General features: G+C 52.6%; 109 protein-coding genes, 3 tRNA genes, 3 other RNA genes and 1 riboswitch (2 of these 116 running past the window's edge). Of the genes, 72 read left to right on the top strand and 43 right to left on the bottom strand.

The window, feature by feature from the left end:
• The 5 genes from asnB to nagB form a co-directional block, all read right to left on the bottom strand.
• On the bottom strand, positions 1-500 hold the start of the coding sequence (gene asnB / locus EVX52_RS03440) for an asparagine synthase B (RefSeq protein WP_129990586.1). It extends 1,165 nt beyond the left edge of the window; the window shows 500 of its 1,665 coding nt (coding positions 1-500); its start codon is at positions 498-500; its stop codon lies off the left edge, out of view.
• Between the two features lie 361 nt (positions 501-861).
• On the bottom strand, positions 862-1,614 hold the full coding sequence (locus tag EVX52_RS03435) for an HAD-IIA family hydrolase (protein WP_037040039.1): 753 nt from the start codon (positions 1,612-1,614) through the stop codon (positions 862-864).
• 57 nt (positions 1,615-1,671) lie between these two features.
• Positions 1,672-2,895 (bottom strand): N-acetylglucosamine repressor, encoded by a 1,224-nt coding sequence (locus tag EVX52_RS03430; protein ID WP_129952044.1) that lies wholly within the window; start codon positions 2,893-2,895, stop codon positions 1,672-1,674.
• Between the two features lie 20 nt (positions 2,896-2,915).
• Complete coding sequence (nagA, locus tag EVX52_RS03425; protein WP_129952150.1) at positions 2,916-4,055, bottom strand: N-acetylglucosamine-6-phosphate deacetylase; 1,140 nt, start codon at positions 4,053-4,055, stop codon at positions 2,916-2,918.
• 143 nt (positions 4,056-4,198) lie between these two features.
• The gene (nagB, locus tag EVX52_RS03420; RefSeq protein WP_129952043.1) at positions 4,199-4,999 is read right to left on the bottom strand and encodes a glucosamine-6-phosphate deaminase; all 801 of its coding nucleotides are present in this window, start codon (positions 4,997-4,999) and stop codon (positions 4,199-4,201) included.
• Positions 5,000-5,445: 446 nt separating this feature from the next.
• On the opposite strand from nagB, the gene nagE reads away from it, so the two are divergent.
• The 4 genes from nagE (at position 5,446) to chiQ (ending at position 11,508) form a co-directional block, all read left to right on the top strand.
• Entirely contained in the window at positions 5,446-7,398 is a 1,953-nt protein-coding gene (nagE, locus tag EVX52_RS03415; RefSeq protein ID WP_129990585.1) for a PTS N-acetyl glucosamine transporter subunit IIABC, read from the top strand.
• Between the two features lie 193 nt (positions 7,399-7,591).
• A complete protein-coding gene (gene glnS / locus EVX52_RS03410; RefSeq protein ID WP_129990584.1) occupies positions 7,592-9,262 on the top strand; it encodes a glutamine--tRNA ligase in 1,671 nt (556 codons plus the stop codon).
• Positions 9,263-9,746: 484 nt separating this feature from the next.
• Complete coding sequence (locus tag EVX52_RS03405) at positions 9,747-11,159, top strand: OprD family outer membrane porin (protein ID WP_235173185.1); 1,413 nt, start codon at positions 9,747-9,749, stop codon at positions 11,157-11,159.
• Between the two features lie 13 nt (positions 11,160-11,172).
• Positions 11,173-11,508: a ChiQ/YbfN family lipoprotein gene (gene chiQ / locus EVX52_RS03400; protein ID WP_165385159.1), complete on the top strand. Its 336-nt coding sequence runs from the start codon at positions 11,173-11,175 to the stop codon at positions 11,506-11,508.
• A gap of 132 nt (positions 11,509-11,640) precedes the next feature.
• Here chiQ and fur read toward each other — a convergent pair whose 3' ends face one another.
• Both fur and fldA read right to left on the bottom strand, forming a co-directional pair.
• Positions 11,641-12,096, bottom strand: coding sequence for a ferric iron uptake transcriptional regulator (gene fur, locus EVX52_RS03395; RefSeq protein WP_015698140.1), 456 nt, complete (start codon positions 12,094-12,096; stop codon positions 11,641-11,643).
• A 311-nt stretch (positions 12,097-12,407) separates the two neighbouring features.
• On the bottom strand, positions 12,408-12,935 hold the full coding sequence (gene fldA / locus EVX52_RS03390) for a flavodoxin FldA (protein ID WP_013576468.1): 528 nt from the start codon (positions 12,933-12,935) through the stop codon (positions 12,408-12,410).
• A 421-nt stretch (positions 12,936-13,356) separates the two neighbouring features.
• On the opposite strand from fldA, the gene EVX52_RS03385 reads away from it, so the two are divergent.
• Positions 13,357-15,021, top strand: coding sequence for a methyl-accepting chemotaxis protein (locus EVX52_RS03385; protein WP_129952038.1), 1,665 nt, complete (start codon positions 13,357-13,359; stop codon positions 15,019-15,021).
• Positions 15,022-15,096: 75 nt separating this feature from the next.
• On the opposite strand, the gene ybfE is transcribed toward EVX52_RS03385, so the two are convergent.
• Together ybfE and ybfF are read right to left on the bottom strand one after the other, a co-directional pair.
• Positions 15,097-15,378 carry a LexA regulated protein gene (gene ybfE / locus EVX52_RS03380; RefSeq protein ID WP_015690259.1) on the bottom strand — a complete coding sequence of 94 codons (282 nt, stop codon included), beginning with the start codon at positions 15,376-15,378 and terminating at the stop codon, positions 15,097-15,099.
• Positions 15,379-15,639: 261 nt separating this feature from the next.
• A complete protein-coding gene (gene ybfF, locus EVX52_RS03375) occupies positions 15,640-16,422 on the bottom strand; it encodes an esterase (RefSeq protein WP_129990617.1) in 783 nt (260 codons plus the stop codon).
• Positions 16,423-16,663: 241 nt separating this feature from the next.
• On the opposite strand from ybfF, the gene seqA reads away from it, so the two are divergent.
• The 3 genes from seqA to EVX52_RS03360 all read left to right on the top strand — a co-directional run bounded on the left by seqA (position 16,664) and on the right by EVX52_RS03360 (position 19,766).
• A complete protein-coding gene (seqA, locus tag EVX52_RS03370) occupies positions 16,664-17,218 on the top strand; it encodes a replication initiation negative regulator SeqA (RefSeq protein WP_129952037.1) in 555 nt (184 codons plus the stop codon).
• Positions 17,219-17,242: 24 nt separating this feature from the next.
• Positions 17,243-18,886, top strand: a complete 1,644-nt coding sequence (gene pgm / locus EVX52_RS03365; protein WP_129990581.1) for a phosphoglucomutase (alpha-D-glucose-1,6-bisphosphate-dependent) — start codon at positions 17,243-17,245, stop codon at positions 18,884-18,886.
• Positions 18,887-19,070: 184 nt separating this feature from the next.
• The gene (locus EVX52_RS03360) at positions 19,071-19,766 is read left to right on the top strand and encodes a PadR family transcriptional regulator (RefSeq protein WP_129990580.1); all 696 of its coding nucleotides are present in this window, start codon (positions 19,071-19,073) and stop codon (positions 19,764-19,766) included.
• On the opposite strand, the gene kdpE is transcribed toward EVX52_RS03360, so the two are convergent.
• Genes kdpE through EVX52_RS03330 form a run of 6 tightly spaced genes read right to left on the bottom strand, consistent with a single transcriptional unit; the run spans position 19,756 to position 27,665 of the window.
• Positions 19,756-20,445: a two-component system response regulator KdpE gene (kdpE, locus tag EVX52_RS03355; protein WP_129952034.1), complete on the bottom strand. Its 690-nt coding sequence runs from the start codon at positions 20,443-20,445 to the stop codon at positions 19,756-19,758. The two genes, EVX52_RS03360 and kdpE, sit on opposite strands and share 11 nt — an antisense overlap.
• Positions 20,442-23,138 (bottom strand): two-component system sensor histidine kinase KdpD, encoded by a 2,697-nt coding sequence (gene kdpD, locus EVX52_RS03350; RefSeq protein ID WP_129990579.1) that lies wholly within the window; start codon positions 23,136-23,138, stop codon positions 20,442-20,444. The genes kdpE and kdpD overlap by 4 nt, the downstream gene beginning before the upstream one ends.
• A gap of 26 nt (positions 23,139-23,164) precedes the next feature.
• Positions 23,165-23,758 (bottom strand): potassium-transporting ATPase subunit KdpC, encoded by a 594-nt coding sequence (gene kdpC, locus EVX52_RS03345; protein WP_129952032.1) that lies wholly within the window; start codon positions 23,756-23,758, stop codon positions 23,165-23,167.
• Positions 23,759-23,776: 18 nt separating this feature from the next.
• Positions 23,777-25,843 carry a potassium-transporting ATPase subunit KdpB gene (gene kdpB / locus EVX52_RS03340; protein WP_129990578.1) on the bottom strand — a complete coding sequence of 689 codons (2,067 nt, stop codon included), beginning with the start codon at positions 25,841-25,843 and terminating at the stop codon, positions 23,777-23,779.
• Positions 25,844-25,886: 43 nt separating this feature from the next.
• Positions 25,887-27,575: a potassium-transporting ATPase subunit KdpA gene (gene kdpA / locus EVX52_RS03335; protein ID WP_129952030.1), complete on the bottom strand. Its 1,689-nt coding sequence runs from the start codon at positions 27,573-27,575 to the stop codon at positions 25,887-25,889.
• On the bottom strand, positions 27,576-27,665 hold the full coding sequence (locus tag EVX52_RS03330) for a K(+)-transporting ATPase subunit F (RefSeq protein WP_101075733.1): 90 nt from the start codon (positions 27,663-27,665) through the stop codon (positions 27,576-27,578). It abuts the gene before it with no gap.
• 302 nt (positions 27,666-27,967) lie between these two features.
• On the opposite strand from EVX52_RS03330, the gene EVX52_RS03325 reads away from it, so the two are divergent.
• The 5 genes from EVX52_RS03325 to EVX52_RS03305 all read left to right on the top strand — a co-directional run bounded on the left by EVX52_RS03325 (position 27,968) and on the right by EVX52_RS03305 (position 32,540).
• The gene (locus EVX52_RS03325; protein WP_013576456.1) at positions 27,968-28,174 is read left to right on the top strand and encodes a YbfA family protein; all 207 of its coding nucleotides are present in this window, start codon (positions 27,968-27,970) and stop codon (positions 28,172-28,174) included.
• Positions 28,175-28,358: 184 nt separating this feature from the next.
• Complete coding sequence (locus EVX52_RS03320) at positions 28,359-29,312, top strand: 2-thiouracil desulfurase family protein (RefSeq protein ID WP_129990577.1); 954 nt, start codon at positions 28,359-28,361, stop codon at positions 29,310-29,312.
• A 10-nt stretch (positions 29,313-29,322) separates the two neighbouring features.
• Positions 29,323-30,753, top strand: a complete 1,431-nt coding sequence (phrB, locus tag EVX52_RS03315) for a deoxyribodipyrimidine photo-lyase (RefSeq protein WP_129990576.1) — start codon at positions 29,323-29,325, stop codon at positions 30,751-30,753.
• 33 nt (positions 30,754-30,786) lie between these two features.
• Entirely contained in the window at positions 30,787-31,770 is a 984-nt protein-coding gene (locus tag EVX52_RS03310; RefSeq protein WP_129990575.1) for an MBL fold metallo-hydrolase, read from the top strand.
• Between the two features lie 26 nt (positions 31,771-31,796).
• On the top strand, positions 31,797-32,540 hold the full coding sequence (locus EVX52_RS03305) for a type 2 GTP cyclohydrolase I (protein WP_129990574.1): 744 nt from the start codon (positions 31,797-31,799) through the stop codon (positions 32,538-32,540).
• Here the strand turns inward: EVX52_RS03305 and EVX52_RS03300 are convergent.
• Complete coding sequence (locus EVX52_RS03300) at positions 32,537-33,970, bottom strand: MFS transporter (RefSeq protein ID WP_129990573.1); 1,434 nt, start codon at positions 33,968-33,970, stop codon at positions 32,537-32,539. The two genes, EVX52_RS03305 and EVX52_RS03300, sit on opposite strands and share 4 nt — an antisense overlap.
• A 223-nt stretch (positions 33,971-34,193) precedes the next feature.
• Between EVX52_RS03300 and pxpB the strand changes: the two genes are divergently transcribed.
• The 5 genes from pxpB to nei are packed head-to-tail and all read left to right on the top strand — an operon-like array spanning position 34,194 to position 37,979.
• Positions 34,194-34,859 carry a 5-oxoprolinase subunit PxpB gene (pxpB, locus tag EVX52_RS03295; protein ID WP_129952024.1) on the top strand — a complete coding sequence of 222 codons (666 nt, stop codon included), beginning with the start codon at positions 34,194-34,196 and terminating at the stop codon, positions 34,857-34,859.
• On the top strand, positions 34,853-35,782 hold the full coding sequence (pxpC, locus tag EVX52_RS03290) for a 5-oxoprolinase subunit PxpC (RefSeq protein ID WP_129990572.1): 930 nt from the start codon (positions 34,853-34,855) through the stop codon (positions 35,780-35,782). Before pxpB ends, pxpC begins: the two co-directional genes overlap by 7 nt.
• Positions 35,772-36,509, top strand: a complete 738-nt coding sequence (pxpA, locus tag EVX52_RS03285; protein WP_129952022.1) for a 5-oxoprolinase subunit PxpA — start codon at positions 35,772-35,774, stop codon at positions 36,507-36,509. The genes pxpC and pxpA overlap by 11 nt, the downstream gene beginning before the upstream one ends.
• Positions 36,510-36,534: 25 nt before the next feature.
• Positions 36,535-37,185, top strand: coding sequence for a pyroglutamyl-peptidase I (gene pcp, locus EVX52_RS03280; protein ID WP_129952021.1), 651 nt, complete (start codon positions 36,535-36,537; stop codon positions 37,183-37,185).
• The gene (nei, locus tag EVX52_RS03275) at positions 37,185-37,979 is read left to right on the top strand and encodes an endonuclease VIII (RefSeq protein ID WP_129952020.1); all 795 of its coding nucleotides are present in this window, start codon (positions 37,185-37,187) and stop codon (positions 37,977-37,979) included. The genes pcp and nei overlap by 1 nt, the downstream gene beginning before the upstream one ends.
• A gap of 50 nt (positions 37,980-38,029) precedes the next feature.
• Here nei and EVX52_RS03270 read toward each other — a convergent pair whose 3' ends face one another.
• The gene (locus EVX52_RS03270; RefSeq protein ID WP_129990571.1) at positions 38,030-41,137 is read right to left on the bottom strand and encodes an autotransporter outer membrane beta-barrel domain-containing protein; all 3,108 of its coding nucleotides are present in this window, start codon (positions 41,135-41,137) and stop codon (positions 38,030-38,032) included.
• A gap of 514 nt (positions 41,138-41,651) precedes the next feature.
• Positions 41,652-42,935 (bottom strand): citrate synthase, encoded by a 1,284-nt coding sequence (locus EVX52_RS03265; RefSeq protein WP_129952018.1) that lies wholly within the window; start codon positions 42,933-42,935, stop codon positions 41,652-41,654.
• A gap of 870 nt (positions 42,936-43,805) precedes the next feature.
• On the opposite strand from EVX52_RS03265, the gene sdhC reads away from it, so the two are divergent.
• The 27 genes from sdhC (at position 43,806) to pnuC (ending at position 66,536) form a co-directional block, all read left to right on the top strand.
• A complete protein-coding gene (gene sdhC / locus EVX52_RS03260) occupies positions 43,806-44,195 on the top strand; it encodes a succinate dehydrogenase cytochrome b556 subunit (RefSeq protein WP_129952017.1) in 390 nt (129 codons plus the stop codon).
• Complete coding sequence (gene sdhD / locus EVX52_RS03255; protein ID WP_129952016.1) at positions 44,189-44,536, top strand: succinate dehydrogenase membrane anchor subunit; 348 nt, start codon at positions 44,189-44,191, stop codon at positions 44,534-44,536. Before sdhC ends, sdhD begins: the two co-directional genes overlap by 7 nt.
• A gap of 3 nt (positions 44,537-44,539) precedes the next feature.
• Positions 44,540-46,306 (top strand): succinate dehydrogenase flavoprotein subunit, encoded by a 1,767-nt coding sequence (gene sdhA / locus EVX52_RS03250; protein WP_129952015.1) that lies wholly within the window; start codon positions 44,540-44,542, stop codon positions 46,304-46,306.
• Between the two features lie 19 nt (positions 46,307-46,325).
• Positions 46,326-47,042, top strand: a complete 717-nt coding sequence (locus EVX52_RS03245; protein ID WP_129952014.1) for a succinate dehydrogenase iron-sulfur subunit — start codon at positions 46,326-46,328, stop codon at positions 47,040-47,042.
• A gap of 401 nt (positions 47,043-47,443) precedes the next feature.
• Entirely contained in the window at positions 47,444-50,251 is a 2,808-nt protein-coding gene (sucA, locus tag EVX52_RS03240) for a 2-oxoglutarate dehydrogenase E1 component (RefSeq protein ID WP_129952013.1), read from the top strand.
• A gap of 46 nt (positions 50,252-50,297) precedes the next feature.
• On the top strand, positions 50,298-51,527 hold the full coding sequence (gene odhB / locus EVX52_RS03235) for a 2-oxoglutarate dehydrogenase complex dihydrolipoyllysine-residue succinyltransferase (protein WP_015698112.1): 1,230 nt from the start codon (positions 50,298-50,300) through the stop codon (positions 51,525-51,527).
• 100 nt (positions 51,528-51,627) lie between these two features.
• Positions 51,628-52,794 carry an ADP-forming succinate--CoA ligase subunit beta gene (sucC, locus tag EVX52_RS03230; RefSeq protein WP_129952011.1) on the top strand — a complete coding sequence of 389 codons (1,167 nt, stop codon included), beginning with the start codon at positions 51,628-51,630 and terminating at the stop codon, positions 52,792-52,794.
• Complete coding sequence (gene sucD / locus EVX52_RS03225) at positions 52,794-53,666, top strand: succinate--CoA ligase subunit alpha (protein ID WP_013576436.1); 873 nt, start codon at positions 52,794-52,796, stop codon at positions 53,664-53,666. Before sucC ends, sucD begins: the two co-directional genes overlap by 1 nt.
• Before the next feature lie 719 nt (positions 53,667-54,385).
• Positions 54,386-55,954: a cytochrome ubiquinol oxidase subunit I gene (gene cydA / locus EVX52_RS03220; protein ID WP_129952010.1), complete on the top strand. Its 1,569-nt coding sequence runs from the start codon at positions 54,386-54,388 to the stop codon at positions 55,952-55,954.
• A gap of 14 nt (positions 55,955-55,968) precedes the next feature.
• A complete protein-coding gene (gene cydB / locus EVX52_RS03215; protein ID WP_129952009.1) occupies positions 55,969-57,108 on the top strand; it encodes a cytochrome d ubiquinol oxidase subunit II in 1,140 nt (379 codons plus the stop codon).
• 10 nt (positions 57,109-57,118) lie between these two features.
• Positions 57,119-57,232, top strand: coding sequence for a cytochrome bd-I oxidase subunit CydX (cydX, locus tag EVX52_RS03210; protein WP_013576433.1), 114 nt, complete (start codon positions 57,119-57,121; stop codon positions 57,230-57,232).
• Between the two features lie 2 nt (positions 57,233-57,234).
• A complete protein-coding gene (ybgE, locus tag EVX52_RS03205; protein ID WP_129952008.1) occupies positions 57,235-57,528 on the top strand; it encodes a cyd operon protein YbgE in 294 nt (97 codons plus the stop codon).
• Between the two features lie 149 nt (positions 57,529-57,677).
• A complete protein-coding gene (ybgC, locus tag EVX52_RS03200; protein WP_015698108.1) occupies positions 57,678-58,082 on the top strand; it encodes a tol-pal system-associated acyl-CoA thioesterase in 405 nt (134 codons plus the stop codon).
• On the top strand, positions 58,079-58,768 hold the full coding sequence (gene tolQ, locus EVX52_RS03195) for a Tol-Pal system protein TolQ (RefSeq protein WP_013576430.1): 690 nt from the start codon (positions 58,079-58,081) through the stop codon (positions 58,766-58,768). The genes ybgC and tolQ overlap by 4 nt, the downstream gene beginning before the upstream one ends.
• 11 nt (positions 58,769-58,779) lie before the next feature.
• Positions 58,780-59,211, top strand: coding sequence for a colicin uptake protein TolR (tolR, locus tag EVX52_RS03190; RefSeq protein WP_013576429.1), 432 nt, complete (start codon positions 58,780-58,782; stop codon positions 59,209-59,211).
• 113 nt (positions 59,212-59,324) lie between these two features.
• Positions 59,325-60,557 carry a cell envelope integrity protein TolA gene (gene tolA, locus EVX52_RS03185; RefSeq protein WP_129952007.1) on the top strand — a complete coding sequence of 411 codons (1,233 nt, stop codon included), beginning with the start codon at positions 59,325-59,327 and terminating at the stop codon, positions 60,555-60,557.
• A 130-nt stretch (positions 60,558-60,687) separates the two neighbouring features.
• Positions 60,688-61,980 (top strand): Tol-Pal system beta propeller repeat protein TolB, encoded by a 1,293-nt coding sequence (gene tolB, locus EVX52_RS03180; protein ID WP_013576427.1) that lies wholly within the window; start codon positions 60,688-60,690, stop codon positions 61,978-61,980.
• A gap of 47 nt (positions 61,981-62,027) precedes the next feature.
• Positions 62,028-62,540, top strand: a complete 513-nt coding sequence (gene pal / locus EVX52_RS03175; protein ID WP_013576426.1) for a peptidoglycan-associated lipoprotein Pal — start codon at positions 62,028-62,030, stop codon at positions 62,538-62,540.
• Between the two features lie 9 nt (positions 62,541-62,549).
• Positions 62,550-63,341, top strand: a complete 792-nt coding sequence (gene cpoB, locus EVX52_RS03170) for a cell division protein CpoB (RefSeq protein WP_129952006.1) — start codon at positions 62,550-62,552, stop codon at positions 63,339-63,341.
• 197 nt (positions 63,342-63,538) lie between these two features.
• A tRNA-Lys gene (locus tag EVX52_RS03165) sits at positions 63,539-63,614 on the top strand.
• 167 nt (positions 63,615-63,781) lie between these two features.
• Positions 63,782-63,857: transfer RNA gene (locus tag EVX52_RS03160), tRNA-Lys, on the top strand.
• Between the two features lie 14 nt (positions 63,858-63,871).
• A non-coding RNA gene (locus EVX52_RS03155) (RtT sRNA) lies at positions 63,872-63,991 on the top strand.
• Between the two features lie 63 nt (positions 63,992-64,054).
• Positions 64,055-64,130 (top strand) — tRNA-Lys (locus tag EVX52_RS03150).
• Positions 64,131-64,144: 14 nt separating this feature from the next.
• Positions 64,145-64,264, top strand: a non-coding RNA gene (locus EVX52_RS03145) — RtT sRNA.
• Positions 64,265-64,278: 14 nt separating this feature from the next.
• Positions 64,279-64,398: non-coding RNA, RtT sRNA (locus EVX52_RS03140), on the top strand.
• A 294-nt stretch (positions 64,399-64,692) separates the two neighbouring features.
• A complete protein-coding gene (nadA, locus tag EVX52_RS03135) occupies positions 64,693-65,757 on the top strand; it encodes a quinolinate synthase NadA (RefSeq protein WP_129952005.1) in 1,065 nt (354 codons plus the stop codon).
• Between the two features lie 56 nt (positions 65,758-65,813).
• A complete protein-coding gene (pnuC, locus tag EVX52_RS03130; RefSeq protein ID WP_129952148.1) occupies positions 65,814-66,536 on the top strand; it encodes a nicotinamide riboside transporter PnuC in 723 nt (240 codons plus the stop codon).
• Between the two features lie 65 nt (positions 66,537-66,601).
• Here the strand turns inward: pnuC and zitB are convergent, their stop codons facing one another.
• Positions 66,602-67,555, bottom strand: coding sequence for a CDF family zinc transporter ZitB (gene zitB, locus EVX52_RS03125; protein WP_129952004.1), 954 nt, complete (start codon positions 67,553-67,555; stop codon positions 66,602-66,604).
• Positions 67,556-67,689: 134 nt separating this feature from the next.
• Positions 67,690-68,019 carry a protein YbgS gene (locus tag EVX52_RS03120; protein WP_129952003.1) on the bottom strand — a complete coding sequence of 110 codons (330 nt, stop codon included), beginning with the start codon at positions 68,017-68,019 and terminating at the stop codon, positions 67,690-67,692.
• A gap of 202 nt (positions 68,020-68,221) precedes the next feature.
• Here EVX52_RS03120 and aroG point away from each other — a divergent pair, with 202 nt between their 5' ends.
• Positions 68,222-69,274: a 3-deoxy-7-phosphoheptulonate synthase AroG gene (gene aroG / locus EVX52_RS03115; RefSeq protein WP_129990570.1), complete on the top strand. Its 1,053-nt coding sequence runs from the start codon at positions 68,222-68,224 to the stop codon at positions 69,272-69,274.
• A 66-nt stretch (positions 69,275-69,340) separates the two neighbouring features.
• Here aroG and EVX52_RS03110 read toward each other — a convergent pair whose 3' ends face one another.
• From EVX52_RS03110 to EVX52_RS03075, 8 genes are all read right to left on the bottom strand, one after another.
• Complete coding sequence (locus EVX52_RS03110; protein ID WP_129952001.1) at positions 69,341-69,814, bottom strand: GNAT family N-acetyltransferase; 474 nt, start codon at positions 69,812-69,814, stop codon at positions 69,341-69,343.
• 89 nt (positions 69,815-69,903) lie between these two features.
• Complete coding sequence (gene gpmA, locus EVX52_RS03105; RefSeq protein ID WP_129952000.1) at positions 69,904-70,656, bottom strand: 2,3-diphosphoglycerate-dependent phosphoglycerate mutase; 753 nt, start codon at positions 70,654-70,656, stop codon at positions 69,904-69,906.
• Between the two features lie 204 nt (positions 70,657-70,860).
• The gene (locus EVX52_RS03100; RefSeq protein ID WP_129951999.1) at positions 70,861-71,196 is read right to left on the bottom strand and encodes a PsiF family protein; all 336 of its coding nucleotides are present in this window, start codon (positions 71,194-71,196) and stop codon (positions 70,861-70,863) included.
• Positions 71,197-71,358: 162 nt separating this feature from the next.
• On the bottom strand, positions 71,359-72,405 hold the full coding sequence (gene galM, locus EVX52_RS03095; RefSeq protein ID WP_129990569.1) for a galactose-1-epimerase: 1,047 nt from the start codon (positions 72,403-72,405) through the stop codon (positions 71,359-71,361).
• A complete protein-coding gene (gene galK / locus EVX52_RS03090; RefSeq protein ID WP_129990568.1) occupies positions 72,399-73,547 on the bottom strand; it encodes a galactokinase in 1,149 nt (382 codons plus the stop codon). The genes galM and galK overlap by 7 nt, the downstream gene beginning before the upstream one ends.
• Positions 73,544-74,596, bottom strand: a complete 1,053-nt coding sequence (gene galT / locus EVX52_RS03085) for a galactose-1-phosphate uridylyltransferase (protein ID WP_129990567.1) — start codon at positions 74,594-74,596, stop codon at positions 73,544-73,546. The genes galK and galT overlap by 4 nt, the downstream gene beginning before the upstream one ends.
• Before the next feature lie 19 nt (positions 74,597-74,615).
• The gene (gene galE / locus EVX52_RS03080) at positions 74,616-75,632 is read right to left on the bottom strand and encodes a UDP-glucose 4-epimerase GalE (RefSeq protein ID WP_129951995.1); all 1,017 of its coding nucleotides are present in this window, start codon (positions 75,630-75,632) and stop codon (positions 74,616-74,618) included.
• A gap of 243 nt (positions 75,633-75,875) precedes the next feature.
• Entirely contained in the window at positions 75,876-76,781 is a 906-nt protein-coding gene (locus tag EVX52_RS03075) for a LysR substrate-binding domain-containing protein (RefSeq protein ID WP_129990566.1), read from the bottom strand.
• A 137-nt stretch (positions 76,782-76,918) separates the two neighbouring features.
• Here EVX52_RS03075 and EVX52_RS03070 point away from each other — a divergent pair, with 137 nt between their 5' ends.
• Positions 76,919-77,749: a hypothetical protein gene (locus EVX52_RS03070; protein WP_129990565.1), complete on the top strand. Its 831-nt coding sequence runs from the start codon at positions 76,919-76,921 to the stop codon at positions 77,747-77,749.
• On the opposite strand, the gene modF is transcribed toward EVX52_RS03070, so the two are convergent.
• Together modF and modE are read right to left on the bottom strand one after the other, a co-directional pair.
• Positions 77,703-79,172, bottom strand: a complete 1,470-nt coding sequence (gene modF, locus EVX52_RS03065; RefSeq protein WP_129990564.1) for a molybdate ABC transporter ATP-binding protein ModF — start codon at positions 79,170-79,172, stop codon at positions 77,703-77,705. The genes EVX52_RS03070 and modF overlap by 47 nt on opposite strands.
• Positions 79,173-79,294: 122 nt before the next feature.
• On the bottom strand, positions 79,295-80,077 hold the full coding sequence (gene modE, locus EVX52_RS03060; protein WP_129951991.1) for a molybdenum-dependent transcriptional regulator: 783 nt from the start codon (positions 80,075-80,077) through the stop codon (positions 79,295-79,297).
• 189 nt (positions 80,078-80,266) lie between these two features.
• Here modE and EVX52_RS03055 point away from each other — a divergent pair, with 189 nt between their 5' ends.
• The 4 genes from EVX52_RS03055 (at position 80,267) to modC (ending at position 83,317) form a co-directional block, all read left to right on the top strand.
• Positions 80,267-80,422, top strand: coding sequence for an AcrZ family multidrug efflux pump-associated protein (locus EVX52_RS03055; RefSeq protein WP_129951990.1), 156 nt, complete (start codon positions 80,267-80,269; stop codon positions 80,420-80,422).
• A gap of 191 nt (positions 80,423-80,613) precedes the next feature.
• Positions 80,614-81,387: a molybdate ABC transporter substrate-binding protein gene (gene modA / locus EVX52_RS03050; protein ID WP_129990563.1), complete on the top strand. Its 774-nt coding sequence runs from the start codon at positions 80,614-80,616 to the stop codon at positions 81,385-81,387.
• Between the two features lie 177 nt (positions 81,388-81,564).
• Complete coding sequence (gene modB, locus EVX52_RS03045) at positions 81,565-82,254, top strand: molybdate ABC transporter permease subunit (RefSeq protein WP_129990562.1); 690 nt, start codon at positions 81,565-81,567, stop codon at positions 82,252-82,254.
• Position 82,255: 1 nt separating this feature from the next.
• Positions 82,256-83,317: a molybdenum ABC transporter ATP-binding protein ModC gene (gene modC, locus EVX52_RS03040; RefSeq protein ID WP_129951987.1), complete on the top strand. Its 1,062-nt coding sequence runs from the start codon at positions 82,256-82,258 to the stop codon at positions 83,315-83,317.
• A gap of 12 nt (positions 83,318-83,329) precedes the next feature.
• Here modC and EVX52_RS03035 read toward each other — a convergent pair whose 3' ends face one another.
• On the bottom strand, positions 83,330-83,593 hold the full coding sequence (locus EVX52_RS03035) for a helix-turn-helix transcriptional regulator (RefSeq protein WP_129951986.1): 264 nt from the start codon (positions 83,591-83,593) through the stop codon (positions 83,330-83,332).
• 144 nt (positions 83,594-83,737) lie between these two features.
• Here EVX52_RS03035 and EVX52_RS03030 point away from each other — a divergent pair, with 144 nt between their 5' ends.
• A complete protein-coding gene (locus EVX52_RS03030) occupies positions 83,738-84,010 on the top strand; it encodes a helix-turn-helix transcriptional regulator (protein WP_129951985.1) in 273 nt (90 codons plus the stop codon).
• Positions 84,011-84,061: 51 nt separating this feature from the next.
• Here EVX52_RS03030 and EVX52_RS03025 read toward each other — a convergent pair whose 3' ends face one another.
• A complete protein-coding gene (locus EVX52_RS03025; protein ID WP_129951984.1) occupies positions 84,062-84,883 on the bottom strand; it encodes a pyridoxal phosphatase in 822 nt (273 codons plus the stop codon).
• A gap of 234 nt (positions 84,884-85,117) precedes the next feature.
• Between EVX52_RS03025 and pgl the strand changes: the two genes are divergently transcribed.
• Both pgl and EVX52_RS03015 read left to right on the top strand, forming a co-directional pair.
• The gene (gene pgl / locus EVX52_RS03020) at positions 85,118-86,116 is read left to right on the top strand and encodes a 6-phosphogluconolactonase (protein ID WP_129990561.1); all 999 of its coding nucleotides are present in this window, start codon (positions 85,118-85,120) and stop codon (positions 86,114-86,116) included.
• A 255-nt stretch (positions 86,117-86,371) separates the two neighbouring features.
• The gene (locus tag EVX52_RS03015) at positions 86,372-87,883 is read left to right on the top strand and encodes a methyl-accepting chemotaxis protein (RefSeq protein ID WP_129951982.1); all 1,512 of its coding nucleotides are present in this window, start codon (positions 86,372-86,374) and stop codon (positions 87,881-87,883) included.
• A 79-nt stretch (positions 87,884-87,962) separates the two neighbouring features.
• Here EVX52_RS03015 and EVX52_RS03010 read toward each other — a convergent pair whose 3' ends face one another.
• The 6 genes from EVX52_RS03010 to EVX52_RS02985 form a co-directional block, all read right to left on the bottom strand.
• Positions 87,963-89,243: a putative acyl-CoA thioester hydrolase gene (locus EVX52_RS03010; RefSeq protein ID WP_129990560.1), complete on the bottom strand. Its 1,281-nt coding sequence runs from the start codon at positions 89,241-89,243 to the stop codon at positions 87,963-87,965.
• A 122-nt stretch (positions 89,244-89,365) separates the two neighbouring features.
• Positions 89,366-89,848 carry a kinase inhibitor gene (locus EVX52_RS03005; protein ID WP_129951980.1) on the bottom strand — a complete coding sequence of 161 codons (483 nt, stop codon included), beginning with the start codon at positions 89,846-89,848 and terminating at the stop codon, positions 89,366-89,368.
• A 37-nt stretch (positions 89,849-89,885) separates the two neighbouring features.
• Positions 89,886-90,581 (bottom strand): type 1 glutamine amidotransferase domain-containing protein, encoded by a 696-nt coding sequence (locus EVX52_RS03000; RefSeq protein ID WP_129951979.1) that lies wholly within the window; start codon positions 90,579-90,581, stop codon positions 89,886-89,888.
• Positions 90,582-90,622: 41 nt separating this feature from the next.
• On the bottom strand, positions 90,623-91,660 hold the full coding sequence (locus EVX52_RS02995; protein WP_129990559.1) for an NADP-dependent oxidoreductase: 1,038 nt from the start codon (positions 91,658-91,660) through the stop codon (positions 90,623-90,625).
• Positions 91,661-92,082: 422 nt separating this feature from the next.
• Entirely contained in the window at positions 92,083-92,862 is a 780-nt protein-coding gene (locus EVX52_RS02990) for an ABC transporter substrate-binding protein (RefSeq protein ID WP_129990558.1), read from the bottom strand.
• Between the two features lie 41 nt (positions 92,863-92,903).
• Positions 92,904-94,058: a methionine aminotransferase gene (locus EVX52_RS02985; RefSeq protein ID WP_129990557.1), complete on the bottom strand. Its 1,155-nt coding sequence runs from the start codon at positions 94,056-94,058 to the stop codon at positions 92,904-92,906.
• Between the two features lie 154 nt (positions 94,059-94,212).
• On the opposite strand from EVX52_RS02985, the gene EVX52_RS02980 reads away from it, so the two are divergent.
• Positions 94,213-95,166 carry a LysR substrate-binding domain-containing protein gene (locus EVX52_RS02980; protein WP_129951975.1) on the top strand — a complete coding sequence of 318 codons (954 nt, stop codon included), beginning with the start codon at positions 94,213-94,215 and terminating at the stop codon, positions 95,164-95,166.
• Here the strand turns inward: EVX52_RS02980 and bioA are convergent, their stop codons facing one another.
• On the bottom strand, positions 95,167-96,444 hold the full coding sequence (gene bioA, locus EVX52_RS02975) for an adenosylmethionine--8-amino-7-oxononanoate transaminase (protein ID WP_129990556.1): 1,278 nt from the start codon (positions 96,442-96,444) through the stop codon (positions 95,167-95,169). It abuts the gene before it with no gap.
• Positions 96,445-96,624: 180 nt separating this feature from the next.
• Between bioA and bioB the strand changes: the two genes are divergently transcribed.
• The 4 genes from bioB to bioD all read left to right on the top strand — a co-directional run bounded on the left by bioB (position 96,625) and on the right by bioD (position 100,332).
• Complete coding sequence (bioB, locus tag EVX52_RS02970; RefSeq protein WP_129990555.1) at positions 96,625-97,662, top strand: biotin synthase BioB; 1,038 nt, start codon at positions 96,625-96,627, stop codon at positions 97,660-97,662.
• Positions 97,663-97,665: 3 nt separating this feature from the next.
• Positions 97,666-98,817, top strand: a complete 1,152-nt coding sequence (gene bioF / locus EVX52_RS02965; RefSeq protein ID WP_129951972.1) for an 8-amino-7-oxononanoate synthase — start codon at positions 97,666-97,668, stop codon at positions 98,815-98,817.
• Positions 98,801-99,592, top strand: a complete 792-nt coding sequence (gene bioC / locus EVX52_RS02960; protein ID WP_129951971.1) for a malonyl-ACP O-methyltransferase BioC — start codon at positions 98,801-98,803, stop codon at positions 99,590-99,592. The genes bioF and bioC overlap by 17 nt, the downstream gene beginning before the upstream one ends.
• Positions 99,593-99,654: 62 nt before the next feature.
• On the top strand, positions 99,655-100,332 hold the full coding sequence (gene bioD, locus EVX52_RS02955) for a dethiobiotin synthase (protein ID WP_238483462.1): 678 nt from the start codon (positions 99,655-99,657) through the stop codon (positions 100,330-100,332).
• Positions 100,333-100,336: 4 nt separating this feature from the next.
• Here bioD and EVX52_RS02950 read toward each other — a convergent pair whose 3' ends face one another.
• Complete coding sequence (locus tag EVX52_RS02950; protein ID WP_129951969.1) at positions 100,337-101,047, bottom strand: ABC transporter ATP-binding protein; 711 nt, start codon at positions 101,045-101,047, stop codon at positions 100,337-100,339.
• 348 nt (positions 101,048-101,395) lie between these two features.
• On the opposite strand from EVX52_RS02950, the gene EVX52_RS02945 reads away from it, so the two are divergent.
• The 4 genes from EVX52_RS02945 to EVX52_RS02930 all read left to right on the top strand — a co-directional run bounded on the left by EVX52_RS02945 (position 101,396) and on the right by EVX52_RS02930 (position 105,267).
• Positions 101,396-101,611: a hypothetical protein gene (locus EVX52_RS02945; protein WP_129990554.1), complete on the top strand. Its 216-nt coding sequence runs from the start codon at positions 101,396-101,398 to the stop codon at positions 101,609-101,611.
• Between the two features lie 590 nt (positions 101,612-102,201).
• Positions 102,202-104,208, top strand: a complete 2,007-nt coding sequence (gene uvrB / locus EVX52_RS02940) for an excinuclease ABC subunit UvrB (protein ID WP_129951967.1) — start codon at positions 102,202-102,204, stop codon at positions 104,206-104,208.
• Positions 104,209-104,341: 133 nt separating this feature from the next.
• On the top strand, positions 104,342-104,710 hold the full coding sequence (locus tag EVX52_RS02935) for a VF530 family DNA-binding protein (protein WP_129990616.1): 369 nt from the start codon (positions 104,342-104,344) through the stop codon (positions 104,708-104,710).
• A gap of 29 nt (positions 104,711-104,739) precedes the next feature.
• A complete protein-coding gene (locus EVX52_RS02930; RefSeq protein ID WP_129951966.1) occupies positions 104,740-105,267 on the top strand; it encodes an isochorismatase family protein in 528 nt (175 codons plus the stop codon).
• A 63-nt stretch (positions 105,268-105,330) separates the two neighbouring features.
• Here the strand turns inward: EVX52_RS02930 and yvcK are convergent, their stop codons facing one another.
• The gene (yvcK, locus tag EVX52_RS02925; RefSeq protein ID WP_129951965.1) at positions 105,331-106,239 is read right to left on the bottom strand and encodes a uridine diphosphate-N-acetylglucosamine-binding protein YvcK; all 909 of its coding nucleotides are present in this window, start codon (positions 106,237-106,239) and stop codon (positions 105,331-105,333) included.
• Here yvcK and EVX52_RS25250 point away from each other — a divergent pair.
• The 7 genes from EVX52_RS25250 to EVX52_RS02895 all read left to right on the top strand — a co-directional run bounded on the left by EVX52_RS25250 (position 106,224) and on the right by EVX52_RS02895 (position 110,187).
• Positions 106,224-106,547, top strand: a complete 324-nt coding sequence (locus EVX52_RS25250) for a hypothetical protein (RefSeq protein WP_165385158.1) — start codon at positions 106,224-106,226, stop codon at positions 106,545-106,547. The two genes, yvcK and EVX52_RS25250, sit on opposite strands and share 16 nt — an antisense overlap.
• Positions 106,503-106,660, top strand: a riboswitch (molybdenum cofactor riboswitch). (Overlaps the previous gene by 45 nt.)
• The gene (gene moaA / locus EVX52_RS02920) at positions 106,650-107,636 is read left to right on the top strand and encodes a GTP 3',8-cyclase MoaA (RefSeq protein ID WP_129951964.1); all 987 of its coding nucleotides are present in this window, start codon (positions 106,650-106,652) and stop codon (positions 107,634-107,636) included. It overlaps the preceding riboswitch by 11 nt.
• 31 nt (positions 107,637-107,667) lie before the next feature.
• On the top strand, positions 107,668-108,180 hold the full coding sequence (moaB, locus tag EVX52_RS02915) for a molybdenum cofactor biosynthesis protein B (protein WP_129951963.1): 513 nt from the start codon (positions 107,668-107,670) through the stop codon (positions 108,178-108,180).
• 2 nt (positions 108,181-108,182) lie between these two features.
• A complete protein-coding gene (moaC, locus tag EVX52_RS02910) occupies positions 108,183-108,662 on the top strand; it encodes a cyclic pyranopterin monophosphate synthase MoaC (protein WP_129951962.1) in 480 nt (159 codons plus the stop codon).
• Positions 108,659-108,904, top strand: a complete 246-nt coding sequence (moaD, locus tag EVX52_RS02905) for a molybdopterin synthase sulfur carrier subunit (RefSeq protein ID WP_129951961.1) — start codon at positions 108,659-108,661, stop codon at positions 108,902-108,904. The genes moaC and moaD overlap by 4 nt, the downstream gene beginning before the upstream one ends.
• Before the next feature lies 1 nt (position 108,905).
• Positions 108,906-109,358, top strand: a complete 453-nt coding sequence (gene moaE, locus EVX52_RS02900; protein ID WP_129951960.1) for a molybdopterin synthase catalytic subunit MoaE — start codon at positions 108,906-108,908, stop codon at positions 109,356-109,358.
• A 118-nt stretch (positions 109,359-109,476) separates the two neighbouring features.
• Positions 109,477-110,187: a Bax inhibitor-1/YccA family protein gene (locus EVX52_RS02895; protein WP_129951959.1), complete on the top strand. Its 711-nt coding sequence runs from the start codon at positions 109,477-109,479 to the stop codon at positions 110,185-110,187.
• A 103-nt stretch (positions 110,188-110,290) separates the two neighbouring features.
• On the opposite strand, the gene mdtG is transcribed toward EVX52_RS02895, so the two are convergent.
• On the bottom strand, positions 110,291-111,493 hold the full coding sequence (mdtG, locus tag EVX52_RS02890) for a multidrug efflux MFS transporter MdtG (protein ID WP_129951958.1): 1,203 nt from the start codon (positions 111,491-111,493) through the stop codon (positions 110,291-110,293).
• A 377-nt stretch (positions 111,494-111,870) separates the two neighbouring features.
• Between mdtG and rhlE the strand changes: the two genes are divergently transcribed.
• Positions 111,871-113,280 (top strand): ATP-dependent RNA helicase RhlE, encoded by a 1,410-nt coding sequence (gene rhlE, locus EVX52_RS02885; protein ID WP_129951957.1) that lies wholly within the window; start codon positions 111,871-111,873, stop codon positions 113,278-113,280.
• Between the two features lie 58 nt (positions 113,281-113,338).
• Here the strand turns inward: rhlE and EVX52_RS02880 are convergent, their stop codons facing one another.
• Positions 113,339-113,986 (bottom strand): metalloregulator ArsR/SmtB family transcription factor, encoded by a 648-nt coding sequence (locus tag EVX52_RS02880; protein ID WP_129951955.1) that lies wholly within the window; start codon positions 113,984-113,986, stop codon positions 113,339-113,341.
• A gap of 121 nt (positions 113,987-114,107) precedes the next feature.
• On the opposite strand from EVX52_RS02880, the gene EVX52_RS02875 reads away from it, so the two are divergent.
• Positions 114,108-115,343, top strand: the 5' portion of a protein-coding gene (locus tag EVX52_RS02875) for an MFS transporter (RefSeq protein WP_129990553.1). It continues 210 nt past the right edge of the window; the window shows 1,236 of its 1,446 coding nt (coding positions 1-1,236); it begins with the start codon at positions 114,108-114,110; the stop codon falls past the right edge of the window.

Below are 115,343 nucleotides of genomic sequence, written 5' to 3'. Positions count from 1 at the left end.
GGCACCAGCGCTTTCATCTCTGAAGCCACATACATGTTGCCGTATTCGTCATAACCCATATACAGCGGGATGATGCCTAAGTGGTCACGGCCAATCAGATACGCGTCTTTTTCGGTGTCATAAAGGATGAAGGCGAACATGCCTTGCAATTCATCGAGGAAGGCAGGGCCTTTTTCCTGATACAACGCCAGAATAACTTCACAGTCAGACGCAGTCTGGAATTCATACTTATCGCCCAGTTCAGCGCGCAAAGCCTGGTGGTTGTAGATTTCGCCATTAACAGCCAGAACATGCGTGTGTGCCGCGTTGTACAAAGGTTGTGCGCCGTTGTTGACGTCGACAATAGACAGACGCTCATGCGACAGAATGGCTTTATCGCTGGCAAACACACCGGACCAGTCGGGTCCGCGGTGACGCATCAGGCGCGACAGTTCCAGCGCTTTTTTGCGCAGCTCGACAGAGTCAGTTTTGATATCGAGCACACCGAAAATTGAACACATATTACTTTCTCCCTAACGACGTTTCTCTGGCTGTCATTTTTATGATTACGAATGAGGATCAACGTTGCCGTTCTTTCAGTTTTAACCCGGCGTTGTTGTGTTGCTGACTATGAAAATGCGTCAAAACCCCCATGTTGTGCAAGCGGTTTAACGCTCTTCTGATAAATAGTTGGTTGATGACGGGTTATCTTTGATGGATTATCAATTTTTAGGGTGTTTAATTAGCGGATTATTAATTTAATCGTCAAAAATTGAGGAGGATTCAAAAAAAGAGAAAAGTGGATAAAAATCAGGCGAAAAGGTCAAAAAAAAGAGCCTGAATAAAAATTCAGACTCGTTTTCAGGCAGTTAACGGAAAGGCTTAAATCACGTCAATGTCGGCCACGGAAGGGTAAATCCAGGTCGGGCGGAAAGGCATGCCCTCTATATCATTGAGTGTGGAAACGCCGGTCAGCACCAGAACGGTTTCCAGACCTGCCTGGAAGCCCGCCAGAATGTCAGTCCGCAGATTATCACCCACGATGACGGTATCTTCGGAATGCGCCTGCATTTTATTGAGTGCCGAACGGATAATCCACGGACTCGGTTTGCCGACATAAAACGGCTGGCGTCCGGTGATTTTTTCGATAGGTGCACACAACGCACCGCAGGCCGGTACAAAACCGTGCCCGTGATTATCAGGATTTGTTGCGATAAAGCGCGCGCCGTTTGCCACAAAATAGGCGGCTTTATGGATCATGTCCCAGTTATAAGAACGGGTCTCACCGACAATCACGAAATCAGGATTGATATCGGTAATGGTAAAACCGGCTTTATATAATTCATGAATCAGGGCACCTTCGCCGACGACATAGGCTTTTTTGCCTTCCTGACGTTTGAGAAAATCAGCGGTGGCCATGGCGGAAGTGAAAAAAGCACTTTCAGGCACGTCAAGACCGGCAGCGCTGAAACGGTTTGCCAGATCTTGTGCTGTCTGGGAAGGGTAGTTAGTGAGAATGACCAAAGGCATCCCCTGTTCCTGAATCCGCGCCAGAAAACGGTCGGCACCGGGTACTGCGGTATTGTCGTGCAACAGCACGCCATCAATGTCACAAATTACGTTCTTTATCGTCATGATTTCCAAACCCACATTTTCAGTCCCATTTCTGGCAGCCAGATACTATAGCACGTCTTAATTTTCCATCAGGCGCTGTAACAGAACGCCATTTAACATTGCCCGTTTAACCAGGGCAAACGCACCAATCGCTGACTGATGATTCAGGGCGGACGTCACAACGGGTAAATTACGCCGGAAATCTTTCAGAACCTGCGCATTTATACAGTTCTGAATCGCCGGAAGCAGCACTTTATCGGCTTCGGTAATTTCGCCGGCTATCACCACTTTTTGCGGATTAAACAGGTTTATCGCGATCGAGACACCTTTACCCAACTGGCGGCCAACGTGTTCGATGACTTCGGTTGCCAGCGGATCGTGGCGGTTGGCGGCTTTGCAGATCGCCGAAATTGAGCAATCGTTCAGGCTGAGTTTGCTGGCATAACCTTGTGTCAGTAAATGACGTACCCGATTTTCGATGGCAGCGTTAGCCGCAACGGTTTCCAGACAGCCGAAATTACCGCAATGACAGCGTTCGCCCAGCGGGTCGATCTGTATATGGCCAATTTCACCGACGTTGCCGTTACTGCCGAGAAAAATCTGGCCGTTAACGATGATTCCGGCACCGGTACCGCGATGTAAACGAACCAAAATAGAGTCCTGGCAGTCGCGGGTAGCACCAAAGTAATGCTCGGCAAGTGCCAGGCTGCGGATATCGTGGCCAACAAAGCTGGTAACTTTAAACCGGGCCTCCAGCGCATCGACTAATTTCCACGCGCCCACGCTGATATGTGGCATGTAGCGCACGATGCCTTTATTCGGATCGACCAGCCCCGGAAGGATGACGGAAATGGCAATCAGTTCGCGAATTTTGCGCTGATTAAATTCGATGAATTGCGCAATCGCCTCGAACAGGGCATTTTCGAGGGTTTCCTGAGTCCGTTCGGGCAGGGCGTAATGTTGTTCGGCCAGAGATTTGGCGCTGAGATCATAGAGTGTAATCGTCGCATCATGACGACCAAGACGCACTGCGACGGTATGGAAAGGGCGGGTTTCGGTGATGATAGAAATCGCGCGCCGACCCCCGGTGGAAGCCTGCTGGTCAACTTCTTTAATCAGCCCGCGCTCAAGTAATTGTCGGGTGATTTTGGTGACACTGGCGGGCGCTAACTGACTCATGTCAGCAATCTGAATGCGCGAAATGGGACCTTGTTGGTCAATCAGGCGGTAAACCGCCGCGCCGTTTAACTGCTTCACCAGATCAACGTTGCCGATTTGTGCCTGCTGTCCGCCAGTTGTCATCAATGCTTTTATCCGCTCAATTAAACTTCGTCACCATTAACGATAGTTTTTGTGATTTTAAAATCATGAGTGAACGCGGTGAGGTTAGCGACTTTTCCTGCTTCGATGCTGCCCAGTTGATCGGCAACACCAATAGCGCGTGCCGGATAAAGCGTTGCCATACGCAGCGTTTCATCCAGAGCAATCCCGACATGTTCGACGCTGTTTTGCACCGCTTCAATCATTGTCAGGGCCGAGCCGCTCAGTGTTCCGTTTTCGTCCACACAGAGTCCGTCACGGTAGTATATTGTTTTACCGGCAAAAATGAACTCATCAATATTCGCGCCAGCAGGGGCAGTTGCGTCGGTGACCAGCACCAGCTTCTCACCTTTGAGCTTTTTCGCGTTGCGGATATTCGCCCAGTCGACATGCAGACCGTCAGCGATCACGCCGGTATACACTTCCGGCGTATCAAAAATTGCACCAATAAGACCAGGCTGACGACCTGTGATAGCAGGCATTGCATTATAAAGGTGCGTAGCAAAGCTGATACCTGCGGCAAAACCGGCACGTGCTTCAGCATAGGTTGAATTTGAATGACCTGCGGAAATGACGATTCCTGCTTCATGCAACTGGCGGATATATTTTGCATCAACCTGTTCAGGTGCGAGCGTCAGTTGGGTAATTACATCCGCATTGGCGCACAGGAAATCAATCATTGCGCTGTCTGGCAGCCGGATAAAGGCCGGATTATGCGTGCCTTTTTTCAGCGGGCTGAGGTACGGTCCTTCCAGATGCAGGCCCAATGCCTGATTTGGATACTTTTCCAGATAGGTGCGCATGACGCTAATGCCGTGTTTCATGTAGTCATCGCTACAGGTAATGAGCGTCGGCAAGAAACTGGTACATCCGGATTTTTCATTGGCTTTCTGCATGATTTCTAACGTTTCTACTGAAATCGCTTCCAGTGAATCGTTGAACTGCACACCGCCACAACCATTAAGTTGCAGATCGATAAATCCGGGGGCAAGAATGGCACCATCCAGACTGCGGGTTTCCACATTCGCCGGCAATTCACTCACCGGGCAGACACGTTCGATTTTGCCATCGGCAATCACTACCGCGTGGTTATCCAGAACGTCATGACCGGTATAGACCCGGCCCTCAATCAATGCGTACATCATGCCCCCATTCCCCTAAATCCTTTGAGCCGCAGCGGCGTTGGCTGCCTTCACTCACTCCGGTCACTTACTTGAGTAAGCTCCCGGAGATTCGTTCAGTTGCCGTCTTGCTGCAACTCCAATGCTTTCGGGGACTCAATTAATTAAAGGTTTTTCATATTTTCCGCTTCTAACTCGCGGAAATATTTAACAGTTTTGACTTTCAGTTCCATGGTGGAAGGTTCATCACACACCATAACGGCTTTTGCGTGCAATTGCAGGCAACTGATGGTCCACATGTGGTTGATATTACCTTCAACAGCCGCTTCCAGTGCCTGCGCTTTAGCATGACCAGTGACCAGAATCATCACTTCTTCCGCATCCAGCAGTGTGCCAACACCCACGGTCAGGGCGTATTTTGGCACCTGAGAGACATCATTGTCGAAGAAACGTGAGTTCGCGATACGGGTTTCATGCGTCAGGGTTTTGATACGGGTACGGGAAGCCAGAGAAGAAGCCGGTTCGTTGAATGCGATATGCCCGTCGTTGCCCACGCCACCCATAAACAGGTTAATTTTGCCGTAAGACTTAATTTTCGCTTCGTACTGGCGGCATTCTTCGTTGACGTCGGGTGCGTTACCATTCAGAAGATTGATGTTTTCGCGTGGAATATCAACGTGGTCAAAGAAGTTTTTGTACATAAACGTATGGTAGCTCTCAGGGTGTTCCTGCGGCAGGCCGACATATTCGTCCATGTTGAAAGTCACTACATGCTTAAAGCTAACCTGGCCTGCTTTATGCATAGCGATTAAATGCTTGTAAGCTTCGAGCGGGGTACCCCCGGTTGGTAAGCCTAATACAAAAGGACGGTCTGCAGTGGGTTTAAACGCGTTGATGCGTTCAACGATATGACGTGCAGCCCATTTGCCAACTTCAGTGGGGGTGTTTAACGGAATAAGTCTCATCAGATACCTCGAGTTTCAGAATATTGAATATACTGTTGATATCCTTTGTCCTTGGCGTAGCAGGGGGTATTGACTGCTCTCTGTCTGCAACGTCAATGACTCGGATATAGGTAGTCAAAGCAAAAACTAAGTTCGTCGGTTCAAAGGCGGTTTTGTTAAGCGTAAACCACCGCAACGGTTTATGAGTGGCACAATGCCGTCTGGATTTTTTTAATGATAAAATAAGTTTGGTGTCTTGACCAGTAAAATGGCATGTTATCACCTCTTTTTGGTGACGATTCTCACAAAAAGAGAGGTTTTAATTTGCGATACGAAATAATCTTTTTACACTCGCATTGCTGTTAGTTATAAGTGCAGTTGGTTAAATCGGAACGGTAAATGTAAAGGTAGTAACCATACTAATTAAACTACTTAGGTGATTCGCCTGACGGCGGATAGGGGGAAATGTGAATATTCTTGGATTCTTTCAGCGTTTAGGCAGAGCGCTACAGCTGCCGATAGCCGTACTGCCAGTCGCTGCTTTATTGCTGCGTTTCGGTCAGCCTGATCTTCTTAATATGCCTTTCATCGCGCAAGCCGGTGGCGGGATTTTCGATAACCTCGCATTAATTTTTGCTATTGGTGTGGCATCCAGCTGGTCTAAAGACAATGCCGGGGCAGCAGCATTAGCAGGTGGTATTGGTTACTTCATCCTGACTAAAGCGATGATCACCATCAACCCTGCGGTAAACATGGGCGTGCTGGCCGGTATTATCACCGGTCTGGTGGGCGGTATGGTTTACAACCGCTGGTCTGATATCAAACTGCCTGACTTCCTGAGTTTCTTCGGTGGGAAACGCTTCGTTCCTATCGCAACCGGCTTCTTCTGTCTGATTCTGGCCGCTATCTTCGGTTACGTCTGGCCTCCGGTGCAGGATGCAATCCGTGCGGGTGGGGAGTGGATCGTAGGTGCTGGTGCATTCGGTGCAGGTATCTTTGGTTTCGTAAACCGTTTGCTGATCCCAACCGGTCTGCATCAGGTTCTGAACACCATCGCATGGTTCCAGATTGGTGACTTCACTAACGCTGCGGGTACTGTATTCCACGGTGACATCAACCGCTTCTACGCGGGTGACGGCACTGCAGGGATGTTCATGTCCGGCTTCTTCCCAATCATGATGTTCGGTCTGCCAGGCGCAGCATGTGCCATGTACTTCGCTGCACCGAAAGAGCGTCGTTCGTTGGTTGGCGGTATGCTGGTTTCAGTCGCGGTGACCGCATTCCTGACCGGTGTGACCGAGCCATTAGAATTCCTGTTCATGTTCCTGGCTCCGCTACTGTATTTAGTCCACGCTATCCTTACCGGGGTCAGCCTGTACATTGCGACAGCGTTGGGTATCCACGCCGGCTTCTCCTTCTCCGCAGGTGCCATCGACTATGCGTTGATGTACAACCTGCCAGCAGCCAGCAAAAACGTCTGGATGTTGCTGGTGATGGGCGTCGTGTTCTTCGTCATCTACTTTGTTCTGTTTAGCGTAATTATCCGCATGTTCAACCTGAAAACGCCGGGTCGTGAAGACGACGTTGAGCATATCGGTGAGCCGGAAGCGAACAGCAATACAGAAGAAGGTCTGAACCAGCTGGCGCTGAGTTACATCGGTGCGCTGGGCGGTTCTGACAACTTCAAAGGTATTGACGCCTGTATTACCCGTCTGCGTCTGAATGTAAAAGATGCGGGCACCGTTGATGATGCTGCCTGTAAACGTCTGGGTGCGTCAGGAATTGTTCGTCTGAATAAACAAAGCATTCAGGTTATTGTGGGTGCAAAAGCTGAATCTCTGGCTGATGCAATGAAAAAAGTGATGGCTCGCGGGCCAGTCGCCGCAGGTGTTGCAACGGCTGAGCCGGTTGCTGCTGTCAAAACTGCACCTCAGGCCGTGCCAAACAGCGTGAAAACGGTAGTGGAAACTTTAGTATCTCCGGTAACGGGTGATATCGTCGCGCTGGATCAGGTGCCTGATGAAGCCTTTGCCAGCAAAGCCGTAGGTGATGGTGTCGCTATTCGTCCTACCGATAAAATTGTGGTATCGCCAGCCGCGGGCACCGTCGTGAAAATCTTCAATACCAATCATGCTTTCTGCCTGGAAACCACTTCCGGTGCTGAGATCGTGGTGCATATGGGGATTGATACTGTGGCGCTGAACGGACAGGGCTTTACCCGACTGGTCGAGGAAGGCGCAACAGTCACCGCCGGTCAGCCTGTGCTCGAACTGGATCTGGATTATCTGAACGCCAATGCCCGTTCAATGATAAGCCCGGTCGTCGTCAGTAATATTGATGATTATACCGGTGTGGTCTCACTGGCCAGTGGTTCCGTGGTCGCGGGACAGACCAAGCTGTTCGACATCCAGAGCAAATAATTCGCCAGATGGCGTAACAGGTTGACGGAGTGACAGCGGGAAGAGAGCGATCTCTTCCCGCTTTTTTATTGCCTGAGAACAGACGCAGCAGAGATAACCACGATTTTATGCAACTAACGGTTGTTTCCCGACGTGGCTTGTTGGAACATAAGCGGTTATCCGTAGAGTCAATGTTGCGTAGAGGAATTGCACAATGAGTGAGGCTGAAGCCCGCCCAACAAATTTTATCCGTCAGATTATTGATGAAGATCTGGCGACCGGGAAACATAATACCGTTCGCACCCGTTTCCCGCCTGAGCCTAATGGTTATCTGCATATCGGTCATGCGAAATCTATCTGCCTGAATTTCGGCATTGCACAAGACTATCAGGGGCAGTGCAATCTGCGTTTTGACGATACCAATCCGGCAAAAGAAGATATCGAATTCGTTGAGTCGATCAAACACGACGTTCAGTGGTTAGGTTTCGACTGGAGCGGCGATATTCATTACTCCTCGGACTATTTTGATCAACTGCATGCTTACGCGCTGGAACTGATCAACAAAGGTCTGGCGTATGTGGATGAACTGTCTCCTGAGCAGATCCGTGAATACCGCGGTTCACTGACGTCGCCGGGTAAAAACAGCCCGTATCGCGATCGTAGCGTAGAAGAGAATATTGCGCTGTTTGAAAAAATGCGTAACGGTGAGTTCGCTGAAGGCGCTGCCTGTCTGCGTGCTAAAATCGACATGGCCTCGCCATTCTTTGTCATGCGTGATCCGGTTCTGTACCGTATTAAGTTCGCAGAACACCACCAGACCGGTAAAAAATGGTGCATCTATCCGATGTACGATTTTACCCACTGCATTTCCGATGCGCTGGAAGGGATCACCCATTCGCTGTGTACGCTGGAATTCCAGGATAACCGTCGTCTCTACGACTGGGTGCTGGATAATATTTCTATTCCCTGCCACCCGCGTCAGTACGAATTCTCCCGTCTGAATCTAGAATATTCCATCATGTCCAAGCGTAAGCTGAACCTGTTGGTAACGGAGAAGATTGTTGAAGGCTGGGACGATCCGCGTATGCCGACGGTGTCGGGCCTGCGTCGCCGGGGTTACACCGCTGCTTCAATCCGTGAATTCTGCCGTCGTATCGGTGTGACCAAGCAGGATAACAACGTTGAAATGATGGCGCTGGAATCCTGTATCCGTGACGATCTGAACGAGAATGCACCGCGCGCTATGGCAGTGATCAATCCGGTTAAAGTGATCATTGAAAACTTTACGGGTGATGCTGTGCAGTGGGTGAAGATGCCGAACCATCCGAACAAACCGGAAATGGGCAGCCGCGAAGTACCGTTTACCCGTGAGATTTACATCGATCAGGCCGATTTCCGTGAAGAAGCCAATAAACAGTACAAGCGTCTGGTGTTGGGCAAAGAAGTGCGTCTGCGTAATGCCTATGTGATCAAAGCAGAACGTATCGAGAAAGACGCAGAAGGGAATATCACCACGATTTTCTGCTCTTACGATATCGACACCCTCAGTAAAGATCCTGCCGATGGCCGCAAGGTGAAAGGTGTGATCCACTGGGTTTCGGCTTCAGAAGGTAAACCGGCTGAGTTCCGCTTGTATGACCGTCTGTTCAATGTTGCCAACCCCGGGCAGGCAGAAGATTTCCTGACCACAATCAACCCGGAGTCTCTGGTGATTGCGCACGGTTTTGTTGAACCGTCGCTGGTGGCTGCTCAGGCTGAAATCAGCCTGCAGTTCGAGCGTGAAGGTTATTTCTGCGCTGACAGTCGCTACTCCGGCGCGGAACATCTGGTATTTAACCGTACCGTGGGCCTGCGTGATACATGGGCAAGTAAACCGGTCGCATAAAAGTCATCGCGATAAGGTTTTAAAAACGCAGCTCAGGCTGCGTTTTTTTATGTCCGGGTTTTATTTTGCTACTGCAAAAAATTGGTTTTCGTCGCGAATTAATGTGTTCCCGATGTATGATTTTTAAACGCTCATTTCCAGTGCTTTCCGTGGCTGAAACGTTTTAACCTTTCCTCAGTAAAACTTAGTGACTTGTTTATTCTCTCTATTTAAATAATCTGTCGGTCTGATCCTGCCTTAAGACATATAGTTACATTTTTTCATCTTTATGTGCACTTTGTCATACTTCGATGATCAATGATTAATTACCCATTGATAATTCGCGTCGCGAAAAATACTCTTAATGTTGATTTAACCGGTTACGTCTCTGACGGCCGATTTTGATACCCGTTTGGGTTTTGCACGAAATTTTTAGTCAAAATGAGGAATCTCTATGCATAAGCACCTTAACAGGGGCAGGGGATCGGCTTACCTGAAACCTGCCATGTATTCTCTCGCCGGCACTTTACTGAGTGGCGGAATGATGTTTTCACACGAGGCCAGCGCGGCCGGTTTTATCGATGATTCCACACTGACCGGTGGCGTGTATTACTGGCAGCGTGAACGTGACCGCAAAGATTTGAACAAAACCAAAGAAGAAACCCGTCCGGATGGCTCAAAAGTCACCGTCAATAATTCCGACTACAACAAATACGCGACTAACCTTTCACACTCCACTGCTAACCTGAATCTCGATTTTTCCTCTGGTTATGCCTGGGACATGTTCGGTATCGACGTTGCGGCCTTCACCGCCATTGAATTAGCCGAAGCCAGTGACAGCACTCATCCAAACGAAATTGCATTCTCTTCTAAAAACCACGCTTATGACGAGGATTACTCAGGTGATAAAGGCGGGGTCAGTCTCTACAAAGCGGCCGGTAAATTTAAATATGGCGGATTCTGGGGACATGCGGGCTATATTCAGCCCACAGGGCAGACGTTGATCGCACCGCACTGGAGCTTCATGCCGGGGACTTATCGCGGTGCGGAAGCCGGGTATAAACATGATTTCGGTGATGCGGGTGAACTGAGTTTCTCCTATATGTGGGCCGACGAATATAAATCGCCCTGGCATCTGGAAATGGATGATTTCCGCCAGAATGATAAGAAAACCGGCGTTTCTTATATTCACTCCCTCGGTGCGAAATATGACTTTAAAAATGACTTCGTGCTGGAAGGCGCGTTTGGTCAGGCTGAAAGTTATGTCGATCAGTACTTTGGCAAAGCCTCGTACAAAATAGATTTGCTGGGCAATCCGCTGACTACCAGCTATCAGTTCTATGGGGCAGAAGATCGTATCAGCGACAAAAATGATCCAAACAGTTTGTATGATGGTCTGGCCTGGTTGCAGGCATTAACTTTCGGCTATACCACGGGTCAGTTCAACTGGCGTCTGGAAGGGACGATGGTGAAAGCGGAAGGGAACCAGGGTTACTTCCTGCAACGTATGACGCCGACGTATTCCTCTTCAAACGGCCGTCTTGATGTGTGGTGGGACAACCGTTCGGACTTCAACGCTAACGGTGAAAAAGCAGTATATGCAGGCGTGTTGTATGACCTGGCAAAATGGGATTTACCGGGCTTAGCCGTCGGTGGCTCCTATGTTTATGCATGGGATGCCAGGCCGAGCACTAACGCGGCTTACGACCAGAGTCAGCGCCTGAAAGAAAGCGCCTGGAGTCTGGATGCGCTGTACACCATTCAGGAAGGCCGTGCGAAAGGGACATTGTTCAAACTGCATTACACCCAGTATGACAATCATTCGGATATTCCAAGCTGGGGCGGCGGATACGGCAATATTTTCCAGGATGAAAAAGACGTGAAATTCATCGTTATCGCTCCATTCACTATTTTCTGAGGTCGCTATGTCGATGAATAAATTATTGATGACCGTGGTATCCGCTGTTCTGCTGGCGGGTTGTGCGCCGACAGCCGGTCAGGCTGAAATATCCAAAACGCGTGAGGCTTACAGCGCCTGTATTAATACAGCGGAAGGCAATCCGGATAAACTGGCATCCTGTCAGGCGGTGCTGAATGTGCTGAAACAGGAAAAAGCCCACCAAAAATTTGCGGAACAGGAAACGGTTCGCGTGGTGGATTACCAGCAGTGTCTTACGGCACGCAAAACCGGTAATGGTCAGGCGTATGCCGCAGATTGCGGAAAGATATGGCAGGAAATCCGGGCCAATAACGCTCCGAAACCGTAAAACGAATCGCAGAAATCAAACCCCGGCGTGCCGGGGTTTTTTTAGGGTTGCTGAAATCCAGACATAAAAAAACCGCTTTTCAGCGGTTAATGAATTCACAGCCTGTCGGCAACGGGGTTGCCACATGCCATATTAGTGCGCAGGTTTATCGTTGTGCAAAGACTCATCTTCGCGGCAATCACCTGCTTCACAATGACCATAGAGATACAGACTATGGTTGGTCAGTTTGATGCCGTGTTTCTTAGCAATCTCACGCTGACGGCCTTCAATATACTCATCACGAAATTCGATTACACGTCCGCAATCCAGGCAGATGAGGTGATCGTGGTGATGCTGCTGAGTCAGTTCGAATACGGACTTGCCGCCTTCGAAATTATGACGGGTAACGATACCGGCGTCGTCGAACTGGTTCAGAACGCGGTAAACCGTTGCCAGGCCAATTTCTTCACCCATATCAATTAATTGCTTGTAAAGATCTTCCGCACTAACGTGATGACCTTCCGGCGCTTGCAGCACTTCCAGGATTTTGAGGCGCGGAAGCGTGACTTTTAAGCCAGCTTTCTTCAGTGCGGTGTTGTTGTCAGTCATGCGGATTCAGTCCTGTTACTATGTGCTAATCAAGTTGAGGCATGCAGCCTGTGGCATCGGCGGCACAAATTATTCGTTTAGTCTCTTCGTTTACGCAAGTGTGCCAATTGTCGTCAACGATAGCCTGTTAATAAAGATCACAATTTGCCGGTCACATTGGTAATGCAACGACTTGATCGATAGAAAAAACAGAGGAACTCAGTGTACCTTGATACGACCGAAAGTTACAATTTTGTAGCAGTTAAATTGTTAATTTCAGTAATAGTTTGGCCCTTCAATTGTAGAATAAATCCTCAGGGCCAACAGGGTTTTTAGCCAATAATTTCAGAAAGGCTGAGTTCTTCTGTGATCTGTTTCACCCAGGCATCAACACGTTCACTGGTCAGTTCCGGCTGGCGATCTTCGTCAATTGCCAGGCCTATGAAATGCTTATCATCAGCCAGGCCTTTAGAGGCTTCAAAGTGATACCCTTCGGTAGGCCAGTGTCCGACAATCACTGCGCCGCGTGGCTCAATGATATCGCGCACGGTGCCCAGTGCATCGCAAAAATATTCGGCATAGTCTTCCTGGTCACCACAGCCAAACAGTGCAACCAGCTTACCTTCGAAATCTATCTCTTCCAGCGTTGGGAAAAAGTCGTCCCAGTCACACTGCGCTTCACCGTAATACCAGGTTGGAATACCGATAAGCAAAATATCGAATTTTTCCAGATCCTCTTTGCTGCTCTTCGCAATGTCATGCACCTCTGCAACATCTTTACCCAACTGTTTCTGGATCATTTTTGCGATGTTTTCGGTGTTACCTGTATCGGATCCAAAGAAGATACCTACAACGGCCATAAGATTACCTAACCTCTTGTTCTCAATGAAGTGCTCTGCAACGCAGGCAATAATAATGCAGATGATAGCAAACTCGTGCGGCGGAGAATATGCTTCTGCTCGCCTTCTTAGCTGGGGAATAAGTTTATCGGGCAATATTTTTAAGTGTTATCGCCTTTGTGTGCTTTCACGCAGGGTGCGTTAACCTCAGGCTGAATAAGGTCAAACGCAAATTGAAGAAATAAGTCGTCACAATACTAAATTTCGAGAATATTCCGCCGATAGATGATGCGAGAGCAATCTCAACATAATAAAGAAATCGATGCCCGGAGAGGTGTTCAAACATGTCCTGGGGCACTTGCCTGCTGGTTACCTGTCTTGATTCTCCGCATCCCCCTCAATCCTCAGGCCAGAAACAGTCATGTTTCGAGAGAGGCATATCGTGCAGTTTTTAAAAAATATTACCATCAGGGCCGCTTTGTTAACAATTCTTGGCATTTTTTGTGTCATGTGGGCGGGTGTTTCCCTATACACCGTTACCTCCCTTGACACACTGACCCAAAATACCAAAAACAGTACCGAGCTGGTCAATAATATGGCGCTGATCAATAAAGGAAATGATCAGTATTTCCGTACCGTAACTCGCCTTACGCGTGCCGTCGCACAGCTTCAGGCCGATCCGTCAAAAGGTCCGGAAATTTTTGATACCGCCAAACAATCCCTCACCGGGCTGACCCAGGCACTGGCTAATTTTAAAACGGCGCCGCATCCGGGGCTGGAAGATGTTGCCGTGCAGGAACTGATCACCAATTGGGAAAATCTGATTACCCAGGGCGTCACGCCAATGTTCGACGCAGCCTTCAGTAAGAACACGGAGTTATATAACCAGTTAGCCAACACTACCGTACCTGCACTGAGCCGCAGTTTTGGTGTCTCGATGGACAAAGTCGGCGGTCAGATCGCGGTAGATTTTGATGCATCGCAACGGCAGTCTGCCCATCTGACCTCATTCAGCAAAGTGATTCTGCTGACGGCCTTTGGTATCGGGCTGGTGATCTTATTACTGACTGACCGTTATCTGGTCATGGCGCTGGTGAAACCCTTGGATAAAATCCGTGATCACTTCGCGGTGATAGCAAGCGGCGATCTGACACTTTATCTGGATGAGTTCGGTAAAAACTGCGCCGGTAAGCTGATTCCGTTACTGAACCTGATGCAGTCTAGCCTGGTGAATACCGTTCAGACCATCCGCAACTGCACCAATCACATCTATCAGGGCGCGTCAGAAATTTCAGCCGGAAACAACGATTTATCTTCCCGTACGGAAGAGCAGGCATCTGCACTGGAAGAAACCGCTGCCAGCATGGAAGAACTGACTGCGACGGTTAAGCACAATGCTGATAACGCTCATCATGCCAGCCAGCTGGTTATGGAAGCTTCTACCACTGCGCAGAAAGGTGGCAACATCGTGGCGGATGTGGTCAGCACCATGAAAGATATCTCCGGCAGTTCGAAGAAAATTGCTGAAATCACTTCCGTGATTAACAGCATCGCTTTCCAGACCAACATTCTGGCGCTGAATGCCGCAGTAGAAGCAGCACGTGCAGGCGAGCAGGGGCGTGGTTTTGCAGTGGTTGCCAGCGAGGTGCGCAGCCTGGCACAACGCAGTGCGCAGGCTGCAAAAGAAATCGAACAGCTCATCAGCGAATCGGTTTCCCGCGTCGACAGCGGCTCGAAACTTGTTGAAAACGCCGGTCAGACGATGAATGAAGTGGTGCGCTCAATTACGCATGTCACCGACATCATGGCGGAAATTGCGTCTGCGTCTGACGAACAAAGTAAAGGAATCAGCCAGGTAGCGGTAGCGGTCACAGAAATGGACAGCGTTACACAACAGAACGCCGCACTGGTAGAACAGGCGTCACAGGCCGCAGTATCGCTGGAAGAACAGGCTTCGTTGCTCAACAACGCCGTCGCAACGTTCAAACTGAAAGACAGCGTCACGAATGTGGGTTCACGTCCGGCGAAGTCGATTTCAGCACCCTTGTTGCGTCCTGATACCGGCAGGCTTTCGGCAAAAAGTGCTGAAAACTGGGAAACGTTCTGAGTGGGAAGACGTAAATTAGCGTGGAATAATTAAGAAAAACAAACGGGTAGCCTTATCGGGTTACCCGCTTTTCAATCAACCTTCATGACCGTTAAGATGCGACAGCAGCATCTCTTCAATCAATTCGCTACGACTGATATTGCGTTCTTCTGCCAGCTTATTGAGCATGTCAACAGCATCGGCATTCATTTTCAGCTCCACACGACGCAGGCCGCTCGCTTTATCGCGGCGTAACTGGTTGCGCTTATTGATCCTGAGCTGTTCATCACGGGATAGCGGATTTGTTTTTGGACGCCCCGGACGACGGTCATCTGCGAACAGATCAATCGTCGTGCGATCCAGTTGTTCTTTTGCCATAGGTAGAGGTACAACCAGGGAAGTTTTTACATCGGGAAACGGCAAGCCGTTCCTGACGAGCGTTTCACACATTTCGGGCTAAGAAACCCTGACCCAATTCACCCCCCGCGACTCACTGTGAGTAAAACGGGGCGGCAAAATTATAGCGCGCAATCATACACTGGCGCCCCAGGGGTTCACAACGCCTGATTGCCCTGATTTCATGATAACTTCTTAAGTTGTGCAGACTTTTTGCACAATTTATCCCCAGGATGTTAAACCTCAGGCCACATCGATGAAACGGTGCACAGCGCGCAGTACCGCATCGGGTCTTTCCGCATGCACCCAGTGACCGGCTCCCGCCACCACATGCGCTTTGGCCTGTGGAAACTGGCGGGCAATCGCGTCGCGATATTCATCCTGCACATACGGCGATAAGCTCCCGCGGATAAACAGCGCCGGATGATCCCATGCTGGCACATCTTCCCAGCCGGTAATGGTTTCGTATTCACTGAGCAGCACGGGCACGTTGAAGCACCATTCGCCCTGGCGGAAGGATTTAAGCAAAAACTGGATCACGCCGTCTTCCTTTATATACTGGCGCATACAGTCGCTGGCAGACGTGCGGTCACGGAGTCTTGCGTCGGTCACAGCGTTAATGGCCGCGAAAATCTCATCATGACGACGGACGTGATAATCCACGGGGGCGACATCAATGGCGATCAACTTTTCGATACGATCGGGGATCCGTGCCGTCAGCGCCATCGCGGCTTTGCCGCCCATCGAATGGCCGATAACGATGATTTTTTGGAAACCAACAGCATCCAGCGTTTCTTCTAAATCTTGTGCCATGGCGGCGTAAGACATTTCATCAGAACGTCCGGACTGGCCATGATTACGCAAATCCACCTGTAACACGTTATGCTGTTGTCTCAGGTCACGGGCCAGAATACCCAGATTATCCAGGGTGCCGAACAATCCGTGGATAAGCAAAACCGGCAGTGCAGTGCTGCCAGTCACTTCAGATTCCTGCAGGCGATAATGTAATTTCATAGAGAAGTTCATACAGATAAACAATCTCATTAGGTTATCATGACTTGCGGATAATTTTTTAAAACAGAAAGTGTCTGCCAGATGCCTGAGCGGGATTTGACTACCAGGAACAGAACGGGCCGGAGCCTGCATGCAGCAAAATCGGGAAGTTGTCTGGATTTTACTTTGCAGCGCAATTCCCCTGTTTGTTACTGCGTAGAAATTTGTATAATCCTTTTGAATGAATTAAGTAGAAGAACAGTACTGGATAAAGATGAAAACTATTGAGGTTGACGAAGAACTCTACCGCTACATTGCCAGCCACACGCAGGCAATCGGTGAAAGTGCGTCTGATATTTTACGCCGTATGTTGAAGTTTACTGCCGGTCAGACCGCTCCTGACGCGCCAGCGACGACTTCTGTTATTGCCGGAACTGTTGCGCAGGAAAAACCTGCTGTCGCAGCGGCACCGACGTCGCGTGATAAAGTCCGCGCCGTCCGTGAACTGCTGTTGTCCGACGAATACGCAGAACAGACTAAAGCGGTTAATCGTTTTATGCTGATCCTCTCGACCTTGTATACCCTGAACCCTAAAGAATTTGCGACAGCGACCGACTCTCTGACCGGGCGCACGCGGACTTATTTTGCCGGTGACCAGCAAACCTTGCTGCAAAACGGCATACATACCAAACCTAAACACGTTCCCGGAACGCCGTATTGGGTTATTACGAATACCAACACAGGTCGCAAACGCAGCATGATCGAACACATCATGCAGCTCATGCAGTTCCCGGCGGAACTGACTGATAAAGTATGCGGCACCCTCTAATTTCAGCGTAAGGGAGAAGCGCCAGTGGCTAATCACCCCCGTGCAGGGCAACCTGCTCAGCAAAGCGATTTGATCAATGTGGCGCAGTTAACGTCACAGTATTACGTTCTGCAACCGGATCCGGCAAACACGGCACATGCTGTGAAATTTGGTACGTCCGGCCATCGCGGTAGTGCGTTGCGTCACAGCTTTAATGAAGCGCACATCCTGGCAATTGCTCAGGCGATTGCCGAAGTGCGTAAAGAGCAGGGTACCACCGGCCCGTGCTACGTGGGTAAAGACACCCATGCGTTGTCCGAACCGGCGTTTATCTCTGTGCTGGAAGTGCTGACCGCCAATGGCGTGGATGTCATTGTTCAGGAAGATAACGGGTTCACGCCGACCCCAGCGGTGTCGCACGCCATTCTGACGCATAATCGTCACGGCGGCGCGCTGGCGGATGGCATCGTCATCACGCCTTCACACAACCCACCGGAAGATGGCGGCATCAAATATAACCCGACCAACGGGGGGCCGGCAGATACTAATCTGACTTCCGTGATTGAGAAACGTGCTAACGCATTGCTGGCCGCAAAACTGGCAGGCGTGAAACGTCAGTCTCTGGATCTGGCGTGGAAAAGTGGCCATCTGCAAGCGAAAGATCTGGTTCAGCCGTTTATCGAAGGGCTGACCGATATCGTTGATATGGCTGCGATTCAGAAAGCGGGTCTGAAACTGGGTGTCGATCCGCTTGGCGGTTCCGGTATCGAATACTGGAAGCGTATCGCGGAACATTACCAACTGGATCTGACGCTGGTTAACGATGAAGTCGATCAGACTTTCCGTTTTATGCATCTCGACCATGACGGCGTGATCCGTATGGACTGCTCGTCTGAATCTGCAATGGCCGGTCTGCTGGCGCTGCGTGATAAATTCGATCTGGCCTTTGCCAATGACCCGGATTATGACCGTCACGGTATTGTGACGCCTGCCGGTCTGATGAACCCGAACCATTATCTGGCGGTAGCGATTCAGTATCTGTTCCAGCATCGTCCGCAATGGGGCAAAGAGGTTGCTGTCGGTAAAACGCTGGTATCGAGTGCGATGATCGACCGCGTGGTAGAAGATTTGGGCCGTAAACTGGTGGAAGTGCCGGTTGGGTTCAAATGGTTTGTTGATGGTCTGTTTGACGGCAGCTTCGGATTTGGTGGCGAAGAAAGTGCCGGGGCTTCTTTCCTGCGTTTTGACGGCACACCCTGGTCGACCGACAAAGATGGGATCATCATGTGCCTGCTGGCCGCAGAAATTACTGCGGTTACCGGCAAGAACCCGCAGGAACATTACAACGAACTGGCTGCGCGCTTTGGTGCACCAAGCTACAACCGTATTCAGGCACCTGCGACGCACGCGCAGAAAGCCGCACTGTCTAAACTCTCTCCTGAACAGGTGAAAGCTGACACACTGGCCGGTGACCCGATCACTGCCCGTTTGACCAACGCACCGGGTAACGGCGCGTCTATCGGTGGTCTGAAAGTGATGACCAAAAATGGCTGGTTCGCGGCGCGTCCGTCCGGTACGGAAGAAGCTTACAAGATCTATTGTGAAAGCTTCCTCGGTGCTGAACATCGTGAGCAAATCGAGAAAGAAGCGGTAGAAATCGTCAGTAAAGTGCTTGCTGACGCGAAATAAGCCGTTTTCTTTATCTCATCAAAGGCGCTGATTATTCAGCGCTTTTTTTTTTGCCCGTTTTTTGCCGGAAGTTTAGACATAAAAAGATATATCTAAATTCGCTTCCCGGTCTTGCCAGTTTCTGAAAACCGATCTAGTTTAGATATATCGAAATGATTCGATATATCTAAATAGGACATGCACTATGTTTAGTAAAATGTTTGAGGGTCGCCATCGCGGCCACGGTAGTCGTGAAGAAGGGCATCGCGGCCATTGCCGACATGAATCAGAATACAGCGATCACAGCGAGCGTCACATGTTACGTCGTGACGGTCGCCATCGTGGTGAAGAAGGGCGTGAACATCGCGGGCGTGGTGAAGGCCGCCGTGGTGAACGCGGTGCACACCGTCTGTTTGAACATGGCGATTTACGCCGCGTACTGCTGGCGCTGGTGGCGAAGAAACCGAGCCACGGTTACGAACTGATCAAAGCGATTGAAGAAGCCTCTTCCGGTCTTTACGTGCCAAGCCCGGGCGTGATTTACCCGACGCTGACACTGCTGGAAGAGCAGGACTTCCTGGAGCCTGTCGCCACGGGCAACGGCCGGAAAAGCTACCAGATAACGGAAGCCGGTAAAGCGGAACTGGCACAGCATCAGGCGACGGTTGATATGATTTTTGCCCGTCTGGCGGGGGCGCAGCGTCCGCGTGAAAACAACCTGGCAGAAGGCATTCATGAATCGATGCACCGCCTGCGTCACGCGCTGCGTTCTAACATGATGCGGGCGGATTTAACGCCGGAACAGGTGGTGCGTGTGAGTGCGATTTTGCAGCAAGCCGCTGAAAGTCTGGAAGCCGAATTTGGTGAGGCCAAACCGGAGACCGACCAGCCTAAGGCATAAAGCGATAGCCCACGCCGGTTTCGGTCAGTAAATGACGTGGCCGGGTGGCATCGGCCTCCAGTTTCTGCCGCAAATGTCCCATGTAGATGCGCAGATAATGGCTGTGTTCAACATAATTCGGGCCCCAGACGTGGCTCAGTAACTGACGCTGAGTGATGACTTTACCGCTGTTGGCCAGCAGTTCGGCCAGCAGGCGAAACTCAATCGGCGTCAGATGACAATCTTCACCGTTACGCTGTACGCGCCGGTTGATCAAATCCACCGTCACATCTGCAAACGTCACCAGCGGACTTTCCTGTGCGCTGCCGGTATGGCGGCGCAGAGCCACACGAACCCGCGCCAGCAGTTCACCTACGCCAAACGGCTTGGTAAGAAAATCATCGGCACCGGCATCCAGCGCCGCTATCTTGTCTTCCTCGCGGGTGCGCGCCGACAAGACGATAATCGGGATAGCGCTCCAGTGGCGCAAATCGCGAATATACGTCAGGCCGTCACCGTCCGGTAAACCGAGATCGAGAATAATCAGATCCGGTTTACGGGTTCCGGCTTCAATCAGCCCGCGTTGCAGCGTTTCACTCTCAAACACCCGCAAGCCTTCCGCCTCCAGTGCTGTACGCACAAAGCGGCGGATCTCTTTTTCGTCTTCAACAATTAAAATATTTACCGGGGATGCGCTCACGATACCTCGTCGATGTCTTTTTCCATGTCACCTTCCATCTCCGGCAACGCCTCGAGCGGCAGCCTGAAACGAAAACGCGCACCGCCGTTCGGGCCATTTTCCGCCCAGATCCGTCCGTCGTGCACCTCAATAATGGCACGACAAATCGCTAATCCCAACCCCACGCCCGGAATAGCGGATTCTTTATTACCGCGGGCGAATTTTTCGAAAATAGTGTGCTCGGCACCAGCCGGAATACCGGGACCGTTATCCCAGACTTCCATCTCCAGCCACTCCTCCAGCGGCGTGGCTTTAATGCCAATTGTCGCACCGGTTCCGGCATATTTATGGGCGTTTTCGAGCAGATTGATCAGCACCCGTTCGATCAGGCTGGCGTCGCAGTTAACCAGGACCATTTCCTGGGGTAAATCGATTTTAATATTGTCGTGCGCCAGCACCGGTTCGAGCATCCGCAATGCGCTGCCGGTGATTTCTTCCACCGACTGCCATTCTTTACGCAGATTAAATCCACCGGACTGAATACGCGCCATATCCAGCAGGTTGTTGACCAGCCGGGTAGTGCTTAGCACCTGCTGACGGATCTGGCTGGCCTGCGGTGCATGCTTTGATCCTTCTGCGGCAAGATCCAGCGTGAGGATTTCCGCCTGGCCGAAAAGCACCGTCAGCGGTGTACGTAAATCGTGGGAAAGCGCAGAAAGCAATGAGTTACGCAGTTGTTCGCGTTCGGTTTCCAGCCGCGCCGTTTCTGCGCTGGCGGCCAGATGCAGACGTTCCAGTGCATTGGCGATCAGCACGGTAAAGGTCTGTAACAGACGCTGTTGTTCCGGTACTAACAGTTGACGGATATTCGGCGGTTCGACCGCCAGCAGGCCACGCGATTCACCGGATGCAACCAGCGGCAGAAGCTGGTAGGGCACGCCGGGCAGGGTATCCGTGCCCGCACCGGCTGGCAGTTTCTTGTCGAAACTCCAGCGGGCGATAGCATCATCGACCACAATCGAAGTCATTTCGCCGGCCGGCTGCATCAGTTCGCCGTTCTCCTGTGGCAGCAAAATGGCGGTTTTGGCGTTCAGACTGGAAGAAATAAAGTGGCGGCTGGTCTGCGCGATGGCTTCCGGCGTCAGCGACTGACTGAGTCCTTTGGACATTTCATACAAATGCTGCGCACGTTTTTCACGGTGACGCGCGATACGTGCCTGATAACGGACGCCTGCGGTCAGATTCCCGATCAGAATGCCGACAATCAGCATTACGCCGAAGGTCACCAGGTATTGCGCGTCAGTCACCGCCAGCGAGCCGCGCGGTTGTACGAAAAACAGATCAAAGCTGACGACATTGATTACCGCCGCCAGCACCGACGGCCAGCGGCCATAAAACAGGGCAACAATCACCACGCCGAGCAGATACACCATCACCAGATTGGCCTGATCGAAAGTCGGCACCAGCCATTGCGACATCATGGTGATCACCGCGCACAGCGCCACGGCAAGAGCGCAGCCCCATAACTGGCGGCTGAAGCGATCGGCGAAAGTGCGTAAGTCCTGCTCTTTGCGCAGAGGTGTTACCGGCGCGTCTTCCAGGCCGACGACGATTAAATCAAGATCGGGGGCGATTTCGGCCAACTTGTCAGCAAAGCTGGCGCTAAATTTCCAGCGCTTTTCCCGCCGCCGGCCGGTCATAATTTTGCCCAGACGATGTTCACGGGCGTAACGCAAAATCGCCTGTTCTTCCTGCGGATCGGAGAGCGTGGCAGTTTCTGCCCCCAGTTCCTGCGCCAGTTTCAGGGAATGCAGAATGGCGCGGCGCTGGCCTTCAGGTAAACGGTGCAGGCGCGGGGTTTCAACATATACAGCGTGCCAGACACAACCGAGGCGCGCTGCGAGGCGCGAGGCGACGCGGATTAATTTCTCATTCCCCCCGCTGTGACCGATACACAGCAACAGTGCATCACGGGTATGCCAGACACGACTGACACCCTGATCATCGCGGTATTCGCGCATCTGGTCGTCAACCCGGTCAGCAGTACGACGCAGGGAAAGCTCCCGCAGGGCAATCAGATTGCCTTTACGAAAAAAGTGTTCGATGGCGCGTTCGGCCTGACCGGGGATATAAACTTTACCTTCTTTGAGACGCTGACGCAGGGAGTCAGGCGGTAAATCTACCAGCACCACTTCGCTGGCATCATCAAACAAACGGTCGGGAACCGTTTCACGAATAATGATACCGGTGACGCCGCTGACCACATCGTTCAGGCTTTCCAGATGCTGAACGTTCACGGTGGTAAACACATCGATACCGGCATCAAGCAACTCTTCGACATCCTGCCAGCGTTTCGGATGGCGCGATCCGGCGGCGTTACTGTGCGCCAGTTCGTCCATCAGGATCAGGGCAGGGCGGCGGGCCAGGGCGGCATCAAGGTCAAACTCCTGAACCTGACGTCCGCGATGATGAATACGTTTCGGCGGTAACAGAGAAAGCCCCGGCAGCAGCGCCTGCGTTTCCTGCCGTCCGTGAGTTTCCACTACGCCAACCAGCACGTCGAGGCCGGTGGCGCGCAGGCGCTGCGCTTCCTGCAACATGGCAAAAGTTTTCCCGACGCCCGCACAGGCGCCGAAAAAGACTTTCAGTTGCCCGCGTGGCTTCTCATTGGCGAGCGCCAGCAGGCTGTCGGGATCGGGTCTTTCGTCTGTCATATCATCCTGTCAGGTTGGTTGATAAGTTAGTTTGCTTTCAGTTCATCCAGCGCTAAGTTCAGTCCGAGCACGTTCACGACGTCCGGGCCGAGGTAACCAATCAGTGGTGAGGAGGTATTATCATCAATCAATTTATTCACTTGCGCCAGTGGCAGCCCGCGCGCGGTGGCAATGCGCGGAGCCTGCCACTGTGCCGCTTCCACCGAAATCTGCGGATCCAGCCCGCTGGCGCTGGCGGTGACCAGATCCACCGGCACGGCCGCCGGACTTTGCGGATTGGCTTTTCGCAGCATCGCCACGCGGTCTTTCACTGCCTGATCCAGCGCCGGGTTACTGGCAGCCAGATTGCTCCCTCCCGACGCCATCGGGTTATACGGTGAATCAGAGGTAACTGACGGGCGGCCCCAAAAGTAATCATTGCGGGTAAAATTTTGCCCGATGAGTTCTGAGCCAATCACTTTATTGCCGCCGTCTTTTATCAGCGAACCCGTTGCCTGCTGGCGGAATACCAGCTCTGAAACGCCGGTGGTCAGCAGCGGATACGCCACGCCGGTTATCAGCGTCAGCAGAACCGTCATCACCAGAGCCGGGCGTACATAGTTCATTCTTCTTACGGACATAATGGTCTTCCTCAAAAATCAGCTCAGATGTAAAACGGTCAGGATCACGTCGATCAGCTTGATACCGGCGAACGGCACCAGCAGACCCCCGGCACCATAAATCCACAGGTTACGGCGCAGCAGCGCGGCGGCACTCATGGCTTTATAGCTCACACCTTTCAGCGCCAGTGGTATCAGAAACACAATCACCAGCGCGTTGAAAATAACCGCCGACATAATGGCTGAAGACGGTGATGTCAGGTGCATGACGTTCAGCGCGTTCAGTTGCGGATAAGTGGCTGCAAACGCTGCCGGGATAATGGCGAAATATTTCGCCACGTCGTTGGCGATACTAAAGGTAGTCAGTGAGCCGCGCGTCATCAGCATCTGTTTACCGATATGCACCACTTCAATCAGCTTGGTCGGGTTGGAATCGAGATCGACCATGTTCCCGGCTTCTTTCGCTGCCTGCGTCCCTGAGTTCATCGCCACTGCGACATCGGCCTGCGCCAGCGCGGGCGCATCGTTGGTGCCGTCGCCGGTCATCGCCACCAAACGGCCTTCTGACTGATACTGACGGATCAATGCGAGTTTGGCTTCCGGCGTCGCTTCTGCCAGAAAATCATCCACACCCGCTTCGGCGGCGATGGCCGCAGCAGTCAGGCGGTTATCCCCGGTGATCATCACCGTTTTGATGCCCATTTTGCGCAGCTCGGCAAAGCGCTCCTTGATGCCGCCTTTAACGATATCTTTCAGCTCAACCACGCCCAGCACTTTTGCGCCTTCGGCGACCACCAGCGGCGTGCCGCCTTTACGCGCCACATTCTCCACCAGACCATCGACGGCTTTCGGGAAGGTACCGCCATTAGATTGCACATGACGACGGATCGCATCCACCGCGCCTTTACGGATGCTGCGTTCACCCACGTTGACGCCGCTCATGCGGGTTTGCGCGGAGAAGGGCACGAAGGTCGCATTCAGTGAATGAATATCGCGTTCGCGCAGGTTAAAGCGTTGCTTCGCCAGCACCACGATGCTGCGACCTTCCGGCGTTTCATCGGCCAGAGAGGATAACTGCGCGGCATCGGCCAGTTCCTGTTCCGTTACCTGCGGCGCGGGCAGAAACTGCGATGCCTGACGGTTACCGAGCGTGATGGTGCCGGTTTTATCCAGCAGCAACACATCTACGTCACCGGCGGCTTCCACCGCACGGCCGCTGGTCGCGATAACGTTAGCTTCCAGCATGCGGCTCATGCCCGCCACGCCGATAGCCGACAGCAACCCCCCGATAGTGGTCGGGATCAGACACACCAGCAGCGCGACCAGCACGGTCACGGTGACCGGGATACCTGCATGGCTTACGCTGACGCTAAACAGCGAGAACGGATAGAGTGTCGCGGTAGCCAGCACGAACACCAGCGTCAGTGCCACCAGCAAAATGGTCAGCGCCACTTCGTTTGGCGTCTTGCGGCGTTTCGCCCCTTCGACCATTGCAATCATCCGGTCAAGGAAAGTATCTCCGGGGTTAGCCGAACATTCGACCACCAGCCAGTCTGACAAAACGCGCGTCCCGCCGGTCACTGAGGAGAAGTCCCCGCCGGATTCGCGGATCACCGGCGCAGATTCGCCGGTAATGGCACTCTCATCCACTGACGCACCGCCGATCAGCACTTCCCCGTCGCACGGCACGGTATCGCCTGCTTCGATCAACACATAATCGCCTTTGCGCAGGGTATCGGCGGCAACCTTAATTACCGGTGATTCAGGACGCGGTTCGTAGATTTTTTTCGCCCAGCTGGTTTTCTGCACGCCTTTCAGACTCTGCGCCTGCGCCTTGCTGCGGCCTTCAGCCAATGCTTCGGCGAAGTTGGCAAACAGCACGGTGAACCACAACCACAGGGATACGCTGCCGGTAAAAGCCGCACTGCCGTCGGTGCGGTGCATCAGAATCGCCAGCCAGATAAGCGTGGTCAGAATGCTGCCCAGATACACCACGAACATCACCGGATTACGCCACTGAACGCGGGGATCGAGCTTTTTCACCGAATCCAGCAGGGCAGTACGGATCAGACGGGGTTCAAATAACGCACGTTGTTTACGACTCATCTTTTTAGTCTCTATATTCATCAGTTCAACGAGTTACGCAGCATTACTGTGCTGACCAGACTTGCAAATGTTCTGCCACCGGTCCCAGCGCCAGCGCCGGAATAAAGGTCAGTGCGCCGACTAACAACACGGTGCCGACCAGCAGACCGATAAACAGCGGGCCAGACGTTGGCAGGGTGCCATTGCCGGCCTGCTGGCGTTTTTTCATCACCAGCGAACCGGCAATCGCCAGCACCGGAATGATGACGCCGAAGCGGCCAAAGAACATGCAGAAAGCCAGCAACAGGTTGTAGAACGGTGTATTGACGCTCAGCCCGGCAAACGCACTACCGTTGTTATTGGCGGCGGAAGACACCGCATACAGCACTTCGCTGAAACCATGCGCGCCGGGGTTTAAAATCCCGGCGCGGCCGGCGTCGGTGACCAGCGCCAGTGCGGTGCCGAGCAGCACCAGCGTGGGTGTCACTAGGATCGCCAGTGCGGTCATCTTCATGTCGTAAACGTCGATCTTCTTACCGAGATATTCCGGTGTACGGCCAATCATCAGTCCCGCAATAAACACCGTCAGCAGCACAAACAGCAGCATGCCGTACAGACCGGAACCCACGCCGCCGAACACCACTTCACCAATCTGCATCAGCCACATCGGTACCATGCCACCGAGTGCGGTAAAGGAATCGTGCATGGCGTTAACCGCACCGCACGAGGCCGCCGTGGTGACGACGGCGTACAGCGCGGAGGCCAGAATGCCGAAGCGGCTTTCCTTTCCTTCCATATTAAAATTGCTGCCTGCACCCAATGCAGTGAAATGCGGATTGCCTTTGAGTTCGGCGTACATCACCACCACTACCGACACCACAAAGATCACCGACATCGCCCAGACCAGTGCGTGGCCCTGACGGTTGTCGCCAACCACGCGGCCAAAAGCGAAGCACAATGCACAAGGGATAATGAAAATCGCCAGCATCTGCACCATATTGGTCAGTGCGGTCGGGTTCTCAAACGGATGGGCTGAGTTGGCACCGAAGAAGCCGCCGCCGTTGGTGCCGAGCATTTTGATCGCTTCCTGAGACGCCACCGGGCCCATCGGTAAGGTCTGTTGCAGGCCTTCCAGCGTGGTGATGTGCTGATACGCTTCGAAGTTTTGCAGTACCCCCTGACTGACGAAAAACAGTGCCAGCAGGAAAGCCACTGGCAGCAACAGATACAGCGTGATGCGCCATAAATCCGTCCACGCATTACCAATGGTCTGTGCTGAAGGGCGTGCAAAAGCACGGATCAGCGCAAATGCCACGGCGATACCGGTCGCTGCGGAGAGGAAGTTTTGCACCGTCAGCCCGACCATCTGGCTGAGATAGCTCAGTGTGCTTTCGCCGCTGTAAGCCTGCCAGTTGGTGTTGGTCACGAAACTCACTGCGGTGTTAAAGGCCAGATCCCATGACAGCCCGCCAAAATGCTGTGGGTTCATCGGCAATACACCCTGTGCCATCAGCATCGTCATCAGCACAACAATGCCCAGGATGTTAAATACCATGATCGCCAGTGCGTACTGCCACCAGTTCATTTCAGCATTACTGCTGCCAGACGTGCGTAAAACACCGTTTTCTATGCGCTGAATAAATGCGCCGGGCTGTCCTTCAATCAGTTGAGCAATAAAGTTACCCAGTGGTTTTGCCAGCAGCAAAAGCACCAGCATAAAACTGGCAATCAGTAAGAATCCGGTTGCGGCCATTTAAAAATCCTCCGCATTCAGCAGGGCATAAACCAGATAGCCGAGCAGCAGAAGAACCAGTAATGCGCCGCAGATTACGCCAACAGTCACAATCCACCTCCACAGGTGTGTTTTTATGTTGTGGCGAGAATAAGGAAAGGCGGGAAAAGATCCTGAAAAGAAAGAGCTGAACAGTGTAAAAAAAGTATAAAAATGCGCAAAAATGAAACCTAAAAGAAACTTGAGTTGCGTATTTATTTAACCATTCTGTAACTAAATTACGGTGATAGGGTAAAATTGGCGAAAATTTACACGTAAAAGTGGTCAGATGAGTAGTAAAATTTCATCAATTGCGGTATATTTTTCGCAACTTACAGTGTTCGAAAACTTCCACATTTCACAGGAGCAACGCGATGAATGATTACACGCCATACACGATGACCCGCATACTGGCCCGCCGCGCTTTTGTTATTGCCGCCGGAGTTCTGGCCCTGCCGGTCATGCTGTTCCGCGCTGACCGCGCCCGTTTTTACAGCTATTTACACCGCGTCTGGATGAAAACCAGCGATAAGCCGGTGTGGCTGAGTCATGCCGAGATGGCGACACAAGACTTTTATTAATTTAGCTCCCTCCCCTGCGAAGGGGAGGTGCCAAAAGAAACCCCGTTCCTCCAGCGGGGTTTTTTATTGCCCGCCGATAAACCTGTACAAGATTATTTTTATGTATAAGTTGTGCTAAGATTATACGTAAGGGTGATGAATCAATGCCGCCTCTCTTTTCTTCTTTCAATGCAAGGTGCCGACAATGACGAAAACAATTCCGATTGGTATCAGTGCATGCCTGCTGGGTGAAAATGTCCGCTTTGATGGCGGGCATAAACGTCTGGCGTTTGCCGTAGAGCAACTGGCGCCTTATGTGCGCTTCGAACCTATCTGCCCGGAAATGGCGATCGGCCTGCCAACGCCCCGCCCGGCGTTGCGTCTGGTTAAAATGGACGACAGCATCGTGATGCGTTTCAGTAACGACGAGACCGTTGACGTCACCGAAAAAATGCAGCATTACGCCGAAAAACGTGTGGCACCGCTGACCGGCTTGTGCGGTTATATCGTCTGCGCGAAATCCCCGAGCTGCGGGATGGAGCGGGTCCGGGTATACAGCGCCAACGGTAAAGATGCCAAAAAATGCGGCGTCGGGCTGTATACCGCCGAGCTGATGAAACAGCATCCGTGGCTGCCGGTGGAAGAAGACGGCCGGTTAAACGATCCCGTACTGCGGGAGAATTTTGTTGAGCGCGTTTTTGCGCTGTTTGAACTGAATCAGCTTCGCGAAGGTGGCCTGACACGCGGCAAACTGATGGCCTTCCACAGTCGTTATAAACTCATTTTACTGGCCCATTCTCAGCCCGAATATCGTGAGCTGGGGCGCTTTGTGGCTGCGATGGCTGAATGGGATTCCCTTGAGGACTATTTCACCGAATACCGGCTACGGCTGATGAATCTGATGAGCCACAAAGCTACGCGCCGTAATCACACCAATGTGCTGATGCACGTACAGGGATATTTCCGTAAACAGCTGAGTCCGGCACAACGACAAGAACTTGCCGGGCTTATTGATCGTTACCGTCAGGGAATGCAGCCGTTGCTGGCGCCGATTACCTTGCTGAAACATTATATGTCTGAATACCCGGATGCCTACCTGGCTGACCAGCGTTATTTCGAGCCTTATCCGGAAGCCTTAAAGCTTCGATATGGACATTAAAAGGAAAATTATGACCACGCATTTAGTCTGGTTTCGTAATGATTTGCGGGTAACCGACAATCGCGCGTTGCATGCCGCCTGTGAAGATCCGCAGGCGCGTATTATTGCCGTATTTATAGCCACACCGGAGCAGTGGAAACGACATGAAATGGCGCCGCGACAGGCAATGTTTATTTATCAGCACCTTCAGGTGTTACAACATGCGCTGGCTGAACGTGGTATTCCCCTGCATTACCACCAGTGTGACGATTTTGCCGACAGCGTGGCGTGGCTGAAAGATTTCTGCAAAGCCGAAAAGGTGGAATCGCTGTTTTATAATAAACAGTATGAAATCAATGAGCGCCAGCGGGATGTCGCGCTGGAGAAGGCGGTCTGCGGGTCGGTAGTGTGCCAGGCCTTCGATGACAGCCTGCTGTTGCCACCCGGCTCCGTGACCACCGGAAACGGGGAGATGTATAAGGTTTACACGCCGTTTCGTCGGGCGTTTTTATCCCGTCTCACTGAATCTGACAGCCGTTCGCTGCCTGCGCCGCAAATCCGTGAGCATACCGGAAAAGTGGTCATCCATCCGCTGATGCCGTTCGATTATCCGCTGGAAGATATCGGCGATGATTTTGCTGTCGGCGAAGAAGCAGCGCGCAACCAGTTGCGCCGTTTTTGCCGGGAGCAGGTGCAGGATTATCTCAGTCAGCGCGATCTGCCGGCCGCCGCTGGCACCAGTTCGTTGTCGCCGTATCTGGCGATTGGTGTGCTGTCGCCGCGCCAGTGCCTGAACCGTCTGCGAACGGAATGTCCGCAGGTGCTGGAGAAAACCGACAGCGGCGCATTTGGCTGGCTGAATGAACTGGTGTGGCGCGAGTTTTATCGTCATCTGATCGTCGCCTGGCCGAAACTTTGCAAACATCAGCCCTTCCTTGAATGGACGGATAACGTGCGGTGGCGTCACGCCCCGGATGATTTACAGGCGTGGAAAGAAGGAAAAACCGGTTATCCCATTGTGGATGCGGCCATGCGGCAACTGAATACGACGGGCTGGATGCATAACCGTCTGCGGATGATTGTCGCCAGTTTTCTGGTGAAGGATTTACTGATCAACTGGCGCGAAGGCGAGCGCTATTTCATGTCGCAACTGCTGGATGGCGATCTGGCGGCTAACAACGGCGGCTGGCAATGGGGCGCTTCTACCGGCACAGATGCTGCGCCGTATTTCCGTATTTTCAATCCGACAACTCAGGGCGAACGTTTTGACAAAGCCGGACGCTTTATCAAAGCCTGGGTGCCGGAACTGTCGGATGTGCCGGAAAGAGACATTCATCAACCGCATCGCTGGGCGGAAAAATACCGGCGCGTGTTAGACTATCCGCTGCCGGTTATTGATCACGCGCAGGCGAGAAAAGACACGCTTGCAGCCTTTGAGGCGGCAAAAAACCGGTCAGACTGACTTTACTCTCTCACCACGACAAGGAGCGATGTGATGAAAAAATACCTGCTGGCGCTGATGCTGGCATGCTGGACGGGTCAGGCGAGTGCGGGGTTTGATGTCGTGGCGCTGGGTGTGAATGGCGGCGTCGAAGAAGGCAATCTCACCTCGTACCTGATCCGCAGTGATGATCAAAAACTCTATCTCGGTCTGGATGCCGGCTCTGTTTTGCCCGGCATTCGCAAGGCGCTGGAGAAAGGCAGTTTTCCACAGGTGACGGCTGAAAATGCTGCACCGCTGACCCCGCAGGGCGCGGTTTTCCGCAACCTGATTGGCGGATACTTTATCAGTCACGGCCATCTCGACCACCTGGCGGGGTTGATCATCAGTTCCCCGGAAGACAGCAAAAAACCGATTTACGGCACAGCGGATACCATTGGCACGCTGCGTCAGCATTACTTCAACGGCCGCGTCTGGCCTAACTTCACCGACTCCGGCAGTGGTTTACGCATCGGCACCTATCGCCTGAACCAGCAGCGCCCGGCGCAACGGTTCTCCCTTGGCCTGACCGGCCTGGACGGCAATATTTACCCACTCAGCCACGGCGGCACACCCTCGGCCATGATTCTGGTGAGCCGTAATAAAGAGTCGTTTGCCTTCTTCGGCGATACCGGCCCGGATGAAGTCGAAAAATCGAAAAATCTCGATACCGTGTGGCGCGTGCTGGGCGATGAGGTGAAAGCTAAACGGCTGAAAGGCATCATCATCGAAACGTCTTATCCGGATGGTGTGCCTGACAGCAAACTGTTCGGACATTTGACGCCGGACTGGTTGCTCAAAGAGCTTGGGCGGTGGCAGGAATATGCCGGAGGCGAAGGGGCGCTGAACGGCATCACGGTGATTATCAGTCACGTCAAACCCAGCCTGAAAGCCGGTGCTGATCCTGAAAAAGAGATCATGGCGCAGCTGGAAAAAGGGAATAATCTGGGCGTGAAGTTTGTGCGGATGGCGCAGGGTGATAAATTAGAGATCAAATAGACCATCCATTAATAACGAGAAACGTCATGAACAACCTCCAGCTTGAAAAGCTGATTAATCAGAAACTGGATATCAGCAATTACAAAGATTACGCACCGAACGGATTGCAGGTCGAAGGACGGCGTGAAGTGCAGCGTGTGGTGACCGGCGTAACGGCGTCACAGGATCTGCTGGATGCCGCGATTGCTGTCGAAGCCGATGCGGTTCTGGTGCATCACGGTTATTTCTGGAAAGACGAACCGACTGAAATCCGTGGCATGAAACGTAACCGTCTTAAAACATTGCTGGCAACGGATACCAATATGTACGCCTACCATCTGCCGCTGGATGGTCATCCGGAACTGGGGAATAACGCGCAGCTGGCGAAATTGTTCGGTATTAACGTACAGGGCGAAATTGCGGTGCTGTTGCCCTGGGGAGAACTGGAAAAACCGCTGACCGGTGAAGAGTTCCGCCAGCGCATTGAAGTCACGCTGGATCGCAACGTGTTGCACAGTTCACAGAATGCACCGGCCGAAATCCGCCGTGTCGCATGGTGCTCCGGTGGTGGTCAGGGTTACATTCAGAAAGCGGCAGAATATGGCGTCGATGCCTTTATCAGCGGCGAAGTGTCCGAGCAGACCATTCACATTGCCCGCGAAATGGGGCTGCATTTCTACGCCGCAGGCCATCACGCCACCGAACGTTATGGCGTGAAAGCACTGGGCGAATGGTTAGCTGCTGAGCATAATCTTGATGTCATGTTTATCGACATCGATAACCCGGCCTAATTTTTCTTTTCGCTAGTCTCTTCAGAAACGCTGTCTTCCAGCAGGGTAAATGCCCGCTGTAATCCGGTATCCACTTCAGGGTCTGCGCCCTGGGGTGGGTACTTGCTTTCCTCTTCTTCCTCTGTGGCTTCGCTTTCGTCAACCACGGGTTCCACCACATTTTCCGGCGCGGGCATCGTTTCCTGAATCATCTGTTCGTCAAACGCCGGGTTCAGGGCAGGCGAGAGCGGGGAACTGCTCAGACTGTCAGGTATGGCGATGTGCGGAACCGGCGCATCGGTGGCCATTTGCATGGCTTCTTCTTTTCTGGAAGTGCGGCTCAGCGCCACAATACCTACACCACACAGCGCGAAAAAGGCGTAAAGAATGTTGCCGCCCAATGGCTGGATCAGCGCACCGACCGCCAGCGGGCCGATACAGGCACCGACGCCAAAAGCCATCAGCAGACAGGCTGAAAGCGAGACACGACGCTCCGGTTCGATCATGTCATTGGCAAGTGCGACAATCAGCGGGTACAGGGTGAACTGCATCAGGCTGACGACAAAACCAATGGCGAGCAACAGCGGGAATGAAATGTGGCTGAACAACGCCAGCGGCAGGGCGGTAATGGCCAGCAGGATGGCGTTTATGCGCATCAGCATGTTGCGGTTATAGCGGTCGGAAAGCCAGCTGAGCGGGAACTGTGCCAGCAGACCGGCGAAAATCGCCAGCGCCATAAACAGACCGGTTTGTTGAGTGGTCAGCGCTTGCTGACTGGTGTAAATCGGTGCCATCCCGTAAAACGAGCCGACGACCATGCCGATAACCAGTGTAATCGCCAGCACCTTGGGGATCGTGCCGATAAAGAATTTAAGCTCCATCGGTGCCGGAGACATATGGCCGACGTTAGTGCGCGTGGTCAGCGCAATCGGCACAAGGCACAGGGCGAAACACAGGGCAATAACGATAAGCGTACTCACGCCTAAATCGCTGTTGAGCATCAGTACGACCTGACCGAGCGCCATCCCGAGATAAGAGGCCACCATATAAAAGCCGAATACCACACCGCGCTGGTTGGCTTCAGCCTGATCGTTGAGCCAGCTTTCCAGCACCATATATTGCACCATCATGCATAAGCCGATGATCAGACGCAGTACCACCCAGACCGGGATGATGTCAGTCAGGCCATGCCCCAGCACGGCGGCGGTGATGATACCGGAGCAGGAAACGTAGGCACGAATATGACCTACGCGGGCGATCAGGATATGGCCAACCTTGCCGCCGATCACTAGTCCGATGTAGTTAGCCGCGATGATCGCCCCGATCATCGCACCACTGACATGAATGGCGGAAAGACGCAGGGAAATGTAAGTCGTCAGCAGGCCGGAGCCCAATAACATCAGTAATGTCGTGGTATAAAGCGGAAAAAAGAGTGCTAATGGTTTTCTCACAGGCCATCCCTATTGTGTAACGAAGGCGTTATCCAAACGCTAAAAAACAGCAACGTTTCTGAGAGTAGCAGGTGAAGGCGGCGGGCGAAACCTCAGTGTCCCGCACAACGGGGAGATGAGTTGACATCAGTACTCTGTTTCACGCATAACTGATAACAAATCTCACGCTATTGATTCGATGAATAACCCGATGATCCACAACCCTTCTTTAAGGAGTATCTGAGTGCAACGAGCACGATGTTACCTGCTGGGCGAACGCGCGGTAGTGCTGGAACTTGACCCCCCGGTGTCGCTGGCAAGCCAGCAGCGGATCTGGGGACTGACGCAACGTTTACAGGATCGCGCCGTGTATCCGGGCGTGCGTGAAGTCATTCCCGGTATGAATAATCTGACGGTATTACTCACCGAGGCGCAAAGTTCGGCGCTGGATGCAATTGAGCGACTGCAAAACTGGTGGGAAGAAAGCGAAGCCATCGAGCCGGAATCGCGGCTGGTTGAAATTCCTGTGATTTACGGCGGTCTGCAGGGGCCGGATTTAGACAACGTGGCACGCCATACCGGTATGACGCCGGGTCAGGTGGTTGAATGCCATGCGGGTGTTGACTACACCGTTTATTTTCTCGGCTTCCAGCCCGGTTTTCCTTATCTGGGCGGCATGCCATCGAAACTTGCCACGCCACGTCACGGCGAACCGCGTCTGTCGGTGCCTGCGGGCTCGGTTGGCATTGGTGGCAGTCAGACCGGCATTTATCCTCTCTCGACGCCGGGCGGCTGGCAACTGATCGGTCAGACGCCAGTCGCGATGTTTGATCCTCTGCGTGCATCACCGACATTACTGCTGCCGGGTGACAGCGTACGCTTCGTGCCACAGAAGGAGGGCGTATGCTGAAGGTTTTACGCGCCGGGATGTTGACCACGGTGCAGGACTTGGGTCGCAACGGTTACCGCCAGCAGGGCGTGAGTCAGTCAGGTGCGCTGGATGCCCCGGCACTGCGGTCTGCCAATCTGCTGGCCGGCAATGACGAAAATGCGGCGGCGCTGGAAATCACACTCGGCCAGTTCAGTGCTGAATTTTACCGTGAAGGCTGGATAGCGCTGACCGGGGCCGGTTGTCATGCACAGCTTGATGGGAAAGAGGTATGGACCGGCTGGTGTTACAAAGTGAAGCCGGGCCAGATACTGACCCTGAAAATGCCCACCCGTGGTATGCGCAGCTATCTGGCGATTTCCGGCGGCATTGATGTGCCTGAAGTCATGGGATCGCGCAGTACCGATCTGAAAGCCAAATTTGGTGGCTTTCACGGGCGGGCATTGCAAGACGGTGACAGGTTGCCCACCGGCGATTCGTTTGGGCAGCCGAAAAAATCCTGTGGCATTAAACAGCTACTGTTTGGTAACCGTATTCGTGCATTGCCGGGGCCGGAGTATCAGGAGTTCAGCGAGACGTCGCGCGGGGAGTTCTGGCGCGCCGCCTGGCAGCTGAGCCCGCAAAGTAACCGTATGGGATACCGGCTGCACGGTCACACACTGAAACGCGAAACTGATCGTGAAATTCTGTCGCACGGCTTATTGCCGGGCGTAGTTCAGGTGCCGCAGGGCGGCCAGCCAATTGTCCTGATGGCTGATGCGCAGACCACCGGCGGCTATCCGCGTATTGCCTGTGTCATTGAGGCGGATTTGTATAATCTGGCGCAAATCCGGCTGGGCGAACCGGTGCATTTCGTCAAATGCACACCGGAAGAGGCGCAGAAAGCCTTGCGTGAGCAATCGCTCTTTATCGAACAGATTAAACGGGGGCTGCATGATCGTTGATCTTAATGCCGATCTAGGCGAAGGCTGTGCACATGATGAGGCACTGTTACAACTCGTCAGTTCGGCCAATATTGCCTGCGGATTTCATGCCGGAGATGCGCAGACCATGCGGCAATCCGTACGCCATGCGCTGAAATACGGTGTGGCAATTGGTGCGCACCCGGGTTTTGCGGATCGCGAAAATTTTGGCCGCACTGCCATGAACGTGCCTGCCGAAACCCTGTATGCCCAGGTGGTGTATCAGTTGGGTGCACTGGCTGCCATCACCCGTGCCGAAGGCGGACATATGGTGCATGTGAAGCCGCACGGCATGTTGTACAACCAGGCAGCAACCGACCCCGTACTCGCGGATGTTATCGCCCGGGCGGTGCATGCGGTAGATCCGGCATTGCGTCTGGTCGGGCTGGCGGGTAGCGAATTAATTCATGCCGGTGAACGCCTGGGATTGCAAACCCGTCAGGAAGTATTCGCTGACCGGCGTTATCAGAGCAACGGTACGCTGGTGCCACGCAGTCAGCCGGATGCAATGATCGAAAGCGATGAACTGGCGCTGGACCAGACGCTGTCGATGGTACAGCAACAGAAAGTGCTCAGCCGTGAAGGCGTCTGGGTGCCGGTTAAAGCTGACACTGTTTGTCTGCATGGTGATGGTGAACATGCACTGACGTTTGCCCGGCGGCTGAGGAATGCGTTTGTTGAACAGGATATTCAGATCAGCGCAGGCTGATTTTGGCAGAATCTGAGGAGCATCTATGCGTAAAGTTTTAGTCACCGGTTTCGAGCCCTTTGGCGGCGAGCGCGTTAATCCGTCATGGGAAGTGGTCAGGCAACTGGGCGACCTGGAATTGTCGGGGGCGCAGATTGTGGTGCGTCAGTTGCCGTGCGTGTTCGGCAAAGCCATTGATGCACTCAATGCGGCCATTGATGAAGTGCTGCCTGAAATGGTGATCTGCGTCGGGCAGGCCGGTGGCCGGAGTGATTTCAGTATCGAACGCGTAGCGATCAATGTCGATGATGCGCGTATTGCCGATAACGAGGGTAACCAGCCGGTGGATGAAACCATCGTCAGCGCGGGCCCGGCAGCGTATTTTTCTACCCTGCCGATCAAGACGATTGTCAACGGATTGCGCGAGTCAGGGATCCCGGCATCGGTGTCGCAAACCGCCGGTACTTACGTCTGCAATCATGTGATGTACGGCCTGTTACATCGTCTGGCGCAGCCTGCCTGCAAAGTGGTGAAGGGCGGTTTTATCCATATTCCTTATCTGCCGGAACAGGCCGCACATCATCCGGGTACGCCAAGTATGTCAGTACATACTGTTCTGAACGCCCTTGAGCTGACTATCGCCATTGCGCTGCATACGGAGCAGGATTTGAAAATTGCCGGGGGTGCAACTCACTGATGCCTGAAGGTCCTGAAATCCGCCGCGCAGCTGATGTGCTGGCTGCTGCGGTAGTGAATAAGCCCCTGACCGATGTCTGGTTTGCGTTTCCGGCACTCAAACCCTACCAGTCAGCGCTCAGGGGCACGAAAATCACGTCAATTGAAACACGCGGAAAAGCACTGCTGACGCACTTTTCCAACGGTCTGACTCTTTATAGTCACAATCAGCTTTACGGGGTCTGGCGGGTAGTGAAGGCCGGCGAAGTCGCCAGGGAAACCAAACGCTCGCTGCGGGTCATGCTGGAAACCACGGAGGCGGCGATCCTGCTGTACAGTGCATCCGAAATCAGTATTTACGATACGGCGGAGATCGAAAATCATCCGTTCCTGCAACGTATCGGCCCGGATGTGCTGGATGAGCGTCTGACTGTCGAGCAGGTACGTGAGCGGTTATTGTCCCCTAAATTTTGCAACCGTCAGTTAGGCGGAATGTTGCTGGATCAGGCCTTTCTGGCGGGATTGGGCAATTATCTGCGGGCGGAAATTCTCTGGCTGGCGAAACTGCTGCCGGATCATAAACCCAAAGAGCTGAACGAAACGGAACTGCAGGCGCTGGCCGATGCCTGTTTATCTGTTGCGCGTTTATCGTATGCCACGCGCGGCACGATGGATGAAAATGTGCATCACGGTGCGCTGTTTCGTTTCAAGGTGTTTGGCCGGACAGGCTTACCCTGCGAACGTTGCGGCGATCCGATTATGAAAACCAGCGTGTCATCGCGACCGTTCTTCTGGTGTCCGGTGTGTCAGGTCTGACAGATAAAAAAGAAAAGGGCACCGGAGTGCCCTTAGGATGGGTATCAGGGTCAGAAATTCACTTTAATACCCAGATTGCCGCTGTAGCCTTTCAGGTCAGAATCAAAACCTTTCTGGTAGCGAACATCGGTGTAAATCGTGGTGTTTTCATTGAGTTTGCCCGCAACACCTGCACCTGTCTGCCACCAGCTGTCACTGAATTCCGCTTTAAGTCGCTTATCCGCGATTTGTACATCCGGTTCATCGCCGATAGTGGTGACGACATCCAGCGTCAGATAAGGCGTCCAGGTCGGATTATCCAGCAACAACCGCACACCGCCTCGTGCTTGTGCATTGCTGGTTGATACGCCAGAGACGTTGCTGACGCCATCACTGAAATCTTCAAGGTTCAGATACTGATAAATAACCTGCGCCTGTGGTTCAATTTTCAGATTTTCATGCAAGACAAAGGGCTTGCCAGCTTCTATTGATAATGCGATGCCATAACCGTCCTGATCGGCATCATGCGTGCTGTCGTAACTGTTTTTATACCAACTGCCCATGCCTACTGTATCAATGTATCCGCCATCCTGCGCTTTCAGTGTGTAGTAACCGCCCAGGCTGTAGATGTCGCTGTCAAGACTGCCGGTTTGCACGGAAAGCATTGAGTTGTTGCTGCGCAGGCTGTCTTCTGCATCAGTATTTTGGCGTCCGAGTGTCACGAGAATACCGGCGCTGCGTTCGGTGTTTTCTTGGTCTTTGTCCCACATCAGATCCATACCCAACTGCGCGTACGAGGTATCGGTGTCATAGCTATAGCGGCCTGCGTCATTCTCGGTATGAGTACCGACAATCCGGCCCCATGCGCCGTCTTTATGCAGTACATCACCGCCGGTACGCTGGTGATAAGTCCCAATGACATCAAAACCGTACTGCATATTCAGTACTGGTGCCGCAATATACCCGGGGACTTCCTCGCGCCATGGCAGGATGTCATCGGATGGTGTCGGGGTTGGGGCCACATCCGGATTATCATTAGTGTTATCATCTGGCGTCGGATCTGGAATAGGATCAGGGTCTGGGATTGGCGTTGAACAATCATAACTAGCGCAGTTACTCAGGTACCAATTTTCCCCTTCTCCGGTGTTGATATCACCTTTACGCAGGCCATAGTTGAACGCACCGGCTGACACAGAATTCCCCAGTGCAAAGGCATCTGTTCCTTGTGTGTTAGTTCCGTGCACGGTAATTACTTCAATCCCATTGTCTGGTGTGTTATTCCCGCCACCGCCGGTGTTCGTGACATAAAGGATATTTTTTCCTGTAATATCGCCTGTGACGTGGATCTGGTCGGTTAGTGAATTGCTGTCATCAAGGTAAGTATTAATGCGATAAACTCCGTCACCGGTCATATCGCCGTTCACTGTAAGTTCAGAATAATCATCACCGTTGTGAGTGAAGGACGTAGTACCGTGGGAATTCATTTGCGAAATTTCGGAGTCACCGGTCACGGTCCATATGCTGCTTGCATCAATATTGACATTGTTGGCGCTGGCGGTTGTGCCTTGCCAGTTAGAGCCGCTGTTAAGATATACATCCACAACACTGCCGGTATCGGCAATGATTTCGCCTTCCAGGTGAGAGTTACTGGCAGATAGATTCACCTGGCTTTGCGCGGTAACGCCCGTATTAGTATCGATGAAACTTCGTGCTCTCAACAAAACACCGTTTCCGCTTTGCACGGTTGAGTTGTTATTCACATTAATCTGAGTATTGGCCCCTTCTGCAAGTATGCCCTCGCGGGTAGCGCTGCTGACAAGGCTGTTATCCAGTGTCACAATGGCCTGATGATCTGCATCAAAACCCTGTGTATAAATGCCATTTGCTAATGCACCCGTAGCCGATAACACGCTGTTACTGATGGTAATCTGGCTGTTGGCATAGGAACGGACAGCGGAAGCACTGTTGCCGGTCGAAATTCCCTTAACCTTATTTGCATCCAGGGTAGAGTCTTTCATGGCAACCAGCTGATTACTCTGTGCCCCGGTAGTTGTTATCTCAGCGGTATCAAGATTCATTATCCCCGCGTGGTCAGCGACGGCAGCGGCTGAACTGCTACCTTCTGTGTTAATCACCACATTTTTAGCGGTCAGTATGGCCGGGGATAATCCTGCATTTGTCGCTTCATTGGCGGCGACATACAGGGCATACGACTTATCTCCGAGCGTAGTGATGCTGACATTATTTAATTCTGCTTCGCCGCGAGCATCGACCGCATAGGAATGCATGCCATTGGTCGTGAGTGAAAGATCATTGGCCGTTAGCTTTGCGCTCTGACTTGCGGCAAAAAAACCAGTGTTATTACTGCCAGTCGTCGCGTAGGTCCCGCCGGTCAACGTCACATCGCTATATGTGTTGGTATTCACCATGATGTCATCATTACCGGTCATTCGAACGTTACCGTTTATGATGTCAACAGTAGCTCTTATGTCATCGCTGGAGCCTGATGCATAAATCACATTTTGGGAACCAGCAGAGGTTTGCTCCACCGTGAGGTTTTCAATGACGAGTGAGGAGTCAGACACGGTGAGCGCATGTTTCGCGTTAGTTAATTCTATGTTTATATTACTCAGGCTCGCCGATGCGCCCGACTGGATATCAATCCCCCGTGCCTGAGCAGCATCGCTGGTGAGACGTATATTATCACCTGTTAATATTGAACCTTTATCGGAGGCATAAATAACACTGCTGTCATCTTTACCGGAACTGATGTCGGCATTATTAATTTCGGCAGAAGCGCCGGTTGTGATGTTAAATGTTTTACTGGAATCTGTTGTGCTGACGTCAGCGTAATTAAGTATTAACTTACTTTCATCAATAATATTAAATGCATAAGCTTCGCTGCCAGTAGTGGAGACTACGGATTGAACGGGAATGGGTGTCGGTATCCCAGGAGCCGTGATTTCCCCATCAACAATGACTTCTGTACCGGCTCCGGTGATGGTGTAAGCATGATCTTCCGCGCCCGTTGTAGCGAAACTCAAGGCGTCAGCAGGCGTTATGCCAGTGGAATATGTTGTTGTTGCAAATGCAACAGATGACGGTAATAAAAGGCTGAAAATGGCACTCGATAATAATGTTCTTTTAAAAGAACGCGATCCGTTCATATATTCATCCATGTGAAAATATCCTTTATTTAGTAATGGCGCGCTTGTCCAACATGTTTTATTAATTCAACGAGTTAAATATCGAATGCAATACATATTGAGGGTGTGGATTATGGTTATTATTGCCCGATAGATTTTTCCGAATGGTATAGCAACAACTCAGGAGCGTCAAATATTAGTGTTAATAATTAGAAATATTTATTTAGGCTTAATATATAATTAAGTTATCTGGGGTAAATAAGTAAATAAGTCACCTGATTAACCGGTGGCTTTGACACCGCCCTCTAAAAGAAGGCCAAAGCTTTAACCTTCCAGCCCCGCTGAAACTGTTGCTCTGCTTCTTCTTTTACAATTTATGCCCTTTGATTTGCTGGTGACAAACCGGGGCAGTATTTAGCATGGGAACTGTATGGGCAAAGCTCCCCAGGTACGATCACGCCTCCAAAGGAGAGAGTGATTAAGGATGACGTAAAAAAGCCGATGAGTTATTCATCGGCTTTATATATTGAGGGGGATTATTATATATTTACTTTTTCAGCTGAGAATGGAAATCGCGTTTGTCATAGCCGGTATAAAGCTGGCGCGGACGGGCGATTTTGACGCCTTCCTGATGCATTTCGCTCCAGTGAGCAATCCAGCCGACAGTACGTGCCATCGCGAAGATCACGGTGAACATGGAAGACGGAATACCCATCGCTTTCAGGATGATGCCGGAGTAGAAATCGACGTTCGGGTACAGTTTCTTCTCGATGAAGTAAGGGTCGTTCAGCGCGATATGCTCAAGCTCCATCGCCACTTCCAGCAGGTTGTCTTTCAGATCCAGCTCTTTCAGGACTTCATGACAGGTTTCACGCATCACGGTCGCGCGCGGGTCATAGTTTTTATAAACACGGTGACCAAAGCCCATCAGGCGGAAGGAATCATTTTTATCTTTCGCGCGTTTCACGAATTCAGGAATGTGATCAACGCTGCTGATTTCTTCCAGCATTTTCAGTGCAGCTTCATTCGCGCCGCCGTGGGCCGGTCCCCACAGGGATGCGATACCCGCAGCAATACAGGCAAACGGGTTAGCGCCAGAAGAACCGGCGGTACGCACGGTGGAGGTCGAAGCATTTTGCTCGTGGTCAGCGTGCAGGATCAGGATACGATCCATGGCGCGTTCCAGAATCGGGTTCACTTTGTATTCTTCACACGGGGTGGAGAACATCATGTGCAGGAAGTTACCGGCATAAGACAGGTCGTTGCGCGGATACACAAACGGCTGGCCGATAGAATATTTGTAACACATGGCGGCAACGGTCGGCATTTTGGACAGCAGACGGTAAGCAGCGATTTCACGGTGACGTTCGTTTTCTACATCGATCGAATCGTGATAAAACGCCGCCAGTGCGCCGGTGACACCACACAGAACAGCCATCGGGTGAGAGTCACGACGGAAGCCGTGGAACAGACGGGTGATTTGCTCATGCACCATCGTGTGACGGGTAACATTGGTTTTGAATTCATCATACTGTTTCTGAGTCGGCACTTCGCCGTTCAGCAGCAGGTAGCTCACTTCAAGGAAAGTGGACTCTTGTGCCAGCTGGTCAATCGGGAAACCACGGTGCAGCAGAACGCCTTCGTCACCATCGATATAGGTGATTTTGGACTCGCAGGATGCAGTAGAGGTGAAGCCGGGGTCATAAGTGAAAAGACCTTTGGAACCGAGGGTGCGGATATCCACTTCATCCTGGCCCAGTGTGCCGGACAGCACATTAAGTTCAATCGGGTCGTGACCTTGTAGGGTAAGTGTCGCTTTCTTATCAGCCATTTACAGTCTCCTTAGCGCCTTATTTTTAAAAATCAGTAACAACAGAAATGCCTGGAAGCGACGCCTTGTAAGGTCATTATTATTGTCAGCCTTAGCTCTGCGATCGAATGGGAAGGGAACGTAGAGCTGAGTCGAAGTGCAGTCTCAGACTGCTCTGTGACAAACAAGCGGCGTTTCATCGTTGTTAACGATTCGGTAAATCATTACTGTTCTGTCACTCAGTACCGGTGAAGAGTATGAGGATTTACACAATCACCACTTTTGCATAACTTGAGCCATCAGGGAAGACCCCGACTTGCGATTGTGTGATCCGCTGATTCTTCAGAAACTTTCACTATTTTGGTGCGTGAAGGCGAAGCCGGTATGTGCTCAGAATCACAGTCCTATTGGAATAGTTCTTTTGTAATAGAAATGTTGATCAAATGTCAAACCAGATAATTTATTTTGTGTCTTTTATGAAAAGTGAGAGATAACTCACTGTTTCGCAGAAATGTGAATAAAGCATTTGTAGGGCAATTGTAATAAGAATGTGATCAACCTATACTCCTACAAGGTCTCCGGACAATCCGAAGTAGGAGCACCCAGCATCATTTTCTTCGCCCTTCACGTTACGGCTACGAAAATACTTTTATCGCGCCTTTTAAGCACACTGGATGTCGTCCTTTGAGCGCGAAAAATGATGAGCTTTTAGCTCAGCTTTCCAAAGTTATTGGTGTTGTGGGAAGGCGGCAAGCAAGCGAATCCTTATGAGCTGACACAGGTTAGTGATTAGGGTGAGCGCGCAGCCAACGCACCCACAGCGACAAGAACAAAGGAAAGGGTGCTGTCTGACATACTGCTCCGGACCGGAGGGAAAATAATAAGAGCTGTGTGGGCAAAACCGTGAAAAAACAAAGACCTGTCAATCTGGATCTGCAAACGATCCGATTTCCTGTTACTGCGATAGCGTCCATCTTACACCGAGTCTCTGGCGTAATTACCTTCGTCGCCGTCGGTATCCTCCTCTGGCTGTTAGGCCTGTCTCTCTCTTCTCCTGAAGGGTTTGCACATGCTGCCGCCATCATGAATAGCTTGTTCGTAAAATTCATCTTTTGGGGAATACTCACTGCGCTGGCCTATCACGTTTGCGGTGGCGTCCGCCATTTGCTGATGGATTTTGGCTATATCGAAGAGAGTTTGGCTGCCGGTACCCGTTCTGCCCAGGTGGCAATCGGTCTGACCGTCGTGCTGTCAATTCTGGCTGGAGTCCTCGTATGGTAAGCAACGTTTCTGCGTTAGGGCGTAATGGTGTGCACGACTGGCTGTTACTGCGTGCTTCCGCAATTATCCTCACCTTGTACATCCTCTATATTCTGGGCTTTGTGGTTCTGGCTCAGGAACTGACATTTGATGTCTGGCATGGCTTCTTCTCTTCCTCCATCACCAAAGTATTCACACTGCTGGCGCTGCTCTCAATTCTGATACACGCGTGGATCGGCATGTGGCAGGTGTTAACGGACTATGTGAAATCGCTGGCTGTCCGACTGGTGCTGCAACTGGCTATTGTCGTGGTGTTAGTGGTTTACCTACTTTACGGAACAATTGTTGTTTGGGGAGCGTAGTAAATGAATCTGCCAGTCAGAGAGTTTGATGCTGTCGTTATCGGTGCGGGTGGCGCCGGTATGCGTGCCGCGTTACAAATTTCGCAAATGGGGCTGTCTTGTGCCCTGATTTCAAAAGTCTTCCCGACCCGCTCCCATACGGTGTCAGCGCAGGGCGGTATTACCGTTGCGCTGGGTAACACCCATGAGGATGACTGGGAATGGCATATGTATGACACCGTAAAAGGTTCCGACTATATCGGTGACCAGGACGCCATTGAATATATGTGTAAAACCGGGCCGGAAGCGATTCTGGAACTCGAACACATGGGGCTGCCTTTCTCCCGTCTGGACGATGGCCGTATTTATCAGCGTCCGTTTGGCGGGCAGTCGAAGAACTTCGGCGGCGAACAGGCGGCACGTACCGCCGCCGCAGCCGACCGTACCGGTCACGCCTTGTTGCATACGCTGTATCAGCAAAACCTGAAAAATGGCACCACAATTTTCTCAGAATGGTATTCGCTGGATTTAGTGAAAAACCAGGACGGCGCGATCGTCGGCTGTACCGCAATCTGTATTGAAACCGGTGAAGTGGTGTACTTCAAAGCCAAAGCGACCGTGCTGGCGACCGGTGGTGCAGGCCGTATTTACCAGTCCACCACCAACGCCCACATTAATACCGGCGACGGTGTCGGCATGGCGCTGCGTGCAGGTGTTCCGGTGCAGGATATGGAAATGTGGCAGTTCCACCCGACCGGTATCGCCGGCGCAGGCGTTCTGGTAACAGAAGGCTGTCGTGGTGAAGGCGGTTATCTGCTTAATAAAGACGGCGAGCGTTTCATGGAACGTTATGCGCCGAATGCCAAAGACCTGGCGGGTCGTGACGTGGTGGCGCGTTCCATCATGATCGAAATCCGCGAAGGCCGCGGCTGTGAAGGTCCGTGGGGCCCGCACGCCAAACTGAAACTCGACCATCTGGGTAAAGACGTTCTGGAATCCCGCCTGCCTGGCATCCTCGAACTGTCGCGTACCTTCGCACACGTCGATCCGGTGAAAGAGCCGATCCCGGTTATCCCGACCTGCCATTACATGATGGGCGGTATTCCGACCAAGGTGACCGGTCAGGCATTGCGTGTTAACGCACAGGGTCAGGACGAAGTGATCCCGGGTCTGTTCGCCGTGGGCGAGATTGCCTGCGTATCGGTACATGGCGCTAACCGCCTTGGCGGCAACTCGCTGCTGGACCTGGTGGTGTTTGGCCGTGCAGCGGGCATGCATTTGCAGGAATCTATTGCAGAGCAGGGTGACAGCCGTGATGCCTCTCAGGATGACATTGATGTCTCTCTGGAACGTCTGAACCGCTGGAATAACACCCGTTCAGGTGAAGATCCGGTGGCTATCCGTAAAGATCTGCAAGCGTGCATGCAGAACAACTTCTCGGTCTTCCGTGAAGGTGATGCGATGGCGAAAGGGCTGGAAGAACTGAAAGTGATCCGCGAGCGTCTGAAATCTGCCCGTCTGGATGATACGTCCTCAGAATTCAATACCCAGCGCGTTGAGTGCCTGGAACTGGATAATCTGATGGAAACCGCGTTCTCCACTGCCGTCTCTGCAAACTACCGCACCGAAAGCCGTGGCGCACACAGCCGTTTCGACTTCCCTGAGCGTGATGATGCGAACTGGTTGTGCCACACGCTGTATCAGCCGGAAACAGAAAGCATGACCCGCCGTGAGGTGAACATGCAGCCTAAGCTTCGCGCAGCGTTCCCGCCGAAAGCGCGTACATACTAGGGCAGAGCGGAGACAGATTATGAAAATTGAATTTTCGATTTATCGCTATAACCCGGACGTCGATGACGTGCCGTACATGAAAGATTATGTGCTGGAAGCCAAAGAAGGGCGCGACATGATGTTGCTCGACGCGCTGATTTTGCTGAAAGAGCAGGATCCGACGCTGGCTTTCCGCCGCTCATGCCGTGAAGGGGTTTGCGGGTCAGATGGCGTCAACATGAACGGTAAAAACGGTCTGGCGTGTATCACACCCGTCTCGACGCTGCGTAACGGCAACAAGAAAATTGTTATCCGTCCGTTACCAGGGTTACCGGTTGTCCGTGACCTTGTAGTAGACATGGGGCAATTCTATAAGCAGTATGAGAAGATTAAGCCTTACTTGTTGAATGATGGGAAAAATCCTCCGGCGCGTGAACATTTACAGATGCCGGATGATCGTGAAAAGCTGGACGGATTATACGAGTGTATTCTCTGCGCCTGCTGTTCGACGTCCTGTCCGTCTTTCTGGTGGAATCCGGACAAGTTTGTCGGCCCGGCGGGCCTTCTGGCCGCTTACCGTTTCCTGATCGACAGCCGCGATACCGAGACACAATCGCGCCTCGACGATCTGAACGATGCTTTCAGCGTATTCCGCTGCCACAGCATCATGAACTGTGTGAGTGTATGTCCGAAGGGGCTGAATCCGACCAAGGCTATCGGTCATATCAAATCGATGCTGCTACAACGCGGTGCCTGAGAAGATATGCCACGCCACAGCGGGAACTCAGGTTCCCGCTGTTATTTAGCCCAGGTGCGTTGCGCTTTCTTTAGTTACAAATGTTGCAACTGAGGCGTTGATAGCAAATAAGTAAATTTTTAATAACAAAATAGCAACAAGTGCAACAAAGTTGCGCCTTACAGGAGTAAGATAGCCGGGTCAAAATCAGGGTGTTAGAAAACATCTGAAAAGGCAGCACTAAAAAGCAGGGCAACTTCAAAAATCAGTCACGCGCATGGCGGATTTCTGAAGGTTCCTTGAAGAGCCAAATGCTCAACCAACGAACTGTTTTAGTAAGGAAAACCGTTTTACCGCGGTGTATCACGGTCAATATTATTAACCACGGCGAAAACTAAAGCTTCAAAGCTTAAGGGATCACGATGCAGAACGGCGCAATGAAGGCCTGGCTGGATTCCTCCTATCTGGCGGGTGCGAACCAGTCTTACATAGAACAACTCTATGAAGACTACTTAACCGATCCTGGTTCCGTTGACGATAGCTGGCGTTCGATTTTTAAACAGCTACCAACAGTGGGTGTGAAACCAGAGCAACTCCATTCTCAAACACGGGACTACTTCCGCCGCCTGGCGAAAGACGCGTCACGTTACAACTCCTCCATCAGCGATCCGCAAACGGATGCCAAGCAAGTCAAGGTGCTGCAGTTAATCAACGCCTTCCGCTTCCGTGGTCATCAGAACGCGAACCTTGATCCTCTTGGTCTGTGGAAACTGGACGACGTGCCCGATCTGGATCCGGCGTTCCACCATCTGACTGAAGCTGATTTCCAGGAAACCTTCAACGTCGGTTCTTTTGCCATTGGCAAGGAAACCATGCAGCTCGGCGAGCTGTATAAAGCCCTGAAGCAAACCTATTGCGGTTCCATTGGTGCAGAATATATGCACATCACCAACACCGAAGAGAAACGCTGGATCCAACAGCGTATCGAATCCGTGGCCGGTCGTGCGAGCTTCACCAATGATGAAAAGAAAACGTTCCTGAAAGAGCTGACCGCAGCAGAAGGTCTGGAGCGTTATCTGGGCGCGAAATTCCCGGGTGCAAAACGCTTTTCACTCGAAGGTGGCGATGCACTGGTGCCGATGCTTAAAGACATGATCCGTCATGCCGGCAAAAACGGAACCCGTGAAGTGGTGCTGGGTATGGCGCACCGTGGCCGTCTGAACGTACTGATCAACGTGCTGGGCAAAAAGCCGCAGGATTTGTTCGACGAATTCTCCGGCAAGCATAAAGAACATCTGGGTACCGGTGATGTGAAATACCACATGGGCTATTCGTCTGATGTGGAAACCGAAGGCGGTATGGTGCATCTGGCGCTGGCGTTTAACCCGTCGCACCTCGAAATCGTCAGCCCGGTGGTTATCGGTTCTGTTCGTGCCCGTCGTGATCGTCTGGACGAAGCGCGCAGCAACATGGTTCTGCCAATCACCATTCACGGTGATGCGGCGATTACCGGTCAGGGTGTGGTTCAGGAAACCCTGAACATGTCGCTGGCACGTGGTTATGAAGTGGGCGGCACCGTACGTATCGTCATCAATAACCAGGTGGGTTTCACCACCTCGAATCCGAAAGATGCGCGTTCTACCGATTACTGTACCGATATTGCGAAAATGGTGCAGGCACCGATTTTCCACGTCAATGCCGATGACCCTGAAGCGGTGGCTTTCGTAACCCGCCTGGCATTGGATTTCCGTAACACCTTTAAACGTGACGTCATGATCGATCTGGTTTGCTACCGTCGCCACGGCCATAACGAGGCCGACGAACCTAGCGCAACCCAGCCGCTGATGTACAACAAGATTAAGAAACACCCGACGCCACGCAAAATCTACGCTGATGTCCTGACTGAGCAAAACGTGGCCAGCCTCGAAGATGCCACGGAAATGGTCAACCTGTATCGTGATGCGCTGGATGCTGGTGAATGCGTAGTGGAAGAGTGGCGTCAGAATGACATGCACACTTTCACCTGGTCACCGTATCTGAACCATGAGTGGGATGAAGCTTACCCGAACAAGGTTGAGCTGAAACGTCTGCAGGAACTGGCGCGTCGTGTCAGTCATGTGCCGGATGCGATTGAAATGCAGTCACGCGTGGCCAAGATTTATGCTGACCGTAACGAGATGGCAGAGGGCAATAAGAAATTCGACTGGGGTGGTGCAGAAAACCTGGCCTACGCGACGCTGGTCGATGAAGGTATTCCGATTCGTCTTTCCGGTGAAGATACCGGTCGCGGCACCTTCTTCCACCGCCATGCTGTGGTCCATAACCAGAAAAACGGTTCCGTGTACGTGCCGCTGGCTAATATTCATAACAGCCAGGGCGAGTTCAACGTCTGGGATTCCGTGCTTTCCGAAGAAGCGGTGCTGGCATTTGAATACGGTTATGCCACGGCTGAACCGCGCACCCTGACTATCTGGGAAGCGCAGTTCGGTGATTTCGCCAACGGTGCGCAGGTGGTTATTGACCAGTTCATCAGTTCCGGCGAGCAGAAATGGGGCCGCATGTGTGGTCTGGTGATGTTGTTGCCACACGGCTACGAAGGGCAGGGACCGGAGCACTCCTCCGCGCGCCTGGAACGTTATCTGCAACTTTGCGCTGAGCAAAATATGCAGGTCTGTATCCCGTCTACCCCGGCGCAGGTTTACCACATGATCCGTCGTCAGGCACTGCGCGGTATGCGCCGTCCGCTGATCGTGATGTCACCGAAGTCACTGTTGCGCCATCCTCTTGCGGTTTCTACGCTTGATGAGTTGGCTAACGGCAGCTTCCTGCCTGCGATTGGCGAAGTCGACGAACTGGATCCAAAACAGGTCAAGCGCGTGGTGATGTGCTCCGGTAAGGTTTATTACGACCTGCTGGAACAACGTCGCAAAAACGAGCAAACCGATGTGGCGATCGTCCGCATCGAGCAGCTTTACCCGTTCCCGCACAAGGCAATTCAGGAAGTGCTTGAGAAATTCTCACACGTTCATGATTTCGTCTGGTGCCAGGAAGAGCCATTGAACCAGGGCGCGTGGTATTGCAGCCAGCACAATTTCCGTGAAGTGATTCCTTTCGGGGCTTCTTTACGTTACGCAGGACGCCCGGCCTCTGCCTCTCCGGCAGTGGGCTACATGTCCGTTCACCAGAAGCAACAGCAAGATCTGGTTAACGATGCGCTGAACGTTAAATAACCGCGTTGGCGTCAGTTAACTATATGGAACATAAGAAGGATTGATAATGAGTAGCGTAGATATTCTGGTCCCTGACCTTCCTGAATCCGTTGCGGATGCGACGGTTGCCACCTGGCACAAAAAGCCGGGCGACAGTGTTGAGCGTGACGATGTACTGGTAGAAATTGAAACCGATAAAGTGGTTCTGGAAGTGCCGGCAAGTGAAGCCGGTATTCTGGACAGCATTATCGAAGACGAAGGTGCGACGGTCATTTCCCGTCAGATCCTGGCGCGTATTCGTCCGGGTAACAGCAGCGGCAAGCCAAGCACTGAGAAAAGCTCCGATAAAGAAGCGACTCCTGCGGCACGCCACACAGCAGCACTGGAAGAAGAGAACAACGACGCACTCAGCCCGGCTATCCGTCGTCTGATTGCTGAACATTCTCTGGATGCCAGCGCCATCAAAGGCAGCGGTGTCGGTGGTCGTCTGACCCGTGAAGATATTGAACAGCACCTGGCGAAGGCCAAGGATGCGAAGCCAGCCGCGGCACCTGCAGCGGCACCGGCTGCCACCAGCGCCGCACCGGCTCTGGGTTCACGTAGCGAAAAACGGGTACCGATGACCCGTCTGCGTAAACGTGTTGCTGAGCGTCTGCTTGAAGCCAAAAACAGCACGGCGATGCTGACCACCTTCAACGAAATCAATATGAAGCCCATCATGGATCTGCGTAAGCAGTACGGTGATGGTTTTGAAAAACGTCACGGTGTACGTCTGGGCTTCATGTCTTTCTATCTGAAAGCTGTGGTTGAAGCGCTGAAACGCTATCCGGAAGTGAATGCTTCTATTGATGGCGATGATGTGGTTTACCACAACTATTTTGATGTCAGCATTGCGGTATCCACGCCACGTGGTCTGGTCACACCGGTTCTGCGTGATGTCGATACGCTGGGCATGGCAGATATCGAGAAGCAAATCAAAGAACTGGCCATCAAAGGCCGTGACGGCAAGCTGAAAGTGGAAGAACTGACCGGCGGTAACTTTACCGTGACCAACGGCGGTGTCTTTGGTTCTCTGATGTCCACGCCGATCATCAACCCGCCGCAGAGCGCCATTCTGGGCATGCATGCCATTAAAGATCGCCCGATGGCAGTGAATGGTCAGGTGGTGATTTTGCCAATGATGTATCTGGCACTGTCATATGATCACCGTCTGGTGGATGGCCGCGAGTCTGTCGGTTTCCTGGTGACCATTAAAGAGATGCTGGAAGATCCGGCTCGTCTGCTGCTGGACGTCTAGTCCCGGCACAGCGAAAGATGAGAGATCGAAAAATCTGCGGCACAGTTCGCTGTGCCCTGATAAGCCTTCCTACTTACCGAATAAGAATGGATAGAACATCATGAATTTACACGAGTATCAGGCGAAACAGCTGTTCCTGCGCTACGGCCTGCCAGCACCAACGGGCTTCGCCTGTTCCACCCCGCGTGAAGCGGAAGAGGCTGCATCGAAAATCGGTGCCGGTCCGTGGGTGGTGAAATGTCAGGTTCATGCCGGTGGCCGCGGTAAAGCGGGCGGCGTGAAAGTCGTTAAAAGCAAAGAAGAAATCCGTGCTTTTGCTGAGCACTGGCTGGGCAAGCGTCTGGTGACTTACCAGACAGACGCCAGCGGTCAGCCGGTTAACCAGATCCTGGTTGAATCCGCCACTGATATTGATAAAGAACTGTATCTTGGCGCGGTAGTGGATCGCAGCTCCCGTCGCGTGGTGTTCATGGCGTCTACCGAAGGCGGCGTGGAAATCGAGAAAGTGGCGGAAGAAACCCCGCACCTGATCCACAAAGTGGCGCTTGATCCGCTGGCAGGTCCGCAGCCGTATCAGGGCCGCGAGCTGGCTTTCAAACTGGGTCTGAGCGGTAAGCAGGTTCAGCAGTTCACCAAGATCTTCATGGGGCTGGCGAACATTTTCCTTGAGCGCGATCTGGCGCTGATCGAAATCAACCCGCTGGTGGTGACTACCGCAGGTGACCTGATCTGCCTCGATGGCAAACTGGGTGCCGACGGCAACGCCTTGTTCCGTCAGCCGGAATTGCGTGAAATGCGCGATTACAGTCAGGAAGATGCCCGTGAGTCTCAGGCTGCGCAGTGGGAACTGAACTACGTTGCGCTCGACGGCAATATCGGTTGTATGGTGAACGGGGCCGGTCTGGCAATGGGCACCATGGATATCGTGAAACTGCACGGCGGCGAACCGGCTAACTTCCTCGATGTCGGCGGTGGCGCAACCAAAGAACGCGTGACCGAAGCCTTCAAAATCATCCTGTCCGATGAAAAAGTCAAAGCCGTCTTCGTAAACATCTTCGGCGGTATCGTACGTTGCGACCTGATCGCCGACGGTATCATCGGTGCGGTGGAAGAAGTGGGCGTCAGCGTGCCGGTTGTGGTGCGTCTTGAAGGTAACAATGCCGAGCTGGGTGCCAAAAAACTGGCAGACAGCGGTTTGAACATCATTGCAGCGACCAGCCTGACGAATGCGGCTCAACAAGTTGTCGCGGCAGTGGAGGGGAAATAATGTCGATTTTAATCAACAAGAACACCAAAGTTATCTGCCAGGGTTTCACCGGTAGCCAGGGGACTTTCCACTCCGAACAAGCCATCGCATACGGTACAAAAATGGTTGGCGGTGTAACACCGGGCAAAGGTGGCACCGAACATCTGGGTCTGCCTGTGTTCAACACCGTGCGTGAAGCGGTAGAAACCACCGGCGCAACGGCATCTGTGATTTATGTTCCGGCGCCGTTCTGCAAAGACTCCATTCTGGAAGCGCTGGATGCTGGCATTAAACTGATTATCTGTATCACTGAAGGCATTCCGACCCTGGATATGTTGGTGGTTAAAGTGAAACTGGATCAGAGCGATGCGGTGATGATCGGGCCAAACTGTCCGGGGGTGATCACGCCGGGTGAATGCAAAATCGGCATCATGCCGGGCCACATTCATCTGCCAGGTAAAGTGGGTATTGTTTCCCGCTCAGGCACGCTGACGTATGAAGCCGTTAAACAGACCACGGATTACGGTTACGGCCAGTCTACCTGTGTCGGTATCGGCGGTGACCCGATCCCTGGCTCTAACTTCATCGATATCCTGAAGTTGTTCCAGGAAGATCCGCAGACTGAAGTGATCGTCATGATCGGCGAAATCGGCGGTAACGCCGAAGAAGAAGCCGCAGCGTACATCAAAGCACACGTGACTAAACCGGTTGTGGGTTACATCGCAGGGGTTACTGCGCCTAAGGGCAAACGTATGGGCCATGCTGGCGCCATCATTGCCGGTGGTAAAGGCACTGCTGATGAGAAATTTGCAGCGCTGGAAGCCGCAGGTGTTAAAACCGTTCGCAGCCTGGCCGATATCGGCGAAGCCGTGAAATCACTGCTTCCGCAATAAGTATTACCCACCCGTATTGGTAAACCGCCGGTACGGGTTAAGTCAATTTTTATAAAAAAGATTCGACATGTTGGCCGCCTTCGGGTGGCCTTTTTTTATTTTAAGCTAAATAATTAACATTCGCCGAATTAAGCTATATTCATTAACACAGCACGATACGTTCATGGGTAATAAAAGGTTAATAATTGGATTTTAGAAGGTAGCAAATTAGATATTTTCAACAACCATAAAAGCACAATTAATTAACATTGAGGCCATCATTAAATCTCATTGAAACCAAAAGTTAACATTTTGAAATATTTTTTTAGAAATTGATGGACAGCTTATAGAAATAAACAAGGAGATAGGCTTAAATTGCGGCAGATCAATTACAGGGTTTTCCACTGTTTTGTTCTTAAATTGACCTGTACACGGAAATCCGCTTAAGGTCACTAAAAAACCTATTTAATGTGTGGGATTACTGGCGTAACATAATGGTCCTGTAACATCCGTTTTTTGTATGATTATTTTTCCCCGTGATTTTGCCCGTTCATCAGCCTGTTCCAGGCCCGCTGCTCGTGCTTTTTCCGGACTCAGAATGTCTGGTCGATGGCTTTACTCAACCGGGTACTGACATTTTTTCTACACACATTTAAATATTGGTAGTCATGAGGCGTTCCGGCACACGGTTCGTCAAAGATCACAATTTGTGGTCTTCCTCCGAGGAGCAAGGGGTCAAGATGTTTGATATCGTTGAACTGTCGCGTTTACAGTTTGCTTTAACAGCCATGTATCATTTCCTATTTGTCCCATTAACGCTAGGTATGGCGTTTTTGTTGGCAATTATGGAAACGGTTTATGTCCTTTCCGGCAAACAAATCTATAAAGATATGACCAAATTCTGGGGCAAACTCTTTGCAATTAACTTTGCACTGGGCGTTGCCACCGGTTTAACCATGGAATTCCAGTTCGGGACTAACTGGTCATATTTCTCACATTACGTGGGTGATATCTTCGGTGCGCCGCTGGCGATTGAAGGTTTAATGGCATTTTTCCTGGAATCCACTTTAGTGGGCCTGTTCTTCTTCGGATGGGACCGTCTTACTAAAGTTCAGCATATGACTGTGACCTGGTTTGTTGCCCTTGGCTCAAACTTGTCAGCTTTGTGGATCCTGGTGGCGAATGGCTGGATGCAAAACCCGATTGCATCGACTTTCAACTACGAAACCATGCGTATGGAAATGGTCAGCTTCTCCGAGCTGGTGCTGAACCCGGTTGCGCAGGTTAAATTCGTTCACACCGTAGCGTCTGGTTATGTGACTGGCGCGATGTTCATTCTGGCTATCAGCTCTTACTACCTGTTGAAAGGTCGCGATGTCGGTTTCGCGAAGCGTTCATTTGCTATCGCAGCAAGCTTCGGTCTGGCTGCCGTGCTTTCCGTTATCGTACTGGGTGATGAATCCGGTTATGAAATGGGTGACGTACAAAAAACGAAACTGGCTGCTATCGAAGCAGAGTGGGATACCCAACCTGCACCGGCAAGTTTCACGCTGTTCGGCATGCCGAATCAGGACAAAATGGAAAATGAATATTCTGTTCAGATCCCTTACCTGCTCGGCCTGATTGCCACACGTTCTGTTGATACGCCGGTCACCGGTCTGAAAGACCTGATGGCGCAACACGAAGTGCGTATCCGTAACGGTATGAAAGCCTACACCCTGCTGGAAGAACTGCGTTCGGGCAACACTGACCCGAAAGTGCGCAGCGATTTCGAAAGCACCAAGCAGGATCTGGGCTACGGTATGTTGCTCAAACGCTATACCGACAACCCGGCGGCGGCGACTGACGCACAGATTCAGAAAGCGACCAAAGATTCTATCCCGCGCGTTCTGCCACTGTATTTTGCATTCCGTATCATGGTTGCCTGCGGCATCCTGATGTTCGTACTGATTGCGCTGTCCTTCTATACCGTCTTACGTGGCAAAATTGGCCAGAAACGCTGGTTACACCGCGCGGTATTCATCGGCCTGCCGTTGCCGTGGATTGCTGTCGAGGCAGGCTGGTTCGTGGCTGAATATGGCCGCCAGCCTTGGGCGATTGGTGAAGTCTTACCCACTGCGATCGCACACTCTTCACTGACTGTGGGTGATGTACTGACCTCGATGATCCTCATCTGTGGTCTCTACACCCTGTTCCTGGTCGCTGAAATGTTCCTGATGTTCAAATATGCGCGCCTCGGGCCAAGCAGCCTGAAAACCGGCCGTTATCATTATGAACAACCTTCAGCGCCACTTGAGCAAGCTCGGTAATAGGGAGTCCACTTATGTTTGATTATGAAGTTTTACGGTTCATCTGGTGGGTGCTGATTGGCGTGCTGTTTATCGGCTTCGCAGTGACCGATGGATTTGACATGGGCGTTGGTATCCTGGTGCGCATTATCGGTAAAACCGATACGGACCGCCGTGTGATGATCAATGCCATTGCCCCGCACTGGGACGGTAACCAGGTCTGGCTGATCACCGCCGGTGGTGCGCTGTTCGCGGCCTGGCCTATGGTGTATGCAGCCGCATTCTCCGGCTTTTATGCGGCGATGGTACTTGTGCTGTGTGCCTTGTTCTTCCGTCCGCTGGGTTTTGACTATCGTTCAAAACTGGAAAGCGCACGCTGGCGTGGCATGTGGGACTGGGGCATTTTCATCGGCAGCTTCGTACCGGCTCTGGTCTTTGGTGTAGCCTTCGGTAACCTTCTGTTAGGCGTACCATTCCATATCGACGGCGACCTGCGTCTGTTCTACACCGGTAATCTGCTGGGCTTGCTGAACCCGTACGGCATTCTGGCCGGTCTGGTCAGCCTGACCATGCTGATCACTCAGGGGGCCACCTATCTGCAAATGCGTACTGTGGGTGAACTGCACCTGCGTACCCGTGCCGCGTCGCAGATTTCTGCGCTGGTGATGATGGTGTGTTTCCTGCTGGCAGGCATCTGGTTAGTGAAAGGGATTGATGGTTTCACCGTGACATCCGTTATGGATCACGCAGGTCCGTCTAACCCGCTGCGCAAAACCGTGTCTCATGAAGCGGGTGCATGGCTGGCTAACTTCAACAAGACACCCGGTTTGTGGGCGATTCCTGCATTGGGTGTGATTTTGCCGTTGCTGACCATTTTGTTCTCACGCATGAATAAAGCGGCGCTGGCATTCATCAGTAACTCACTGACTATCGCCTGTGTAATCCTGACTGCGGGTATCACTATGTTCCCGTTCGTGATGCCGTCAATTACTGAGCCGAATGCCAGCCTGACCATGTGGGATGCCACATCCACACTGTTGACGCTCAGAGTGATGACCGTTGTCGCGTGCATCTTTGTGCCAATCATCCTGATTTACACCTCATGGGCGTATTACAAGATGTTCGGGCGCCTCGATAAACATTACATCGAGAACAACAAGCATTCGTTGTATTAAGGAGAACACCATGTGGTATTTTGCCTGGATCCTCGGCACCTTACTGGCTTGCTCATTCGGTATCATTACCGCGCTGGCGTTTGAACACAGCGAAGCCAATAAAGCGGCTAAAGAAGAGAAGTAATAATGAGTGTGATCGCGGATAAACTTTACGCTGTCACAGACAAGGGCCCGTTAAGGGCCCTTTCGCTTGTGATGTCACTGGTGCTGGCCGGCTGCGTTTTTTGGAAACCCGGCATGTTTGCCTCGTCAACCAGTCAGCTGGAAGTCTGGCACGGGGTCATTTTGATATGGGCCGTTTGCAGTGGTGTTATCCATGGCCTGGGTTTTCGCCCGCATAAATCAATCTGGAAAGCTTTCTTCTCGCCATTGCTGGCGATGATTGCGTTAGCTGCAGGACTTTATTACTTTTTCAGCTGATTTTTTGCGTAAAAAAAAGACAAATTTACAGTAATTTTCTTATGGGCCGCTCTGGCCCATAATTATTTTCATTCCATCAATCCTACCCATTCCCAACCCCAATTCTCTTGCGTATAGTAGTGCCGTCAAATTGCATTACGGGATGTACAGTGAGTAATTCGTTGTTCCGATGGCCGGTTCGTGTCTACTTTGAGGACACAGACGCGGGAGGTGTGGTCTACCATGCCCGATACGTCGCCTTTTATGAAAGGGCTCGCACAGAGATGTTGCGCCAACGCAATTTTCACCAGCAGCAGTTGCTGGGTGAACACGTCGCTTTTGCTGTCCGCCGCATGACGGTCGAATACTTTGCACCAGCTCGCCTAGATGACCTGCTGGATGTCCAGAGTGAGATTACGTCCATTCGCGGAGCTTCTCTTACTTTTGCACAACGAATTCTTGATTCGCATGGAAACCTTCTGAGTTCTGCAGAAGTGTTGATCGCATGCATTGATCCACACCAAATGAAGCCCCGAGCGCTTCCTAAGTCTATTGTCGCGGAGTTTAAGCAGTGACTGACATGAACATTCTTGATTTATTTTTGAAGGCCAGCATCCTGGTTAAGCTGATTATGCTTGTCCTGGTGTGCTTCTCTATCGCGTCCTGGGCGATCATCATTCAACGCACCAAGGTGCTGAATGCCGCCACCCGCGAAGCAGAAGCGTTCGAAGATAAATTCTGGTCCGGTATTGAGCTTTCCCGTCTGTATCAGGAAAGCCAGGGCCGCCGCGAAACCCTGAGCGGGGCAGAGCAAATCTTCCATTCCGGTTTTAAAGAGTTCGCGCGTCTTCATCGTGCCAACAGCCATGCGCCGGAAGCCGTGATTGAAGGTTCTTCACGTGCGATGCGTATTTCTTTTAACCGTGAACTCGAATCACTGGAAACACATATTCCGTTCCTGGGCACCGTGGGTTCTATCAGCCCGTATATCGGTCTGTTCGGTACCGTCTGGGGGATCATGCACGCCTTTATCGGTTTAGGTTCTGTGAAACAGGCAACCTTGCAAATGGTCGCCCCGGGTATCGCAGAAGCACTGATCGCCACTGCGATTGGTCTGTTTGCCGCTATCCCTGCTGTTATGGCGTACAACCGCCTGAACCAGCGTGTGAACAAGCTTGAGCAAAACTACGATAACTTCATGGAAGAATTCACGGCTATCCTGCACCGTCAGGCTTTCTCTCGCGAAACCAGCAGTAACTAAAGGGGGAGAGTATGGCTCGTTCACGAGGTCGTCGTAACCGCCGCGAAGGTAAGTCGGAGATCAACATCGTTCCGTTGCTGGACGTATTGCTGGTTCTGTTGCTGATTTTTATGGCAACAGCACCCATCATTACCCAGAGTGTGGAAGTCGATTTGCCTGACGCAACGGATTCTAAAACGGTGTCCAGCGATGATAATCCGCCCGTGATTGTTGAAGTCTCCGGCGTGGGTCAGTACACCATTGTGGTGGATCATCAGCGTATGGAACAATTGCCTGAACAACAGGTTATCGCAGAAGCGACCAGCCGTATTCAGGCCAATCCGAAGACGGTATTCCTGATCGGCGGTGCAAAAGACGTGCCTTATGATGAAATCATCAAGGCGCTGAATATGCTGCATCAGGCTGGCGTGAAATCTGTCGGATTGATGACACAACCTATCTGAGGATAGGTAATTTGTAACACTTATTTGAAACCCGGCATTCTCTGGCTTGTTAAAAGTATGACAGGCAATACAGGAACCCGGGTTTTTAGTAATCCTGTCTTGGGAAATCTATTTTGGTAAAGGCAACTGCAACTGAACAAAACGATAAGCTCAAACGCGCCGTTATTGTTTCGGTCGTTCTGCATATCATCATTATAGCCCTGTTGATTTGGGGATCGCTGGACGAAGATACCAGCATGAGTGGCGGCGGTGGGGGTAGCGATATCTCTGCCGTAATGGTTGATCCCAGTGCCGTGGTCGATCAGTACAATCGTCAGCAACAGCAACAGGCTGATTCCCAACGCGCTGCCGCCGCGCGTCAGAAAAAATCAGAACAACAGGCTGAAGAGCTGCAACAGAAACAGGCCGCAGAACAGCAACGCCTGAAAGAACTTGAGAAAGAGCGTCTGCAAGCGCAGGAAAGTGCGAAGCAGCAGGCTCAGGAACAGGCCCAGCAGCAAAAGCAGGCTGAACAAGCTGCCGAGCAGGCGAAAGAACAGCAAAAACAGGCTGAAGCTGCCGCAGCACAGGCGAAGGCTGAAGCGGCAAAAGCAGCCGCTCAGGCGAAAGCAGATGCCGCGAAAGAAGCGGCTAAAGCACAAGCTGACGCGCAGAAAAAAGCGGCTGCGGATGCTAAAAAACAAGCAGAGGCTGAAGCCGCCGCCGCGGCTGCCGCTGCGAAGAAACAAGCCGAAGCGGATGCTAAGAAAGAAGCGGCCGCAGAAGCCAAAAAACAGGCTGCTGCTGAAGCGAAGGCTCAGGCCGCTGCCGATGCTAAAGCACAAGCTGAGGCTGATGCCAAAGCCGCCGCCGATGCAAAAGCTGCTGCTGCCGCAGAGAAAAAAGCGGAAGCTGCCGCGGCTGCCAAGAAAGCTGCAGCCGATAAAAAAGCTGCCGCTGCCGCCGCTGCCAAAGAAGCCGCTGATGCGAATAACTTATTTGATGGCCTGGCCGACTCTAAAAATGCGCCGAAAGGGGCAACCGGGGGCGGTGCTTCTGCTCCTGCAGGGAAGGGAACTCAGAAAAAGGCGGGCGCATCCGGGGCGGATATTGCGAACTATGGTAGCCAGATTAAAGCTGCCATCGAGAGCAGATTCTATGACGCATCATCTTATGCAGGCAAAACCTGTTCGTTGCGCGTTAAAATGAATCCGGATGGCTCGCTGATCAGCGTGTCGGCTGAAGGTGGGGATCCTGCACTGTGTCAGGCTGCGCTTGCCGCAGCACGACAGGCGAAGTTCCCGAAACCGCCTTCTGAAGCAGTCTATGAAGTGTTTAAAAATGCTCCGATAGATTTTAAACCGTAGGAAGAAGAAAATAATTCCTTTTCAGATTTTTACGATAGATTGCAGGGTGTAATTCTAGTTTTGTGTGCGTTGGTTTGTTAAAATTCTGCTAAATTATCGCGGGCAGATACGTCCAGATAAGGGAGATACAATGAAGCAGGCATTTCGAGTAGCGTTCGGCCTTTTGATGATGTGGGCATCTGTGGTTCATGCAGAAGTTCGCATTGAAATTACCCAAGGGGTAGATACAGCTCGCCCGATTGGCGTTGTGCCATTCAAATGGGCTGGCCCGGGTACACCACCTGAAGATGTGGGTGGTATTGTTGCTGCTGACTTACGTAACAGCGGCAAATTTAATCCTATTGATGCATCACGTATGCCTCAGCAGCCAACCTCCGCCGCAGAAGTTACACCTGCTGCCTGGACCGCGCTGGGTATTGATGCTGTTGTTATCGGTCAGGTTCAGCCTGCCGCCGATGGCAGCTATGTGGTGTCTTACCAACTGGTGGATACCTCTGGCGCACCGGGTACCGTGCTGGCACAAAACCAGTACAAAGTGACCAAACAATGGCTGCGTTATTCCGCGCATACCGCCAGCGACGAAGTATTTGAAAAGCTGACCGGCATTAAAGGTGCATTTCGTACCCGTATTGCTTACATCGTGCAGACCAACGGCGGTAAATTCCCGTATGAGCTGCGTGTAGCCGATTACGACGGTTATAACCAGTTCGTGGTTCACCGTTCACCAGAGCCACTGATGTCTCCTGCCTGGTCTCCTGACGGCAGCAAACTGGCTTACGTGACATTTGAAAGCGGTCGTTCAGCATTGGTGGTACAGACGCTGGCAAACGGTGCAATCAAACAGATTGCTTCTTTCCCTCGTCACAACGGCGCACCTGCTTTCTCGCCTGATGGCAGTAAACTGGCCTTTGCGCTGTCTAAAGACGGCAGCCTGAATCTGTATGTAATGAATCTGTCTTCTGGTCAGATTAGCCAGGTGACAAACGGACGTAGCAACAATACTGAACCAACCTGGTTCCCGGACAGCCAGAATCTGGCGTTCACGTCGGATCAGGGCGGTCGTCCGCAGGTTTATAAAGTGAACATTAATGGCGGTGCGCCTCAGCGTCTGACCTGGGAAGGCTCGCAGAATCAGGACTCTGACGTCAGTACAGATGGCAAGTTCCTGGTTATGGTGAGCAGCGCCAGCGGTACACAGCACATCGCTAAACTGGATCTGGCAACGGGAGCCGTTCAAACATTGACGGACACGTTCCTGGATGAAACGCCTAGCCTCGCACCAAATGGCACCATGGTAATTTACAGCTCCTCTCAGGGACTGGGTTCCGTATTGCAGTTGGTATCGACTGATGGGCGCTTCAAAGCGCGTCTTCCGGCAACTGATGGACAGGTCAAATTTCCTGCCTGGTCGCCGTATCTGTAATGCATAGAATACTATGTATGGCAAAAAATTATAAAAGGATCGAATAGATGCAACTGAACAAAGTGCTGAAAGGGCTGATGCTGGCGTTGCCTGTACTGGCAGTAGCTGCTTGTAGTTCTCACAAGAACGCAGACAACGACCAATCTAATGGTATGGGTCTGAACTCTGGCGCAGGCACTGAAAACGCTAACATGTCTTCAGAAGAGCAAGCTCGTCTGCAGATGCAAGAACTGCAGAAAAACAACATCGTTTACTTTGGCCTGGACAAATACGATGTGTCTTCTGAATTCGCTCAGATGTTGGACGCGCACGCAGCTTTCCTGCGTAGCAACCCGTCTTACAAAGTGACTGTAGAAGGTCATGCTGACGAACGTGGTACGCCAGAGTACAACATCGCCCTGGGCGAACGTCGTGCTACTGCTGTTAAAATGTACCTGCAAGGCAAAGGCGTTTCTGCTGACCAAATCTCTATCGTTTCTTACGGTAAAGAAAAACCAGCTGTACTGGGCCATGACGAAGCGGCATACGCTAAAAACCGTCGTGCCGTACTGGTATACTAAGAGAATAGTATGAGCAGTAACTTCAGAACTCACCTGTTGAGTCTGTCGTTACTGGTTGGCGTAGCGGTCCCATGGGCCGCTACTGCCCAAGCGCCAATCAGTAATGTCGGCTCAGGCTCGATTGAAGATCGGGTCACCTCTCTGGAGCGTATTTCTAACGCTCACAGCCAGCTATTAACTCAACTCCAGCAACAACTTTCTGATACCCAACGTGATATGGATACTCTTCGTGGTCAAATCCAGGAGAATCAATATCAGCTGAGTCAGCTTGGTGATCGCCAGAAGCAGATTTTTAATCAACTCGACAGCTTAAGCCAGGGTTCTGCCGGGGCCGCCAGCACGGGTGCTGCTGCAGCCACAGGTGACGCTGCAGGGTCTTCTGCCACAACACCTGACGCGGGTGCTGCACAAGCTCCTGCAAGTACCGGTGACGTGAACAGCGATTACAATGCTGCGGTTTCACTGGCGCTGGAAAAGAAACAATATGATGAAGCCATTGCGGCTTTTCAGAGTTTCGTAAAAAAATATCCTGATTCAACTTATCAGCCAAACGCCAATTACTGGCTCGGTCAGTTGTATTACAACAAGGGTAAAAAAGACGATGCTGCTTATTATTTTGCAGTTGTGGTCAAAAACTATCCTAAGTCTCCAAAAAGTTCTGACGCAATGTTCAAGGTTGGGGTCATCATGCAGGAGAAAGGTCAGGCTGATAAAGCCAAAGCCGTCTTCGCACAGGTCGTGAAACAGTACCCAAATACCGATGCGGCAAAACAAGCTCAAAAACGCTTATCTGCAAAGTAGTGACTCGTTCAGGCCCGGAAAATGTACATATCGTGCATTTTCTGGGCTTGAGTGTGTGAAACACCATCAGTTAGCACTCTTTCTGAAAATTAAAGTTGCACTGAAAAGTTAAATAAGTAATATATGCCGCCGTTGCCCAGACAACTCCAAACGGCTAACGCTGTCAGAGATTTAGGCAATTTGCAGCAGGTTTAGATGGGCCGTTAGCTCAGTTGGTAGAGCAGTTGACTTTTAATCAATTGGTCGCTGGTTCGAATCCAGCACGGCCCACCACTTTTCAGTGGAAAATGCAATAAAGCAGTGCAGGACGACAACGCGCAGGCGTTGCCCGTATGGCGAGGTGAAACCGAGTCAATCCAGCACGGCCAGGTCATCTAAACAAACTGTAGTGCCTTGCACACCAACTGCAAGACACGCTGGCTGTAAGAAGTATTCAGGAAGGGCCGTTAGCTCAGTTGGTAGAGCAGTTGACTTTTAATCAATTGGTCGCTGGTTCGAATCCAGCACGGCCCACCACTTTTAAAGTGGAAAATGTAGTGAAGCAGTGCAGGATGAGAACCACTGGTTCGAGCCGAGCGAAGCGAGACGACAACGCGCAGGCGTTGCCCGCAGGGCGAGGTGAAACCGAGTCAATCCAGCACGGCCCACCACTTTTAGGTGGAACCTACTGAATATTTTGAAAGCCAAAAGTAAGTAGTAAAAAGCATTTAGATGGGCCGTTAGCTCAGTTGGTAGAGCAGTTGACTTTTAATCAATTGGTCGCTGGTTCGAATCCAGCACGGCCCACCACTGTTAAAGTGAAAAATGCAATAAAGCAGTGCAGGATGAGAACCACTGGTTCGAGCCGAGCGAAGCGAGACGACAACGCGTAAGCGTTGCCCGCAGGGCGAGGTGAAACCGAGTCAATCCAGCACGGCCCACCACTTCTAAAGTGAAAAATGCAATAAAGCAGTGCAGGATGAGAACCACTGGTTCGAGCCGAGCGAAGCGAGACGACAACGCGCAGGCGTTGCCCGCAGGGCGAGGTTAAACCGGGTCAATCCAGCACGGCCCACCACTTTTTGTGAAGTCATCTACATTGCAGAATTCAGAGAAAAGCGCCTTTTGGCGCTTTTTTCGCATCTGACCCTCAAAACTTCCTCCTGGCAGATAAATTTTTTCTGCTGACTTTACTTAAAATCTCTCTGATTTTAAGTGCAGTAAACATTTTAAGCCCTGCGTCTATTATATGGACGACTTTCCCTATTTTTTGCGGTATTTTGTTTAGCATACAAAACTAATGGTTCCGGGATGGGATCATGGTGGCTTTTGGCTATCCGGGCAAATTGTCTGACTGAATGAGATGACGAGTATGAGCGAAACATTGGATCTGAATGCGGCGGTTTATCCTTTCCCACCGAAACCCGCCGTGCTGACCGCAGATGAAAAGACCTTCTACAAAGAGAAGATCAGAAAACTGCTCAGGGAACGTGATGCGGTGATGGTGGCGCATTATTACACTGATCCTGAAATTCAGGCGCTTGCCGAAGAAACCGGCGGCATTGTCGCCGACTCTCTGGAAATGGCGCGCTTTGGCAGCCAGCATCCAGCTTCCACGTTGCTCGTCGCCGGTGTACGCTTCATGGGAGAAACGGCTAAAATCCTCAGCCCGGAAAAAACTGTGCTGATGCCAACACTCAATGCTGAATGTTCTTTGGATCTGGGCTGTCCTGAACAGGCTTTCTCAGATTTCTGCGACCAGCACCCCGACCGCACAGTAGTGGTCTACGCTAATACCTCAGCAGCAGTAAAAGCCAGAGCAGACTGGGTTGTTACCTCAAGCATTGCGGTTGAGCTGATTGAACATCTTGACAGTCTGGGCGAAAAAATAATCTGGGCACCGGACCGTCACCTCGGAAATTACGTCCGTAAGCAGACGGGGGCAGATGTATTGTGCTGGCAGGGCGCCTGTATCGTCCATGACGAGTTTAAAACGCAGGCCCTGACCCGAATGAAAGGTCTATACCCGAACGCCGCTGTTCTGGTGCACCCTGAGTCTCCTCAGGCGATCGTTGATATGGCTGATGCGGTCGGTTCTACCAGTCAGCTCATTCTGGCGGCAAAAACATTGCCCCAGCAGCAACTTATCGTCGCCACGGACCGCGGTATTTTTTACAAAATGCAACAGGCGTGCCCGGACAAAGAATTGTTTGAGGCGCCGACGGCAGGTGAGGGTGCAAGTTGTCGTACCTGCGCGCATTGCCCGTGGATGGCGATGAACGGTCTGAAAGCGATTGCCCAAGGGCTGGAACACGGTGGCACGGAACATGCTATCGAGGTAGACGAGGCGCTGCGTGTAAAATCTCTGATCCCGCTCAACCGCATGCTGGATTTTGCCGCCCAACTGAGATTAAGAACACAGGCTAAAGCGTTGTAAGCATTTTCATGGCTGATAATGATTTATGAGCATCAATAAAAGGAAAGGATGAGATGATGGATTTTTTCAGTACCAGTAATATTCTGGTTCATATTCCGCTTGGAAAGGGGGGATATGACCTGTCGTGGATTGAAGCTGTAGGCACCATTTTTGGGTTGCTCTGCATCTGGTACGCCAGTAAAGAAAAGCTGATCAACTATCCTTTCGGTCTGATCAACGTCACGTTGTTTGCGATCATCTTCTTCCAGATCCAGCTTTACGCCAGCCTGTTGCTGCAAATCTTCTTCTTTGCCGCCAATATCTACGGCTGGTATGCCTGGAGCCGCCAGACAGCGGACCAGGAAGCACAATTGCAGATCCGCTGGTTGCCACGTGGCAAAGCGCTGATATGGGGCGTTGTATGTGTCGCAGGCATTCTGCTGATGACCTTTAACATCGACCGCGTTTTTGCCGCCCTGACGCTGTTGGCGGTAAACCTGATGCAGGCGCTGGGGCTCAATGTGCAGGTGCCTGAACTGCAACCTGATGCCTTCCCGTTCTGGGATTCATCAATGATGGTGCTGTCGATTGTGGCAATGTTGCTGATGACCCGAAAGTATGTTGAAAACTGGCTGCTGTGGGTCATCATTGATGTCATCAGCGTCGCGATTTTTGCTTATCAGGGCGTTTATGCGATGGCACTCGAATATGTGCTTCTGACCTTGATTGCGCTGAACGGTTCGTGGCTGTGGATCAAAAGTGCAAAGCAAAACGGTTCACGGCCTTTGCAACCGGCCTGATTTCATCTTCCTGGAAAAACGCCTCTATCACAGAGGCGTTTTATTTTCGGGTTCTTCTCTGAGGATCAGTGATGATGATGTGCATGGCTATGTCCATGATGATCGTGCCCGGCACGGGTTAACGGCATTTCATTCATCTCACAATCCGGAGTTTCACACTGGCCATATTCCATTTGTATCGTGGCATGGCCGATGCGGCATTTCTCCAGCAAATGATGCTGAATGCGGTAAAGCAGTGCGTCGTGATCGTGCGGTGGAACCACGTGTACATGCACGGTCATCAGCCGCTGTTCACCAATTTGCCAGACGTGAACGTGATGCACGTTGCGCACTTCCGGGATACTCAGTGACAAATCCCGTCGCAGTTTATCGATATCGATCTCTTCCGGTGTGCCTTCCAGTAATTCATGAAAACTTTCCCGCAGCAACCGCCAGGCATTATTTAACACCAGGCAGGAAACCAGCACTGATAAAAGCGGATCCACAGGCGTCCAGCCGGTATACATGATGATGAGCGCCGCAGCGACCGCTCCAATCGATCCCAGCAAGTCACCCAAAACGTGCAGCGCGGCGGCACGCACATTGATGTTGGCCTTTTCCTGCCCCTGATGCAGCAGCCAGAAGGCCAGAATATTGGCGAACAGACCAGCAATGGCGATCACCAGCATAGTGGTGCCCATTACGGGCTGCGGATTAAAGAACCGGGCGATGGCTTCCCAGACAATCAGAACGACAATCACCAGCAGCGCAGCGGCATTCACGAAGGCCGCCATGGTGGTCAGGCGCAAATAGCCAAAAGTATGACGGCTGTTAGGCTTGCGTTTCGCAAAACGTACGGCAAGCAAGGCAACAAGTAACGCGGCTGCGTCAGTCAGCATGTGCCCGGCATCGGCCAGAAGCGCCAGAGAGCCTGAGACCAGCCCGCCAATCACTTCGGCTACCATAAAAATTACAGTAACAAGGAAAGCCAGCAACAAACGGCGGCTATTTTTATCCTGTGGCAACAGGGAAGAAGGCATAGTTATATTCACAAAAATGATGAACCGAGACAATCACAATAGCGTAAACCTAAGGTGTTGCAAGAAGGGGAATTCAGGGAAGCAGGAGGAAGCAAAGTCCCTCCTGTATGAGCAGGTGAGCAAACGTGACGGAATTAGTTACCGGTTGCTTTTGAAGAAGGTGTATCCGGGGTCTGATTCGGACAACGTCCATCTTTGCACATCGTTTTCTTATGCTCTTTATCTTTACTCATGTGATGGGTGGTGCCATCCGTTTGAGTAGTCGTTTCATTCACGGGTTTATTGGTCGTGTTAATCTGATCATTGTTCACGCTTTTTGGCGCAATTTTCTGTACCGAACCCGGCGAGCCGGACTGATTAGCCTGACCATTGTTGTCGCTTGCCGAGGACTCGCCGGCAGCGTAAGCAGCACCGGTGGTCAGTGCCATGGTTGTGGTCAGTAACATGATTGCGAGCTTTTTCATAATGTCATCTCCATTTTTTCGAGAAAGGTCCGTAGTCGTTTTTCATGTGTCTGGTAAAAGCCTAGCTAAAGAAATTATGTCCTAAATCAAAATGAGACTAATCGTAAGTGTAAAAGCAGGTTTACACCGGGATTCAATACGGCTAGATTGAACGCGGTCAGCGTTTCGCTTTGTCTCTTATGAACACCCGAATGGAACAGTTATGAATTATCAAAACGACGATTTACGCATTAAAGAAATCAAAGAACTTTTACCTCCGGTTGCCCTGCTCGAAAAATTTCCTGCCACTGACAAAGCGGCCAAAACAGTTTCTCAGGCCCGTAATGCGATCCATAAGATACTGAAAGGAAACGATGACCGTTTGCTGGTCGTCATTGGCCCTTGCTCGATCAATGATCCGAAAGCCGCGAAAGAATACGCCACCCGCCTGCTGACAATGCGTGAAGAATTGCAAGGCGAACTGGAAGTGGTGATGCGTGTTTATTTCGAAAAACCACGTACTACAGTGGGCTGGAAAGGGCTGATTAACGACCCGCATATGAATAACAGCTATCAGATTAACGAGGGTTTGCGCATTGCCCGCAAACTGTTACTGGATATTAACGACACGGGTTTACCGGCCGCTGGCGAATTCCTGGATATGATCACGCCACAATATCTGGCGGATTTGATGAGCTGGGGGGCTATCGGCGCACGTACCACTGAATCTCAGGTTCACCGCGAGTTATCTTCCGGTTTATCCTGCCCGGTCGGTTTCAAAAACGGCACAGATGGCACCATTAAAGTGGCGATCGACGCCATCAATGCAGCTGGCGCGCCACACTGTTTCCTGTCTGTGACCAAATGGGGGCATTCCGCTATCGTTAATACCAGCGGAAATAATGATTGTCACATCATTCTGCGCGGTGGCAAAAAGCCAAACTACAGCGCTCAGGATGTGCAGGAAGTGAAAGAAGGCCTGAAAAAAGGCGGCCTGCCAGCGCGTATCATGATCGACTTCAGCCACGCTAACAGCAGTAAGCAATTCAAAAAACAAATGGAAGTGTGTGAAGACGTCTGTGGTCAGATTGCCGGCGGTGAGCAGTCGGTGATGGGCGTGATGGTAGAAAGCCATCTGGTGGAAGGGAATCAGAGCCTCGACAGCGGCGAGCCTCTGGTTTATGGTCAGAGCGTGACCGATGCCTGTATAGGCTGGGAAGACACCGAAGTGCTGCTGCGCAGCCTGGCGGGCGCGGTCAAAGCACGCCGCGGTTAATGTCACCTGCTGGAATACTTGTCTGAGCCCTGCTTTTAGCGGGGCTTTTTATTGCCTGAATATCCCCTACAATTCGCAGCGCATCTCCATACAACGCAAATCAGCATCCGCCATCTCAGAGCGGTAGAGGCTCTCTTTTACCAGACTGAATCCGTTCCTCTTATAAAATTCAAACGCATTCGGCGTAGAAGCCAGCGTAAGTGCTGTGAAACCGCGTGATTTCGCTTCTGCTTTTATGGCAGCAAGAATTTGCGTAGCGAGGCCTTTCCCTTCAAATTCTGGCAATGTAAAAATCGCTTCAACACTGCCATTTTTCAGATCAAGGAATCCTGTTGCCGCCGGTGTGCTCAGCCCCTGTGTCTGTGCGACAAAAAAAGGATTATCAATAATGGCTTTGCGGTATCCGGCAGGCATCTCATCGGGTGTCCATGCCATCACAATCTGTGCATCATAAGCGTTTTTACACCCGTGACGGATAGCCTGATTACGTATGTTCCACAGCGCTTCTGCTTCATCGGGTGTTGCACGTCTGACTGGCATAAATATTTTTCCTTGCGGGTCGGGGATACAAAAAAGGCACGCTTTCGCATGCCTTATCAATCATCGTGCTTCACGCAGAAAACGCGAAATTACTTCGCTTTACCCTGGTTTGCTACGGCCGCGGCTTTCGCTGCGATCTCGTCGGCATTACCCAGATAGTAACGTTTGATTGGTTTGTAGTTTTCGTCGAATTCGTAAACCAGCGGAACACCGGTAGGGATGTTCAGCTCCAGAATTTCGTCTTCGCTCAGGTTATCGAGATATTTAACCAGTGCACGCAGGGAGTTACCGTGTGCGGCGATGATGACGCGCTCTCCGCTGGCGATACGTGGTTTGATGACCTCAGTCCAGTAAGGGATGACGCGTTCGATGGTCAGCGCCAGGCTCTCTGTAGTTGGCAGTTCTGCCTCAGTCAGTTTAGCGTAACGCGGATCGTGGCCCGGGAAACGTTCATCAGCGCGATCCAGTTCTGGTGGCGTGACAGCAAAACCACGACGCCATTGTTTAACTTGCTCGTCACCGTATTTCTGTGCAGTTTCTGCTTTATCCAGGCCTTGCAATGCGCCGTAATGGCGTTCGTTCAGTTTCCAGGATTTCTCAACCGGCAGCCATGGCTGGTTCAGTTCGTCCAAAACGCTCCACAGCGTGTGGATGGCACGTTTCAGCACAGAGGTGTAAGCAAAATCGAATTGGAAGCCTTCGTCTTTAAGCAACTGACCTGCAGCTTTTGCTTCAGTGCGACCCTTATCGGACAGTTCAACATCATGCCAACCGGTAAAACGGTTTTCTTTGTTCCACTCACTTTCACCGTGTCTTACCAGCACCAGCTTGGTTACAGCCATAGCTAAACTCCTCAGTTAACTGAATTTTCAATGATAACGGTTATCATTATAGAGGCTTGGCCTCCCCGACAGCAATCTGAAACTTCCTCAGGAAGTCTCTGCGGGACGCCGTTTGTATTAAACATAACGAATTTGCTGCGGCGATGTAAAACAAAACGCGCGTACGGTCTCCCGGACAGCGCGTTTTGTGTAAAAAGTCAGCGATCAGCTGGCTTTTTTCAGGCAGGTACTCATGAAAGTCTTACGTGCATCGCCTTTAAGTTCTTTTTTGGCGGCGTCTGCGTTACAGGTTTTCATTTTCTCCTGCTGAGGCGTCATTTTTGCCATAGCCGGTTTGGTTTCCGCTTTGAGGCACTGACTCATGAATTTTTTGCGGTCATCGCCTTTGAGTGACTGGGTAGTGGCCTGCTGATTACAGTCGGTCATCTTTTGGCGTTGCTCAGTCTGAGCAGGGGAAGGAACTTTAACAGGATCAGCCGCAATAGCGGAACCCGCCGCGCACAGCGTTGCCAGCAGGGATAACACAACAGGTAAACGCATATCGAACTCCTTATTAATCGTCCTTTCGGCAGGACACTCTCTAAGCGTAGATGGGGGAAGAGCCTTTAGCTTAAAATGTGCTGATACAGATGCGCCGTGAGTCACAAATTCGCAGAAGCAGGAAGGAATGAAGACAGGGCCGGGCGACCCTGTCGTGAGACATTACAGTGCAAAGAACTGATACGTCGTCGAAGATTTGTAGATCTGATCTGGTTTAACCCAACAGCTCGGCTGCGGCCAGGTGGCATGATTCGGGCTGTCCGGCAGGAACTCACTTTCCAGTGCGACACCGCTGTAGCTGGCGTATTCGCCGCCGCTACGGTTAGGGGTTCCGCCCAGGAAATTGCCGCTGTAAAGCTGCACTGCTGGCGCAGACGTAAACATCGTCATTTTGACTTTGCCATCAGCAGACCACAAATGCGCCGCCGGATTGCTGCCGGTATTGCAGGTGCGGTTAAGCAGATAAGCGTGGTCATACCCTTTCACGCGTTGCTGGTCACGATCAGCGAGGAAATCTTTCGCCAGCGTTTTGGCGGCATTAAAATTCATGCCGGTGTTTTCAACCGGGACCGGATCCGCACAAGGAATGCCATCGCTGTCGACCGGCAGGAAGCGATCAGCAAACAGCTGCAGCTTGTGCTGACGCGCATCAGTCCCTTCACCGTCGAGGTTGAAATAGGCATGATTGGTCAGATTGACCGGACACAGTTTGTCAACCGTCGCTTCGTAACGGATTTCCAGCCGGTTATCGTCGGTCAGCTGGTAATACACTTTCGCTGTCATGTTGCCCGGATAACCCTGATCGCCGTCGACAGAAAATAGCTGAAACGTCAGCTTCTGCGCGGTCTGTTCCAGAATGATCCAGCGACGCGCATGGAAGCCTTCCGGCCCGCCGTGCAACTGGTGAACACCCTGATTGGCGACTACCAGATGCGCTTTGCCGTCAATTTCAAACTGCGAGCGGGCGATACGGTTAGCGTAACGTCCGACGGTCGCGCCCAGATACGCGCTCTGGTTCATGTATTCCTGCGGCGACTGGCAACCGAGCAGCAGTTCACGCGTGGAGCCATCCGTCAGCGGCAGGGTGAAGGATAACCAGGTCGCGCCCCAGTCCATGAACGTTGCGGTGGCACCCGCTGCATTCTGTAGCGTAACCTGTTCAAACGGCTGGCCATCGGGCGCCAGCTGTGTGTTTTCAGGTTTTAGCATATGCCTGCTCCTTGTGAAGCGGTGCAAACATAGAAGGTCTCTTTCAGACCGCTGTGCGCATGATATTGCTGTTCAACGGCATGACGGACTTTTTCCACCATGTCCTCAGGAACCAGCGCCACAATACAACCGCCGAAACCGCCGCCGGTCATACGCACACCACCTTTATCGCCAATCACTTCTTTGACGATTTCCACCAGCTTATCGATTTGCGGCACGGTGATTTCAAAGTCATCGCGCATTGAGGCGTGAGATTCCGCCATCAGTTCGCCCATACGTTTCAGGTCGCCGCTGGCCAGTGCATCAGCCGCTGCCAGTGTACGGTCGTTTTCGGTAATCACATGACGCGCACGGCGGGCCACGACCGGATCCAGCTCATCCTGAATGGAGAAGAACAGGGCAGGGTCAACATCACGCAGCGCTTTCACACCGAAGAAACGTGCCGCCACTTCGCATTGCTCGCGACGGGCGTTGTATTCACTGTCAACCAGGCCGCGTTTCACGTTGGAGTTGATAATCACCACCGCCGCGTTTTCCGGCATAGACACCGCACGGGTATCCAGTGAACGGCAGTCAATCAGCAGGGAATGATTTTCCTTGCCGAGTGCAGAAATCAGCTGATCCATAATGCCGCAGTTACAGCCGACAAACTGGTTCTCCGCTTCCTGACCGTTCAGTGCCAGTGCTACGCCATCCAGCGGCAAGTCATATAATGACTTCAGTGCCTGGCCGACCGCGACTTCCAGCGAAGCTGAAGAGCTCAGGCCCGCGCCCTGTGGCACGTTGCCGCTGATCACCATATCCGCACCGGAGAAATCTTTGTTACGCAACATCAGATGCTTGATCACGCCACGCACGTAATTGGCCCAGGGGTGTGCATCGGTGTGCACAATCGGTTCGTCGAGTGAGAAGCTGTCTTCGTCGTTATCGTAATCGGCGGCGATCACACGGATCGTACGGTCATTGCGCTGCGCGCAGGCGATCACTGTTTCATAATCGATCGCGCACGGCAGCACGAAGCCATCGTTGTAATCGGTATGTTCGCCAATCAGATTCACGCGCCCCGGCGCTTTGATGGTAATGGTCGCAGGGTAGCCAAATTTATCGGCAAAGATTTCCAGGGTTTTGGTCTTCAGTTTCATTCTTTTTCTCCGGCCTCACGATAATGAACATCACTCACCGCCCGCAGACGCTCTGCGGCTTGTTCCGCTGTCAGGTCGCGTTGGGTTTCAGCCAGCATTTCGTAGCCGACCATAAATTTGCGCACCGTGGCTGAACGCAGCAACGGCGGATAGAAATGCGCGTGCAGTTGCCAGTGTTCGTTGTCGCCTTCGGTAAATGGCGCACCGTGCCAGCCCATCGAATACGGGAAAGAGCACCGGAACAAATTGTCGTAGCGGCTGGTCAGCTTTTTCAGTGCCAGAGCCAGATCGCTGCGTTGTGCATCATTAAGCTCAGTAATGCGTTTGACGTGGACTTTCGGCAGCAACAAGGTTTCGAACGGCCATGCGGCCCAATAAGGCACTACTGCCAGCCAGTGTTCGGTTTCAACCACCGTACGGCTGCCGTCGGCCAGTTCGCGCTGCACGTAATCGACCAGCATCGGCGAACCTTGTTGTTCCAGATAGGCACGTTGCAGGCGGTCTTCACGTTCGGCTTCGTTAGGCAGGAAGCTGTTGGCCCAGATCTGGCCGTGCGGATGCGGGTTAGAGCACCCCATTGCCGCGCCTTTGTTTTCGAAAACCTGCACCCACGGATACGTTTTTGCCAGATCCGCACTTTGTTCCTGCCAGGTTCTGACGATCTCCGTCAACGCTTCAACTGAGAGTTGCGGCAGAGTTTTACTGTGATCCGGCGAGAAACAGATCACCCGGCTGGTACCGCGTGCGCTCTGAACGCGCATCAGCGGATCGTCGCTTTCCGGCGCAAAAGGCGTATCCGGCATCAGCGCGGCATAATCATTGGTGAACACAAACGTGCCGGTGTATTTCGGATTCACATCGCCTGTCACGCGGGTATTGCCCGGACAGAGAAAGCAGTCCGGGTCATGCGCAGGCAGTGTTTCCTGAGAAACGGCTTCCTGCTGACCCTGCCACGGACGCTTGGCACGATGCGGGCTGACTAAAATCCACTGATCGGTCAGTGGATTGTAGCGACGATGCGGGTGATCAATCGGGTTAAACGTGGTCATAAACTTTCCTTAGTCCTCCTTAATCCGGATAGCCTTGCGGGTTTTTCGACTGCCATAGCCAGGTATCGTTGGCCATGTCTTCGAGCGTGCGGGTGACTTTCCAGTTCAGCTCTTTCGCTGCTTTGGTCGGATCTGCCCAATACGCCGGTAAGTCGCCATCACGACGTGGTGCAAACTTGTAATTCACCGGTTTGCCGCAGGCTTTGCTGAAGGCGTTAACCACATCCAGCACACTGTGACCGAAGCCGGCGCCCAGGTTATAAACATGTACGCCCGCTTTGTTGTGCAGCGTTTTCATCGCGGCCAGATGTCCGTCTGCCAGGTCGACAACATGAATGTAATCACGTACGCCGGTGCCGTCCGGTGTCGGATAATCGTTGCCGAAAATGGCGACGGACTCACGACGACCTACTGCCACCTGCGCGATAAATGGCATCAGATTATTCGGTACACCTTGTGGATCTTCCCCCATCAGGCCAGACGGATGAGCACCGACCGGGTTGAAGTAACGCAGCAGCGTGATGCTCCATTCAGGCTCAGCACGCTGCACATCTTCCAGAATTTGCTCGACCATCAGTTTGCTGCGGCCGTACGGACTGGAAGGATTACCGGTCGGAAAATCTTCGACATACGGCGTTTTTGGCTGATCGCCATACACGGTGGCGGAAGAACTGAATATCAGGTTTTTTACGCCGGCGGCACGCATGGCTTCAACCAGCACCAACGTACCGGTGACGTTGTTGTCGTAATACGCCAGCGGTTTTGCCACGGATTCGCCCACGGCTTTCCAGCCGGCGAAATGAATAACGGAATGAACAGGATTTTCACTGAAAATTTTATCGAGAAGGGCGCGGTCGCGAATATCACCTTCGTAGAACAGCGGCGTTTTGCCGGTCAGGGTATGGATACGTTCCAGTACACTCACTTTGCTGTTGTGAAGATTATCAAGAATGATGGGTGTATAGCCTGCATCAATCAATTGCACGCAAGTATGACTGCCGATGTAACCGCTACCACCTGTGACTAAGACGTACATAATAGCTCCCCGATGATTATCTGGATGCAACGATATCACGCTGCAAGGCTGAAAAAGGTGATCCATCCCCAATAAAATGGAATCGCTTACACAAACAGTTTACCACCTTTCAACGTGACTCAACAGGTGCGGCGTGCGGTACGCAAAGTCTTCGGCAACCGGTGATAAGCCAGAAAGGATGGGTTGTGTAATCGATTACACTAAAATTTATCCGGGGGGTGAATCAGCTTTTCGGACTCATTTTCAGACTCCAGCCGGGGGAAATGCCGACATTTTGTCCACTAACCAGCGGCGGAGTGTCACGATATCTTCGCGCAGTGCTTTCTCTTTGGTGGTCACCAGATAATAGTTTGCGCCGGGCAGGTATTGAGGGAACGGGGTGGTCAGGATGCCTTTTTCAATGAAGTCATGCGCCAGCAAACTGCTGACAATCGCCACACCCTGACCGGCAATCGCCGCCTGAATAGCATGGGTTTCATCCGTAAAACGCAGGCCACTGTCGGTGTTTAATTGCGCCGGACCGAAGTGTTTTTGCCAGTTCTCCCAGTCGGGAGAGGGGTGAGGAATATGACGATTTTCCACATGAAACAACGTTACTGTCGTCAGATCCTCCATCGTTTTCAACGCCAGCGCAGGACTGGCAACCAGCACAAAAGTGTCGTGATAAAGCAGCCTCGAATCAAGATTCTCACCGGCGGATTCGCTGTAACGGATCGCCACATCCACGGTATTACGGGTTAAATCCACCAGCTCAATGCCGGTATGTAAGCGTAAATCCATCTCGGGCGCAGCGGCTTTTAAATCCGCCAGCCGCGGCACCAGCCAGTGTGTCAGGAAATTGGATGTCGTGGTCACTGTCAGCGCCGCAGGCAACGCGGCGTGATGAATTTCTTCGACGGCTGCCTGTAATCCGGCAAATGCCTGCTGCGTGGCGTGGCGCAGGATTTGCCCCGCGGCGGTAAGCCTGACCTCACGGGCGCTGCGCTCAAACACTGCCGTGCCCAATGACTCTTCAAGCACACGGATCTGATGGCTGATAGCAGTGGCTGTCACGCCGATATCTTCTGCCGCGCGTTTGAAACTCTTCTGCTGCGCCACCGCATCAAATGCTTTGAGCGAACCGAGAGGCGGTAAACGAATCTTCTTCATGATGAGTTATTTTCATCCATGGCTGAAATCTATGACGTTGAATCATCTAAATTAGGCGGTGTAAGCTCTTTTATCAACATGATATGGATGAATAAGATTCATCTTGTATACTGCGGAATGCTGATAAAGGAACTGTTATGAACGCCAAAAAATCACCTGCGCGGTGGTTGTCACCAGCATCGGGCATATTGTTTGTGCTGCACCTGGTGCTGACGCTGCTGAATGTCGGCTTTAACGGGCTGGATACACCGCTGTCCCACGCGCTGGCGGGAGCCGCCGCACTGTTTTTTGTGTTGTTTATCATCAGCGAGCGTTACCACCCTCAACCCCTGATGCCGCGTCATTTGCGGGCTTCGTTGCCCCTGCAAATAAGTTTTTGGACCGGTATTTTCGTTACGGCAGTCACCTGTGCTGCGTGGTTCCTGCTGGCGGTGACGATGTATCAGATTTACGGATTCGGCGGGCCGGGCATTATTCTCTGCTTTGCTACCTTATTGCTGATGATGGTGTCGGGCAAAGCGTTCGGCGAAAAACTCGGGCGGAATGCCACCTCTGCCAGCCTCTTGCTGTGGGGTTTTATGATTGCGGCGTGCGGGCTGGGGGTGATGGCAATAATGCCTGCTTTCGGGCTGGTGCTGCTGCCGGGTATGTTACTGACCGGATTCGGCGCGGGCATAGCCCGTCAGGCCGCCGCAACAGAAAGGGATCAGCTCACCGGTGATGAATATCATTATGCATCCCGTCTGGGAGGTTGGGTTCGGGTAAGCAGCGCCCTGGTGATGCTGGCACTGCTCACACTGCTGCTGAAAAATAATCCCGGCCGGCAGGGCATTGAAAACGGGTATTCATTGCTGGCGGCACTGGCGCTGGCGGGCGTAGTGACTGCACTGATGATCCCCGCAAAGAGGAAGCGAAATAACGTTACAGTATGTCAATCTGATAACGGTAGATTTCACCGTCAGGAATAAAGCTCAGACGATGGGTAATGCATTGCGGCGCATCTTCCGCATGATGCGAAACAAACAGCAACTGAGTTTCACCTTCGCCGATCAGGATATCGACAAAGCGGCGCACCAGCTGACGGTTGATCGGATCCAGCCCCTGTAACGGTTCATCAAGAATTAACAGCGCCGGATGCTTGACCAGTGCGCGGGCAATCAGCGCCAGACGCTGTTGTCCCCAGGATAAACTGTGGAACGGGGTATCACCGGCATCACCTTCCAGCCCGAGCAATTCCAGCCATTGGGAGGTGAGTAATTTCTGCCGGTCGGATACCGCCTGATAAATACCGATCGAATCGAAGAAGCCGGAAGTAATAACATTGCGCACGCTGGTGCTGACGCGGTAATCCAGATGCAGGCTGCTGCTGACATAGCCAATATGACGCTTGATGTCCCAGATGGTTTCACCGCTGCCGCGACGGCGGCCGAACAGCGTCAGGTCATTGCTGTAGCCCTGTGCGTGATCGCCGGTGATAAGGCTCAGTAAGGTGGATTTTCCTGCACCGTTCTGGCCGGTGATCTGCCAGTGCTGGCCGTGATCCACCTGCCAGCTCAGATGGTGCAAAATCGGCTGGTCGTTGTACTGCACTACGCCGTCACGCAGCACGATTAACGGACTGCCGGCAGGCGGGCTGATACGTGCGGTGGGATCTTCTGCTTCCGGCACGGCCATACCGTTCAGGCTTTCACTGTGTGCCAGTTGGGCAACCAGCGCATCAGCCATCACCTGTTCTCGCGGCCCTACAGAGGCCAGCGTGCAGTCAGCCAGCACGCCGACATTTTTCACAAACGCAGGAATGTCGTCAAAGCGGTTAAGCACCAGCACCATCGTCTGGCCTTCGCCGGATAAGGTTTCCAGCAACTGTGCCAGCTGGGCGCGGGCGTTGACGTCGAGGCCGTCGAACGGCTCATCCAGCACCAGCAAATCGGGTTTTTGCATCAGCACCTGACACAGCAGGGTTTTGCGCGTTTCGCCGGTCGATAAATATTTGAAGCGACGGTCAAGCAATTTCTCAATACCAAACTGTTCGGCAAGGGCCGCACAGCGGGCCGGATCACGCACTTCATCCTGAATAATTTCAGCAGTAGTGCGGCCGGTATCGTCTTCACCTTCACTCAGTAAATCAGTGTTGTTACGCTGCCATTCATCGGCGACCAGTTTTTGTAATTGCTCGAATGAAAGGCGAACGATATGCGGGAAACTGTTTTTCCGAGTGCCTTTCAGCAGGGTTAAATCGCCTGCCAGCGCACGTGCCAGTGCGGATTTTCCGCTGCCATTGGAGCCGACAAACGCCCAACTGTCTGTCTGACGAACAGTGAGATCAGAAAGTGTGAGGGTCCGGGTATCGCTGAGGCGGAAAACGCCTTGCGAGATATGCAACGACGACATATTTAATCTCTCATTTTCAAATGATTATAAAACAAGGGATAAGCGCTGCATCTTCGCAAGTCAATTGACAAATCTGCAAAATGAAAACGCTGATTTTGCAAGATCCTGATTAATTTATTTTTTTAGCACAAGGTGGCAAGGATTACTTTGTCGTCATCAAATTGTGCGAAAACGCTCTGGCCGGTTTTCAGGGTCAGTTTGTCGGCTTCGGCATTTGGCACTGTCGCACATAATATTTCACTGCCCGGGAGCTTCATCAGCACTTCGCTGCTGTTTTCACCGCGCTGGATGTGGGTGATATCGCCCTGCAAGGCGTTATGCGGGTGATCAGCCTGCATGCTCAGCGTGATCCACGGCGCTTTGATCAGCACCAGGACTTCTTTACCGGGCGTTAACGCCAGACGGTCGGCGCTTTGTTCAGTGACCGCTGCGCGGATCCTTGTTTTGCCATCAGCCAGCAGGACATCAATATGCTGCTGAACGATGCTGTACCCGCGCTCAATGACATTGCCGAAGAACTGGTTGCGCGCACTGGTTTGCAGGGAGAAACGTGAAATAGCCGCCAGCAAACTGTCGAGAGGGAGCGAATCTTCTTTCAGCACGTCGAAGGCTTTTTGCTGAATTTGTGCCAGTAATTCATAAAGCTGGATCAGACGCTCGCCGTATGCCGTCAGCACTGCGCCACCCCCGCCTTTGCCACCGGTGCTGCGATCGACCAGCGTCTGATCGGCAAGCTGATTCATTTCATTGATGGCATCCCAGGCACTTTTGTAACTGATGTTCGCGAGCCTGGCCCCCTGACTGATTGAACCGGTCTGGCGCACCTGCCGCAGTAATTCAATGCGGCGCGGATCGGCAAACAAACGTTGCTGAAGTTTAAGGGTTAAGAGAATTTCGGCTTGCATCGCAGCTTCCTTGTGAGAATGAGGGCTTATTGTCGCCGCTAAACCAGCAGGCAGGCAAGTTGGCGAAATGCTAAAGTAATTACCGTCCCGTGCTGTTATTATCCGCAACAGTTTGATTTTTCGTTTTTGACTTCATGTACGAAGTCCAACATCGCCTCAGGGCGATTCAGCCAGTTAAGTGAGGCTATCATGTTAGAATTATTAGAAAGTTTGATTTTCGCTGCCGTCATGGTACCGGTTTTCATCGCTGTGATCCTGGGCCTGATCTGGGGGCTTGGCGAAGTATTCAATATCATCTCCCACGTGGGTCACTCTAAAGAATCCCGTGAGAAGCCTCATTACTGATTAATGAGCTTTTTTCCGGAACCCGGCCATCGCGCCGGGTTTTCTTTTTTTTGGGTTTTCTTTTTATCGTTCAGATCAAAAAACCATAGGTTATCCGCCCCTTGCTCCTAAAAATGCATGACATCGTTTCCTGCTGCGTTATATTAAGGATTACATAACGAAACATTTTTTCACAAAGGCGAAGGAAAACGATGACATATCAATGGGGCAAAGTATTCACCGCGACCGTTCTGGTAGCAGGACTTGGTGTTCAGGCTCAGGCAGCAGAGAAAATCACTGTGTTTGCCGCCGCATCACTGACCAACGCATTGCAGGATATTGCAACGCAGTATCAGAAAGAAAAAGGCGTGCAGGTTGTCTCATCTTTCGCCTCATCTTCCACACTGGCCCGTCAGATAGAGCAAGGCGCTCCGGCAGATATGTTTATTTCTGCCGATCAGCAGTGGATGGATTATGCCATCAGCAAACAGCAAATGGTGGATAACACCCGTTATACGTTGCTGGGTAACGAGCTGGTGCTGATTTCGGCGGCCGGCAGCAAAATCAACAAAGTCGACATCTCAGAGAAAACTGAATGGACCAAACTGTTGGGCGACAGCCGCCTGGCGGTGGGGGACCCGGATCATGTCCCGGCCGGGATTTATGCCAAAGAAGCGCTGCAAAAACTGGGAGCCTGGACCACGCTGGAACCTAAACTGGCGCGCGCCAGCGACGTCCGTGCGGCCATGGCGCTGGTAGAACGTGAAGAGGCACCGGTGGGCATTGTGTATGGTTCTGACGCAGTGGCCAGTAAGAAAGTCAAAGTGGTCGGTGTTTTCCCGGCATCGAGCCATAAGCCAGTTGAGTATCCGATGGCCATTGTTAAGGGGCATGAAAATGCGACAGTCAGCGGTTTTTATGATTATCTGAAAACGCCGGCAGCGGCTGAAATCTTCAAAAAATACGGTTTCACGCCCCGCGGCTGAGTTCATCGCTGTTGCTGAAAACAGATAAGGCCTTCCCGCACTGCGCAGGCTTTATCTTTTCCTCTCTGTTTCTTTCCCCGTGTGCGATTCTCTATACTTTGATGGGTATTAAAGCCTTCGACATTTTTGCCGATATTTCATCTCTGCGACACATAAATTCAGGATTAAGAAACCGACATGATGTTGAGTGAATATGAGTGGCAGGCGGTACTTCTCAGTCTGAAAGTATCGAGCCTGGCCGTTGTTTGCAGTCTGCCGCTTGGTATTCTGATGGCGTGGATTCTGGCCCGTGGCCGTTTCCCCGGTAAATCCCTGCTCGACAGCATTATTCATTTGCCCCTGGTATTACCGCCGGTGGTGATTGGTTATCTGTTGCTGGTGGTGATGGGGCGTCGTGGTTTTATTGGCCAGCGACTGTACGAATGGTTTGGTTTCAGCTTCAGTTTTAGCTGGCACGGTGCGGTGCTGGCCTCAGCGGTGGTAGCATTTCCGTTGATGGTGCGTGCAATCCGCCAGTCGCTGGAGGCCGTTGACCCTAAACTTGAACTTGCTGCCCGCACGCTCGGCGCGTCACCGTGGCGGGTGTTTTTCACCCTCACACTGCCGCTTTCCACACCAGGTGTCATTGTCGGCGTAGTGCTGGCGTTTGCACGTTCGCTGGGCGAATTTGGCGCAACCATCACCTTCGTTTCGAATATTCCGGGTGAGACCCGTACCATTCCTCTGGCAATGTATACCCTGATTGAAACACCGGGTGCGGAAGGGGCTGCCGCGCGGCTGTGTGTGTTGGCGATCCTGCTGTCTCTGGCTGCACTGCTGATTTCTGACTGGCTGGCAAAACGCAGCCGTATCCGGCTGGGAGGCTGACATGCTTGAACTCGATTTCAGCCAGACGCTGGGTAGCCTGAAATTACAGGTGACGCAGACCTTACCGGCGCAGGGAATAACGGCCATTTTCGGCTTGTCAGGTGCGGGGAAAACCTCGCTCATTAATGCCATCGGTGGCCTCACCCGGCCTGACAGTGGCCGCATAACGTTGAACGGTCGCGTTTTATCCGACCGGCAAAACAACATTTTCCTGCCGCCCGAAAAACGTCGCATCGGCTATGTTTTTCAGGATGCGCGCCTGTTTCCGCATTACCGCGTGAAAGGTAATCTGCAATATGGCATGGCGCCGTCGATGCGCGGACAATTCGATAACATCGTGCGTTTGCTCGGCATCGCGCCTTTGCTGGATCGCTTCCCGCTTACGCTGTCCGGCGGTGAGAAACAGCGCGTGGCAATCGGCCGGGCGCTGCTGACAGCACCAGAAATTTTGCTGATGGATGAGCCGCTGGCCGCGCTCGATATTCCACGTAAACGCGAACTGATGCCTTACCTGGAGCGTCTGGCGCAGGAAATCAGCATTCCGATTTTGTATGTGACGCACAGTCTGGATGAGATTTTACGTCTGGCAGAAAAAGTGCTGGTACTCGACAGCGGTAAGGTGCTGGCCATGGGAACGTTGGAAGAGGTGTGGGCAAGCAATGTGATGCGTCCGTGGTTGCCCAAAGAAGAGCAAAGCAGTGTGCTGAATGTCAGCGTGCTTGAACATCATCCGCGCTATGAAATGACGGCGCTGGCGGTTGGCGATCAGCGTTTATGGATCAGTAAAGTCGAAGAAGTACCCGGCACGGCGCTGCGTATACGCGTGAATGCCACGGACGTTTCTCTGGTATTGCAACCGACGGCGAACAACAGCAGTATCCGCAACATTCTGCCGGCAAAAGTGCTGGAATGTCTGGATCTGGGAAATCAGGTGGAGGTCAAACTGGCGATGGCCGATCATATCATCTGGGCGCGGATCACGCCGTGGGCGCGCGACGAACTGATGATCCGCGCAGGACAATGGCTGTATGCGCAGATCAAGAGCGTGTCAGTTAATCGTTAAGCGTACTGCGCCTTACTTTTCTGACGGATTAAAAGCGGCATAAAGCACCAGAACCTCTTCGGCAAACGCGTCATCGAGAATATAAAAGTAACATTCCGGCACGTTAAGCACGCGGGCAAAATGACACATGGTGTCAAAGTTCGGGCTGTACGTGCCGTTTTCATATTGCGATACACGCGAACGCGCCGTGCTCTCATCTATTCCGGCCAAAACACCCAATTTTTCCTGCGTAAGCCTGGCTTTTGCCCGCGCGGATTTCAGTCGATGTGGGATCATTATCAATAACCATAGAAACCGTATTGACGTTATGTTTAGCATCACTTAACATTATTGTTGTTTAGAGTTACTGGACATTGTTATGTGTCAGTGTAATTCACAATTCAGTTAGCTGAACTAACAACAAAGGAAGAAGGATGAAAAATGGAAAATGACTGGCATCCGGCGGATATTATTGCCGCATTACGTAAGAAAAGAACCTCACTGGCGGCGCTCTCAAGGCAAGCCGGTTTAGGTTCGTCGACACTGGCCAATGCACTGGCGCGTCCGTGGCCGAAAGGGGAAATGATCATCGCTCAGGCTCTGGATATACCTCCTTCGGTGATCTGGCCCAGCCGGTATTATGACGAAAACAGGCGATTAATCCCCCGTACCGTCCGGCCGGTCAGGAATAAGACATTGGAAACTGACGGATAAGCCTGCAAAAAACACCTTCCTCTGTGGCAGAGGAAGGTGCACCGGTAACGGTTAATTCAGCACTTTGTTGCGGATAACCTCAGCGATTCCCGGTGTTTCGTGGTCACCAATCACCAGCGCCGCACGTTCTTTGATAGCATCATCTGCATTGCCCATCGCCACGCCAAGACCGACATTTTCCAGCATGCTCAGGTCGTTGTAGTTATCACCGAACGCCACCACATCCTGCATGGTCATGCCCTGAGATTCGACCCATTCCTGCAAGCGGCGGCCTTTGCTGTTGCCTCCTTTTGCAACATCAACCTGATCATGCCATGACCATTCACAGGCCAGACCCAGCTCATTTTCTACCTGTGCGGCAAAGGTGTGCAGGGTATCGAGATCCTGATGCGATGTGGCAAATTTCCAGACTGACTGTGCGTTGTCAGCGGCTTCGCGCAGGCTGTTAACCTGAATAATGTTCGGACGCTGATGTTCCGGCAGGGTTTGCCCCCAGGCAATGGAACGGCTGACGTGGCCGCTCGGCTGCTGATACAGCATGGCGTCATCAACATATAACAGACCGTGGATGCCGTGATATTCCAGCAAGTCGATCACTTTTTTGGCTTTGACCGGATCCAGCGGATCGGAGGTTAAAACCTTACGTGCCTGATAATCATATAAATACGTGCCGTTACAGCAGATAGCAGGTGTATCGAGCTGCAATGCCTGATAAAAGGGATGGATGGCCACATGATGGCGTCCGGTCACGACGACGACTTTGACCCCTTGTGCACGGGCATCTGCCAGCGCGGCAAGGGATTCAGGAAGGATACGTTTTTGGCGGTCCAGCAGCGTCCCGTCGAGGTCGAGCGCAATAATGCGATAAGTCATGAGCAGTCCATCGTAAGTGAGGGGGAATCGGGGAAATTATCGCCATGTTACCTTTTTTAGCCTGCTAATTAAACTGCGTATCCGGCACCAAAGGGGTCGCCGTATCGTGGTAACCTGAGCTACGCTTTAATACCCGGCATATTTCAAGTTGCAGATAGGTTGGCTGCGCTTGTCTTCCTGCAACTCGAACTATTTTGGGTATTACAACTATTTGATTCTTAATAAGGAGATGTGATGAAGCAAGTCGTCTACGTTGCCAGCCCTGAGAGCCAGCAAATCCACGCTTTTCGTCTGGCAGACAAGGGTGAACTGAGCCTGCTACAAACGGTGGAAGTTCCGGGACAGGTTCAGCCGATGGTGATTCATCCTGACGGCCATCGTCTGTATGTTGGCGTGCGCCCTGAGTTTGGTATGCTGACCTACCGCATTGACCATGAAGGTAAACTGGAAGAAGCTGCGATGGCCCCATTGCCGGGCAGTCCGACGCATCTGGGGATCGACCTTCAGGGACGTTTTGTGTTCTCCGCGTCCTACAGTTTTAATAATGTCAGCATTCATCCGCTGGATGAAAAAGGGCTCGCGCTTGCGCCTGTACAGGTGCTGGAAAATATCCAGGCTCCGCACTCCGCCAATATCGACCCGACCAATCAGGTACTGATGATCCCTGCGCTGAAAGAAGATCGCATCCGCCAGTTCGACTTCAGTGCCAACGGCGAAGCGACGCCGCACGCCGCGCCGGAGCTGAAAACTGCAGCGGGTGCGGGCCCGCGTCATATGGCATTCCACCCGAATCATCATTTTGCCTACTGTGTAAATGAACTGAACAGCAGCGTGGACGTGTACCAGAAAGACGTCACCAGCGGCGAATACCGTCAGGTGCAGACGCTGGGGATTATGCCCGCTGATTTCACCGGCACCTGCTGGGCTGCTGATTTGCACATCACGCCGGATGGCAAATTCCTCTACGCCTCAGACCGGACTGCCAGCCTGATTTCTGTGCTGACGGTGTCAGAAGATGGCAGCGTGCTTGAGCTGGTCGGGCATCACACCACCCAGACACAGCCTCGCGGTTTCAATATCGATCACACTGGCCGGTATGTGATTACCGCAGGACAGAAATCGGACGCGATTGAAGTGGCGAAAATCGATCCACAAAACGGTCAGCTGACCACCCTGAAAACTTACCCTGTGGGCAAAGGCCCGATGTGGGTAAGCATTCTGGAAATTAATTAATCACAATAGGTTACTTGTTAGTTTTGTTAATGTTATATTTTTAACTGACCAATAATACCGCCGTGAAATAATGATCAAGCTCCTGTAATAAGGGGCTTTTTTATTGCCTGTGCCAGACGTGCTATTGATTAGAAATATTTTAATGTCTCTATAAATGTTGAACAGCGCTGGTCGATAACTCTCCCGTTATTCACTCATTCTGCGGTGGCGCTGCCACTTAAGAATCAGTCCTTTTTGGTTATCAGGGAGAAGTAAATGAATGTACTTTCAGGGATCACTGGCCGGGTTCGCCATGCCACAATCGCTAACAAGCTCGGTGCAGGATTTGCGCTGGTATTGCTTCTGGGCTCCTTTATTGCTGTGTCCGGTATCTACCATCTGACCAGCATCAATCAACGCGCTGAAAAAGCGACTTTGCTCAAAACCGTTAACGATCTGCTGAGCGATGCCAAATTTACCCGGCTTTCCTATATGGCCAGCAAAGACCCTAAATTTGTTGAAGAAAACCGCCAGGCGCTGGATAAACTGGAAACCCGCCTGGGAGAAGTGGCGGCGTATGCCTGGGAGCCGGAAGATCAGCGCCTGGTAGAGACTATGCCGGCAAATATTCAACGCTACCGTGAAAGCTGGCAGCAGACGTTGAATCCTCCGGCAGGCAGTGATCCAAAACACATCACCGCCCGGTTGGCTGAAGCCGGGCTGGCACTGACCTCCGCGTCTAACACGCTGCTCGATCATGAGATGAACAGTCTTCACCAGGAAGTATCGCGCACCATTTCCGAAATGCTGGTGATCATTGTGGCAGCCATAGTCACGGGTGTGCTGATTTCATGGCGCATGACCCGGCAGCTGACGCTCCCGTTGCGTCACACGCTGCAAATTGCACAACGTATCGCTGCCGGTGATCTTTCGACGCACACCACCAGCCACAGCTTTGACGAAGTGGGGCAACTGAGCCGCGCAATTGAAACCATGAACCAGAATCTGCACGGCATCATCGGTGATATCCGTGAGGGCGTAACGCAGGTGACCCGTGCCTCGGGTGAAATTGCCGCAGGCAACATCGACCTGTCAGCCCGTACCGAAGAGCAGGCTGCGGCGCTTGGGCAAACAGCGGCCAGCATGGAACAACTGACCTCAACGGTGAAACAGAACGCCGACAATGCCGCGCAGGCCAGTCAGCTGGCTTCCGATGCTGCCAGCACGGCGGCGCGGGGCGGTAAACTGGTGGCGGATGTCGTGGGTGTGATGAAAGAGATCACTGTCAGTTCGAAGCAGATTTCGGAAATTACCACTGTCATCAACAGCATCGCTTTCCAGACTAATATTCTGGCGCTTAACGCTGCGGTTGAAGCGGCGCGGGCAGGGGAACAGGGCCGTGGTTTTGCGGTGGTCGCCAGCGAAGTGCGCAGTCTGGCGCAGCGCAGCGGGCAGGCGGCGAAAGAGATTGAAGGGCTGATCGATAAATCGGTGATTAATGTCAATAACGGTTCGCAGCTGGTGGCGAAAGCCGGTGACACCATGGAAGAAATCGTCGGCTCGGTGCGTCATGTGACGCAAATCATTCATGAGATTGCGTCGGCGTCTGACGAGCAAAGTCGCGGCATCAGTCAGATTGCGCTGGCCGTGGCGGAGATGGATACCGTAACTCAGCAAAACTCGGCACTGGTTCAGCAGTCAGCCAGTGCAGCGGCTTCGCTCGATGAGCAGGCGGTGAATCTGGAACGCACCGTGTCAGTATTCCGCCTCGGTAATGAAACCCGCTAAAAGACGGGCAGAAGAAGGCTGAACGAAAAAAAACCACCGGAGGCCCACCCCGGCGGTTTTTTCATGGCATCAGACTGAATTACTTCGCAGGCTGAGTCAGTACATTGTTGTACTGCCACAGGCGGTTGAAGTTAGTGTCATTCACGTTGCGCTGCTGTTTTTCATCTTTCGGCACATTGCCAACAAACGGATGCCCGGAGAAGACGGAAGCGCCCCACGGATTCATCTGGTCATAGCTGTTGTCGAAGCTGCTGTCACGGATCACCAGCTGGCTGCTGGCGCCGTCAGCATCCCATGCACGGCCCATTTTGGCTTTCGCTGCCTGCTCGAAGCCACGGTCACCGGTCAGGTTGCTGTCGATTACCAGGAAGCCGTAAGGCGCGGCGGCTGGCGTGTTTGGCGCGAAGATGGACGCCTGTTTCACGCCACGGCTGCTGACAGTGTGGAACTCAACGTGATCGAATACTGCATTAGCGCGGCCAAATACGTAATCCACATCACCGACGATCAGGCTGTTATGCACGTAAGCACGGCTGTAACGGTTGTTGTCAGTCTGGTTGTGGATGTTGGCGGTATTGACCATAAAGGTATTCTGGCGGCCAATCAGACGCACGTTATCCAGAATCACATTGTCACCATCGGTACGCAGCGCAACGGCAGAATGATCACCGGCATCCACGGTATCGAGCAGGGCGTTACCAATAGTCAGGTTCTGTATCTGAACACCGTTGCTTTGTGACCAGACGGTCGCGGTACAGCCAGTGCCGATGGTTTCAGTGGTCAGGGTGGCACAGTTCCGGAACATATAGTACGCGCGATCGCCCGGCAGGAACTGGCCGTTAGGGCTGACGGTTGAACGGTATGTTGCCGGAGCGGCGGACGCTTCGAGACCCTGTGCGAGGGTAACATCAGAAGCGCTATTGCCCGCACCGAATAAGGTCACTGGCGGTGCACCAGCCGGGATGTAAACCGCACCGTTATACGTGCCTGGCAGAATTTTAATGAAGATACGTTCGCCGTGGTTACGCACAGCCAGTGCCGCGTTTACCGCCATCTGAACGTTGGAGTATTGCGCGCCATCTGTGCCTAACTGCGGGCCCACCACGAAACTGGTTTTCACACCGTCAGTGCTTGCCAGTTTAGGGAACCAGCCCTGTTGCTGAACCTGCAAAGAAGGGCCGCCAAAGGCGAGATAATTTTTCGTGGTAAAATTGGCCGCTTCGTCCGCTGATAACACGGGCAGTGACGCGGTGCCCGGAGCAACCTGGCTGGATAAGCCTTGATGGCTGCTGCTACATGCCGCCAGGATAAGACTGGCAGACAATACAGCGCACGCGCGCGACAGGGTGGAAATTTTCACTGTGACTGACTCCTTGATGAAGAAGATTATTCTTTTTTTCAATGTTGCAGCAAACGCCGCAATAAAAAAACGGTGGCCAGTAAAAACTGACCACCTTTTCTGCGTCTTTTATACCACAGGAATCAGCTGTATATCACTGTCAGTGATGCTTTGCCGAGAGTATGGAAGTGCACGTTGAAGCCGAGATATGCGCCGCTGGCATTCTCATCGACTTCCAGCGTTTCTGTATCGATGGCGTAGACGGTGAAATGATAGTGATGGTGTTCGCCCTGCGGAGGGGCTGCGCCGCCATAACCGGCCTTACCAAAGTCAGTGCGGGTTTGTACCGCACCTGCGGGTAAACCGCCTTTGCCGGAGCCTGCACCTTGTGGCAATTCGGTCACGTCAGCCGGAATATTGGCGACGCCCCAATGCCACCAGCCGGAACCCGTCGGGGCATCCGGATCATAGCAGGTGATAACAAAACTTTTGGTGCCCTCAGGCGCGCCGGACCAGGTCAGATGCGGCGACAGGTTGTCACCGTTGTAGCCCATGCCGTTAAAAACCTGCGTTTCCGGCATTTTTTCGCCATCGCGCAGATCATTACTGGTCAGTGTAAATGCCATAAAACCCTCTTCAGATGATGAAATAGTCACGGTCAGATTACTTGCCGGCCCCGCCGCCGCCCAGCAATTTCAGCAATGCCTGTGCGACCGCTCTGGAAGAGGCCGGATTCTGCCCGGTGATCAGGTTTCCGTCGGTAATGGAATAAGGCCGCCAGTCTGCCGCCTTACTGTAGTCACCGCCATGTTTTTTCAGCTCGTCCTCGACCAAAAAAGGCACGATATCGGTCAGCCCGACCGCGTCTTCTTCGCTGTTACTAAAGCCCGTCACGCGCTTGTCTTTCAGCAGCGGCGTGCCGTCCTCCACCAGTACATTGCGCAAAACCCCCGGTGCGTGGCAGACCGCAGAGACCGGTTTGCCCGCAGCCCAGAATGCCTGGATCAGCGCGATAGAGTGCGGGTCTTCAGCCAGATCCCACAACGGGCCGTGACCGCCCGGATAAAAAATGGCATCGAAGTCATCAGCGTTAACATCAGCAAGTTTGTGCGTGTTCGCCAGCACCTTCTGTGCATCTTTATCATTACGGAAACGTTCGGTGGTTTCGGTCTGCGCATCCGGCTCATCGCTTTTCGGATCGAGCGGTGGCTGTCCGCCTTTCGGCGAAGCCAGCGTCAGTTCGGCACCGGCATCCAGAAATTCGTAATAAGGCGCAGTAAATTCTTCCAGCCAGAAACCGGTTTTCTTACCGGTTTCACCGAGTTTATCGTGTGATGTCAATACCATCAGTAATTTCATGTAACCTCCTGTGGACGTTGCCGGCTGACGTTAAGAATAAATCAGTCCTGACCGACACGGACGACCAGTTTGCCAAAGTTTTTACCCTCAAGCAGACCAAAGAACGCCTGCGGAGCATTCTCTAATCCTTCCACGATATCTTCACGGAATTTGACTTTCCCCTGTTCAAACCATTCACTCATCTGTTTTGCAAATTCCGGATAGCGATGGCCGTAATCATCAAAAATAATAAAGCCCTGCATACGCATGCGTTTCTTCAGGATGGTGCCGGTCAGCAAGGAAAGGCGGTCCTGACCATCTTTCAGACCGGTTGCATTATATTGAGAAACCAGCCCGCACAGCGGGATACGTGCTTTGGTATTGAGCAGCGGCAACACGGCATCAAACACCGCGCCACCGACATTTTCAAAATACACATCAATGCCTTCCGGGCAGGCCGCTTTCAGGCGTTTATCCAGATCCGGCGCGCGGTGATCCAGGCATTCATCGAAACCGAAATGCTCAACCGCATAGCGGCATTTTTCTTCGCCACCGGCAATCCCGATTACGCGGCAGCCTTTGATCTTACCAATCTGTCCGACCAGCGAACCGACAGGCCCCGTCGCGGCAGCCACGACCAGCGTTTCGCCCGGTTTGGGTTCACCGATATCCAGCAGGCCCATAAAAGCGGTAAAACCCGGCATGCCCAATACACCCAGTGCGAGGGACGGTTGTTTGAGTGCTGCCCCTTCCAGTTTCTTGACGTCCTGGCCATCGGCAACGGAATAATCCTGCCAGCCGGTTCTGCCGACCACTAAATCGCCGGGTCTGAAATCCGGGTTTTTCGATTCCACCACGCGGGAAACTGCACCACCGGTCATCACCTCACCGATTTGCACCGGTGCGGCGTAGGAAGGCGCGTCGCTCATGCGTCCGCGCATGTACGGATCAAGTGACAACCAGACGGTGCGCAGCAATAACTGGCCGTCTTTGGCTTGCGGTAACGGGGCTTTTTCCAGACGAAAGTTATCATCGACAGGTTTACCGTGAGGACGTGAAGCCAGCACGATGCGGCGGTTTTCAGATTGTGACTGAGGCATATCAGTTCCTTCCTTTTTTCTTATAAGGGGATTCAAAGTCAACGTAATTGGGAATAAGTATAGGACGCTAAACAGTCATCGGACGAAGCGGTTTATGCCATGTTGGAATAAATCGTGGGGTTTTTCCCTGAAATAAGAGTAAACCTGAAAACGCAACAGTTCACTGCCGTACAGGCTGCTTAGAAAGCTTTCTGCGTGTTTCTAACTCAAGACTAGAAATCATTGCCACAAGCCGGTGCGTTTGGCGAAGAGGTCATTGGGAATTCTGAGTATTCTCCCCTGCGAAGGGGAGGGTAGGGGTGGAGTATTACTATCAAAATCAAAATGTTGAAGTATGCTTTGGCCGGGTGTCAGCCCTTAAAACCTCCACCCGATTTCCCCTTTCGCAGGGGGAGGAGCAAAGCTCATTAGCACAAGCTTCTTTATTTTACGCTCACATCAATATCACCAAAGTATTTCTTCGAAAGCGCTTTAACCACGCCGTCTGCCTGCACCTTAGCGATGGCTGCATCAAGTTTCTCTTTCAGCGCGGTATCGCCTTTACGCAGGCCGAACGCGATGCCGCTGCCGAGGATCTTGTCATCACGTACGGCGTCGCCGACAAAGCCATAATCTTTACCGTCCGGACGCGACAGGAAACCGCTCTGACCGGCCGGCGCCAGTACTAACGTGCCATCAAGGCGGCCGGATGACAGATCCAGATACACCTGGTTCTGATCCTGATAAGAAACGATATCCACGCCTTTCGGTGCCCAGTGCGCCTGCGCATAACTTTCCTGAATCGAACCCTGCAATACGCCGATATGCTTGCCTTTCAGTGACTCAGTTGTCGGCAGCAGGCCGGAATCTTTTTTGGCGATCAGTTTTGTCGGTACGCGGTAAATGACTTGTGTGAAATCAATCGCCTGACGGCGCTTTTCCGTGACGTTCATCGCCGAGTTAATCGCATCAAATTTACGGGCCTGCAATGCTGCAATCAGGCCGTCGAACGAGGTGTCGTACCAGTCGCACTTTACGCGGGCCGCTGCGCAAACGGCGTTGCCCAGATCAATATCAAAACCCTGTAATTCACCGGTTGCGCTTTTCGATTCAAACGGTGGATATTGTGCTTCCAGGCCGAACTTCAGTGTGGAACCGTCAGCCAGTGCGGAGAAAGACGCCACGGCGCAACCTAACAGCAATGCGATTTTCAATTTTTTCATTATTCACAATTCCCCTGCGTTATTCAGATAAATACCCGGTCTCAGACGCGACACAGGCGGCGTGCGCCTTCGTACAACGTGTCGTTATCTTTGGCGAAACTCAGGCGGATAAGCCCGGTAGGTTTGTTATTGCTGTAAAACGCTGACAGCGGAATGGTCGCAATCTGATAATCACGTATCAGGCTCAGCACAAATTCATCGTCCGTCAGCGGACTGAAATGACTAAAGCGCGCCAGCATAAAGAAACTGCCACGGCTTGGCAGTAATTCAAAGCGGGATTCGCTGAGGGCTTCGGCCAGCAGGTCGCGCTTTTGCTGATAAAAACCGGCCAGTTCCAGATAACTTTGCGGGTCAGCCAGCGCGTCGGCAAAGGCCACCTGCATCGGTGTGTCGGCGGAGAACACCATAAACTGATGGACTTTGCGGATTTCATCCATCAGCTCTGCCGGTGCCAGACAATACCCCACCCGCCAGCCCGTGACGTGATAGGTTTTGCCAAAAGACGACACAATCACGCTGCGTTCAGCCAGTTGCGGATGACAGGCCATGCTTTCGTGGCGCTCGCCGTCAAACACCACATGCTCATACACTTCATCGGACAAAATCACGATATCGGTATTTTTAGTCAGCGCTGTCAGGCGTTCGATATCGACATCCGTAAAAATAGCACCGGTCGGGTTGTGCGGGCTGTTAATGATGATCATCCGGGTGCGGCTGTTGATCGCGTTTGCGACCTGATCCCAGTCGATGCTGAAATCGTCCATCGACAGGCCGATAGCCACCGGCTTTGCCCCCTGTAAACGGACGATCGGTGCGTAGCTGTCAAACGACGGTTCGAAATAAATCACTTCATCGCCCGGATGTACCAGAGCGCTGATGGCGGAATACAGTCCTTCGCTGGCGCTGGCAATGACCGTCACTTCGCTGTCGGCGTCATATTTGCAGCCGTAAAGCGCTTCGGCTTTGGCGGACAGCGCATGGCGTAATGCCGCCACGCCGCTCATAGGCGCGTACTGGTTATGACCTTCGCGCATGGCTTTAGCGACGCTGTCGATTAATGCGGGCTGGCATGAGAAATTCGGTGCACCCTGCGACAGGTTCAGTGCGTTATGTTCGGCGCTGAGCTGGCCGATAACGGTAAAAATAGTGGTGCCGACGTCAGGTAATTTTGACCGGGGCGACATGGCGCTTTTCATAGCATTTCCCCAAAAAACAGGCCGTGTGGCCATGACAAGGTAAAAAAAGGTGTTGAATGATTAAGCAACAGTTCCCCTGTGCCGACAATGGAAAGTTTGTCATACTCGTCATGATCTGAAGTCATGGCTATGCGATGTGCCTAACGAGGTAACTGTGAGTTTTTCTCCTGAATTGCCGTATCTGAATTTACCTTCGCTCAATGTGTTGAAAACCTTTGCTGTGGTGGCGCAGACGCTCAATCTGACGCATGCGGCATCGTTGTTGCATATTACACAAGGCGCGGTCAGCCGCCAGATTACCGGGCTTGAGGCCACGCTGGGTTATCCGTTGTTTTTACGTCAGGCCCGCGGGCTGACGCTGACCCCGCGCGGGGCACAGCTGTTGCCGCCGGTACAACAGGCGCTGGCGCTGATGGGCGAAGCCCTGAAACGTGTCGGTTCGCACCCGGATACGTTACGCATTAAATGCCCGACCTGTTCCATGCGCTGGTTGCTGCCGCGGGTGATTCAGTTGCAAAACGACAGGCCCGATATGCAGATCGAGCTGACGGCTTCCATTGCCCACGGCGTGGATTTCAGCAACGAGCATTTTGATGCCGCCGTGGTGTTCGGGCGTCAGCCGGAATCACAGCGCCGCGCGCATCATCTGTTTGACGAAGTACTGACGCCGGTGTGTACCCCGGATTTCCTGTCGCGTCATGAAGGGAAAACGGAAGTGGCGGATCTGGCCGATAAAACGTTGCTTCACCCGACGCGGGATCGTCGCGACTGGTTGTTGTGGCTGCGTGAGGAAGGCGTGCAGGGGCTGCCTTCGGCGAAATCGCAGCATTTTGATACGCTGGATCTGGCGATCAACTCGGCATTACAGGGCTATGGTGTTGCGATAGGTGATCTGACATTAATTGAAGATGATTTGCAGGCGGGAAGGGTGATTGCGCCGTTCCCGCTGTGTGTGGCAAGCGGGGCATCGTATACGCTGTTGTATCCGGAAAACCCGACACCCGCGCTGAAAGTTGCCATTGATTTTCTTAATGAAGAAGCGCGGCTCAGCCGGGAAAAACTGAGCGCGCTGTTGTCCACCTCGCACCGGTTAGTCAGTACAGGTTAATCAGTACAGTGTGGTCAGGGCGCTGGCGATGGCACCGGTCAGTTTGCTCAGTTCTTCAGGTGAAATGATGTACGGTGGCATCAGATAAATCAGTTTACCGAACGGACGTATCCACACTCCCTGCCCGACGAAATGCTTCTGCAACCGCGCCATGTCTACCGGCTGGCGCATTTCCACCACACCTATTGCTCCGAGCACCCGTACGTCAGCAACGGCCGGATGCTCTGCCAGTGGCCGCAACCCGGCATTCAGCTGCTTTTCAATGTTCAGTACCTGTGCCTGCCAGCGGTTTTCCGCCAATAAATGCAGACTGGCGTTGGCGACCGCGCAGGCCAGCGGATTGCCCATAAAGGTCGGGCCATGCATGAAACATCCGGCCTCGCCGTCGCTGATCACCTGCGCCACATGGCGGGTGGTAAGCGTGGCGGAGAGTGTCATATAGCCGCCGGTCAGCGCTTTACCGAGGCAGAGAATATCCGGTGAAATCCCGGCGTGATCGCAGGCAAACAGCTTACCGGTGCGGCCAAAACCGGTGGCAATTTCATCAGCAATCAGCAACACGCCGTATTCATCGCATAACTTACGTACGCGGTTGAGATACCGCGGGTGATAAATCCGCATTCCGCCCGCGCCCTGAACCACCGGTTCTAAAATGACTGCCGCAATTTTGGGGTGATTCTCGTCCAGCATGTTGGCAAACGGCGCGATATCCGCCTCATTCCATTCACCGTCAAAACGGCTCTGCGGCGCATCGGCAAAAAGATGCTGTGGCAGATAACCCTGATACAAACTGTGCATCGAATTTTGCGGATCACAGACCGACATCGCGCCAAAGGTGTCGCCGTGATAACCATTGCGCAGGGTCAGCAAGGTCTGCCGTTTTTCGCCGCGCGCCTGCCAGTATTGCATCGCCATTTTCAGCGCCACTTCAACGGCCACCGAACCGGAATCTGCCAGAAATACACATTCAAGACCCGCAGGCGTCATCTCTACCAGACGACGGGATAACGCAATCGCCGGCGGGTGAGTCATCCCGCCAAACATGACATGTGACATTTTTCCGATTTGTGCGATGGCCGCCTGATTGAGCTGCGGATGGTTGTAGCCGTGGATCGCTGCCCACCATGACGACATACCGTCCACCAGCTGGCGGCCATCAGCCAGTTGTAACATCACGCCGGATGCGGATTCGACCGGATACGCGGGCAGCGGTTTGGTCATAGACGTATACGGGTGCCAGATGTGGCGCTGGTCGAATTCAATATCGGCGGGTGTCATAAACGAGTCCTGCTGAGGGTAAGTTGTAAACCAAAAAATAATTTTAACGTTGACGGTAAACCAAAACAAATTAAAAATGGTTTACGGATTATGAAAACATCAAGCCCAAAATCATTCTGATTGCATCTAGGCAGCCTGAAGGATGAAGGGGTAACAGATTATTATTTGGAGAAGTCATCAATGACTACCCGCACCCACTGGACGCTGGAAAAAACCCAGGCCCTGTTCGATAAGCCATTCCTTGAGCTGATGTTCGAGGCGCAGCAAATCCACCGTCAGCATTTCGATCCGCGTCAGGTTCAGGTCAGTACCTTGCTGTCGATCAAAACCGGTGCCTGTCCGGAAGACTGTAAATATTGCCCGCAGAGTTCCCGTTACAAAACCGGGCTGGAGTCTGAACGTCTGATGCAAGTCGAGCAGGTGCTCGAATCTGCCCGTCAGGCGAAAGCCGCCGGTTCGACCCGGTTCTGCATGGGCGCGGCGTGGAAAAACCCGCATGACCGCGACATGCCCTACCTTGAACAAATGGTGCAGGGTGTGAAAGAGATGGGCATGGAAACCTGCATGACCCTCGGCACGCTGAACACCACGCAGGCACAGCGGCTGGCGCACGCCGGGCTGGATTTCTACAACCATAACCTTGATACCTCGCCGGAATTTTACGGCAGCATCATTACCACCCGCAGCTATCAGGAACGTCTGGACACACTGGCGGAAGTGCGCGGCGCGGGCATTAAAGTGTGCTCCGGCGGGATTGTCGGTTTGGGCGAAACCGTGAAAGATCGCGCCGGTTTACTGATGCAGCTGGCGAACCTGCCGGTGCCACCGGAAAGCGTGCCGATCAATATGCTGGTGAAAGTGAAAGGCACGCCGCTGGCTGATAACGACGATGTGGATCCGTTTGATTTCATCCGCACCATCGCGGTGGCGCGCATCATGATGCCGCAGTCTTATGTGCGTTTGTCCGCCGGTCGTGAGCAGATGAGCGAGCAGACCCAGGCAATGTGCTTTATGGCCGGTGCCAACTCCATCTTCTACGGCTGTAAACTGCTGACCACGCCAAACCCGGCGGAAGACAAAGACTTAATTCTGTTCGGCAAACTGGGGCTTAACCCGCAGGCATTCGAAACAGAAATGGGCGATAACCAGCAGCAGGCCGCGCTGGCTGAACAGCTGGTTCATGCGGATACCGACCAGTTTTACAACGCCGCCGTATAACCGATGAGCTGGCAAACGCGGATTAACGAAGCGGTAGCCGCGCGTAAACAGGCAGCGGCATTTCGCGTACGGCAGCCAAACCGGGGCGGCAGCGCACGCTTCCTGACGCAGGGCGAACGGCGTTATCTGAACTTTTCAGGTAACGATTACCTGGGCCTGAGTCAGGACGCAGACGTGATTGCCGCGTGGCAGCAGGGCGCGCAGAGATATGGTGTCGGCAGCGGCGGTTCCGGCCACGTCACCGGTTACAGCGATGCGCATGCAGAGTTTGAGCAACAGCTGGCCGGCTGGCAGGGATATCCGCGTGCGTTGCTGTTTATCTCCGGTTTTGCGGCAAATCAGGCGGTTCTCGCGGCGCTGATGCAAAGCGATGATCGCGTGCTGGCTGACAAACTCAGCCATGCGTCTTTGCTGGAAGCCGCAGCGCATGCACCTTCGCTGTTGCGCCGTTTTCATCACAATCAGCCGGATTCCCTGCAACGCCTGTTAGAAAAACCGGTAACCGGTGAAACGCTGGTGGTGACCGAAGGCGTATTCAGCATGGACGGCGACATGGCACCGCTGGCTGATCTGCAGCATTTATGCCAGGCACACGGCAGCTGGCTGATGGTCGATGACGCACACGGCGTGGGTGTTACCGGTGAACAAGGGCGGGGCAGTTGCTGGCAGCAGGGCATCAGGCCGGAACTGCTGGTGGTCACCTTCGGAAAAGCTTTCGGCTGCAGCGGCGCGGCGGTGCTGTGTGATGATGCTACTGCCGATTATTTGTTGCAGTTCGCCCGCCATCTGATTTACAGCACATCGATGCCGGCAGCGCAGGTGTGTGCGTTACAGGCGTCACTGGCACGAGTCCGGCAGGATGACGGCTTGCGTGATAAACTGGCGGCCAATATTGCGCGTTTTCGCGCGGGTGCCGCCGGTTTGCCCTATCAGCTCACCGGTTCGCAAACGGCGATCCAGCCGGTGATTGTGGGTGAAAATCAGCCCGCGCTGGATCTGGCTTCGGCGCTTCGCGGGCGCGGGTTATGGGTCAGTGCCATCCGTCCACCGACGGTGCCACCGGGCAGTGCGCGGCTGCGCATTACCCTGACGGCGGCGCATGAGCCGGAAGATATCGATTTTTTGCTGGAGTCCCTTTATGGGTGCAGTCACTGAATTAGTGAACAAACAAGCGGTGGCCGATGCGTTCAGTCGCGCCGCCATCAGCTATGAAAACGCCGCGCAGTTGCAGCGTGATGTGGGTGAGGAATTGCTGGCGCTGGCAGCGCCGTATCTGAAAGATTCCGGCAAGATTGTCGTCGATGCCGGTTGCGGCACCGGCCACTTCAGCCGGTACTGGCGCGCGCAGGGCAAAAATGTCATTGCGCTGGATCTCTCCGAAGGCATGCTGAACCGTGCGCGTGAACTGGATTCAGCCGATGAATATATCCCTGGGGACATCGAACGTCTGCCGTTTGCCGACAATTCTGTCGACATCTGCTTTAGCAATCTGGCCGTGCAGTGGTGCAACGCACTGCCGCGCGCGCTGGAAGAAATGCACCGGGTCACCCGCAACGGCGGGCTGGTACTGTTTTCTACCCTGGCAGAAGGTTCGCTCAATGAACTGGCTGCGGCCTGGATGAAGGTCGATGGCCGGCGTCACGTCAATCAGTTCCTGACGCCGGACAAAATCGCTGAAGCCTGTGCGCCGTATCGTCATGAAGTGACGTTCAGCGATCACGTTGCCCGATTTCCTGATGTCATGTCACTGCTTCGTTCGCTGAAAGGCATCGGCGCGACGCACATCAAGAACGGCCGGCTCGGCGGCCTGGGTGGCAGGGAACGTCTGCAATTACTGGACAAACACTATGCCCGCCGCGACGGCATCCTGCCGCTCAACTACCGGCTGGTCTACGGCATTTTGCAGGTCGAAGAACTGATCCCTCGCTGATCGACTCCTCCCCTTCGCAGGGGAGGGAGCCAACCAACACCAGACTTTTATTAAAATAAATCATGAAAAAATACTTTATTACCGGCACCGACACTGAAGTCGGTAAAACCGTGGCGACCACTGCTTTTTTACAGGCTGCTGCATGCGCCGGACACACAACCGCCGGTTATAAACCGGTGGCATCAGGCAGTGAAATGACCGGGGAAGGGCCTCGCAACAGTGATGCGCTGGCCTTGCAGGCTTACAGCACTGTCGGGCTGCGTTATGACGAAGTGAACCCGTGCACGTTTATCGAACCGACGTCACCTCATATCGTCAGCGAACTGGAAAACCGGCCGATTGATCCACAGGTGTTATCAGACGGGTTGCGTCATCTCGAACCGCTGGCGGACTGGGTGGTGGTGGAAGGCGCGGGCGGCTGGTACACGCCGCTGACGGCAGATTACACGTTTGCCGACTGGGCGGTGGCCGAACAATTGCCGGTAGTGTTAGTGGTAGGCATGCGGCTCGGTTGTATTAACCATGCCGTGCTGACGGCGCAGGCCATTGTACAAAGCGGCTTGCCTCTGGCAGGCTGGATAGCCAATGACATTCAGGAAACGGGGAAGCATCATCAGGCTTACAGAGAGACGCTCACGCGTATGCTGCCTGCGCCCCTGTTGGGCGAGATCCCGTACCTGACTCAGGGTTTGGACGTGAATTTAGGCCAATATCTGGATCTGGACCGCCTCACCCGCTGAGTCATCAGACGGTCAGATAATTTTTGACTAACGTATCGTCAAGCTGCGCCAGCGTGCCTTGCGCGATGTTTCGTCCGTCATCGACCAGACAGAAACGGTCCGCGACGCTGCGGATGAACGGCAATTTATGGCCGACCAGCAACAATGTCAGACCAAGATCACGGTTCAGGCGGTGAATAATATTACCCATATTCGCCGCCATCGATGCGCTGGTATGCTCGGTGGGTTCATCCAGAATCAGTAATTCAGGCTCCTGAACCAGTGCACGGCTGATTGCCAGTTGCTGCTGCTGGCTTTCATCAAGTTCACCGGCTTTGCGCGCTCCCATTTCCTTTAGTGTCGGAAAAAGGTCATACACTTCTTCCGGCACACGACGGGTCTTATTCCGGCTGGCCATCATAGCAATTTGCAGGTTTTCATCGACGCTCATCTGGGAGAAAATCTGCCGTCCTTGTGGCACGTAACCGATACCCATTTGCGCACGGCTTTCGACCGGCAAATTCAGAAGACTTTGCGGTTCTTCATCACGTGATTGCCAGGAAATTGCACCGCTTTTCACCGGAAGATGCCCCATGATGCAGTTCACCAGCGTGGTTTTTCCTACGCCATTTCGCCCGATCAGGCAGGTACATTGACCGCGGTACAGTTCGAGATTGATATCCCACAGAATATGTTTTTGCCCATAATACTGATTAACTGATTTTACACTTAACATCAGATCTCCCTCCCGCACGGAGCCTTCCGCTGAACTTCACTTTGACGGCCACTGTCATATTTCTGACATTTATGTTCCGCTATTGATGCCCCTGACAGAATTTAATCCCGTTTGTTGACGGACAATCTGACAGCATCAATGACAGATAAATATCCCTTAACCAGTCATAAATGGGGCTAAGAGAGGTTTCCCTACGTTAAAAATGATTCTGTACCCCAGAAAACAGGGAGATCTTCATTTTTTACGCCGGGGTGAAAAAAGCAGTTCTGGCTGCCTTAACCTTTTCATGCACAGACGTTGCAACTCTCAGGCCAAGTTTGTAAAAACGGCAGGGAAAAGGGGCGTTGCATGGGTGTTACCAGCCAGGCCCCTTACAATTTAGGATTATTCATTAGCGTTTCTGAGGTTTTGAGTTTTCCCCCGCAGGGTGCGGCATCAATGGAACTGCACTTTGCCAGTGCTGCCCTTACTGCTTTTGGTGCAACCTCATGGACAAACATGAGCAAAAAATCCTGTCGGGATGCACTTTTGGTTTTTGCAAGAAACATCAGCCTGACTCTCTAGGCAAAATAGGCATAAATAAGGAGATAAAAAAGATAAAAAATAACTAAAAAAGACCTCTCAGACCGGCAGGAGGCAAAATCCTGTTTTTTACCAACTCCCGCAGCGCGGGGCGTGCTGAGACTTATCCACTATTCCTGTGGATAACCTTGTGTATGAGAGTAAGAAAAGTTGCTACAGACGAGTCAGCATGCGGGTTCCGCTCAGTTTGCCCGTATTCGCAGCTTTTTAGTGATAATCTTTTTAATCAATGAGTTACCTAAAAGCAATACAGTCGTAATTCGTTCGTCATAGTTGTGTCAATCTTCGTCAGCCTGTGGTCAGAAAGCGGAAGGGGAAAGAATTTTGGGAAAAAATGTCACCTGATGGTGAGAGATCTCATCTTTCATATCCTAAAAAAGTGCAGCAGCGCCAGCAGGTTAAACGCAAACATTCTTTATCGGTTGGAAGCTGGTTTTATATACAGTATTATAGCGAAGGTAAAATCAGGGCTGGCAAAAATCGCGAAGTCTTTCATACTATTTTTCCGCAAACTGTTCACCCGTACAGCGCGCACGGCCCTATGCGTTCCCATTTCAGTCAGGTAGCCCGTCATGAGTAAAGTGTTCAAACTGCATTCCGAATTTAAACCGTCCGGCGATCAGCCAGAGGCGATACGCCGTCTGGAAGAAGGGCTGGAGAACGGGCTGGCGCACCAGACATTGCTCGGGGTCACCGGTTCGGGCAAAACCTTTACCGTGGCGAATGTGATTGCGGATCTGAACCGTCCGACGATGGTACTGGCCCCCAACAAAACGCTGGCCGCGCAGTTATACGGTGAGATGAAAGAATTCTTCCCGGAAAACGCCGTCGAATATTTCGTCTCTTACTATGACTATTATCAGCCAGAGGCGTATGTCCCAAGTTCAGATACTTTTATCGAAAAAGACGCCTCGGTGAACGAACACATCGAGCAGATGCGCCTTTCTGCCACCAAAGCTCTGCTCGAACGACGCGATGTCATTGTGGTGGCTTCTGTTTCAGCGATTTACGGTCTGGGCGATCCGGATTTGTACCTGAAAATGATGCTTCATCTGACCAAAGGGATGATTATCGATCAGCGTTCGATCCTGCGTCGTCTGGCAGAGCTGCAATATGCGCGCAACGATCAGGCTTTCCAGCGCAGTACTTTCCGCGTGCGTGGCGAAGTGATTGATGTGTTCCCGGCTGAATCGGATGATCTGGCGTTGCGCATTGAGCTGTTTGATCAGGAAGTTGAACGTCTTTCGCTGTTTGATCCGCTGACCGGCCAGGTGCAACATGAAGTGCCGCGTTTTACCATTTACCCTAAAACGCACTACGTAACCCCACGCGAACGTATTGTACAGGCGATGGAAGAAATCAAGGTCGAACTGGCGGATCGCCGCAAGGTGCTGCTTGCCAATAACAAACTGCTGGAAGAGCAACGTATCAGCCAGCGTACGCAGTTTGATCTCGAAATGATGAATGAGTTGGGTTATTGCTCCGGTATTGAAAACTACTCACGTTATCTGTCCGGCCGCGGGCCGGGCGAGCCGCCACCGACGTTGTTTGATTATCTTCCGGCTGACGGCCTGCTGATTGTCGATGAATCGCACGTCACCATTCCGCAAATCGGCGGTATGTACAAAGGCGACCGCTCTCGTAAAGAAACGCTGGTGGAATATGGTTTCCGTCTGCCTTCCGCGCTGGATAACCGCCCGATGCGTTTTGAGGAATTCGAAGCGCTGGCACCCCAAAGTATTTATGTCTCAGCCACGCCGGGGAAATACGAGCTGGAGAAGTCCGGTGACGATGTGGTCGATCAGGTGGTGCGTCCGACCGGTCTGCTGGATCCGATCATTGAAGTACGGCCGGTGACCACACAGGTGGATGACCTGTTATCGGAGATCCGTAAACGTGTCGCGATTAACGAGCGTGTGCTGGTCACCACGCTGACCAAACGTATGGCCGAGGATTTGACGGAGTATCTGGAAGAACACGGCGAGAAGGTGCGTTACCTGCACTCTGACATCGATACCGTTGAGCGTGTGGAAATTATCCGCGATTTGCGTCTGGGGGAATTTGACGTGCTGGTGGGGATCAACTTGCTGCGCGAAGGGCTGGATATGCCGGAAGTGTCGCTGGTGGCCATTCTGGATGCGGATAAAGAAGGCTTCCTGCGTTCTGAACGTTCACTCATCCAGACCATCGGCCGTGCAGCGCGTAACCTCAACGGTAAAGCGATTCTCTACGGTGATAAAATTACCCACTCGATGGCCCGTGCCATTGAAGAAACCGAACGTCGTCGCGCCAAACAGGAAGCGTATAACCTCGAAAACGGCATCACGCCGATGGGGCTGAATAAGAAGATCTCCGACATCCTGCAACTCGGTCAACCGAAGACCAAAAAGAACAAAGACAAACGCGATGCCGAAGCGGCGCAGACCTTCAAATCGCTTACGCCAAAAGCGCTGGAGCAGCGCATTAAAGAGCTGGAAAGCAAAATGTATGCGCACGCGCAAAATCTGGAGTTCGAAGAAGCGGCTAACACCCGTGACGAGCTGCATGCGTTGCGCGAGCAGTTTATTGCGATTTCGTAAAGCGGTCCCCAAATAAGTCGGGTGATTGAACGCAGCCAACCCACAGGCAATGTGAAGTATGTCGGGGATAAAAGTGATAGACTGCGCGGCCTGTAAATCATCACCCTGACATTTTAAAATGACGAGCGAGCCAATGACGGATACACCACAAAACCCTGGCGCAGCGAAAGATCCGCTGCACGGCGTCACGCTGGAAAAACTGCTGACAACACTGGTGGATAACTTTGGCTGGCCTGCGCTGGCCTCACAGGTCAATATCAATTGCTTCAAAAGTGACCCGAGTGTGAAATCCAGCCTGAAGTTCCTGCGCCGCACACCCTGGGCGCGTAAGGAAGTGGAAACCTTATATCTGGATTTTATCGAAGGCCATCTGCGCCCGGATTTGACCCGCAGCAAGCGCCGCACCCCCTTGTCTGCACAGGCGCCGCAAAAAACCAAAGTCAGTACCGCCGCACCTGCAGCCGACAGCCCCTGGAATAATCATCCGCTGGTGAAAAAGTAATTCAACGTGTTCTTGTGAGGAGAAAACTCGTGTCAGAGCAACGTGTTCTTATTGTGGTAGATATGCAAAACGGGGTATTTGCTTCGCCGCGTTATGACCGCAGCGGACGGGTCGAACAGATTAATCAACTGATAGCCCGGGCAGGGCGCGTCATCTTCATTCAACACGCTGAAGGCGAAATGACGGAAGGGAGTGAGTACTGGCAGGTATTGCCGGAGCTACATCTGCCGGAAGACGCACTTTCCGTGACTAAAACCGCCTGCGATTCTTTCTACCGCACTTCCCTGGATCATGTTCTGCAGGAAGAACTGAACGTAACCGGTTTTACTATCTGCGGTTGTGCGACGGACTATTGTGTAGATACCACCATCAAGGTTGCTGCCAGCAAAGGTTATGCCGTGACGGTCGCGTCGGATGCGCATACCACTGGCGATCGTACATATGTTTCAGCGCAGCAACTGATCGGGCAACATAATGAAGTCTGGCGTGAATTATCCGTGCCGGGCAATCCGGTAACGGTAAAAACGACGGCGGAAATTCTGGCCGACTGGTCATAAACTCTGTTTTCTGAGCCCAAAAAAGGCCGCTAAAGCGGCCTTTCGTGTTTGTGATTTCCGGAATCAGATCATTTTTTGCAGCGTCTCTTCAATCGCCATCCGCAACATGTCGCGGTCATGACGATAGGGCACATCACTGGCTTCGAGCGGGCTTTGAATAATCAGATGTTCAGCGGCGCTGCTGCCGATGTTGACTTTAGGCCCGACAATGGCGGCATCGGCGCGGCGGCCGATACGCTTCTCGATCATATCCAGTTTATCATCCAGCGTCAGCGAGGCGGCGGCGACACTCAGTTCTTTCCCCAGATTTCCGATATACACGATATGCGCCCGGCTGCGGCGCAGCGCGGCTGTCATATCATTCATCAGTAATAATGGCATCAGGCTGGTAAAGAAACTGCCCGGCCCGATCAGGATCAGATTGGCTTCGGCGATTGCCTGTAACGCTTCCCGGGTAGCGGGCACCTGGGGTTCCAGCAGCAATTCACGCGGTATTTGTGCCAGTTTATCGACGTTCACTTCGCCGTGGACATGTTCACCATTGGCATCAATCGCGGCCAGATCGGCGGGTTGTTCGGACATCGGGATCAGTTCTGCGTCAACTTTCAGCAGGCTGCGCACCAGATTGATCGCCTCAAGCGGGCGTACGGTGAGGTGATCCAGCGCACGCAGCATCAGATTGCCAAGATTATGGCCATCCAGTTCGCCCTGGCCGCTGAAACGGTATTCGAACATCGCCGATGCCAGGCTCGGTTCGGTGATCAACTGATTCAGGCAATTGCGCATGTCGCCCCAGGCGATGCCGCCAACGGAACGGCGGATACGGCCGGTTGAACCGCCGTTATCTGTGGTGGTGACAATGCCAGTCAGACGCGGGCCTAGCAGCGAAAGTGAAGACATCACCCGGCCCAGCCCGTGCCCTCCGCCTAACGCCACCACCCGGTCGAGGTCAGCTAATGTTCGATTGCGCATGGTTTTCCTTTCAAATGGGGAGCGGCGGGTTTACCTCGTTTTCCAGCGGCGGATTTTACCTAATATTGCAACAAGATGTTACCCCTTCTCGCCACTCTGAGAACATTAAAAACCCGGTGCTTTTGGCATTGAAAATGCTGCCTTTTGTCGTGAAATATCGTTATATATCAAAATACATAACGAAAAACCACCTTGGCGAACGGGACTTTGCGGCGTTAGAATATGCTCCGTTACCCCGTATTCATTATCGCTCCGCTACGGACCGGATGAATCAACTCCTAGCCCTGGTTCCTAAGTTGTTTTTCTGACGTCGTTCCCGCAGAAACAATATGGAGCCCTGGCCGTGACACTATGTCACCAGGGTGCACGGCAGAAATGCCCGCATCTCCCGTATTTGGAAAGGTGTTAAGGTGCTTCAACTTACTGATGCTTTTGCCCGCAAGTTTTATTACTTGCGGCTGTCGATCACTGATGTGTGCAATTTCCGTTGCACCTATTGTCTGCCGGATGGCTATAAGCCGCACGGACACAGCAATAAAAGTTTTCTCTCGCTCGATGAAATCCGTCGGGTCAGCCGTGCGTTCGCCAATCTGGGAACAGAAAAAGTGCGTCTGACCGGTGGAGAACCTTCGCTGCGCCGCGATTTCTGCGAAATCATTGCCGCAGTGCGCGAAAACCCCTCCATTAAAACTCTGGCAGTGACCACCAATGGTTACCGTATGGCGCGTGATATTGCGAAATGGCGCGACGCGGGTCTCACCAATATCAACGTCAGCGTTGACAGTCTCGATGCCCGCCAGTTTCATGCCATCACCGGGCAGGATAAATTCCGCGAGGTTATGGCTGGCATTGATGCTGCTTTTGACGCCGGTTTTAGCAAAGTAAAAGTCAATACCGTGCTGATGCGCGATGTGAATCATGCCAGTCTGAATACCTTCCTCGCGTGGATTAAAACCCGCCCGATCCAGTTACGTTTTATCGAACTGATGGAAACCGGCGACGGGGGTGACCTGTTCCGCAAACACCATATCTCCGGTGAAGTGCTGCGCGAACAGCTGGTGCATCAGGGCTGGCAGTTGCAGCTTCGCTCACGCAGCGACGGCCCCGCGCAGGTATTTAGCCATCCGGATTATCTGGGTGAAATTGGTCTGATCATGCCGTACGAAAAAGATTTCTGCGTCAGTTGCAACCGGCTGCGGGTATCGGCCATCGGCAATCTGCATTTATGTCTTTTCGGCGAGCAGGGTATTCCGCTGCGTGATTTATTAGCCGACGACATGCAGCAGGACGATCTGATGGATCGCATTCAGGGGGGCCTCAGTCGTAAAAAACAGACCCACTTCCTGCATGAAGGCAATACCGGGATCACCCAGAATCTGTCGTTTATCGGCGGCTGAATCCGGTAGTAATCGTTTAAGGAGCAAACTGATGAGCAAAGCCAGTAAAGCGTTTTTGCCGTTATCTGTGGCGATTATGACGGTGTCTGACCGTCGTACTGACGCGGAAGACACGTCCGGGCATTACCTGAAAGAAGCCGTCACCGAAGGCGGCCACCATGTCGTCGCACAGCAAATCGTCAAAGAAAACATTTACAGTATCCGTGCCGTGGTTTCCGCATGGATTGCAGATGAAAAAATCCAGGCGATTCTGATCAACGGAGGCACGGGTTTTAGTGCAGGCAACAATACGCCGGAAGCACTGAAGCCCTTGTTTGACCGTGAAATCGAAGGCTTCGGTGAGCTGTTCCGCATGGTGTCGTTTGAAGATATCGGTACCTCGACCATTCAGTCGCGCGCCATAGGTGGCATTGCCAACCAGACGGTGATTTTCGCCATGCCCGGTTCAACCCGCGCCTGCCAGACCGCCTGGGATAACATCATTGAAGCGCAGCTTGATGCCCGTCAGGGGCCGTGTAATTTCACTCCACATTTGAAGAAATAAGTATGTCTGAACTGACTCATATTAATGCATCCGGCGATGCTCACATGGTGGATGTCTCCGGCAAGGCGGAAACTGTTCGTGAAGCCCGTGCGGAAGCCTTTGTTGAAATGGCTGCCGACACGCTGGCGATGATCATTAACGGCAATCATCACAAAGGTGATGTATTTGCCACGGCGCGTATCGCAGGTATTCAGGCCGCGAAAAAGACCTGGGATCTGATCCCGTTGTGTCATCCGCTGTTGCTGACCAAAGTAGAAGTGACTCTGGAAGCACAACCGGAGCATAACCGCGTGCGTATCGAGTCACGCTGCCGTCTGAGCGGGAAAACCGGGGTGGAAATGGAAGCGCTGACGGCGGCTTCCGTCGCGGCGCTGACTATCTATGACATGTGTAAAGCGGTTCAGAAAGATATGGTGATCGGCCCGATCCGTCTGCTGGAAAAAAGTGGCGGTAAATCAGGCGACTTTAAGGCGGTACTATGATTGATATTTTATTCTTCGCACAGGTGCGCGAACTGACCGGCACCTCCAGCCTGCAACTTCCTGCAGATTTTGCCACGGTGGAAGCGTTACGGGCTGCGCTTACCGGACGGGGAGAACGCTGGGCACTGGCGCTGGAATCAGGAAAATTACTGGTGGCGGTTAACCAGACGCTAACCACGATGGCGCATCCGTTGCGCGCGGGTGATGAAGTGGCGTTCTTCCCGCCGGTGACCGGAGGCTGAGATGGATCAGACGAAAATTGTTGTTGATGCTGCGCCGTTCAGCGTGGGTGATGAATACAACTGGCTGGCGCAATCCGACGCCGACGGTGCTGTTGTCACGTTTACCGGCAAAGTGCGTAACCACAATCTGGGCAGTCATGTCAGTGCCTTAACGCTGGAGCATTATCCGGGCATGACCGAAAAAGCGCTGGCCGAGATTATTGCCGAAGCCCGTAACCGCTGGCCGCTGCAACGCGTGTCGGTTTATCACCGCATCGGGCCGATGTATCCGGGCGATGAAATTGTGTTTGTCGGTGTGACCAGTGCACATCGCGGCATGGCATTCGAAGCCAATGAATTCATTATGGATCACCTGAAAACCCGCGCGCCATTCTGGAAGCGAGAAGCCACGCAAGAGGGGGACCGCTGGGTCGATGCCCGTGACAGCGATAAACAGGCGGCGGCCCGCTGGTAAATAGCATCTCAACCGCACGCAGACCTTCCATGCTTTTCTTCCTATCTGTGATACGCTTTAAAAATCGGGAGGCTGTTTTGGCCTCATTTTTCATCCTCCATGCAAAAGGGTAATCATCATGGATCGATATCCACGCAGTAACGGTTCAATTGTTGAACGCGCGAACACCGGCATTCAGGCGTACATGGCGCAAGTGTATGGCTGGATGTTCTGTGGTTTGCTGCTGACGGCATTTGTGGCCTGGTATGCTTCCGGCTCTGAAAAAATCATGAGCTTTGTTTTCTCAAGCCAGATTACTTTCTTCGGTTTAATTATCGCGCAGCTGGCGCTGGTCTTTGTGATTTCCGGTATGGTGAATCGTCTGAGCGGCACCGTGGCCACCGGTTTGTTCATGCTATATTCCGCACTGACCGGTCTGACGCTTTCCAGCATTTTTCTGGTCTACACCGGTGATTCAATTTTCGGAACGTTTATCGTGGCCGCCGGTATGTTTGGCGCGATGAGTGTCTACGGTTATGTGACCAAACGTGACCTGACCGGTATCGGCAGCATGTTATTCATGGCGCTGATTGGTCTGGTGCTGGCCTCACTGGTAAACATGTGGCTGAAAAGCTCCGGCCTTGCGAATATCATTTCGTACGCCGGTGTGCTGATTTTCGTCGGCCTGACCGCGTATGACACGCAGAAGCTGAAAAACATGGGTGCGCAGTTGTCAGAGGATGACCGTGATAACTTCCGTAAATACTCGATTGTTGGCGCGCTGACGCTGTACCTTGATTTCATCAACCTGTTCCTGATGTTGTTGCGGATTTTCGGCAACCGTCGTTAAGGTTTTTGATTTCAAACGATTGAGAGGGACACTGAGAAGTGTCCCTTTTTTATGCCTGCTGGTGAGGCTTTTTACTCCCTCCCCTGCGAAGGGGAGGAGCAAATCAAACCCTGATCCTTCCCGTCGGCACCTGTCGGAAACTCCACCACACCTGCACTGTGTTGAACAACACCAGAATCGCCGTCACGATAAACACCCACCGGAAGCCGAGCAGGGCAGAAGCACTTGAGCCAATCAAGGGGCCCACCACATTCCCGAGATACATAAACGACTGGTTGTAACCGAATATCCGGCCGGTAACCTGATCACTGCTGTATTTCACCAGCAATGCCTGCACTGCGGGCATCAGTGCACCGTCGCCGAAACCGAGCATGAAACGCAGGATCCCCAGTTGAGTAGGCGTATTAATCAGTGACATCAGGCAGAACAGAATGAAGCAAAAAACCAGCGCAGCAATCAAAATGCGGTGCGCGCCAATGCGGTCGCCGAGTTTGCCGAGTTTCGGTGCGGCCATCAGCGCGGAAACGCCCGGTACAGCGGCGATCACACCACTGATAAAGGCGATATTGCTGGTATCCGATGACAGTTCGCGGATAAACAGCGTCAGAATCGGGCTGATGGAGCCGTTCGCCAGTTGGATCATCATGGTAGTGACGAACAGGCTGATAATCAGCCATGGATAAGGCAGCGTGGTGAAGACTGCTTTACCGCTCAGGCGGTTGGCTTTGGTAACCGGCACCACGCGTTCTTTAATTAAAAATAATGTGATGAGGAAGCTGATAAACAGCATGCCGCTGGTGACGAAAAACACCGTGCGCAGGCCGAGATGGTCGGCCATAAAACCGCCGAGCAGCGGGCCGATAATCACGCCGGATACCTGGCCTGTAGACAGCGTACCCAGCGCCCAGCCACTTTTATCACGCGGCACTTGTGAGGCGACCAGCGCCATTGCGTTCGGAATATACCCGGATGTCAGCCCCATCAGTGTGCGCAAAATGAAAAGCTGCCAGACGTTGGTGGCGAACCCCTGCAACATCATGACAATTGCCATACCCAGCGCGGCACGCAGCAACATCAGTTTACGACCTTTGCGGTCTGCCAGGCTGCCCCACAAGGGCGCAACGACGGCGGAAACCAGGAACGTGCCACTGAATACCAGCCCTGACCACAGGCTCAGGGACTCATGAGACGTGACGCCAAGCTGTTCGATGTAAAGCGGTAAAAAAGGCAGGATCTGACTCATCGCCATGCCGGTGAAAAAACAGCCCAGCCAGACGGAGATTAAATTTACTTTCCAGGTTTCCATGTTGCAGCGATGTGGCCTTATGGACAGAGGAGTGAGAGAAAAGAAGCATAGCAATCAAATCTGTGAAGTGGAGCGCAAAAAGTGGGAACCCATTCATCAGCTTTATAATTGATTATCCTGTATCAAAGTTTCGGATTATCGCGGCAGATTATATGGCCTGAATTTGTTACCAGAGTCTGCGGCTGTAACCGTCAGTTACAGCCGCAACGGAGATAACTTCACGCAGCGCGGCGTTTTGTGCTAGTATCGACGCAACTGGCGCACTGCAGTTTGTGCCGAATCCTCGTGGTAATGCCTCATTTGCCTCGTCTGATCATCCACTCTTGAAACTGCACCGAACCCCGTTCGGGTTAGAGTGGACTGGAGCTTTTCCTTATATGTCATTTGATTCCCTCGGCTTAAGTGCCGAAATCTTGCGTGCTGTTGAAGAACAGGGCTATCGCGAACCTACACCTATCCAGCGTCAGGCTATTCCTGTCGTGCTGGAAGGTCGTGACCTGATGGCGAGTGCGCAGACCGGTACCGGTAAAACCGCTGGTTTTACTTTGCCGCTGCTCAATATGCTCAGCCATACCAACGCGCAATTCAAAGGACGTCGCCCGGTTCGTGCGCTGATCCTGACCCCAACCCGTGAGCTTGCGGCGCAGATTGGTGAAAACGTTCAGGCTTACAGCAAATACCTGACCCTGCGTTCGCTGGTGGTATTTGGGGGGGTGAGCATCAACCCGCAGATGATGAAACTGCGCGGTGGTGTAGATGTGCTGATTGCAACGCCGGGTCGTTTGCTGGATCTGGAACATCAGCGTGCTGTTGATTTATCTCAGGTTGAAATTCTGGTGCTGGACGAAGCCGACCGCATGCTGGACATGGGCTTTATTCACGACATCCGTCGCGTGCTGGCGAAACTGCCTGCCAGGCGCCAGAACCTGCTGTTCTCGGCTACCTTCTCTGATGAGATTAAAGGTCTGGCGAGCAAGTTGCTGACCAACCCGGCTTCTGTCGAAGTTGCACGTCGCAACACCGCTTCTGCGCAAATTGAACAAAGCGTTCATTTTGTTGATAAGAAACGTAAAAGAGAATTGCTGTCTCAGATGATCGGTGAAGGCGACTGGAAACAGGTGCTGGTATTCAACCGTACCAAACATGGTGCAAACCATTTGGCTGAGCAACTCAATAAAGATGGCATCACGGCTGCGGCTATTCATGGTAATAAAAGTCAGGGCGCACGTACCCGTGCACTGGCTGATTTTAAAGCCGGTTCTATTCGTGTTCTGGTGGCAACAGACATCGCTGCGCGGGGTCTGGATATTGATATGCTGCCGCACGTGGTCAACTATGAACTGCCAAACGTACCGGAAGATTACGTTCACCGTATTGGCCGTACCGGCCGTGCGGAAGCCACCGGTGAGGCGATTTCTCTGGTATGCGTAGACGAACACAAATTGCTGCGTGATATCGAACGCCTGCTGAAACGTGAAATTCCGCGCATCGCGCTGGAAGGCTACGAGCCAGATCCGAGCATTAAAGCTGAGCCGATCATCAATGGTCGTCAGGGCAACGGTGGCGGCGGTCGTGGCGCGCCTCGTCAGGGGCAGCGTCCGGGCGCACCACGTTCCGGTGCACCCCGTTCAGGCGCTCCGCGTCAGGGCGGCAACGGCCAGCGCAGCGGCACCTCTGAAAATCGTGGTTCAGAAAACCGTGGTTCTGCTGAAAACCGTCCGGCACGTTCGCGTCCTGCGCATGCAGGCCAGCGTCGCACCGGCAATGCAGGCAGCGGCAACAAATAAGTTTCCGGCTGCCCTGCAATCAAACCGCCTTCACCGGCGGTTTTTTTTCGTCTGTAATCTACCTGATGACATAAGCACAACGCCGCGCACCTTGCAAAATATGTTCGGTACGCTCGACGCTGGCGTTCAGCACATCGCTGAAGACATCACGTTCCGCCCGGCAAAATCCCTGACAGGTGGTTGCGGCAGCACAAATCGGGCAGTGATTTTCGACAAACAGATAACTGCCGTCCTCCTGCATTTTCCAGTCCGCCATGTAACCTTCTCGCGTGCGGATAGCCGTCAGCCGTTGTAGCTTTTCTTCCAGAGAATTCGCGCCATTCATTGCCTGCCGGTAATTTTCCAGCGTCTGGTTTTCGCGCGACGTGATCAGCTGATCCAATGCTGAATCGCCCAGTGAAGTGCGGATCAGTTGCAAAAGTTGTACGGTAAGATCCGCGTGGGCATCGGGGAATCGCGCATGGCCGGCGGCGGTCAGTTGCCAGAACTGTGCCGGGCGGCCGACACCTTGCGAAACGGCTCTGGCTTCCACCAGTCCTTCCTTTGCCAGCTTCACAAACTGTTGGCGCATGGCTTCGCCGGTAGTGCCGAGCAGATATCCGGCATCGCTGGCCTGAAGTTCTCCGCGGGTTTTCAGCAGCGTCAGTAATCGCTCTGCGACGCTTTGCCGGACGTCATTTTTATTTTCCAAGCCATTGCTTGACATATTGCCTCGACGGGTTCTAGATTACGTAAAACATATTCCAAGTATTTTCTTGGTTTAATCATATCATAACCACCACATGCTTCAATGCGTGGAAAGCACAAACTAAAGGGATGCAGAGAAAATGTCGGGAAGTCAGAACGGATGGGCGGATTTATTTAGTGCAGAAAACCGGGGCAGCGCCATCACCCTGAGCGCAGGCGTCGCCCTTTATGCGACTAACAGTTACATCGTTATCACGATCCTCCCTTCAGTCGTGCAGGATATCGGCGGGCTGGCGTGGTATGCATGGAATACCACATTGTATGTTGTGTGTTCCATTTTGGGCTCGGCGCTGTCAGCGCGGCTGATGCGGACCGCCGGACCCCGGGGCAGTTATCTGATGGCGACAGGTATTTTTATTGCCGGTGCTGCTATTTGCACGGCCGCGCCGAATATGCCGGTATTACTGCTTGGACGGGCATTGCAGGGCCTCGGTGGCGGATTCTTATTCGCACTGTCCTACGCGATGATCAATCTTTTGTTTAAAGAATCTCTCTGGCCGCGTGCGATGGCACTGATTTCGGCGATGTGGGGCATTGCGACGCTGGTCGGTCCGGCAGTAGGCGGTATTTTTGCTGAACTGCACGCCTGGCGCTGGGCATTTGGTTTGCTGTTGCCAGTCACGTCACTGTTCGGGCTGTGGGTATGGCGGATTTTACCGAAATCCCAGCGCGACAGGCAGCCGGAAGAGCCGTTGCCATTGATGCAACTGGCATTACTGACCGGTGCCGTGTTAGTGGTGTCGGCGGGCAGTTTGTCGTCCTCCGGCCTGATTAACCTGCTCGGTTTTGTGGTTGCCGTGGTGATGATTCTCGTCTTACGTCACCGTGAATTTACGGCGGATGTCAGGCTGCTGCCGCGTAACGCTTTACGTCGTTCCTCGCCGCTCTATGGTCTGTACCTGGTGATGACATTGCTGATTATCGGCCTCGGCTGCGAACTGTTTGTGCCGTATCTGTTGCAACATTTACACGGTCAGACCCCGCTGGCAGCCGGATACATTACTGCCGCCGCAGCCGCAGGCTGGACATTAAGTGAAGTGGCGAGTTCCGGCTGGACCGGACGACGTGCGGACGGCGCGATTATCTGCGGGCCATTGATTCTGGCTGCCGGTCTGCTTTTACTGCTGTTCACCGTGCCGGTCGCGTTTGGGCTGCCGTGGTTGAATATCAGTGGCGTGGTGCTCGGGCTGACGCTGGCCGGTTTTGGGATTGGCCTCGGCTGGCCGCATCTGCTGACCCGCGTACTGCAACAGGCACCGGAAGATGATCGCGAAAAAGCCGGGGCGTCGATAACCGTCGTGCAATCTTTCGCGGCG

The sequence above is a fragment of the Rahnella sp. CFA14(1/10) genome, assembly GCF_004195095.1.
Lineage (GTDB): Bacteria > Pseudomonadota > Gammaproteobacteria > Enterobacterales > Enterobacteriaceae > Rahnella > Rahnella perminowiae.
Note: the sequence above shows the minus strand (reverse complement) of the source record. Positions and strands in the feature narration are given on the sequence as shown.

Coding starts and splice junctions, on each gene's coding strand:
- EVX52_RS03435 (WP_037040039.1), bottom strand. CDS start 1,614: ATGACGATAAAGAACGTAATTTGTGACATTGATGGCGTGCTGTTGCAC.
- EVX52_RS03430 (WP_129952044.1), bottom strand. CDS start 2,895: ATGACAACTGGCGGACAGCAGGCACAAATCGGCAACGTTGATCTGGTG.
- nagA (WP_129952150.1), bottom strand. CDS start 4,055: ATGTACGCATTGATTGAGGGCCGGGTCTATACCGGTCATGACGTTCTG.
- nagB (WP_129952043.1), bottom strand. CDS start 4,999: ATGAGACTTATTCCGTTAAACACCCCCACTGAAGTTGGCAAATGGGCT.
- glnS (WP_129990584.1), top strand. CDS start 7,592: ATGAGTGAGGCTGAAGCCCGCCCAACAAATTTTATCCGTCAGATTATT.
- EVX52_RS03405 (WP_235173185.1), top strand. CDS start 9,747: ATGTATTCTCTCGCCGGCACTTTACTGAGTGGCGGAATGATGTTTTCA.
- chiQ (WP_165385159.1), top strand. CDS start 11,173: ATGAATAAATTATTGATGACCGTGGTATCCGCTGTTCTGCTGGCGGGT.
- fur (WP_015698140.1), bottom strand. CDS start 12,096: ATGACTGACAACAACACCGCACTGAAGAAAGCTGGCTTAAAAGTCACG.
- fldA (WP_013576468.1), bottom strand. CDS start 12,935: ATGGCCGTTGTAGGTATCTTCTTTGGATCCGATACAGGTAACACCGAA.
- ybfE (WP_015690259.1), bottom strand. CDS start 15,378: ATGGCAAAAGAACAACTGGATCGCACGACGATTGATCTGTTCGCAGAT.
- ybfF (WP_129990617.1), bottom strand. CDS start 16,422: ATGAACTTCTCTATGAAATTACATTATCGCCTGCAGGAATCTGAAGTG.
- seqA (WP_129952037.1), top strand. CDS start 16,664: ATGAAAACTATTGAGGTTGACGAAGAACTCTACCGCTACATTGCCAGC.
- EVX52_RS03360 (WP_129990580.1), top strand. CDS start 19,071: ATGTTTAGTAAAATGTTTGAGGGTCGCCATCGCGGCCACGGTAGTCGT.
- kdpD (WP_129990579.1), bottom strand. CDS start 23,138: ATGACAGACGAAAGACCCGATCCCGACAGCCTGCTGGCGCTCGCCAAT.
- kdpC (WP_129952032.1), bottom strand. CDS start 23,758: ATGTCCGTAAGAAGAATGAACTATGTACGCCCGGCTCTGGTGATGACG.
- kdpB (WP_129990578.1), bottom strand. CDS start 25,843: ATGAGTCGTAAACAACGTGCGTTATTTGAACCCCGTCTGATCCGTACT.
- kdpA (WP_129952030.1), bottom strand. CDS start 27,575: ATGGCCGCAACCGGATTCTTACTGATTGCCAGTTTTATGCTGGTGCTT.
- EVX52_RS03325 (WP_013576456.1), top strand. CDS start 27,968: ATGAATGATTACACGCCATACACGATGACCCGCATACTGGCCCGCCGC.
- EVX52_RS03320 (WP_129990577.1), top strand. CDS start 28,359: ATGACGAAAACAATTCCGATTGGTATCAGTGCATGCCTGCTGGGTGAA.
- phrB (WP_129990576.1), top strand. CDS start 29,323: ATGACCACGCATTTAGTCTGGTTTCGTAATGATTTGCGGGTAACCGAC.
- EVX52_RS03310 (WP_129990575.1), top strand. CDS start 30,787: ATGAAAAAATACCTGCTGGCGCTGATGCTGGCATGCTGGACGGGTCAG.
- EVX52_RS03305 (WP_129990574.1), top strand. CDS start 31,797: ATGAACAACCTCCAGCTTGAAAAGCTGATTAATCAGAAACTGGATATC.
- pxpC (WP_129990572.1), top strand. CDS start 34,853: ATGCTGAAGGTTTTACGCGCCGGGATGTTGACCACGGTGCAGGACTTG.
- pxpA (WP_129952022.1), top strand. CDS start 35,772: ATGATCGTTGATCTTAATGCCGATCTAGGCGAAGGCTGTGCACATGAT.
- pcp (WP_129952021.1), top strand. CDS start 36,535: ATGCGTAAAGTTTTAGTCACCGGTTTCGAGCCCTTTGGCGGCGAGCGC.
- nei (WP_129952020.1), top strand. CDS start 37,185: ATGCCTGAAGGTCCTGAAATCCGCCGCGCAGCTGATGTGCTGGCTGCT.
- EVX52_RS03270 (WP_129990571.1), bottom strand. CDS start 41,137: ATGGATGAATATATGAACGGATCGCGTTCTTTTAAAAGAACATTATTA.
- EVX52_RS03265 (WP_129952018.1), bottom strand. CDS start 42,935: ATGGCTGATAAGAAAGCGACACTTACCCTACAAGGTCACGACCCGATT.
- sdhD (WP_129952016.1), top strand. CDS start 44,189: ATGGTAAGCAACGTTTCTGCGTTAGGGCGTAATGGTGTGCACGACTGG.
- sdhA (WP_129952015.1), top strand. CDS start 44,540: ATGAATCTGCCAGTCAGAGAGTTTGATGCTGTCGTTATCGGTGCGGGT.
- EVX52_RS03245 (WP_129952014.1), top strand. CDS start 46,326: ATGAAAATTGAATTTTCGATTTATCGCTATAACCCGGACGTCGATGAC.
- sucA (WP_129952013.1), top strand. CDS start 47,444: ATGCAGAACGGCGCAATGAAGGCCTGGCTGGATTCCTCCTATCTGGCG.
- odhB (WP_015698112.1), top strand. CDS start 50,298: ATGAGTAGCGTAGATATTCTGGTCCCTGACCTTCCTGAATCCGTTGCG.
- sucC (WP_129952011.1), top strand. CDS start 51,628: ATGAATTTACACGAGTATCAGGCGAAACAGCTGTTCCTGCGCTACGGC.
- sucD (WP_013576436.1), top strand. CDS start 52,794: ATGTCGATTTTAATCAACAAGAACACCAAAGTTATCTGCCAGGGTTTC.
- cydA (WP_129952010.1), top strand. CDS start 54,386: ATGTTTGATATCGTTGAACTGTCGCGTTTACAGTTTGCTTTAACAGCC.
- cydB (WP_129952009.1), top strand. CDS start 55,969: ATGTTTGATTATGAAGTTTTACGGTTCATCTGGTGGGTGCTGATTGGC.
- cydX (WP_013576433.1), top strand. CDS start 57,119: ATGTGGTATTTTGCCTGGATCCTCGGCACCTTACTGGCTTGCTCATTC.
- ybgE (WP_129952008.1), top strand. CDS start 57,235: ATGAGTGTGATCGCGGATAAACTTTACGCTGTCACAGACAAGGGCCCG.
- tolR (WP_013576429.1), top strand. CDS start 58,780: ATGGCTCGTTCACGAGGTCGTCGTAACCGCCGCGAAGGTAAGTCGGAG.
- tolB (WP_013576427.1), top strand. CDS start 60,688: ATGAAGCAGGCATTTCGAGTAGCGTTCGGCCTTTTGATGATGTGGGCA.
- pal (WP_013576426.1), top strand. CDS start 62,028: ATGCAACTGAACAAAGTGCTGAAAGGGCTGATGCTGGCGTTGCCTGTA.
- cpoB (WP_129952006.1), top strand. CDS start 62,550: ATGAGCAGTAACTTCAGAACTCACCTGTTGAGTCTGTCGTTACTGGTT.
- nadA (WP_129952005.1), top strand. CDS start 64,693: ATGAGCGAAACATTGGATCTGAATGCGGCGGTTTATCCTTTCCCACCG.
- pnuC (WP_129952148.1), top strand. CDS start 65,814: ATGGATTTTTTCAGTACCAGTAATATTCTGGTTCATATTCCGCTTGGA.
- zitB (WP_129952004.1), bottom strand. CDS start 67,555: ATGCCTTCTTCCCTGTTGCCACAGGATAAAAATAGCCGCCGTTTGTTG.
- EVX52_RS03120 (WP_129952003.1), bottom strand. CDS start 68,019: ATGAAAAAGCTCGCAATCATGTTACTGACCACAACCATGGCACTGACC.
- aroG (WP_129990570.1), top strand. CDS start 68,222: ATGAATTATCAAAACGACGATTTACGCATTAAAGAAATCAAAGAACTT.
- EVX52_RS03110 (WP_129952001.1), bottom strand. CDS start 69,814: ATGCCAGTCAGACGTGCAACACCCGATGAAGCAGAAGCGCTGTGGAAC.
- gpmA (WP_129952000.1), bottom strand. CDS start 70,656: ATGGCTGTAACCAAGCTGGTGCTGGTAAGACACGGTGAAAGTGAGTGG.
- EVX52_RS03100 (WP_129951999.1), bottom strand. CDS start 71,196: ATGCGTTTACCTGTTGTGTTATCCCTGCTGGCAACGCTGTGCGCGGCG.
- galM (WP_129990569.1), bottom strand. CDS start 72,405: ATGCTAAAACCTGAAAACACACAGCTGGCGCCCGATGGCCAGCCGTTT.
- galK (WP_129990568.1), bottom strand. CDS start 73,547: ATGAAACTGAAGACCAAAACCCTGGAAATCTTTGCCGATAAATTTGGC.
- galT (WP_129990567.1), bottom strand. CDS start 74,596: ATGACCACGTTTAACCCGATTGATCACCCGCATCGTCGCTACAATCCA.
- galE (WP_129951995.1), bottom strand. CDS start 75,632: ATGTACGTCTTAGTCACAGGTGGTAGCGGTTACATCGGCAGTCATACT.
- EVX52_RS03075 (WP_129990566.1), bottom strand. CDS start 76,781: ATGAAGAAGATTCGTTTACCGCCTCTCGGTTCGCTCAAAGCATTTGAT.
- EVX52_RS03070 (WP_129990565.1), top strand. CDS start 76,919: ATGAACGCCAAAAAATCACCTGCGCGGTGGTTGTCACCAGCATCGGGC.
- modF (WP_129990564.1), bottom strand. CDS start 79,172: ATGTCGTCGTTGCATATCTCGCAAGGCGTTTTCCGCCTCAGCGATACC.
- modE (WP_129951991.1), bottom strand. CDS start 80,077: ATGCAAGCCGAAATTCTCTTAACCCTTAAACTTCAGCAACGTTTGTTT.
- EVX52_RS03055 (WP_129951990.1), top strand. CDS start 80,267: ATGTTAGAATTATTAGAAAGTTTGATTTTCGCTGCCGTCATGGTACCG.
- modA (WP_129990563.1), top strand. CDS start 80,614: ATGACATATCAATGGGGCAAAGTATTCACCGCGACCGTTCTGGTAGCA.
- modB (WP_129990562.1), top strand. CDS start 81,565: ATGATGTTGAGTGAATATGAGTGGCAGGCGGTACTTCTCAGTCTGAAA.
- modC (WP_129951987.1), top strand. CDS start 82,256: ATGCTTGAACTCGATTTCAGCCAGACGCTGGGTAGCCTGAAATTACAG.
- EVX52_RS03035 (WP_129951986.1), bottom strand. CDS start 83,593: ATGATCCCACATCGACTGAAATCCGCGCGGGCAAAAGCCAGGCTTACG.
- EVX52_RS03030 (WP_129951985.1), top strand. CDS start 83,738: ATGGAAAATGACTGGCATCCGGCGGATATTATTGCCGCATTACGTAAG.
- EVX52_RS03025 (WP_129951984.1), bottom strand. CDS start 84,883: ATGACTTATCGCATTATTGCGCTCGACCTCGACGGGACGCTGCTGGAC.
- pgl (WP_129990561.1), top strand. CDS start 85,118: ATGAAGCAAGTCGTCTACGTTGCCAGCCCTGAGAGCCAGCAAATCCAC.
- EVX52_RS03015 (WP_129951982.1), top strand. CDS start 86,372: ATGAATGTACTTTCAGGGATCACTGGCCGGGTTCGCCATGCCACAATC.
- EVX52_RS03005 (WP_129951980.1), bottom strand. CDS start 89,848: ATGGCATTTACACTGACCAGTAATGATCTGCGCGATGGCGAAAAAATG.
- EVX52_RS03000 (WP_129951979.1), bottom strand. CDS start 90,581: ATGAAATTACTGATGGTATTGACATCACACGATAAACTCGGTGAAACC.
- EVX52_RS02995 (WP_129990559.1), bottom strand. CDS start 91,660: ATGCCTCAGTCACAATCTGAAAACCGCCGCATCGTGCTGGCTTCACGT.
- EVX52_RS02990 (WP_129990558.1), bottom strand. CDS start 92,862: ATGAAAAAATTGAAAATCGCATTGCTGTTAGGTTGCGCCGTGGCGTCT.
- EVX52_RS02985 (WP_129990557.1), bottom strand. CDS start 94,058: ATGAAAAGCGCCATGTCGCCCCGGTCAAAATTACCTGACGTCGGCACC.
- bioA (WP_129990556.1), bottom strand. CDS start 96,444: ATGACACCCGCCGATATTGAATTCGACCAGCGCCACATCTGGCACCCG.
- bioB (WP_129990555.1), top strand. CDS start 96,625: ATGACTACCCGCACCCACTGGACGCTGGAAAAAACCCAGGCCCTGTTC.
- bioF (WP_129951972.1), top strand. CDS start 97,666: ATGAGCTGGCAAACGCGGATTAACGAAGCGGTAGCCGCGCGTAAACAG.
- bioC (WP_129951971.1), top strand. CDS start 98,801: ATGGGTGCAGTCACTGAATTAGTGAACAAACAAGCGGTGGCCGATGCG.
- bioD (WP_238483462.1), top strand. CDS start 99,655: ATGAAAAAATACTTTATTACCGGCACCGACACTGAAGTCGGTAAAACC.
- EVX52_RS02950 (WP_129951969.1), bottom strand. CDS start 101,047: ATGTTAAGTGTAAAATCAGTTAATCAGTATTATGGGCAAAAACATATT.
- EVX52_RS02945 (WP_129990554.1), top strand. CDS start 101,396: ATGGGTGTTACCAGCCAGGCCCCTTACAATTTAGGATTATTCATTAGC.
- uvrB (WP_129951967.1), top strand. CDS start 102,202: ATGAGTAAAGTGTTCAAACTGCATTCCGAATTTAAACCGTCCGGCGAT.
- EVX52_RS02935 (WP_129990616.1), top strand. CDS start 104,342: ATGACGGATACACCACAAAACCCTGGCGCAGCGAAAGATCCGCTGCAC.
- EVX52_RS25250 (WP_165385158.1), top strand. CDS start 106,224: ATGTTCGATTGCGCATGGTTTTCCTTTCAAATGGGGAGCGGCGGGTTT.
- yvcK (WP_129951965.1), bottom strand. CDS start 106,239: ATGCGCAATCGAACATTAGCTGACCTCGACCGGGTGGTGGCGTTAGGC.
- moaB (WP_129951963.1), top strand. CDS start 107,668: ATGAGCAAAGCCAGTAAAGCGTTTTTGCCGTTATCTGTGGCGATTATG.
- moaC (WP_129951962.1), top strand. CDS start 108,183: ATGTCTGAACTGACTCATATTAATGCATCCGGCGATGCTCACATGGTG.
- moaD (WP_129951961.1), top strand. CDS start 108,659: ATGATTGATATTTTATTCTTCGCACAGGTGCGCGAACTGACCGGCACC.
- moaE (WP_129951960.1), top strand. CDS start 108,906: ATGGATCAGACGAAAATTGTTGTTGATGCTGCGCCGTTCAGCGTGGGT.
- EVX52_RS02895 (WP_129951959.1), top strand. CDS start 109,477: ATGGATCGATATCCACGCAGTAACGGTTCAATTGTTGAACGCGCGAAC.
- mdtG (WP_129951958.1), bottom strand. CDS start 111,493: ATGGAAACCTGGAAAGTAAATTTAATCTCCGTCTGGCTGGGCTGTTTT.
- rhlE (WP_129951957.1), top strand. CDS start 111,871: ATGTCATTTGATTCCCTCGGCTTAAGTGCCGAAATCTTGCGTGCTGTT.
- EVX52_RS02880 (WP_129951955.1), bottom strand. CDS start 113,986: ATGTCAAGCAATGGCTTGGAAAATAAAAATGACGTCCGGCAAAGCGTC.